The following is a 115,343-nucleotide window of genomic DNA, read 5'->3' on the forward strand; positions in this document are numbered from 1 at the left end:
CCGCTTGACATAAAAACCTGCATGGCCCGGCAGCTCAGTCAATCCGTGCTTTGGGTGGATCTGATCAAGACCTTGCGAGACAACGGCCCGGGCCACTGGATTGAAGTCGGTCCTGGAACCATGCTGTCCAGATCCGTGCGATGGACCGATCGAGCCATCGATATCCTCCACACCGCCAGAGTGAAAGATATTGTGTCCGTTATTGAAAGGATGGCAAATAATTGAACACGTCGGAAACCAGCCTGTCAGATATTCTGCGATTACTCCCCCACCGGGATCCGTTTCTGTTTGTGGACAAAATCTTATCGGTGGAAGACAACCGCCGCGTGATTGCGGAAAAGCACCTTGATCCGGACAGCGGCTTTTTTGCCGGTCATTTTCCGGGGCATCCGGTCATGCCGGGGGTACTGATTTCCGAAGCCCTGGCCCAGACCGGCGGCATTTTAATCGGCATTCGCTTGCAGGCGGAAAAAGGGGTTGAAGGCCTTGCGGGAAAAGGCGTCTTTCTGGCGAGTGTCCATATGAAATATTATCAACCGGCCTTGCCGGGCCAGACGATTCGTCTCGAAGCGGAACTGAAAAAAGAATTCGCCGGCATGTATTTATTCGATGTGGCGGCATTTGAGTCGGACAAATGTATCGCCAAGGGCTCGATATCCCTGGCGAAAGGAGAGCTTCCCGCCTAATCCGGCTTCGCCGGATGCCATAAGCTTGAAAGCCGGGAAGCCTGAAGGAAAAACGCAAGTATCAACTATATACAAGTAGATACAAGCATGTATGCTACCGCATGTGTATTTCTGATAACGCTTTTAACGAAAGGACCGAATGGATCAAGCCTTCGCCCCTCCCCACAAATTCGGATAAAACCGGTTGATAAAGGGCTTAATCAGTTGAACCCGAAGGCCGATCCTTTTCAACACCTGCTCTGCGACGGTCACCACGAGCAGTATCGGCAGCATTTGAGTGGCGCGCAGGATGACAAAATAACCGCAGTTTAAATTCCGGATGGATGCAAAATTGTTTTTGATCCATCGTGAGAGAAACACATATTCCAGAAAATAAAAAACGGTCGCCGGAAAAATCGTCATCATGGTAAACACCTGAAACCGGCCGTTAATAAACTTATGGCTGCCTATTCTGTCTCTGATACCCCCTTTTGTATAGGTGTAGGGCCGATTGGCGCACACCCCTTCGATCAGCCACTTAACCCACAAATAGGAGATGATATAAGCGGTAATGTCATCCACGTCGATCACGGGTCTGAAGTGACTGACATTGTTCTCGTATATCGCCCGAATGGGAACCTGTCGAATGAGGGTGCCGGTGTCCCCCGCCTTAATCAAAATTTCGGTTTCCGTGGTATATCTTTCCGCGGTCAGGGTCAGTTTTTTTATCAAACCCAGCGGATACAGCCTGTACCCGCATTGGGTATCTTCTATATATTGGTTGGCGGCCAGGGATACAAAAAACCGGGCGATATGCATGGAATTATATCGGCCCCCAGGGATTTTATTTTTCTCCATCATTCTGGAGCCCAGAATCAGATCCTCCGGGTGTGCCTGATGGGCGTTTAAAAATAACGGAATAGCCTTCGGATCATGCTGACCATCTGCATCCAGGCTGATTGCAGCATCAAAGCCTTTCTCGATTGCCAAATGAAAGAGTTGCTTTAAGGCATGGCCTTTACCTTGATTTTTATTTATGGTAATGACCGTCGCGCCGGCCTTCAAGGCTATTCGGCCGGTATCATCGACAGACCCGTCGTCTGCCACCAAAACACAGGAAACGTGTTTCAACGCACCCCGAACCACCTGACCGACGGTGGCGGCGGCGTTATATGCGGGAATTATGACACAGATATTGGATTGCATTCGTCATCAGGCTGAGCTTACCAACGCCCAAACGATTCGGGTCGGCGCAGCGCCCAATTTCCCTATTATTTATTTAAGTTACAATAGCTTAACAACGATCAATTCGACTCTTCACTATCCGAGAAGCGTCATCTTGTCAACAGAATTAGATGTCAGCGAATCTAAAGATAATTGAAATATCAATAGGTTGAAAAGGATACCCCATGATTAAGTTGGTCATCGACCCGACCCGATGCGCAAAGGAAAACTTCTGTATCGACGAATGCCCCAGGCAAATTATTCGATTAAACAACGAGACCGGTCTTCCGGAAATCAAACCCGGGCACATGAAATATTGCATTCTCTGCGGTCACTGCATCGCGGTGTGCCCCCATTCCGCGCTTGAGCACACGCAGATTCCCAAGGATGCGTGCCCACCCGTTGATGCCGCACTTGCAATTAACAAGGCACAGATGATTCAGTTTTTTCGCGTTAGACGTTCGGCCAGGGTCTTTAAGGATACACCAGTTGAAAAAGAGAAAATTCAGGCGCTCATCGACATCGCCAAATATGCCCCTACGGCCAATAATTCCCAGATGTTGGAATGGATCGTGCTGACGGATAAAGAACAAGTCACCGGACTGGCGGCGACTACCATCGAGTGGATGCGCAGTCTCATTCAAATAGGCCCGCAAGCGATCTATTCGCCCTATGTCGTCCCACTGGTGGCCGCCTGGGACAAAGGCTATGACCGGGTGTTGAAAAATGCGCCGGTATTGATCTTTGCCACGGCGCCCGCGGAAGCCTTTTACGGCATGACCGATTCAACCATTGCTCTGTCGCACCTCGAATTGGCGGCGCCGAGTGTGGGATTGAGTACCTGTTGGGCAGGCTTGCTGCATCGGGCGATGGTTCAATACGAACCCCTGAGGGCCTATGTGGGACTATCAGCGGATTATCCCCATTTTTATCCGATGATGCTCGGTTACTCGAAACATCAGTATCACCGGCTACCGGAACGAAAACCGCCGACCATTCATTGGCGATAAATGAATCACAAGGCCTTTGCGAATGTAAACAAAGGTAAAACGTCCATTGATCAGTTTGCCACGAATAAATTACGGTTGACAACCCGCTATCGAATCTTTTAAAAGAGCGGACAAGGTTTGCTGAACCTCGCGCCTTGCTGATGCAACCGAGCTGGAAAGTTACAAATGTAATCGGGGAGCATAGCCGTTTGTGTATGCTCCGGGTTGTATTTTCCATAACACAGTTAATAAACAAGCAGAGCCCGAATGCACCACATACGCTATTGCAACCGTTTTATTCGATTATTCATTATCTTATGGGTCGCAGTGCCTCTAATCAACGTAACCCCTTGTTATGCAATAGAAAAAAAACAAGCCAAATTCAAAAAAAGCGCCTCTTATAAAGCAAGAGTTCAAAAAAAAGCAAAGGTTCCAAAAAATTATTGGGCCGGATTGGACCCGACGGAGATACCTGAAGCCGATACGGTATTTAAATATCTCGGCATCCCTTATATCAGAGGCGGCACCGGCAAAAAAGGGTTTGATTGTTCCGGGTTAACCCAACGGCTTTATTCTGAAATTTTTGGTCTTGCCCTGCCGCATAACTCCTATCAGCAAAGCAAGCTGAATATCTTGGAAGAGGTTCCATTAGAGGAGGACGAGTTCGAACCGAATGATCTGTTATTTTTCGCCTATAAATCGAAACGGATCAATCATGTGGGCATTTATCTTGCCGACGGCAAGTTTTTGCATGCCTCACCGAAGGGCGGCGTCAAAATCTCCAACATGCAGGATCCGTTCTGGCAACGCACACTGGTGGCCTCTCGCAGAGTCAAGGATACCGTGCTTGCAAAGGCTGCTGGAACTATGGCGCCAAAAGCGATAGACGGATCGGATGTGTTTGAAGACCATGAAATTTCAGTTGGATATGCCGCCGCCCTGGATGAAAACCTCTTCGTCAATCTCGAAACATTTTATTCGGGCCGGTTCACGACACAACATGTGGCGTCTGCGGAACCGTTTGACTTTTATCGCAAGGGTCCCACCCAACAGGCGGCCATGGGTCATGAATTCTGGCAGGGGATCAGAATTTCTGCCGATATTCATCCCGCGCAGTGGTTGCGCATCACGCCTTCTCTCGGCATGCTGGACGGGCCTTCGATGGCCGATGACATCAACAGGAACTGGCAGGTCTACGGGCTTGAAGCGGCTCTTTCACCGCTGGCGTACAACTGGTCGCTTACCCTTTCCGTGCGGTCGCTGCTGAACGAGAGCTATTACGCCGCCTACGAAAATGCGCCGGACACAAATATGGGGCTTTATTTCAACTATCGGGTGTCCGACACAATGGGCCTTTCCGTTATGGGTAATTGGGAAGGCGCTTATCTTATGCGGGAAACCGGAGCGGACGATCTGCTTCGAGACGTTCGGGACGTATCGGTTAACCTGAATTTTTCCTTTTAGTCTGATTCGACCAAATCACTTTCAGATTACAGATCCTCTTGAAGGCGCTGCATCCAGCCGGGGACGGTCGGGTTTTCCGCATCATGGTAGCTGCCCACATAGGGTTTGATGTCAATCACCGGGCTGCCATCCACGGCATCCAGCCCTTTTACCCGAAGCACATTTCCTTCCCGTTCGATCAGCGACACGACCGAAATCAACACCGGGTTCGGCCTGGCCGGGCTGCGGGTGGCAAAAACACCTTGTTTGGGAATATCCTTTCTCCCCATGGGATGAACCTGTCGCACCATGCGCTTTTCCGGCGTCAGAAGGTGAGGCCAGAATAGCACCAGAATATGAGAAAACCCCTCAATTCCGTCTAAAATACCATTCAGGCCGGAATCAATTACGATCTCCGAAACCGTGGTTTTAACCTCCTTTCGAAATGCCCGAATACTTATTTTTCGCGCTTCCGGATCAAGGTCCTCTTCCGCTGCCGAAGGCATCGGTATTTTGATTCGGCTTCGAACAAAACCAACGGGTGAAAGCGTCATTCTGATGTCTTCTTTCGGGTGGCGCATGGCCGTCATCCTTTCCTATCCTAACCCGGCGAGGCCGGATTGCTGGGAAGCTGGGATGCCGGGATGCAAAAAAAAAGGCATTTCCCACCTTCTGTGAGGATACACGCAAAAGCGTGCATGTTTCTGGTAAAGGGCCTAATCCGGCAAAGCCGGATGCTGGAATGCTGGGATGCTGGGATGCATAAAAGCCATCTTTCACCTTCGGCGAATATACACGCAAAAGCGTGTATGTTTCTGATAAAGGGCCTAATAGGTCCCAACGCTGGTTGGATTCCAATCAATGTTATTCATCTCCGGTATAACCTCAAGCATTTTTAAGGCGCCTGGCTCATCGCAGCACCATGGCCTTTTCCGGACATATCTCCTGGCAACAAAAGCAGGTGATGCATCGCGCCTCATCCACTCGGGGCAGATTTTCGCGCATGCTCAGCGCGGATACTGGGCACTGATCAATGCACGTTCCACAAGCCGTGCACAGGTCCGGGTCCGCATGGGGGCGCACCACGGTTTTACTGCGAAGCAACTGTTGAAGGCTCGAATTATTCAAAATGGCCTCACCGCTTAACGGTGGCAGCTTGAAATTTGGAATCGGTTGCAATTCACCGATAATGCTGATTTTACTCAGATCAATCGCTCCCAGCCCCTCACGCGCAGCCTTGCATAAAAACGGCAGCCGCTCGGGTGCCATCCCCATCATGGTCGCAATAACGGCATCCAGCGCCACTGCGTTGTCCGAGGCCAATATCCGGCCGATCTGTCTGAGATCCGGCGAGGCGGGCCCGTTGCCCTCCATGCCCACAATGGCATCCACGATAAAAAAATCCGGAATCCTGAGCCGGAAAACCTCGACAATCAGGTCGTGAAAACGCGCCGGCGTTCCGGCCAGCTTATGAAGGTTGGCCTTTTGCGCGCCGGGTAACATGCCATAGCTGTTTTTGATCGCACCGGTCATCACCGTTAGCCCATGGGTTTTGAATTTTGGCAAACTGATGATAATATCCGCATTCAGCACGGCGGTCGAGACACTGACCGCTTCCATAAACCGGGAGTCAAACGCCACCTTTCTCGAATCGTTGCCGATATTATGATAATACCCCTTGGCAGCCGCCATCAGGCCCGTTTCTTCAAAACTGGCTTCATTGGCGCCGTAGCCGACAGCCCCCGGATTATCCCCAACCACGATGGCAGCCGGGTTCATCGTCTCAAGCTTTTCCACAACCGCCCGCAACAGCGCCGGATGTGTAACGATGCCCTCCTGTGCCGAAGAGGCCCTGAGCACATTTGGTTTGACCAGCACGGTCTTTTCCGCCACTTTCAGTGGAAAAAGCGTAAAGGCCCTGTCCACAGCCCGGCGCACATCGTCATAGCTTGCCGTTTCTATCATCACCCGATACATGGCCCAATCCTTTAATCAATCTCAGTGATTGTCAAAATTCGTCATAGGTCGCATCACTGCAACAAAATCATCCGATTCGTGCACAGCGTTTAAATCGATATTCGATTGCGCGACAAAATAGCAAAATGAGGTGATTGGGGCAAGATTTCTTGTGTTCGAATTTCGTGAACCCAACTTATCCGTAATGGTTTACAGTGGATGACAATTAAAAAAACGGGCGCCGCTTCACCTGATCTGCTTGACACTACCCCCCGGTCTAACCTATGTTACCCCAGCCCGGTTTTTACGGCCCGGCGTTGCCATGCGATTCGAATTCGGCTTTTTACTGAAAATCAACCATCTATCCGCATCACTCGATAGCGATTCGCGGATTGTCGTAAACGCAGATGATTGAATCAACATGCCCGGACGATACACTATCCCCAAAAAAGTAACGGCTGCCTTGATCTACATGCGACCGCTGCTGGTATTCGGCGGTTTGCTCTGCGCCGTTGCCGTTATGTGGACGCGTGAGCCGGTATACTATATTCTCGGCGTGGTGCTTCTGTTTATTTCCATGAGTTTTGACGTGGTGGACGGATGGTTTGCCGCCCGCTTTCACCCGTATCCCACCTTGGCCGAGCTCGCCGACCGCATCATGGACAAACTGGTCTATTCCATCATCTTTCCATTGGTTGCGGTCGGGGTCATGTGGCGGCTGGTCTTTGTCACGCCCGGCCATACCCGGACCGAGCTGCTGCATGCGCTCTTTATTCTCTTTCTATGCGTCACGGTGCTGGTTCGCGATCACTTTGCTCATTTTATGAGGGGATTCGCGATTCGCCAAGGCCAGGAGCCCGAAGCGTCCGAATTAAACCGGCTGCGAACCATGGCAGCCGCGCCGGTAGGCGCACTGCTTTATGCCTATGCCTTTTACCTTCCCGAGGGCCCCCCGTCGCGACTCTATTTTTGGATTTCCTGGCTGGGCAATATTCCCCTGCGCGGCCTGTTTTTAATAGAAATTATCTTTCTAATATTCAATTTCGGCTCCATCGCCGGTTATTGCCGAAAATACGGTAGCTACTGCCTGGAAGAGCTGTGCCTGGGGGATGAAAAACTTCGCCGCCGCATTTTGACTATTTTCCCCAACGCGCTCACCGTCATGAATGCCATGATGGGCCTTCTTTCCGTTTTCTTTGCATATCAGGGGCGTATTCGGGAAGCGTACATGATTCTTATCGGCGCGGCCATGTTTGACAAACTCGACGGCTCGCTGGCGCGCAAGCTCGGACTGACCGAACCGCCCATTTCCGAAGAAACGTCCAAACGATTCAGTATGGGGGGGCTCCTTGATGATATCTCCGATGCGGTCAGCTTCTGCATTGTGCCCGCTTGGATTTTTTTCCTGTGCTTGTCTGGAGCCGATGATCCCGTATTGAAGCGCTTGCCGATCAGCTGGATTGCCTGGCTTTATTTCCTTCTGGGCATCACGCGTCTGATTTATTTCACTCTGGATCGTAACCCGATTCCAGGATTTTTCAAAGGCTTGCCGACTCCTGCCGCCGCCTTGACGGTGGTCGCACCGCTCATCATGTATAGCCAGGCCATTCCCGATTCTCCGAATGAAGCCCGGTTCTGGGGTCTGGTCTGTTTCGGCCTGATGATCGCCATGTCGCTCATGATGAATATCTATCCGATTCGCTTTATTCATTACGGCCGGTTCATGAGCCGTCACCCCGTCTTTGTCAGCGGGAACCTCATTTTAACCTTTATTTTTGTGTTTACGCCGTATTTCGGCCACTTCGTTCTGGCGTGCCTGCTGATTTACGCGATCTCCCCCTTGTGGACATGGCGCATCACGCCCGAGGTGGCGGCCCTTGAATCCCGCCTTAAAAAATTGTGATAAAACCACCCCTCTTAATCAATTGACGATTTGGCGACATGAGCAAAGCGGCCGGCCAGTTTCATTTGCTCCCACAAGGGGCCGCGAACGCCAAAACGGCGTAATTTCTTTTGCAGAATTTCATTCATGTTGATCTGAAGCCCCGGGAAAATCCAGGTCGGGTTATCTTTGGAAAACGCTTCGATAAAGGAGAGTATTTCGGTTTTAATGCCGGAGGACAGGTAGAATACCGGGTTAAGATAGTCCTCACCGGATCCGACAAGCCCCTCTTCGGCCGCCACTTGCGCCATCCTCGTGTTCGGATACACTCGAATTCCCGCCATGCAAACGACCGCCGTGGGGTCCGTATCGCGAATCGTCTCACAGGTTCTTCGAACCGAATCCATGGTTTCTCCGGGGCCGCCCAAAAGAAGGGAATGGCAAAAGGCCATGCCGGCGTTGCGGCATATTCGGGAAGCCTGCTGAATGTCGGCCACCGAAAAGTTTTTCCCCAGGGCTGCCAGCATGCCGGGCTCGGCCGCATCGCAGCCGAATTCAACCCCCGTGCAGCCCGCGTTCCGCATGGCGGCCGCCAATTCATCGGTCATAAAGGCCGGGTTGGCGTAACAGCTCCACCGAATTTTAAGTTGCCGTTTTATGATTTCTCTACAAAGGCTTAAGGCGTGATTTACCGGATAGTTAAATTCATTGTCTACAATGAACAGGTTGTGGACACCGATTTCAATCAGCTGTTCAATTTCATCACAAACCCGCTCCGGCGAACGGGCCCGAATGGATTTTCCCTCAATAAGCGGATAGGTGCAATAGATGCAGTGAAACGGGCATCCCCGTTTGGTCTGAATATTTCCCATTCCACCCTGTTGCAGATAAGCCGCATTGTCAAAACCCGAGCGATCCGCCATCGGCAACGCATCGAGATTCGCACGAATGCCCGGTTTGCCGAAAATGATTCGGCCATCGGGCGGAACATGGGTGGGGCCATTTTTCTCTATGTCGTTTATCAGCCGGATAAAGGCGTCTTCCCCTTCCCCGGCAATGCCGAAATCCGCACCGAGGTGCGCAAAAACGGACTCCGGAAGCAAGGTGAACCCGCTGCCGCCAATCACGATAATGCCCTTGGCGCAGTTTCGAATTTCGGCAATCACCCGGCGATAAAACGGAAGGTAAGCAGTGTATCTCGGATAGCCCACATTATCCAGATTTCGAAGCGATACGCCGATGACGTGGGGGGAAAATTCCGCTATGGCCGTTGCAATGGCGTGCTCATAATCGGCTTCAAAGCAAAGATCCAGAATGCGATGGGGCGTGCCGTTTTTTTTCAGTGCCGCCGCCAGGTACGCCAGCCCGATCGGAAACACCGGATCCGGCAGGTATTCAATGTTGGGGGATACCAGCAACACGTTCATGATAGCAGGTCTCGCTTTTGACGAGAAAATATCAGGCAACTGCCGGCGCCTCCGAACGTGGCGCTCGTCATCAGCGCGGCGTGAATCTCCTGCGCTTCGGGCACCGACCATGCCGGTCTGTACCCATTATCGGCCAACAGCGCCGCCGCGGATATCAAGGGGAGCGACGCCTGCCGATACAAGCTGATCAGCGAGGCGGCGGCCCGAATCGCGCCGGCGCCGCCGAAATCACCCATCAGGTATTTCAGCGCGAAGACCTGAGGCGCACCATGAGATGGCGCAAAAAGCGCTTCTATCTGCTCGGATTCCATTCGTCCCAGTTCCTGAGTGTAATTGGCCGATACGTTCAACTGTGAAATGTCTTCAGGCGAAAGCCCTGCTTCGGAAAGCGCTGTCGTCATGGCCCGGGCCAACTGTTCGCCACTCGCCTCGTAATGTCCCATATCGGCCCGGCCACCGGTCACGACCGCCGCCAACAGCAGACCATAGATCTTCGCGCCCCTGGAAAGCGCTGCGTCCAGCCGCTCTAAAACCAACACGCCGGCCCCCTCTCCCAAAACCATGCCGCCACCGAATGAAAGAGGATCGGGCCGCCGGCCGTTTACCCGCACTCGGCTCAGCGCACCGATGGCATCATAGCAGGCAAATTGCGCGGCGGAGAGTTCATCCGCCCCTCCCACCACGGCCATATCCGCCTGGCCCATAAGAATCATATCCCGGCCGTAGCAAATCGCTTGTTCGGCGGATATCATGTTCTGGCAAAAGGTGGTATTGGGGCCGGTGATGCCATGGAACATGCCGATATGACTGGCCGGGGCGTTTGGAACGGTTTCAGGAAAAAAAAGCGGCTGACTGCCCCTGGGACCGTTTTCAAGAAGACTTGAAAAGAAACTGTTCACCTGGGAGCTCGGTCCGTCCGCCGTCCCCATGACAACGGCGCACCGGTCCCGGTCCATTTTGTCCAGGGCCAACCCGCTGTCCGCGATGGCTTCGATACTGGCGACCACAGCCATCGCGGATATTCGGCTCATGCGACGGTAAACCGAGGGCGGCATAAATTGCTTGGGATTAAAATCGGCAACCCATCCAGCCACATTGGATCGAAAGCCTTTGGTGTCGAAAAGCTCTATTTTGCTGATTCCGCTGAACGCACGCCTGCAGTTTTCCCGGAATTTTTTCTGCCCGATGCCGAGCGCACTGACAACACCGATTCCCGTAACGGCTATTTTCTCCATGCGGTTGCTTTATTCTCCCTTATCCCGCTACCTGTCCAAGCACCAGCGCGGTGTTGTTGCCGCCGAAGGCAAAGGAATTGCTAAGCGCGATGTGAATTTGCCGGTTTCTGGCCGTTTCGGGAACGTAATCCAAATCACATTCCGGATCCGGCGTTGAGAGATGAATGGTCGGCGGCACGATCTGTTCATGCAACGCCAGCACGGTTGCGAGCGCTTCGATGGCGCCCGAAGCCCCCAGGCAATGGCCCACCATCGATTTCGTCGAGCTGACGGCAAGCCTTCGGGCATGGTCACCAAACACATGCTTGATGGCGGCGGTTTCCACCTTATCGTTGATGGGCGTGCCGGTGCCGTGCGCATTGATATAATCCACCTGATCGCTCTTTACCCCGCTCACTTGAAGCGCCCGCGCCATTACTTTGGCCATGCCCCGGCCTTCCGGGTCCGGCGAGGTCATGTGGTAGGCGTCCGAGTTGATCGCGTATCCCAATACTTCCGCGTAAATCTTTGCCCGCCGGTTTCTGGCATGTTCGTAGTCCTCTAGAACCAGCATCGCGGACCCCTCTCCGAGAGAAATACCGCGCCGGTGCTGATCAAAGGGTTTGCAATGTTCGGGGTCCGTTACGTGCAGGGCGTTAAACCCCGCAAAGGTGACTTCGGATAAGGCCTCGCTGCCGCCGGTAATCGCCATGGACAGTTTTCCAATCCGAATGAGATCCGCGGCATATCCGATGGCAGTGCCACTCGAAGAACAAGCCGTCGAAAAGGTTCCCCGAATGCCGGTAAAATGATATCGTTGCGCAATCAGGTCGGAAAGCGTACCGGGTGAGGACGCCAGCACCAGGGACGGTCTGGGTTTCGTTTTCCCGGCCCATTGCGCGCGTCTGAACTGTTCCCATGAAAACATGCCGCCGGCTCCGCCGCCCAGCAACACGCCGATATCGTTCCGCGGTTCAAGATTCACGCCAATTCCGGCGTCTGAGACCGCCTCCTTGGCGGCAATCAGACCGAGCCGATCGCAGCGGGAGGCTCTCTTTGTTTCACCGGGCAAGAAGGGATGGTCAAAAAATTCGTCTTTTACCTGAGCCGCCACCCGGCTCTGAAACCCCATCGTCTCAAAGAGCGAAACGGGTCCAATCCCGCATTTTCCGGAAAATAGCCCGTCTCTGAACCGGGTCACGGACCCGCCGATAGCACAAATGGCACCAAGGCCCGTAATGACAACCCGCTTTTTCATGCGTCCCGCGCGCAAAAGGCAACCAGAGAATCCAGGCGCTTTTTCAGCTCGCCGCTCACCTTGTAAATCATCGTGTTTTCGAGCGTCAGCAACACCTGTGTCGATGCCCCTCGGGCCAAAAGCTTTCGATCCGTCCGACGAAGCACCTCAAATTTAAATTCGATGGCCGCGATCTCGGGCTTTTCCACCGCGGCACGAATAATGATGTCTTCGCCGCATTTGGCGGGATACTTATATTCGCAATTCAGCCGAATGACCGGTGCGATAAACCCGAGCGCCGTCATGTGTTCGGGCAATAGGTCCACTTGCCGCAACAACGCCATGCGGCCCGCCTCAAACCAGGCCACATAATGGCCGTGCCAGGCGATTCCCCAGGAATCGACTTCGTTAAACCGAACAGTTTCGTATGTTTCAATCCATTTCATGGTGTGGGGCTTGTTGGGTTCGTAGGGGTCATTGGGTCAGGTCAGGCCGCCGTCGACCGCAAGCACCTGGCCGGTAATGTATTCCGCCTCCGCGGAGGCTAAAAACAGAATAGCCGATGCCACATGCGCCGGCTCGCCGAATCTGCCCACAGGGATCATACGCATCAATTCCTTTTCAGCCTCCGGCGTCAGCGTTTCGCTCATGGCGGTTTTAATGACACCCGGACAAACGGCATTGACCGTAATGCCCAGCCTGGCCACTTCCCGGGCCAGGGATTTGGTAAAGGAGATCATCCCGCCCTTGGAGGCCGAATAATTCGTCTGGCCGGCACGCCCGGTCAGCGCGCTGGGGGACACCATATTGATGATGCGCCCGAATCGGTTGCCGATCATCGGTTTTAAGACGGCGCGTGAACATAAATAGGTGCCCTTGAGGTTCGTGTCCACCACGGCATCCCAGTCCGCTTCATTCAAGTACAATAGCAGTTTATCCCGCACTAAACCGGCGTTATTGACCAGAATGTCCACCGACCCCCACCGACTTATAACCTGCTTGAAAAGCGCATCCACGTCTGATGCGCTGGACACGTCCGCCTGTTCCACCAGAACATGTTCCGTGAGGACGGCCAGTTCCGTTCGGGTCTGGTCGGCGCTGTCTTTATCCGAGCGGTAATTGACCGCCACGCGCGCCCCTTCCTTTGCGAAACAAAGCGCCAAGGCTTTTCCCAATCCCTTGGTCCCTCCCGTGATAAAAACATTTTTATCTTTAAATTTCAAAAGTATATACTCCAAATAACCCCACCGGCCGCAGGTGTCACCTTGTATCAAATCTCACCGGGTTATGCAAGGCGCAGCGCTGCGTTTAACAGGGCAAACGCATGTTGTAAGTAACTGCCGAAAGCGTAGGCCTTGAGGGAGATCAGATGGAGGCCGCGGCACTGTTTGAACGCGGTACGCGTGAGTTTGCCGCAGCTGGAATCTGATTTTTTTCAAGGCTGAAGCGGGCTATGGGTTGCATGCGATCGCCCTGCTGCGTTTAATAGCAGTGGATTTTTCAATACGCCTCTGTTATTGAGGCATATTTTGTAACTGGTTGGTTCATTTTTTGATACTGGGCTCATCGCATCTCTTTTTTTTGGGAAGGCTTCCGAGCAGCCATTCTCACTCACAATGGCGAAAGGTTTTCCCGCATCGAATGAATAGTATGGTTTTGGTTACCGACGGTCACTGGCGAAAATCCCTTGCCGCGGTGCGCGGCCTCGGCCGAAAAGGGGTCGCCTGCGTCGTGGGAGAAACCACCCGTCTGGCAACCGCCGCCTTTTCCAAATACTGCCGCCGCCAAATCACCTATTCATCACCGGTCTTTGCTTCGAGCGTGTTTATGGATGAGATGCGAACGCTGGTCGCCGGAAGTAATTTTCGAATGCTGCTCCCCATGGAAGATACCACCGTGCGGTTGTTCGCCCAATTCCGGGACGACTTTTCACAGCGGTGCTTTCTACCGGTAAGTCCCGTTGAAAAGATCGATTTCGCCAACCGAAAAGACCTTGTGCTTCAACTGGCGCGAAAAATGGGCATTCCGACGCCCAAAACCTGGCATATCACGGATCTTTCCCAATTGGCGCAAGTAAAAGATCACCTGCCCTATCCCATGGTGGTAAAACCGCGGACCGGCGCGGGCGCTCTGGGCATTGCCTATCCCGAAACGCCTGCGGAGTTGTTGGAAACCTACCCCCTGATCCATCGACGGTTTCCCTTTCCCATGATACAGGAAAAAATTCCCGCCATCGGCGCAGGCTATGGGGCCTCCTTTCTGATGGATGAAAAAGGAGATGTCAAGGCTTCCTTTGTTCACAAACGTCTTCGGGAATACCCGGTCACCGGCGGCGCTAGCACCCTGCGTGAAAGCGTTCGACACGATGGGATTCGGGAAATGGGGCAGACCCTTTTATCGGCGATGGGCTGGTTCGGTGTGGCCATGGTGGAGTTCAAAATCGACCCGAGAGACCATCAACCGAAATTAATGGAAGTAAACCCCAGGTTTTGGGGCTCGTTAGCGCTTTCCATCGCCGCCGGGGTAAACTTTCCCTATCTCCTCTATAAAATGGCCAAAGGGGAAAGATTTGCGCCTGTGGAAACCTATAGAACAGGCATCAAATGCCGCTGGTTTCTGCCTGGGGATCTGCTCCATTTTATCTATAATCCCCAACGCAGAAAGTTGATGCCCGGATTTTTCAATTTTCGGGTGCCGAACACAACTTACGATATTCTGTCGCGGACGGATCCACTGCCAGCGCTGGGACGACTGTTAACCCCGCTGACCTTCCTGTACGACAGGGACATGAAGCAGCGACTGCGAACGAGACACCATGGCCGTTGAAAATATTCTGACCGTCGATGTGGAGGATTGGTATCACATCTGCGGCGTCACCCATGTCCTACCCCGCCACCGCTGGCCGCAACTGGAAAGCCGCGTCAAAGCCAATACGCATAAAATTCTTGATATTCTGAATTGTTATCGAGTTCAGGCCACTTTTTTCGTTTTGGGCTATGTGGCGGAAAGGCACCCGGACTTAATTGCCGCCATTTCATCGCGCGGTCATGAAATCGCTTCTCACGGTTACAGCCATCGGCGCGTCTATACCATGACGCCTGCGCAGTTTCGCGCGGATTTGCGAAAGTCCATCGCGATCATATCCGGTATCACCGGCACCCCCGTCTGCGGGTATCGTGCCCCGGAATGGTCCATTCGGGAAGATTCCAGATGGGCGCTTGACATTCTTCTGGAAGAGGGGATCACCTTTGATTCAAGCATGGCGCCGCTGCACATCATCGGGAATCCCAAATATCGCAAAATTCCGCATTGGCTTTCACTTCGAAACGGCCGCATGCTGGAAGTTCCGCCCCTGGTCCTTCCCACCGGATGGATCAACTGGCCGGCAGGCGGCGGCTGGGGCCTGCGCACCCTGGCCTACCGCTGGATACGATCCCGAATTGAGAAGTTAAACCAAACGGGACAACCGGCTGTCATATTTATTCATCCGAGAGAATTTGATTTGCTGACGCCACGCCTTCGACTGCCGCGCATCAAAAACTTCGTCTTATTTGCCGGCGTTGAACCCACCCAAACCCGCCTTCAACGGCTCTTAAAGGATTTTCGGTTCACCCATCTGTCCCGCGCCGTTGGACAACTTCGCCTTTAGCGTTCAAACAGTGCCGCAGCCTCCAACCGATCCCCCTCAAGGCCTTCACTCCCGGGCTGTCCATTTCTACATGCGATTGCCCTGGCAGGCGACCCCCTACCCCTTTGCCGCGCTTGAACAGGCCTCGTCCAGCCGTGTTTCAATATATCGAATCAAGGCGTCATCCTTTTTTTCGAAATCAAAGCACACGGCATCCTCGCCCAGCAGCCCCTCGGGTACCTCATCGCCCCTTTCTTCCGGATCTGAAATCATTTCACCATAAAAACAGACGGATAACCATCGGGGCGTGTCTTCAATCACATCCACCATCACAAAAAGATCTTTTTGCTTCTGATTGGCATGCGCGGCTCTGAGCGAATAGGTAACACCGGGACGGGGGACAAAGCTGAGCGTGACGCCCTCTTTTTTTCCCAGGTATTCCTTGAAATGCACAAAGACCTCTTTGTTTTTTTCGGGAGTATCATTCCATTCCTCGATAAATAAGGCTAAATTTCGATCCATTTCTTTTTGCTCGTCCAATGCGATGGGTCCTTTCTTTATGAAAAACTATATGAGTTTCATATGGTAAGCTCTCACTGGTCTTATGATTCGCCTCTTTTGATGACCTTTAGATGAATGCCGTTTTCAACCGGGTCGTGGGAAAGGATCTGCCCGCCGTTACGGCCAATGATTCGCCTTACCCCTTCATATTGATCCGTTGAAAGAATACACTCGAATGATTCCCCGATAGATGATGACTGAAGACATAACCTTACGTCTCGGTAAGCCCTTCAGCAATCCCCTCGGTAATCCGCTAACTCCCGGCCATTTTTCAGGAGCGATACAAGGGGTGATCCGTTTATGTGTGCCAATCCGTCACCAATGCCGGCAACGCCGGAAATAAAAAAAATGAAACGGCCCGATATTCCTTGCTGCTGCGGGTATGCTTTCGATAAAAGCGTCGCGGCTCGGGCCTTTGTCCCGCCTTATTTCCCAGATTAAAGCAACTTTTCTTGTTTCAGGCGCCTGATGATCTCCGTCGTGGACTTACTTCGGTCCATGGTATAAAAATGAAGGCCGTCAACGCCTTTTTCCAGCAGTCCCCTGCATTGCTCGACTGCAAAATCGATCCCTAAATTCAGCACCGCGTCTTTATCCTCCGGATTCACGGCATCCAGTTTCCGTTGCAAGTCGTCCGTGATGGTCGAACCGCAAACTTCGGATAGCATTTGGGTCATCTTAACCGTGTAGACCGGCATAATGCCCGGTATAATGGGAACATTGATCCCCATCGCACGACACCTGTCAACAAAATTCAGAAAATAATCGTTCCCATAAAAATACTGCGCCACCACATATTCCGCCCCATTATCAACCTTCAGTTTCAAAAACTCGAGGTCTTTATCGAGACTCACCGCGTCGACGTGTCCTTCCGGATATCCGGCGCACCCCAGCGTAAAGTCATAGCGCTCTTTGATAAACGCGATCATATCCGCCGCATAGTGAAAGGCATCGGGATGGGCCACAAAATCATCCCCTTTGGGTTGATCACCCCGAATCACAAAAATGGTTTCAATCCCCAGGGCTTTGTAGCGGTCCAGCACCTCGGTAATTTCTCGGGGACTAAGCCCATATCCCGCAATATACGCCACCGTTGGCAGCTGCTTTTCGTGCACCAGTTGTTTGACGGCCTGAAAAGAGCCGTCCCGGGTGGATCCGCCGGCCCCGAATGTTACGGACATATAATCAGGCGACATCTGCGCCAATTGATCTACCACTTTTCCAAAAGTATTCGCCGCATTATCATTCCTGGGCGGAAAAAATTCCATGGAAATAACCGGTCGATCCTGCTGATATAATTGTGTAACCCGCATAACTTAATTTCCTCCGTATTCACTCAGAACTAAACAGTCAAAAGTTTTTAGGCCTTCAAGCGGCCTCTTTAAGCTGCACGGTCTGTGATGACCAGCGCTTGCTTTAAATTATTCGATACATCGCGTTATGCTTGAACATTCGAAAATAATGGCAGAATTTATGCTGAATGGCACCCCTTACCATTTCCTTCGACAGCGCAATCATTGAAAGAATATATTCGCATCCACCAAGTGTGCCGCTGTTGAACGGCTTCAGCATGCTCGATAACCATCAATCCCTGAATTCAATGAAACCCGCAAGTTCCGTAGAATCTTTTCTTCATTTCAGCCTGATCACTTCTGTTAACGCTTCGTGGCTCAACTCTTTCTTGGTTCTCACACGACAGAAGGAAAAGACCTTTCCCGGCAAATCATCATCCATATCTGCTTCTCTTCTTCTGTTGCCTCCCCCGTTATGTTCCGGAACACACTTTACACCCACGCGATTGTATTATCAAGACCACCATCCTAATCCGGCAAAGCCGGATGCTGGTATGCTGGGATGCATAAAAGCCATCTTTCACCTTCGGCGAATATACACGCAAAAGCGTGCATGTTTCTGGTAAAAGGGCTAAACAACCGCCGGTGGCCTTGAAGAAAATTCCCGATTCTCCCTATGCAAGATTTCGAAAGTCACTGGGGACATGAAGTCGTTTACGGTTGGCTTTCTTAATTCCGAAGGCATCATCCGCGATAAGAACGCGCATGATGTTGGCGGTTCCTTCGCCGATCTGATACAGTTTGGCATCCCGATAGTATTTTTCGACGGGCAGCTCCAGGGAATATCCCATGCCGCCATGAATTTCCATTGCCAAGCCGGCAGCCTTTACCACGGCTTCTCCTGCAAAGAACTTTGCAATGGCGACTTCGCGGGTAAAGGGCAGGTCCTGATCGTTCAGCCACGCGGCTCGCCTCACCAGCAGCCTTGCCGCCTCAGTTTGGGAAACCATATCCGCAATCAACCCTTTGATCAGTTGGAATTCCGCAATCGGCCGGCCGAACTGATTTCGGGCGGTCGCATAGGCTACGGAACAATCAATGCAGGCCTGAGCCAAGCCAACGGCACCACTGGAAACGCTGATACGTCCTCGGTCCAGTGCGCTCATGGCCACCTTAAAGCCACCGCCCCACTCACCGATCAGGTTTTCCTTGGGAGCCTTGACATTCTTGAGGGTAATCTCAGCGATCGGAGATGATTTATCACCCAGTTTCGCTGTTTCCCGGGTGGTCCATCCCGGCTGATCGGTGTCCACGATAACGCCGCATATGCCTTTGTGCTTAAGATCCATATCATGGGTGGCAAAGAGAACGGCAACATCGGCTACCGTGCCGTTGGAAATCCATGTTTTGGAACCATTCAGTAAAAAGTGATCCCCTCTGTCTTCAATGGTCGTTTCCATAGCCGCCAAGTCCGACCCGGCATTGGGCTCTGAAAAACAAACACACCCGAGTTTTTTGGCAAGAACAAGGTCTTCCACGTATTTGGCTTTTGCTTCCGGGGTGCCCCATTCCATAATGGTATAGGGGCCCGTCAAGCCTTGCAGATTGAACAAGGAACGCAACCCGGAGTCAACCCTTGAAATTTCTTCACACACCACCGAATGCGCCAAAAACCCCAAATCGGTTCCCCCGTACTCGGGGGGAAACGCACAGCCGAAAAACCCCAGCGCTCCCATTTGGGATACGATATCCCGTTTAAAACAATCTTCATCTCTTCTGGGAAGCACCACTTTAGTGGCAAACTTTCGGGCTTCTTTCTCAACGGCTTGTACTTCTTTGGTCAATGCAAAGTTCATAATTTACCTCTTTTAATAGTAGGCCATTTCGATAACCCCTTTATCGGAAACCTGCACGAAAAAGTGTGTATCCGTAGATAGCCCAAAACCATATTTGTTTCAATTTTTATGCGCATGCGATCCGCTTTAACTTCTCTCGGCCAGGGTGGTCTTACTGACCCCCGGCAACAAATACTTCCCCATGGACAGGCGAGACACGCACTCGCCACATTCAAGATACGACCAATCGTTTTTCCGGTAAATAGGGCGTAATAAGATAGAATTACAAAGCATACAGGGAGAAGCCACTGTCAGTCACCTTTATAGCTGTTGCTTGTAACTCATTCATCAAACAAAATTGAAATGTTTCGTGCGCCGTGCAACACACGCTCAATGCGGATATTTTCCGAACTTACAGTGTAAAAAATCAAGTAATGCCCAAAGGGCATCATGCGAAGGCCTTCGCCAAGCTCTGGGCGTAGGGGAGCGGCTTCCGGCATAACCGTTATCTTGAGGCACAGCTCCCGAATTTCTCGGATAAAAGAAACAGCGCGGGCCGGATTGTCGCGGGCGATATAATCGCCAATCTCTTCAATATCGAATTCGGCGAGTGGAGAAAAAACACATCGCATGAGTGGCCTCAGGGCTCACTTGTAAGTTTTCTATATTTTGCGTCAAGCCGATTAAAAACCTTATCAGCCGAAATGCCTGTGCCGCTATCCCTGCCTTCTTGAAGTTGCTGACGAAGGTTTTTAAGTTGCGTTGCTCGCAGTTCTTCATGCTCCTCGAACAGCCGCAAGGCGTCGCGGACGACCTCGCTTGCGCTGCTATATCGTCCGCTTTCAATTTTCTGTTTTATAAGGTTCTCAAAATGAGGACCTATTGCGTAACTGGATGGCATAACCAACCCCTCCCCTTTTTTTATCCATTTTTATTATATGTTGATAACATAAAAGGGGCGTAGTTTCAAGCAAACGCAGCACGGCCACTAGGTTGTTTACGGTCCGCCTGACCCCCGCCCGTTAATCCGGCCGGGGGTTTTTTATTGTCAAAGCGTTGCCCCATGGCCGCACCCGGAATTCTTTGGGAAAATCGGGATAATTTTTGGACGTTTACTTTTCTTGGCGTGCCATAAGTCATAAGCCGTTTGCATATTCATCCACGATTCCGCAGATCCTCCGAGTGCAGCCGCCAACCTGAGCGCCATGTCCGCGCTTACGCCGGCTTTGCGGTTGAGAATCCGCGATAGAGTTACGCGGGAAACACCAATCCGTTGAGCGAAATCAGTGATAGTTATGTTTCCATCTAAAAACACACCGTCCCTTAGCACTTCGCCGGGGTGCGGCGGGTTAAACATATCTCCCATGGTGGCCTCCTAATGATAATCCATATAATCTACCAGGCAGGCGTCTGCCCCATCAAACGTGAAAACAAGCCGCCAATTTTTATCTACCCATACAGCCCAATATCCCGATAAATCCCCTTTTAAACCGTGCAGCCGCCAGCCAGGAAGCGCCATGTCGTTTGGTGATATTGCGCTGTCGAGTTTTGCAAGCTGCAAACGCAACCTATTTGCGTGAATGGGCTGTATTCCGGCTTTCGAGCCTGTTTTGAAAAATTGTTCCACGCCTTTATGCTGGAAGCTCTTTATTATACGCACAGTGTAAAGACCTGCTTTACATTTGTCAACTCGCTTTATCCCTCTTCCCCACACCGCTCGTTAATCCGGCCGGGGGTTTTTTGTCAAGCATAGCCATGTCTTTCAATTTTATCTTCTCTCGGCCAGGGTGGTCTTGCTGACCCCCGGCAACAAATACTTTCCCATGGACAGGCGAAAGACGCTCTCGCCCAGCAGACCGGTCAGCACGGAGGCAATCCGCAGCGCTTTTCTTTCGGGATGTGTAACCCCGCCGATTCGGGTTTCGATATGGATAAAGCCTGTTTTCAGAAGCAATCGGCGCATGGTTGCCGGTGAAAAATCGTGAAGATGATAAGGCGTGTGGTACAAATCGAAATGATGGGCCGCCCGCCCCAAAAGCTTGATAATCGGGGTGGTGTTCGGCCAGCGCAGCAGAACGATTCCACCGGGCTTTAATATGCGCCGGACTTCTTGAAGCACGGCTACCGGATTCAGCAGATGCTCGATAACGTAAAAGAGCGTCACCACATCAAAACTGTGTTCGGCAAAATGCACATCCGTTAACGGCTTTCCGTAAATGGTCAGACCGAAGTGTTGTTGCGCATACCGTCTTCCGGTGGCGGAGATCTCGATTCCGGACGCCGTCCAGCCTCTATTTTTCATGGCCGCCGGGAAAAAGCCGTACCCGCACCCCACATCCAGAAGGTTCCCGGTTCGCCGGTGCAAGCGCTGCGCCAGAAGTTCCGCGGATCTGGAAATAACGGGTGCCATCATCTTTTCCCAGGCCGCGATGGTGGGCTCGTCAGCCGGCAGATAATCCCTGTAATTGCTCACTGCGCCGGCATCCGTCGGTTTGGGGTCAATGGACACAAGACCGCACTCGCCGCACTCAAGATACGACCTATCACTTTTCCGATAGATAGGGCGTAATAAGATAGAATTACAAAGCATACAGGGAGAAGCCACTGTCAGTCACCTTTTTTAGAGCCGGGGATTCATCCGTTTCAGCAGCGCGGGAAGGGTCAGGGCTGAAAACAAAAAACAAACCGTCACGCCGACGGCCGCGAACAGCCCCATACTTTCCAGAATGTGATAATCGGCCAGGTACAGGGAACCAAAGCCGCCGATGGTGGTAATGGTGGTGACCAGCACGGACCGGCCGCTGGTGGCAAGGGTGGTTTCCACCTTTCTGCTTTCCCGGTACCGGCCGACAATGTGAACCCCGTCATCAATCCCGATCCCCAGCAGCAGCGGCAGCACGATGAAATTAAAAAAATTTAAATGGGTTCCGGTCCACCCCATGATGCCGGCGGTGGTCAACAGGCCCAAGAATACGGGCACCAACACCAGCAGCACCGTGGAACCCTTTCGAAAATAAATCCAGATAATGCCGATAATCAATACACCCGCAAGCCCGATGGAAAAAAAGAGACGTTGCCGGCCAGCGCTCACCAATTCCCCCAGGGCCGAACGCGGATTGACGACAATCACATCAAAGGAAAGCGTACTCAGATGGTCTTTTAATACCGTCACCGCTTTTGGGTCGGCCACATGCGCCACCGCGATACCCTGAAGTTGATCCTCCGCCTGAAAATAAAAGGGATGATAGATATCGGGGTATGCGTCCAGCGGGTTTTCCATTCGAGGCGGTACCAATCGGTGATCGCTTTTAAATCGTTTTTCGAGAAAGGCCGAAAGGTGGTGAACGGAATCGGGTGAAAACCCATATTGCTTCAGCAATGCCGTCATGCGCTGAAGATTTACATTCGGTGGTGGCGAAAAGCTCGCCGAGGCCAGGCGGCCCAGCGATACCCAGGAGCTGACCGCGCCCGTTGCCTGAAGCGCCGCCACGGTCCGGTCCAGAATACGGCATTTTTCCCAATAATCATTGCCATCGTCCGCCTTCCAGGCAACCAGCACGCTCTCATCGCCCTGACCAAAGGCGCGCAGCATCGCTTCCTGGACCGTCACGGCCTCAAGCTTTTGCGGCTTTAATGCCATGGGGTCCTGCTCGAACGCCAGATAGCGGAGTCCTGGCAGCGCGGCGGCAAAGAGCACCCCCGTCAGCAGGAGGGCCGTTTTGGCATGCCCGTTCACCCATCGGCCGAGTGACTCCATGCCCAGCCGATGCGCCGGTGTATGTAACCATTTGACGGTATAGCGTTCGATCCAGACAAGCCACGCCGGTAACGCCCAGAGCATGTTGAGCATACAAAAAAAAAGGCCCAGCACCACCAGCCAGCCGATCTGAAACAATATGGGCGTATCCCCGAAGGTGATCACGAGAAACACGGCGAGCGTTGTCAGCCCGCCTACGAGAACAGCCCCCCCGGTCTGAAACACCGTCCGCTCAAGGGCGGCCTCAATCGTTTGGCCCTTTTGCCGCTCGGAAATATAGCGATCATAGATATGAATGGCAAAATCGATGCCGAGCCCGATGATCACAGCGGCAAAGGCCATGGCCAGCATATGGATGGCATCGCACAACACCGCCATCACGCCCATGGCAAGCTGAATACCGGCCACCAGGGGGATCATGAAAAAACTCAATACGAAAAAATTCCGGTAAACAATGATCAGGAACACGGTGATGCCGATCATCGATCCGATCAGGCACCCCGCAATATCGCCGCGAACCAGGGCCTCTTCCTGTGCGGCGATGGCGTACCCGCCGGTCATGCCGATCTCCAATTCCGGGACCGCCGACCGAATGCGCTCGACTTGCGCCAAAAGCCGGCGGGCCGCGTCCGGCTCCATAAGAGCCTTGGCCGGCGTGGCGATGATGAGCAGCGCACGCCCGTCCGCCGAGAGCAGGTTGGGCCCGGCGGCAAACACAAAGCCCTGATGAAGGCGTTGAAGCTTTTCCAGAATGAATTGCCTGAAATTAAAGGGGTCCATCGCAGCCATGCGGGCCAAATCCGCCGCGCCCGGCATGGCGATGATGGCCAGTGATTTTTGAAGCTCCCTTTCCAGGGCCTCTTCGGAGGTGATGAGATGAGAAAATTTCTCCTGATCTTCTTCCGTTAAAAAGATTTTGGGATCTTCGAGAAAGCGATCATAAATCGTCTTAAATTCTTCCGAGCCGACGGCTTCGGCTTTTTGATAGGTAATTTTTTCAAAGGCCGGCACATTATCCACGGTCATTTTCCGCAACGCATCCGTCAACCGTTTCGCAGAGTCGATGAGCGTCTTTCCTTCCACACGCAATGTTACCAGAAGGAACAACCGATCCTGCGCGGTCGAGCGCTTCATCGCATGAACCAGGACCTGAAAGGTGGGATTATCCGCGGGAAGTAATTTAAAAATATCTCTTTCAAATTTCAGCAAGCCCGTCACCAATACCGCAGCCAGCAACAGCACGTTGAAGGATAGCAGCACCCTGCCCGGGGTGTTCGCGATGCTTCGAATGATAAAGGATTTTAAGTTCATATCAATAGGGCCTTGAAAAATTCCGCGGCTTAAGCGACATCAGCCGGGAGGCGACGCCGCAAAACAACCGGCCCTGCCAGGGGGACTTCCCGCATTTTTTGGGGTTCGGGTGAATGAAACAAAATTTCCGGCATTTGATGGCCTGCATGCGTGCCGCAAAATCCTGAAACGGGCGTTCCGGATTCAGCGGCGTTTCAAAATAATCCGGAATATAATATCCAAAACTCGTAAAGGTGCCTGCGTTCACATCCGCATGTGCGGCATAAAAATCCTTAAAAGTGCGCCGATCCGTCACAATGCCGAATCGCTCGGGATCGATCTGCCAGGGGGCGCCCGGCTCCATTTCAACCGAGAGGGTTCTGATCGCGCGGACACACCGAAACCTTTTGGCAATCAGTCGCTGAAGAGCGATGGTTTCGGCTAAAAGCCGCTCATTCTCGCCGGGCAATCCATAGGTAAAAAAGACTTCAGTGGCGATGCCCATGGCGTTCATTTGTGACAGCTTGGTTAACAGCGCGTTTGTGGTAAAGCCGGGCCCCTTATGCCGCAAGCGAAGCGCTTCATTTCCGCATTCCGGAGACAGGGCGATAAGAGACTCCCGATCCGGAAAGGTTCGTTTAAATTCAGCCAGAAATTCATCCGTCGGCAGACCGTTGCATTCAAACATCCAACTGGGGAACAAGCCCTCTTTGCGCAAGGCCCGCCAGAGGGAAATAAAATAGGACTGCGTTTGCGGCTCCGGATCCATAGCGGACTGCATAATGCGGTAGCCCGCGGCCATGGCCGCCCGAACACTTTGAACGACGCTTCCGATATCCCGGTAAAGAAAGCCTTTCAGATGACTGACACATCGTTGCTGCGGCACCTGGGAACCGCCGCACCAGGTACAATTAAAGGGGCACCCGCGTCCGATGGGCACAGGAAAAAGGGATTGCCCCAAAGAAAAAAGTTTCCGGTTTTTCTCTTTGCTGAATCCTTTGGCAAAGAAAAAGGGAAGTCCCACGTACCGCACATAGCTTTCCCAATGGCGCAACAATGAAAAATTCGTGTAACTGAGCCGGCTGATAGCGGCCGTGTCCGCGACATAGGTCATTTCATTTTGCCGAACCGCCGCGCCATCCCGCCAGGTAAGATTCGGCACGCGGGCCAAATTCCTTTCCCCGGCCAGGGCTTTTACCAATGCCAGGGCGGGCGCTTCGCCGTGTCCGCGAATCACCGCGTCCACAATCGGAAACTCCCGAATGATTTCCTCATGAAAATAGGAGGCCGTATCCCCGCCGAGAAAGATAAAGAGCTCCGGGCGGGTTAATTTAAGGCATCTAGCCACCTCGATCACATCAAAGGCCTGGTGATGCCAGTGCAGGCTGAGACCCACGGCATTAATCCCGTCATCGGCCCGCAACAGCTCCGAAACGTTAAAGGCTCTGTTTTCGACCCATTCCACACCGAGGTGAACGACCTGTACCGCAACGCCGTTGACCGCCAGATGATCGGCAATGGCAAGAAGGCCCATGGGCATATAGTTCAGCCAGATGAAATCACCGATCGGTTTATAAAAATTATTAAATTTCGGGGTATGGATTAAAAGGGTTTTCACCGCTTCCCCCTGGCGCGCACCCGTAAACGTAAACGTACACGTACACGTGCACGTGCACGGTCCTTTACAATCAACCTATTGCCGCCGATTCTGAAACGCTTTGTTTTAATGGCGTATTGCCTTGTTCATATTTTTCGAACTCGATTCATCGCTGTTAGCCTTTCAATTTCGTGCACGTGCACGTGCACGTGTACGTTTACGTGCACGAAACTACAGTTACCGAAGTGCGGGATGGCGGTTATCGGTCGATGAAAGGTTATGTTCCTATCTCACCCCCCCGGTTATTTCAATGCCTTTTGCTTTGTCCGGTGAGCGCTTTGCTTGTTGAGAATAGTTCCTTGACACAATACCGGGCGTTCTATATTTAAAGACTCTCTAAACTTTCGCATGCAAGCGGGTGATATCGGCAATTATTTAAGCAAATGCTATTAAATAAGGAGGCGGTATGAAAAAAAGGCTGCGTAATTCAATGGTCGTTACGGTTGCCGTCTTATTTTGTTATGCATTATTGCCTGTCATTTCAAATTCTTTTGCCACAAGCTTTAAACATTACGCGGCAAATCAATTCAATGCCGATGCTTATACCGCCGGAATGAACAAAATCGGGCACAATACATTGGCCTGGGTGAATCCCACCGCCGATTTCTCCCGGTACGATGCCGTCACCATTATCGAAAACGACGATCGATATCTTCCCGTGCAGAATACGTTTTCATATACTCCGTTTGTTACGTTGTTCAATGTTCAATTTAAGCAAGCCCTTACTGTCAAAACCGGTGGGCAAAACAGCCTGCGCGTCGAGACGGCGGTGGTGGAATGCAATCCGGGCAATCGCGCCGCCCGGTTTCTCGTTGGGCTGGGGGCCGGGAAAACCGCCTGCGCAGCGGTATGTGAAGTCTATGCGCCGGGCAAAGCCGACGCCATCATGCGTATTTATACCCGGGATACCGGCAGCTTCGGCGGTGACAGCGTATCCATGTTAAACCACATTCTGACCCAATTGGCCATTCGCGCCGGCGCCGCGGTCAAAGACCAGATGGGCAAATAACCCCAGCCTCGGAGGATCGTCGAATTTGAACAAGGATGTCTTGAAACGAGAATTAAAGCAGTTGGTTGTTAAAACCCTTCGACTGGAAGAGGTTATCCCCGATGAAATAGACGATACGGCGCCCCTCTTTGGTGAGGGATTGGGGCTTGACTCCATCGATGCCCTGGAACTGGTGGTCGCCATTGAAAAGGCCTATAGCGTCGTTATCGAGGATGAGGAAGTCGGCCGCAAGGCATTTGCCTCCATTGCCGCCCTGGCTGAGTTTGTGATTGAAAAAAAGGCGGCCTGACGCCGCCCCGTGAGGGCGACCTGCCGGCCGACCTTACCACCGGAGAAAAAACCGATGAAATCCACCGTATTAAGAGATGCCATTTCCAATGAACTGCTCGGCCTGATCAGCAACCTGTCGAACAAAAACCTTCTTAGAGCCATGGGGGTTTTTGAAAAATTATCATCCATCGATTGGCATCGGCAGGGGGTATCCGCCGTTCGGGCGCTTATTGAAACCGATCATCCCGGCATCAATGCGGTTCGCCGAATCCTCAAACAGGCAAATCCCAAAGCTCGTTCCGCACTGCTCAACAATTTTATCCTCGGCTCTATTTTGCTGGGCTACAGAAGACGGCTGGCATTTTACAATGAGCACCAGGTGGCGCCCCCCGGCACGCTGATGATCAGCCCGACCCTTCGATGCAACCTCAAATGCTATGGCTGTTACGCCGATCATCATGAACACAAGCATGAGCTGACCTACGAGGAAGTGGATGCGGTGGTGACCGATGCCGCCGCCGCAGGAACCAATTTCTTTTTATTTCTCGGCGGAGAGCCGTTTATCGTCCCGTGGCTTCTGGATATCGTGGAAAAACATTCTCATAACGCCTTTTTGATATTCACCAACGGCCAGTTGATCGATGATCAAAAAGTGGCGCGTCTCGCGCAACTGGGGAATGCCGGTATCGCCATCGGCGTGGATGGTCTTCAAAAGGAAACCGATGAACGAAAAGGCCCCGGCGCTTTTGAGAAAGCCATGGAACGCATGCGGGCGCTGAACAAGGCAGGGGTTCTGGTCGGCTTCTCCGCCATGACCAGTCAGAAAAATTTCGATGTGCTTCATTCCGAAGCGTTTTACGACACCATGATCGAAAACGGCGCCGGATACGGCTGGATTCCGATCGCCGTACCCCAGGGAAGCGCCTGCCAGGATCCGAATCTAGTGCCGACCCAAGCGGAAAAAGCCCGGATTCCGGAACTCATTCGCAAAATCAAGCAAAAGAAAGAGTTGCTGCTCGTGGATTTTCTGACCGACGCCTACCTCACCGAGGGCTGCGGCGCCGGCCGGGTCATGTGGCATATCAATGCCAACGGCGATGTCGAACCCTGCGTCCTGATGCCCTATGCGGTCGATAACATTCGGGAGAAAAGTTTCACTGAAATCTGTAAATCCGACTTTCTGCGCCATATTCGCGATATCAGTCATCGAAACTGTAAAAACACGCAAACCTGTCTCATGGCCTATAAGCCCAAAGAGGTTCTTGAGGTCGTCTCAAAATTTGACGCCAGGGAAACCTCGATCGGTATTACGAAAGTCCTGAATGAATTGGCGCGGGCATAACCATAGCGGCAAGCACATTTTAATGATTTATCCGCGGAGAAACGGCGCCTGCACCGCGAACGACGCTGTTTTTCCTTTTCCCTTTCTGGGACTTCCGCAAGTGGCGGCCCTGATTCCGCCGTCCTACCGGGTCACCATCGCCGATGAGCGAATATCCCCGGTAACGGGCCGGGAAAAAGCGGATCTGGTCTTTATTTCCTGCCTGACGCACACGGCCTATCGCGGCTATGCGCTGGCGGATTTATTTACAAAACAAGGCATTCCGGTCGTAATGGGCGGGATTCATGTGAGCGTGCTGCCCGATGAGGCCGCTGCGTACGCCACGGCGGTGGTCATCGGTGAAGCCGAATCCCTGATTCACCAAATCCTGGCCGATTTTGAAAAGGGCGAATTATCCGCCAGTTACCGCGGGGAGCGAATCGCCGACCTCGATGAAATTCCGATACCCGACACCGCGCGCTTGACCCGGCGTCACCGGTTTTACCTGTCCGCCATTCAAACGAGCAGGGGATGCCCGCAGGATTGCGATTTTTGCGCGGTGCCCACCATCTCGGGCCGCGCCATTCGGGTAAAATCCCTGGCCACGGTGGACAAAGAACTTCGGGCGCTCCGGCAACTCAGATCCCGCGCCCTGTTTATTGTCGATGACAATTTTTTGATCAAAAAAGAGCGCTGCCTGGCCATCATGGCCTTAATCAAAAAATACGGGTTTCGCTGGATGGGGTTTTCAAATCTGTCGGTAAGCGAAGATGACGCGTTTCTGGCCTCGCTCAAGGACAGCGGATGTATGTCGCTATTTATCGGCTTTGAATCCCTTGGGGCGAATACCGGACTAACCAAAAACCGCCGGTTTTCCGGGCGTGAGGCCATGAGCCGGGCGATTTCCAAAATTCACGCCCACGGCATCGGCATTCAGGGCTCCTTTATCTTCGGGTTTGACTCGGATACAAAGGATGTGTTTAAAGAAACGGTGTCCTTTATACAGGAGAACGGCATCGAGCTGCCCAATATGTGCATTTACACCCCCTTTCCGGGAACCCCGTTATATGATGCCATGGAAAGAGACCATCGCCTGCTTCACAAGGATTGGTCCCAATACGACATGAACCATGCCGTGTTTCAGCCGAAACACATGACGCCGCGGGAACTGCAGCAAGGGTATGCTTGGGCGCTGAAATATTTATCCTCGCCGACCTCGATTCTCTCGAGATTGAAGCAACGAGGCGGGCCGTACCTGCATTTTCTGATCGCCAATTTCTCCCTCCATTTTTCACAAACACGCCTGGCGCGCGCCATGTGGAACCCTGCGGTGCACCGGGACTTCAAAGAGAGGCTTTCATGCCCTCGATAGGACTGGCAGGTCTTATTCTCGGTGCATATCTCGCCGCCGGCCGCATCGGGGCGGTCGCGACCTGCCTGATCTCCGGCGTGGCGCCCTGGAACACCCTGATATGCGTTGCGCTGATTGATTTTCTTCAAATTCCGGTCTACGGATTGATTCTGGAAACCATGAAAATCTCCGAGCGTATTTCCCATTGGGTGGAAGCGCGGTGGGAAAAGGTGAAAGGCCGGGTGGCCCATCACGCCTATTTGAGCCGGTTCGCCCGATACAAGCCGCTGACCGTCATGCTCGTCTCCTCGCTGCCGCTGCGGGGGTTCGGGGTCTTATCCGCTTGCGTACTGGCGCACATGCTGAAACAAAGCCGGTTGAGCGGAACGCTGTGCGTGCTGTCGGGTTCGGTGCTCAGTACCACCCTTTTAATCCTGTTATTTTATTTTCCGATCAGGTGGTTCAGTGCGATGTAATCAAAGAATACCGGAGGGCCGGGCGCTAAATTCCGCCTGCGAAGCGCTTTTCGCCCGAGCGGCGCGGTGGGGCGGCCGACCGGCAGCCGGCCGAATATGCCAAATTCTGAAAGATACCGTCAAACCCGGCATGAAGGTGCTGGATATCGGAACAGGACCCGGCGCCATTCCGTTTCATCTGAAAAAAAGGTATTCGGACGCCTCTTTCACCGGTCTTGATATCTCACCGGGTATTCTGCAAAAAGCCATGCGAGGCCAAAAAGGGAACAGCGGCCCCGTGGCATTTCTGTGCGGAGACGGAGAAGCCCTGCCCTTCGGGCCGCAAACAGTCGATGTCATTCTCTCTTTTTTCGCGCTACATCATATGGACCATCCCGAGCATCTTTTGATGGAAATCGACCGGGTGCTTAAACCCGGCGGCATATTGCTGATGATCGATTTCAGGCGCGATATGGCGCACGGACTCTATCGATTCCTCAATGCGCTCTGGAAAACCGCTTTTTTCTTCACGGCCGGGCGATCCGGATTTGAAGACTCCGTGCAATCCGCGTGGCTGCCCGATGAAATGGATTCCCGGCTGAAACACATCGGAAGCAATCGCTTTCGCCTTCATGCCAACCCGATGGAATTATGGGTCATGGCCAATATCGGAGAATCGGATGCCTAACCTTTGTTGCCGCCACGTTTTAAAACAGGTCAGCCGGGTTGCCGCCCTGGTGATCATCGCCTTTATGATCCCGGTAGGATCGACACCCCGGGCCGCCGCGGAAGAGACGCCGACCTTGCTTCCCGACAATGCCCGGCCGGGCCTCTTTGATCGGTTGAAACAGGTTCAGGCCACCTTAAAAACGTTTCAGGCGCATTTTGTCGAACTGCGAAGCGTCACCGGACTGGCAGCACCGATTCGCTATGAGGGAACGCTTTATTTTGAGAAGGATCGCCTTTTTTTCATGCAATATGACAGCCCCGTCCATCATGTACTTCGCGTGCGGGGAAAAGAAGCGCTCATGTACATCGAAGGCAGTCCCACCGCCGATGTGATGATGCTTTCAAATCAGGGCGCGGTGGCGGAAAACGCCGCTTTTCTGGCATGGGATCCCAACCGCTTCACGGGCACGATCTCCCAGACCGCGGACACCTATTTTTTTCAAGATACGACCGCCGGCGCGGCGCTCACCTTTGCGCTGCACAAGCAATCGCTGATCATGAAACACTTGAAAATCGACAACCACACCGGCGATATCACCGACATCCGCTTTTCATCGGAAAAGCTCAACGCCCCCTTACCCGAAAAGGTACTCGACTTTAAACTGCCCGAAGGCGTTATCCTGAACAGAATGACGCAGCCATGACGATAACAGCCAGTGGCCCTTTATCACCCGCGATACGGATTTCCGGAATGGGTGCCGTCACTGCCTTCGGCCTTGGCGTCGCCGCCTACTGGCAATCGATCGCCGCCGGAAAAACCGCCTTTTCTCCCATCGACCTTTTCCCGGCCGAACCGCATCGAACCCGCATCGCAGGTGAAATCAAAACGGTTATCAATCAGCGCTTTAAGCGCATCGATGCCCGCATGCTCTCCAGGGCGGATCGGTTTGCCCTTTGCGCGGCCAAAGAAGCGCTGAGGGCTGCGGGGCTTCTCGATGAGGCAACCGGAAAAGTGTCCTATAGCGGACACATGGGCCTTATCATCGGCACGGCCGCAGGCGGGATTCTCGGCCTGGAGCGGTTTTTCAGAAAACGCCATTTCAGCCTTCCCATAAAAGCCCCGTTGACGATGCTCACTTCTTTTTGCCTATCCGCCATGGGCGCCCACATTGCCACCGAGTTCGGCATTTCGGGCAGACGGCTTACGATCGCCACGGTTTGCTCGTCGAGTGGTCTCGCCCTGGCCGCGGCCTATGATCTGTTAAAGGCGCATCGGCTCGACTGCGCGCTGGTGGTAGGGGCGGAAAGCCTCTCCGAAGTCACCCTGGCCGGTTTCAATGCGCTTCGGTCCGTGGACCCCGAAACCTGCCGCCCCTTTGACGCCAACCGAAAGGGCCTTGTTCTGGGCGAAGGCGCGGGTGCCATGGTTCTTGTGAAGGATTCCGCCGGCAGCACGGCACCGCATTTTCCCGCACTCACCGGTTACGGGCTTTTGACGGATGTCCATCATTTTACGGCGCCGCACCCGGAAGGCCGCGCCGTTGCCGAAACCATTCTGCAGGCAATGGCAAGGGCGGGCATTTCCCCCGAATCCGTGAATTATATCAATGCGCACGGCACCGGAACGCCCTTGAACGATGCAGCCGAATGCTTGGGCATTCAAGCCGCGTTCGGGGAACACAGCCGGCATCTCGCCATTTCTTCGACCAAATCCATGGTGGGCCATGCACTGGGCGCAGCCAGTGTTCTGGAAGCCATCGCCGTGGTGCTGGCCATGAGAAACGGCATGATTCCGCCGACCGCCAATCTTCAAACACCGGCGCGGGAATGCGCGCTTGATTTCGTTCCAATCACCTCGCGAAAAGAGGCCGTCTCCTGCGCGCTTTCCAATTCCTTTGCCTTTGGCGGCAGTAACGTCAGCCTCGTGTTCGAGAACCGGGACGAACCAAAGCTGACACCTTCGAATTCGGCGGTCGCTTTTGCCGAGCCGGTTATCACCGGCATGGGAATCGTTTCGCCTTTTGGGGCGGGCCTGCAACCCTTCCTAAACGCGGTTCATGAGAACCGTTCGGGCCTGACCCGATTGAGCGTCCTCCACGAAGACTGGGCCGGCGTATTGGGCGGATACGTGGGTCTATCGTCCCTTCGCGCGTTGATTCCGGTCAAGTTTCGGCGTCACTTTAACCGCCAGGCCTCGTTTTTATACATGGCGCTTAAAGAAGCGCTCACGCATGCAGGACTTGACGCCGACACGCCCGCGCCCCCCCCGAGCATCGCCTATGGTTCCGCCTTCGGATGCTCGGGCAATGTGCACCGGTTTTATACGCAATTGCTCACGGACGGTCCCCGGTTCGCCTCCCCCCAGGAATTTAACCTCTCGGTGACCAATGCACCGCCCGCCCTGGTGGCGCAGGCCTTGAATCTGGCCGGTCCGCTGTGGGTATTCGTTTCCGATGAGGTCTCCTTTGACATCTGCCTTCACTGGGCTGCCGAACAGATTCAAAGCAACCTCGCCGAACGGGTGATCGTGTGTGCCGCCGAGGAAATCTCCGAATCGATCCTGGCCATTCATCAGCATATCGGATTTTTTGATGCGGCACACAAAAACTTCGCCCTTGGCGAAGGCGCCGTCTGTATGATTCTCGAATCCAGAAGGGCCGCGGAACATCGCGGGGCGTGGATTTTCGGCCGCATTCTGCGCTGGACCACCCGGCAGGATACCACCTGCGGCCCGCTCACCTATTCAAAATCGGGCCGGTTTTTGATGGATGCCGTTGCGGAACTCCTTGATGACAACCTGAAAAAAAACCATGCCATCGCTTGCATCACGCCCGAAAACGGCGCGCCCGGCTGCGACGAAGCTTCCGCCGAAACCATGCGCCATATTCGCGACCTTACGGGAAACGCCGTGCCGCCGGGAAACCCGGTCAAACGCCTGATAGGCGAATCCGGTTTCGCGGGTGGCGCGGGGATTGCGGCCGCCCTCCTTGAAAGCGTTGAAACCGCCTGCAACACACCGATTCTCTCTTTAAACGCTTCCCGTGGCGGCATTCATACCGCAACGCTCATTCAACCCGGCCCTGTATGCCCATGAGTGAATTCACTTCACCCTATGATGTTGTCGTGGTCGGCGCGGGCCTTGCGGGATTAACCTGCGCGGTCCTTTTGGCCAAAGCGGGCGCAAAGGTGGTCCTGCTGGAGAAAAACCGCCGTATCGGCGGTTATGCCGTTACCTATACCGTAAAAGGACATCGGTTTGACATCGCGGTTCAGGCCATCGGCGGCTGCGACGCCGATGGGGCGGTACACCAAATTTTATCGGAATTGGAAGTTCGGGATCAGCTCACCTTTCTGCCATGCCGCCCGGCAAGGGCCTATTATTTTGATCATGGCCAAACCCCATGGCTTCAATCAGGCTTACTCAACGAACTCATTGCGTCGCTATGCGAAATTTCACCGAATCATCAAAGCGCCGTTGAAACATGCTATGCCGTCTTCAGCGGCCTTATGGCCGAGTTAAGCGCCATCGCGGAATGGCATACCGGAAACGCGGCATTCGGATTTGCCCGCCGCTTTCCGCTCCTGGCGACATACAGTGGTCATACGGTCAAGCAGTTTCTGAATGAAATGGGCCTGCCCCCCGTGCTTCAGCAACGCATCACGGCCAGAACAGGCTACTGCATGCTGCCGCCCGAAACATTATCCCTCATCGGATTTGCCTGCACGGAAATCACTTACAGCCGCGAGGCTTGGATCGTCAAAGGCGGCATGGCGAATATTCCCAACGCATTGGCATCGGCACTGACCGCCTTCGGCGGGGTTTTGAAAAAAAACACCAAAGCCGCAAAAATTCAGACCCACCTGGGAAGGATCACCGGCATTCTGACGACGGACGGCACGCTTTATGCCGCTCCGGTCGTGGTCATCGCATCGGCAGCCGCACCGGCCCTGACGCATTGGCTTGACCCGCCCGGTCTGCTTCCGGACCGATACCGCCGAAAACTGGCAACCATGCAACCGACCGGCTCGTATTATATCGCCTACTACAGCATTCCGGCCGCACGCGGCGGCAACCTGTTACCCAATATGGAAATCAGCACACGCCAAACGGACAAACACCTTTTCGACATCGCCAAAAGCTATTACGTTCTGGTGCCGTCGCTGGTGGATGCATCCGCCGCGCCGCCCGGTCGCCATTGCCTTTGTCTCAGTGTGCCGTGCGCGCCCGAAACCACTCTCGGCACAGCTCAAAGAGGGCGGTATCGAAGCCTGCTGGAACAGGCCTTTCAGTCGCGCTTTTCTTTCCTTGCCGGGCAAATGGACTTTCTGTTTGACCTTGAACCCGCGCAATTGGGGGCCGTCAGCGGCAATCCGGGGGGATCGGCCTACGGGTGGGCGCAGATTCCGGAACAATCCGGCATTCGGCGGCTGAACCTGAAAACACCGGTTCCGGGCCTGTTTCTGGCCGGACACTGGACCATGCCGGGTGGCGGCATTGCGGGGGTGATGACATCCGGAAAGCTGTGCGCGAAGATGATCTTGAACGAAAAAAAAAATGGGTTAAGGTCTGAGGTCTGAGGACTGAGGACTGAGGACTCGAGGCGGGAATATGAAGAAGATACTGATGATTTCACCGGCGCGACGCCGGGCAAAAAACGAAGACTTTGTGTTTAAGATGAGTTTTCTGAATCTGCCGTACCTGGCGGCCGCGACACCACCCGAGTATGCGGTGGAAATCGTGGACGAAGCGCATCGGCATATCGATTTTGCCGAGAGACCGTGGCTTGTGGCGCTTTCCGCTCAGACGCCGGTGGCGCCGCGCGCCTATGAAATCGCCCGGGAGTTCAAGCAACGCGGGGTTCGAGTGGTCATGGGCGGGGTGCATGCCTCCACCCTGCCGCAAGAAGCCCTGCAATATGTCGACAGCGTGATTATCGGAGAAGGGGAATTTATCTGGCCGACACTGCTGTCCGATCTGGAAAAGGGCGCGCTCAAACCGATATACGAGGGCGGCACGGATCGCGACTTAACGGGGCTGCCGCGGCCCCGCAGGGATCTTCTAAATCCGCGCCATTATATTCCGCTGACCATGGTGGAAACCACGCGCGGATGCCCGCACCAGTGCGATTTTTGCGGAGTCTCCCGATTTTTCGGCCACAAATACCGCAAACGGCCGGTCGCGGAAGTAATCGCCGAACTATCTTCCCTGTTCGGCAGCGGGTTCCGGCATTCCATCAGCCAGTTTTTCGCCCAGCGCGGTTTTGATCTTCCCTATTTTATCGAACGCCGCCTCATCTACTTCATCGACAGCAATTTCGGCGCGGACACGCAGTATACGAGTGAGCTGCTGGAAGCCCTAAAAGCGATGGATGTGCTCTGGTGGGCACACGCCACGGTCGACATCGCCAATGACGATGCTTTCTTGCGCCTCATGCGCGACAGCGGCGGGCTCGCGCTCAATATCGGATTCGAAACGCTATCCGGTGAAAACCTGAAGACCATGCATAAATCCTTTGCCGGCCGATTCGATTACGCCAAGGCCGTTCAAAAAATCCACCGATACGGCATCGGCGTCATGGGCACCTTCGTGGTGGGATTTGATAACGAAGAAGCCGCCATCTTTGACGATATTTATCAATTTGCCCTGGACACGCAACTGGACTGGGCCTTGGTCTTTATTCGAACGCCCTACCCCGGCACGAGCCTTTATGAAGAGATGCGACAGGCGGGGCGACTCTTAACCACCGAATGGGAAAAATACGACACCTTAAACTGCGTTATTTCACCCATCGGCATGAACCCGGAAGCACTCGAAACAGGGCTTCGCCGCACCTGGAAAAAAATCTTCTCGTTACCGTCGATCCATCACCGAATCATTCGATCTCCCAGAGTGCATCCCCTGTTTTACCTGGGAATGAACCTGCAGTTTTTTCACTTGACAAGGACCTGGAAATGAAAAAACTAAAATCAAGAATTCTGTATCACGGCGGCACGCTCCCCATTCCCGCTTATTTTCAGAAAGGCCATCTCGTATTTGAAAAGAACGTTTTGACCATCAACGCCAAAGCCAAGGACCGCCGGTTTGATATCGACGTTCGCATTCCAATGGAAAGGTTGGCTTCGGTAACAGCCGCGGAGAAAAAATACTACAGCTCAACGGCCTATATGCTGGAAATTCATTACCGGAACGAAGCAAACAAGGAAGAGAGGCTGGAGATCGAGATTCGTTCCTTCGGCCGACGGGGCCGGGCGCAGGCGATTTCTCGCAATTGGGCGAACATACTGAACGGGGAGACAATCGATGACTGAAAAAGAACCCTTGATCCCAAAACACGGCGGCTACCGCAACCTGAAAAGCTTTCAGGTATCGCAACTGGTCTATGACCTGACCGTGCGCTTCTGCAACCGCTACATCGACCGGTTCAGCCGCACCCGCGACCAGATGGTGCAGGCCGCGCGAAGCGGCGTGCAAAATATTGCAGAAGGCTCACAGGCCGCCGGGACCTCCAAGAAAACAGAGCTGAAACTGACCAACGTGGCCCGGGCAAGCCTGGAGGAGTTGCGCCTGGATTACGAGGATTTTTTGAGGCAACGCGGCTTGCCGGTCTGGGACCGGCAAGATCCGCGCCGTCAGGCGCTGATAGACAAAAGGTGCCAAAGCGCTGATGAGGTGGCGGCTTGGGTGAAAACAACCCATGATTGCGGAGAGGGTGGAAAGGGTGAGATTTTTGGTGGACGAAGTGGACATTGTGGACAAAGTGGACCCAGTGGACAAAAACCCGGCATCGGCCCGTCCACTCAGTCCACCCAGTCCACTTCGTCCACCTCGTCCACCTCGTCCACTCAGTCCACCAAAAAACCCACCCCCACCTACCCCGAAATCGCAGCCAACGCCGCCCTATCCCTGCTCGCAGTCGCCACCACCCTTTTAGACCGCCAGATCAAAGCCCTCGCCAAAAGCTTTGAAACCCAAGGCGGTTTCACTGAGCGCCTCTACCGCGTGCGCACCGCCAATCGAAACCCCAAAAACCGGTCCTGAACGCAGCGCCCGCTGATCAACCGCCCAGATAAACCTTCCCCCGGGCCTCTGCCGCCGCAACCAGCACCTCCACGAGAACATCCACATAATCATACACCCGAGCGCTTTTCTTTCCCGGCGCAGGTCTTAACACGCGTCCCAAATATTGAAGCACTCTTCCGCTAAAGCGCACCGGCGTGGCAAAAAACAGCGTGCTCAGGTCGGGGCAATCAAACCCCTCTCCGATCAATTGCCCGGTGGCCACCAGCACCGCCACCTCGCCCGCCGCGATTCTGTCGAGGACGGCCCGCCGCTCCTTAACGCTTAAATTCCCCGTCATCACGGCGGAAGATACGTGGTGCTTGTATTTTAAAAGGGTGTGCAGCGTTTCAGCGTGAATTTTCCGGTCCGTGAGAATGAGACACACGCCGTCGCGTTGTTCCACCTCATGGGCGACATCCGCGGCAATCAGCCGGTTTCTTGTGTCATCGCAGGTCAATTCCGAAAGCATGCGGCTGTATTCTTTCACCGGGTCGTGAAAGGGCTTAAACCCGGTTTCCCTGACGATGACATCGGCTTTGAGCACATGGCCGTCTTTAACGAGCCCTGCCTGTTCGACCTCGTGATGCACATCGCCCAGATGCCAGAAAATAAGCTTTGATAAGTTATCCCGTCGCCACGGGGTGGCGCTGAGCCCGAGCATGTACCGGGCATCAAAGGCGGAAAGGGCTTCGGTAAAGGTCCGGCTCGGGGTTCGATGGCATTCATCCACCACGATATATCCGCAGCGGGACGCGATTTCTTCAGCGCATTGATAAAGGCTCTGCACCATGGCCACGGTAATGGTATCGCCGATCTTTTTTTTCCCGGCGCCGATCAATCCGATTTCATTTTCCGGAATGTTTAAAAACGAAGCGATCCGCGCCATCCACTGAAAGGCCAGATCCTTGGTGTGAACCACGATCACTGCGGGCTGAGCGCGCCGGGCAATCATGTAAAGGGCGATCACCGTCTTTCCGGACCCCGTGGGCGCGCACAAGGTACCGAATTCTTTTTTGAGCATTGCATTCGCCGCGATTTTCTGAAACGGCTTTAACGCGCCTGAAAAGGTCATGGCCACCGGGTCCAGCTCCCGGCGTTGATCCTCAAGGGTGTAATCAATGCCCGATTTTTTCAGATCCATCATCAGCCGGCGGGTATAACCGCGCGGAAGCATCAGGCCCGTTTTGCCGAAGGTGTCATAAAACCGAAGCGTCTTGGGCGTATTCCGGTTCCATCGGCCCATGCGTTCGTTTTCAAGCCAGACGGGGTTTGAAAGGGTGAATTGTTCCATCAGTTCCCGGCGGGTTGCATCGGGCAATCCGATGAGCTTCAGCCGGTTGGAAAGGGTGAGGGTTACCGTATTGAGCGCTCCTTTCTACGTCAAATCGTCTTCCAGACCGTCATCTCCCTCGGCATCCACTTCAATATCAATATCATCGTCATCCGAATCCTCATCGCCGATATCATCATCGATCAAATCATTCACGATCTCCGGTTTCATCTTGATAACATCCGGCACCACGGTATCTTCTCCTTCCCTGTGGGAGAAGGCCTCTCTGTCATCGAACATCAGCTCGATGCGATCCTCCTGATCGGTTTCATAGAGTTGCAGAATACTTTCGGCCATCTTTTGCGCATAGATCACTCTCGGGTACATGTTATGGGTTCGAAAGGTCGAAATCAGCTTGTCAACCCCCGCTGAAATGGCGGCGCGAATGGTTGCGCCGCTGTGACTTTCCTCGCAGATAAGCGAAAAAACCTCCTTTTCAAGCTCGGTATATTCGCTGATGGTCAGGGTTTCCTTCCCGCCGCTTTTGGTCAGAACATATTTTTGCCGCATTTTCCCCCTTTATGTGTGAAATGGGTTGGATGAAGTTTCGCTATTCGTTTAATCGTTATCCGGACCCTGCCCATTGTCAATGGGTAATCAGGAAATGCCGATCGCCCTTCGAACCGTTTCCGCGATAATTTCACAATATTGCCGGGTAATCGCCTGCGTTGGCCCTTCCACCATCACGCGGCACATGGGTTGCGTGCCCGAATACCGCACCAGCACACGCCCCTTATCCCCCAATGCCGCCGCCGCTGCTTCAATGGCTTGCTGAATTTCGGGAACCGTTTCGATCGGCGGTTTTTCCCGAACATCCACGTTTATCAGCACCTGCGGAAATACGGTCATGACCCGGCTTAGTTCCGATAAGGGTTTATTTTTCATCGCCATCACTTCCAGGAGCCGCAAGCCCGCCAGCAGGCCGTCACCGGTGGTGTGATGATTCAGAAAAATCATGTGGCCCGAATCTTCTCCGCCGAGAGTGGCTCCGGTTTCGCGCATCATTTCCAGCACATACCGGTCCCCCACCTGCGCCGTGTAATGCGCAATACCGTATGCCTTCATGGCCGCCTTAAAGCCGAGATTACTCATCACCGTGGTCACGACCTTGTTCTCTTTCAACAGGCCTTTTTTGGATAAAGCCGTTGCGCAAACCGCCAGAATCTGATCGCCGGTGAGCACCTTTCCCGTCTCATCCACGGCAATGAGCCGGTCGCCGTCCCCGTCAAAAGCAAGCCCGATATCGGCGCCGGTTTTCAACACGGCTTCGGCAAGCGCCTCCGGATGCTGTGAGCCGCAAGCATCATTGATGTTTCGTCCGTCCGGCGAAATAAAGAGCGCGTTCACCTCGGCGCCCAATTGTTCAAACACTCGCGGCGCTGCTTGAAAGGTCGCCCCATTGGCGCAATCGATCACGATTTTCATTCCGGCAAGCGTAAACCCGGCCGGCAAGGTACGGATCAGAAAATCCGCATATGCTTGAACCCCTTCGGAACAAATTCGAACCCGGCCCGTATTTTCGGTTCCGGGCGCAAGCGAGCTGTTCTCGAGAACCGCCGTTTCCAGCTCATGTTCCGCCGCATCGCTCAGTTTAAAGCCATCCGGACCGAACACCTTGATGCCGTTGTCAAAATAGGGGTTGTGAGAGGCCGATATCACCACCCCGGCATGGGCCTTGATGGCCTGAATATGATAGGCAACCGCCGGTGTGGGAATGACGCCATACTGCAAGGCATCGCCGCCGGCCGAGCAGATGCCGGCGGCCAGGGCCGAAGCCAGCATATCTCCGGACAAACGTGTATCCTGACCGATCACAATCACCGGTGCATCCGTTTCTTTTTTAAATAAGGTGGCCAGCGCCCGCCCCACGGCCAGCGCCATCTCCGCCGTCACCGGATACGAATTGGCCACCCCGCGAATGCCGTCCGTGCCGAAAAGTTTTCCCATCATTCCGTTTATCCTTATGCGGCCTTGAAACCAAAGGCCGGTAACAAAGCAAATGCCGCACCGGAATGCGCATCGACCATTCCCTGCAGCCACTGGGTGCCCAGAGAGGCTTCCTCATCGTTGAGACTTTTTATCACGGCAATGTAGTCTTTTCCCTTTTCTTGAATATGGGATTGAATCACCGAAATAAAGGCGGCTGCTTTTGCAGCATCGCCGGTTTCATTTTTCAGGTTCAAAAAAAGCTGCGACAATTCAGCGCTTCGCTCATGCAATTGCGCTTTTTGCGCCAATAAGGCGGCCGAAGCGTTTTCACCGGCCTGCTCCCGATAAATGCGGGCCGACTCAGGCAATTTTTGAGCCAATGCGTCCAGCCGGGTAATCCGCTCCGCGATTCCCATATACACCTTTTCCATCAAACCGCCCCATAAGGCGTCGGGAAACGCGTCGGAAATAAATTCACGGCGAACGACCCCATACCAGGCGCGAAGGGCCATCAGATTGGTGATATATAAAATATTATTCTGAACAATGCGCTTGATGCTGCGATAAAAACCGGTCTCAAAGGGCATATTGCCGCTTCGGCCGATGCCATCGATCAAAAGCCGGTTCGGCCGCAGCTCATCTTTTCGATAAATGCACCCGGCGGCAATCACCGTGCCGAAAGCGAGCCGGCAAGGGCCTACCAGCCCGCCCTGCCCGCCCAAAAAAACAGGGCGCTGATTTAGCATCACGCCGTCCGGCACATTCCCCATCAAGGAGGCCGTGGCCTTGTCCTGATTGGGGGTAAAATTAAAATGGACATATGAGCTGCCCACCTCGCTGTGATCCTTGCGGCTCGTGCCGCCCGTCATCAGGCAGTCACAAAAATTGATCAGGCTACCGAGCGTCACGAAAGGAAAGAGAATCGTTTGCTTGAGCCCCACCGTATGCGCGCCGGATGCCTCTTCCTCCAGAATCGTGCCTTCCCGCACCTGCGCGCCGGACCCCATGCCGGATCTTTTCAAAAACACGGCGTCCTTGAAATACCCGCCCTTAAGTTGCACCTCGGGGCCGATCTGGCAATTTTCAAGGGTCACCGGGGCTTCCCGGCCGAGCTCCGCGCCGGCGCAGATCAGGGTGCCGGCGCCGAAAATCCGGCATCCCGCGTGGAGGATAACCCCCTCGCCAGAAATACGGTCGGGATCGACTTCCGGCCCGAGCGCAATGCTGTGAGGGGCCTGGATTTTCACGCCTTTTTCCACTAGGGCATGAACACGTTCATCGAGTTTCATAAGTTCTTCTCGGAAAGTTTAGTGGTTGATGGAACGTTGATTTGAACGTCTTATCATTAACATGCCGAGGCATTTGCCATAAAAACGAAGGGCAAGCGCCATAAATACGAAAGGTTTAAAAATGGTTAACGGCCACTTAACATACTTTGCGAAATACCGGTAAGCGCTCAAATGAAACGCCAGCAAAGATCGCAGCCGCCTTTTTTCGCTGCTTTTTCCAGCGGCATGCACGATCGACGCCCCCGGATAATACACCACCTGCCAACCGTGCGATTTCATGCGGCGGCACCAATCGGCATCTTCCCAGTACATGAAAAAGCGTTCATCCAAAAGGCCGACATCTTCAACCGCTTCCCGCCGGACCACCATGCAGGCGCCGGACACCCAGTCCACCGGAATGGCGGCAATGTGCTGATCCCCGATGTCGGTCCGCACATTTTTTCGACTTAAGCGATTAGCAGGAAAAAAGCGCGTCAAAAAAGAGGTTCTGCCGAATAACCCCGTCAACGGTGTCGGGAAGGACCGGGCGGACCCCTGAATCGTGCCGTCTTCATTTAGCACCTTGGGGCCCAATACACCGACCTGCCGATTTTCGTTCATGTAAGCATTTACCGAATCGAAAAAATTTTCGCATACAGACGTATCGGGATTCAATATCATAAGATAGGGCGCATCGCTTTGCCGAATGCCAATATTCACGGCCGCCGCAAACCCCAGATTTTTTTTATTCTTAATGTAAAGCGCATGGGGAAAGGATCGTTCAAGCCGATCTCCGATATCATCCGGACCGTTTTCGCAGATAATGAGGCGCCCCCCGGCGGAATGGCTTGCTCGACTGATGGACGCAAGGCACTTCAACAACAGGCGCGAACTGTGATAATTTACGATAACGGCGTCCATCATATGAATAAAAACGACCCGGAAAGTCGATACTGCCCCTGTGGTTGCTTACCCTTGGGCCACACCCTGCCGATAAGCCGATAAAAAAAACAGGACAATTGCATCGAAGCGAATGAAATGGCGCCGCGCCTAGAATTCCACCTTGTCCAGCGTCAATTGCCTGATGCCCATCGCATAATATAATTGGGCCAAGGCCGTACGCTGATCCACAACCGATTGCGTCAGCGCGACTTCCGCATTGGTGACCAGGGTTTGCGCGTCGAGAAGCTCCGTGTTGGTACCCAGATCGGTCCGAAACCGGGTCGAAGCCATATCGTAGGCCTCAATGGCCGCAGACAGCGCCTTTTTGGCTGACACGATTCGCTCGCCTGCGTCCTGAAAAATCATATACCCCGCCGTTACTTCGGTAATAATGGTGTGTTCCAAATCCCTGGCAAGCGCGCGCGCGCGGTAAACCGCCTCGTGCGCTTCCTTGATCGCAAAAAAATCCCGGCCTCCCGCAAACAGATTTATTTGTACATTAACCCCGACATTCCAATAATTCCGGTCCGTGTCGGTATAATTTTTTTCATCATAATCGATATCGTTCATAATATAATCGGTATCCAGGGAAAGCTTGGGATAATAGCGACTGCGATAAAGGGCCACATCTTTTTCCGCCAGCAGCACATTTTTTTCCGCCACGGCGACATCCGGGCGCTTGGTCAAAGCGATTTGACCGCATTCTTCGGGTGAATTGGAGAGAAACAGGACCTCCGCGACATAATTGCCCTGATACTCGACCTTGGCAGCAGCCGGCAAATCCAGCAAAGAATTCAGCCGCACGCCGGCGACACGCAAGGCGTTTTTGGCTTCGATTTTAGCGTGTTCGGCCGCAGCCAGTTCCGCCTTGATCTGCAACACGGCAAGCCAGGGTTTCATACCCACCCGGCAATAGGCCTCTGCGGATGCCCGTTGCTCTTCCAGACGCGTCACGGCCGACTCGGCCGAACGCAAATCATCCCGCGCTTTGATCAATTCCAGAAATCGACGCTGAATATCAAAGACCAACTGAAGCTGGGTCAACCGCAAGCGCGCCTCGGCCAGCTCTTTGCCGATTCGGGCCCGCTGATAGGCCGTTAAATTGTAAAACCCTGAAAACAGTGGGATTGTCAACCGCACAGCAGTGGTTTCATTGCTCTGGTCCAAATAATCCAGGTCATATTCCGCCTTGGAGTCATTGGTCAACCGCCGCTTTCCGTAACTTGCATCTATTTGAGGGAAAAAGCCGCTTCGGACCGATTTCACCCCGGCCTCGGCTCCCGAGAGCGCAAATTCCGCGGCGTGTATTTGCTGGTTATGTGCCAGCCCGTATTCTACGGCCTCGCCAAGGGTCAGCACCCGGGGAATCTCACGGGAAACCGTTGTTTCGCCGGCCACCGCCGAACAAACCGGCCCCCCCGTCACCAAGGGAATCAGAAGTGCGAGAATTAAAAACAACACCTTAACCCGAAAGTTCATGCTTAGCTTACTCCTAAACCGGCAAAGCCGGAAGCTGGGCGGCCAACGACCTTCACCAATGATGCACGCTTTGTCGCGCAGGTTTCTGACACAGGATCTGACAGGCTGTCGGTTGGCTGAAAGCAATCTTTCCCGAATCCGCCTTCATTGCCGTGAGCGGACAGCCTCTGTGACTAAGTCTCCCGAAACGCATGGTGGATACTGATTGTGAGCGGCTCCAAAATATAATTCATGACCGTGCGCGCTTTGGTGACGATAAACACTTCAGCCGGCATACCCGCGGTCAGCCGGGAACTATCCCCTATGGCTTCGCGCAAGGAGTCCTTATCCAGATCGATGTGCACCAGGTAGTACGGTATGGCGCCTTGCACGCTTTGGGTGATCAGCCGATCGGCCGATATATAAGAGACGCGCCCCTTCACTTTGGGAGTAACCCGTTGCTTAAACGCGGAAAGCATGACGCTGGCTTCCTGGTCAAGCGTCACCTCCGTAATTTTTCGCACATCCACTTTGGCCGTCACGATCAGGGGATTGTCATGCGGAACAATATCCATCAACGGCTCCCGGGGCGCGATCACGCCCCCGCGGGAATGAACTTTAAGGTCCATGACCACGCCGGAAACGGGTGCGACAATATCCAATCGTCTGGAGGCGTCCTCCAGCGGCCGAATACGGTCCTCCATTTCAAAGATGCCGCTCTGAACCTTGCCGAGTTCCTCCACGGCTTGCTGATGATACTGGTTTGCCACTTCCTGAATGCGAAGCTTGAGTTCAGCCACTTGCTGGCGGTATTTTGCGCTGTCGCCCGCAACCTGGCCTTTTTGCAATTTGTATGTTTCAAGGGTCCGCTCCAACCCCATGATATGGGATTTTTCGATGTAACGCCCCGCCAAAAGCACCCGCTTGGCCGCCAGTTCTTCGTTCATGGAAGTGATCATGATTTGCAGAGACGCCAGTTGCTGCTCCGCGCTATCGATCTGAACTCGCAATTGTTCAATCTGCGCTTCGATCAAACTAATTTGCCCATCCCTGGCAACCCGGCGCGACTGAAAAATCTTTTCTTCGTTGTCCCGCAATTCAGCAATGTTGGCATCCCGGCTGTGTGCCGTTATCTCACGGGGCCATACAATGCGCGGGTGATTCTCCTTTTCGGCGATTAACCGTTCCCGCCTTATCGTCAACGCATCCTTCTGCCCGCGGTACATATCGCAGGTGGCGATGATGTTTTCAGCCTCCAATCGGATCAGCACCTGGCCCTTTTCCACCTTCGAGCCTTCCCGCACCAGAATTTCCCTGACAATGCCCCCCTCCAGATGTTGAACGGTTTTGCGATTGCTGTCCACCTGAATCTCACCGGGCGCGATCACGGCGCCGTTGATTTTGGCGACGGACGCCCATCCGCCCAACCCGCCGAAAAAAAGAAAAATCACCAGGACGCCGATCACGATGATTTTACCGGGGCTGATCATATTCAAGTCCCGACCGACATTCGAAGTGCTCTTAAAAAAATTACTCACTTGAGATTCCTTTCCTTGCCCATCCGCACGGATGCCATCCCATGGTTTCGGTAATCACACTGAAATTTCAACCGGATGGTCTCTTTTACCTTTTTAAAGCCCGCAACCGATTGCCGGCAATTGAAGTTACGCCATTCCCGTCCTCACGATGATGGGCGGCGGCGCAACCGGCGCAGCCTGAGGCGGCGGGGGCGGCGTGAGTTTCTGCAACACCTCGTTTCGCGGCCCGTACATGAGGAGTTGCCCGTCTTTAAGTACCAGCAGCTTGTCCACCCGGGACAATAAGGATAATTTATGGGAAATCAGGACCGTGGTCGCGCCCTTTTTCTTCAATTCGACCAGGGCCATCATCAGCGCCCGCTCTCCTTCCTCGTCCAGATTGGAATTAGGCTCGTCCATCACGACCAGGCGCGGGTCATCATAGAGAGCGCGCGCCAGTGCGATTCGCTGCCGTTGCCCGCCGGAAAGCATATACGTGTTTTCTCCCACCACCGTGTCGTAGCCATCGGGAAATTTCAGAATCATGTCGTGCACATTGGCCATTCTGGCGGCGGCAATGACCTTTTCGGCATCCACCTCGCCCATTCGGGCGATGTTATCGGCGATCGTACCGGGAAAAAGCGCCACTTCCTGCGGCACATAGCCAATAAAGCGGCCGAGATGCTCCTGATTCCAGGTAAAAATATCCGCGCCGTCCAACCGCACGCTTCCGGCATAAGGCCGCCAGATACCCAGCATCAGCCGGGCCAGCGTCGATTTGCCGGCGCCGCTCGCGCCGACGAGTCCCAGCGCATCCCCCGGCGCCAGATCCAAAAAAATACCCTTCAGAATGGGTTTTCCGGCGACCGCGAACACCACATTTTCCGCAGTCAGTCGACCCGTGGGTACGGGCAATTCCATTTGCGCCGGCGCGGCCAGTTCCGTGTCAATCAGTAGTTTCAAGCGCGCATAAGCCCCCCGGGCATCCACCATTTGCTTCCAGGTGCCGATGGCCATTTCCACGGGCTGCAGGGCCCGGCCGGTAATAATGGAGGCCGCGATCATCACGCCCGGGGTCACCTCATGCAGCACCACCAGATAAGCACCGTAAGCCAGAATGAGCACCTGCAAGCCCATGCGAACCGGCTTGGTCAAGGCGCCAATCAACCCGGCCCGGTTGCTGGCCAGGGTCTGCAAGGCCAGCACCAATTTATTGTATTTTTTCCAATGCCGGGTAATGCCGTTGAGCATGCCCATGGCGCGCACCAGTTGGGCATGCTGCATGAAGGTGCCCACCTGACGGCCGGAGGAAACCGCCACCTGATTGGCATCTTGCAAGGGTTTGCGGCTGACCTTTTCGTTAACCAGGGCCAGGGTGAAGATGACCACGGCACCGATGGTGGATATCAGACCCAGGTCGAAATGAAACAGAAACACCACCCAGAGGTAAAAAGGGGTCCACGGCGCGTCAAACAGACAGAAGACCGAATTTCCGCCCAGAAAGTTTCTCAACAACCGGACATCCTGCAATCCCTGCGAAAACCCCTTATTCTCCATCTGGGCCGCATCTTTCACCATGCCGGCCAGCACCGCTTCGCTCAAGGTGTTTTCAATATCCACACCGGCCAGAACCAAAAGCCGCGAGCGCAGATATTCCAGTATGCCCATGATGATCAGGGCGCCTAAGGCCGCGGCCGTGATCAACACGAGCGTGGGCACCGAACCGCTGGCCAATACCCGGTCGTACATCTGAAGCATGTGCAACGGCATGGTCAGCATGAGCACATTGATAAAGGCGCTGAAAACGGCGGTAAAAATAAAATAGTATTTCCATTTGGCGATAAATCGTTTCATTTGAAAATCTTCCTATGCCGGTGCAACCTGCTCCCGCGGTTTAAGTTTCCTGACCACCACCGGCAATCGGCTGACCGTTTGCCAGTTTCCGTTCTGCTGAATCTCGATGCGCACCTCGTGCCGGCCGAATTCCGTTACCGGCACCCCGTCCAGCTTGAAGTGCAGGCGCTGACGCTGACGATTAAAAACCATCTCCCGGGTTTGAAGCAACTGCCTTGCCGCGCCCGAAGGCATGGCCAGCAGGACGCGGGCGGTAAAGACCTCGTCCTTGTTCGAATCCTTTTCCCACAGGGTGCCGATACGCACCGGAGAGATCAATATGGGCAAGGCCGCCGCCGCCCCCTCTTCAATGCTTTGAATAAAGGTCACCGCATTGGTTTCCTGATCGATGATAATATCCTTACATAAGATGGACCACACGTTTCTGATCACAATATCCGCCTGTTATTGAATATGTGTAATGGTGACGCTCGAATCGTTCAGCCAGGAAAAAGCGGGTATCTGCAGCGAGGAAACGGTCTCGTTCGACACCAGTTCATTGACATATTGCAGGGTCTCCCGGATTTCCGCCCCATAGGCCGCAGCCGCTTGTTTAAAGGAGAGTTGCCGCGCATGCCGGTCACTCAGCAGATACAACACATACGTATTCAGCGAAACCCCTTCGCCCTCCGCCTCAACGACCAAAGCGGCGTGCAAGGCCCGCGGCAGGCGCAGGCGAAATTGGCCGCTGTACGCTTCCACATGGCGTGACGCCGGGCTCGGTTCAAGATTATTTTCCTTTTCCGATAAATACGCGGCAATGCTCTCATTCAGCAATCGCACCGCTTCGACGGAGGATTCGCAGACAACCTTGATCTCAGGCAGTTCCGGAACCGTCGCGAGATAAGCCTTTTCTTCTGCGCTCCAGATTAGCTGTATGGAATAGTGTTGCATCACCCAATGAACTCCCCGGGCAAATAAGTTATAACCGGCGCCATCCGAATAAGCGGAATAGTTGAATAATCGGCTGTCTTCTCACCGCCATTCAGCGCGAAGTCTTGATACCATATTCGGTACCATTGTCAACCGTTTAATTGGGGGAACGTATCTTACATATCGTCGATGAGGACTTCGATCGCGGGCGGCGGCATGTCACAAACTGGAAAAAAAGAAGGCGCTGAAAAAAGCGCCCGCTCTCTTTCACTCATGCATCGCTTCACTTGAGTAAAAACCGGGTGGTTGAAGGGTGAGCTTTTCTTGAGACCGACTCGGGTCTGTAAACCGAGTCGGTCTGCCTCCCCTCAAAGGGGGAGCGTACCGGCGCTTTTTGTCAAGAAGGAAGCCCCCTTTATCGACGCTTCAGTGCTGCTGCTGTTTCTGATGCTTCGAGAGCTCCTCGGCCAATGCGCGGGCATAGGCCGTTCGCGCTGTCTGGACAATAGCCAGTTTCTGCTGCAAGCGAGCGATCTCCTGATCGGTGACGCGCACGTTCATGAGCTGGTTTTTGGCGTTTTCACTGAGCTCGGACAGTTTGTATTCCACACCATCGATGGTCACGGTTTGTTCCATTGGCGTCGTCATTTCCATGTCTCCTGATGAATTAAACAAATTATAAATCAATAAGCAAAAGCCCCACCCCTTTTAAGAGGGTGGGGCTCTTTTTTTTAAGACTTTATCAGGACTGGCGCGTTTTGCACGCCAGTCACGGATAACTTTTTGTGGTTTACAGCTTAGGCGATATTGATCAAGCCACCTGTACCGGCTGCAACCGATTCCAATCCGGTGTAAGTACCAACCAATTCGATCAAAGTGTCTGAAGCACCATCCTGGAAAATAATGGTGCTGTCAGCCGCTGTAAAAACGGTGTCACCATCGCTGTCATAGTTGAACATCACCGTGCTGCCGGTACCGTTCAAGTTGGAGGCAAGGTAGCCTACCGCATCGGTCAAACTCAACTGACCAGCGCCTGTACCTACTATGACAAGGTCATCATTGAAAATGCCGTCGGTGTCATCCGTGCCGAAGGCTATCACGCCGTTCGCGGCTACTAGATGGGTTTGAATACGACCCACATTGACACCGTTAGCCCCGGCAGCCGCCGCAGCTTCTATGATCGTTGACGGGAGATCCAGAATATCACCACCTGCTGTTGTGGTGCCGGCAACAGTCCCAATAGCAGATCCTGCCGTTGTTTCGTCAAACCCAACGATGACGTCCCAGTTGGCCGCTGTGGAATCACCATCCGCTATGACCACGGTATCGATCATGCCATCTTGAGCCGCCACATCCTGCATGACCAGCTTATCCGCGCCAGTGCCACCGGTGAAGATATCGTTATCAATGCCACCGACCGCCGCATCATTACCGGCACCGCCGTTAAAAACAAGCGCATCCGCAGCAACAGAACCGGTCCACATGGCGACATCGTTCCCGCCAGCGCCGTTAAAGGTCATGACACCCGTGGCTAAACCGGCCACACCCGTGCTTTGCAGGATAGAACCCGCACCCGCAATAATGCTCAGGTTGGCATTGGCATCACCGGTAATCGTAGCAGGGCCAGCCGCATTTTGAACCACCGCCAACCGGCCGTCCAAAACCGCGGAGAGGTCCAATAGCGTTTGCCCCGTCCAGCTCAAGGTCAGGTCGGAACCAACTCCGACTGCCAGCATTTGGTCAACATCTGTGCCAGCAGTAATACCATCACCGACAACATCAATAAACAGGGTCGTCACGCCACCGCTCATGGAAACGGTATTGGTCGCTAAAGACGCATCGATGCCAGTGCTTAAGTTGTCAGTTACAGTGTCAATACCCGTCCCCACGTCAAAGGTGTCGTTGCCGTCCTTGGCCGTAATGGTATCGTTCCCCCCACCGGTCGTGATCAGGTTGTCGCCGCGGTCGCCGGCCACCACATCCCAGCCGGAACCAGTGGTGATGGTGTCATCCTGAGCAGTGCCGGTGATGGTGTTATTCCCGTTACCCGCGGTAATGACGACGTCCTTGCCGGCGGAACCCAGCGCGCTGAAAACATTGTCGCCGTCAGCCAACGTGACTACGGCGTTGTCGCCCAGCGAAATGACAGTGGCTCTCAGGTCTCCGCCCACATTGGAGGCGTCGAAGGTAAGCAGCGAGTTGTTGAGCGGCGCGCCGGAGACGGTATTGAGGATAACATCATCGGCAGCCGTTACAGACAGCGAGGTCATGTTTTTCGCATAGATGTTGTTGATGGTCGTTACGGCATTTGCCGCGCCGGCCGTGATATCTTCATCGGAAATCTGAATGTCCATGCTGGTGACGCCATGGGCGGTGAGCTGTCCGAGATTGTAAGCTGTCGCGCCGTAAATCACATCATCCAGACTGGCGTTGATGTTGACCGTCAGCGCATTGGCCGAGTTGTTGGCCAATGTGACGCCGTTGAAGTTGGCAACGGTAACTTCATCACTGATGACGGTCTTATAGGCCGCATCACCGGCCGCGGAATCCCCCTTCTGCGTCCATGTCGGATCAGCCGCTATCGCTGCTGCTTGCGCCAGAGCACGATTCGCCGCCGTATCATCATCGTCGGTATCCAGATCCGCGAAGAAGTTAAGTTCCGTCAGGGCGGTGTCGTTCAAAGTAATGATATCCGTAACCGCAACACCGGCAATGTTGAACGGTTCAGCGGTCACAGGGGAGGCATCCAACCCACCATCCGCAGCGATGTCGGCCAGGATCACCAGGCCTTCGATATCGGCGTTGGCCATGCCCAGCGTCACATTATCGTTGGCGATAATGTGCAGGTTTTCAATGCCGGCCAGCGTCAGGTTGGAATCATCACTGAACGCGGCACGGACGGTGTCCACCCCACCGGCATCGGAAATGCTGTCAGAAGCGTTGAAGTCATCAATGTTGGCAAAGGTCAGAATATCATCGCCTTCGCCCAGTCGAATGTCCTGATTGACGTTTGCGATCGGTGCGACGGTGTCACCCACCGTCAAACGCAAGTCGCTCAACTGTGCAGAGGCTTCGATAACCGATGCCACCAGAGAACTGTTAACCGTATAGGACTGTCCATCCACACCGCCGGTAAGGGTCAGCGTGCCGGTTTGTTCCTGAGCCGCCGTGAGAATAACAATGTTGCTTTCGGTATCGGCGTCATCAATGGAGACGTTTTCGATTGCCCCGACACCATTAGCCTGACCATCGAAGTTAAGGGTGTAGTTGAACGCTTCTTCAGTATTAAGATCGTTTTCAACCCTGATCGCAACAGTGTCATCGGCACCAGAGGCATCTGTCAGACGGACCCGTACAGTTGCATTATTGAATCCGACAGGAACTGCGGCACCAGCAAATTCACTCACCGAGTGGCGCAGCACCAAACCATCAGCAGCAAGCGCAGCACCAAGGTCATTCAGGTTGAACGTAGCGGCAGCAGCGTCATCATCTTCATCACGCATCAGCACTGTCGTCAAATTGCCGTCAAAGGCATCGAAATCGATGTTGTGAATGTCATTGACCACGTTCTGGTTACGCAACTCCAGGGCGCCCATGTTCATGATGGTAGCGTCACCATCAATGTCACCATCCACCAGGATCAAGGTGTTGTCGCCGGCGCCACCATCAATGGTATCGCCATTGGTGTCAGTAGTTGCAGCAACGCCTACGCTGGACCAGAAGGTGTCGTCGCCAATACCACCCGTTACAACGCCGTGAACGGTAGAGCCGGAGTTTGCCGGATCGGCAAAGCCACCCAGAGAGTTGGTGATATCCAAAGTCAGGTCGCCTGTAAAAGCACTGGCGTCCAGATTAAGCAGACCCACAGCGGCGGGGTTATTAATACCCGGGGCGCCTAAGGTAAAAAACTCGGTCGCGGAAACAGGCGCAGTCGGCGTCAGGGTAACGATATCCAGGAAGGTGTCACCGGTGATGGTGAGGGTTTCCATCTCGTTTACTGTCAGGTTGTTGATATCAACCCCGTCCACGGCGTTCAGGTTGACGGTTTTAAACCCTTCGACATTGGCGCCGACACCGCGCGCATCTTGCTGGATAGCATTCGCCAAAACGTCATCAAGCTCAAGGCTCAGCTCGCGGCCGGGTGCATTGGCGTCCGTCAACACCCCTCGCTTATATTGGAAGGTCACATTGACGTTGTCGGATGCGGTGTTGGCGACACGAAGCTCACCGGCGGGGGTGCCGATATTATCCACAAGCACAGCCGTCGCGTCCGCGGTAACACGCTGAATGTTCACTGCTTCCGTTGCATCGGCATTCCGAATATCGAGCGTGGTGGTATTGCCCGTCCAGTCAATATTGATGTCCTGAATGTTAATGAGATTGGGGGTAACAACGCCGGTTGTTCCCTCGTCAGCATTGGCATTGCCCATGGTCACATTCAGGGTGTTGGAAAGACCCAGGGTGCCGGTCAGGACGTCTTCATCCTGCAGGGAGAGAATGCGGTCGGATCCGTCCGGGACAAACACCATCGGCGCGTTGAAAATACTGGCCGTGGCGATATCGGTATCTGCCGTCAACGTGAAGGTGGTGACATCGATATCAGCATTAATGGCCGCTACCGCCGCCGCCACCGTTGCCGGATCATCGGTCACCCCTGCGATATAGGCGGTGAAGTCCGATAGATCGTTCGGGTCCGCGGTAGGAATCGTCTGGGTGCAATAGTCTGACACAGCGACCTTGTTCAGAAATTGATCCTGGGCAGCGCCGGCATTTACCGGGTCCTGGGCCGCGTCAACCAATGCCACCACGACTTCGCCTCTGGACTTGCCCGCCGCCAGCTCGCCCACCCAATAATCGATTCCGGCCGGATCATCGACATAGGTTTTACCCAGCGTGTTCACGTAAATGTGCTCGATAAATGCCTGGTCGGAGTCCAAGCTCGACCCAAAATAGTTCTGCGCGGCTTCTGTTGCCAGCATCGTATTGGCAGTAGACACCCTATCCGGCTGATCCGTTTGCCAATAAGTATTGCCCTCGCCTTCAGATGCTCTACCGAAAATCGATACATAGAGTTCCGAAACTTCCGTCATTGTCAAAGCCATTCCACGTTCCTCCTCTTAAAGATTGATTAAAAATACAAAATTCACCACTTGTAAGGATATACCCATTGGCCTTATCCCCCTATCCCGAACACCAAGTTGATATGCAACAATCATACCACCATACTACTCAATATCACCTGTTTCCGGCCTCACCCCCTATCCATCCTAATCCTTGTCACCGATCCAATCCTTGTCACCGATCCGGCCGTCCGCGCCGTTCCGCCATCGCAAAGCGCATCCCTTATCCCACTCTTTCGGGCCCTTCTCTTTCGGAACCTTATTTTTTTCTTATTAAATCAATATTTTTTTCAATAATTCGGATTCCCGCATAAGAAATCGCCAATGAACACATCGTCAGCACGGGAATATAGCTTATGCTGCACCGAACCGCATATTGCGTATAATCCAGCCACCAGATCACTAAAAAATGGCTCAGAAACAAGCCGTAGGAGAGGGCGCCCAACAACGAATTGCCGGGCAGACGAACACGGCAGCGGCTGATGGTGTAAATCACCGGTATCCCGATGAATAAGCCCAGACATGTTTCCCGGGCGTAGGCAAGTGTAAACCGGTCATCCAACTGAAATATCACCCCGAGCACCGCGATCACTCCCCATAGCAGCCACAGATAGCGCCTGTCAAATAACGTACTGTTTTTGTGAGTTTGTTGAGTGCATTGAATGGCGCTTCCCGCTGCAAACATAAAAAAAACGCCGAAAACCAGACGGTAACCAAAATAATCCGGGTGAATGAATGAAAAACATGCCATTAAATACACGGCCAACGATAAAAAAACAAGCAGAATTTTCAATCTGTTAAATAAAAAAATACCGGGCAGAATCAGATACGCCTGCAGCTCGGCCCCCAGGGACCAGGCCGGCGGAATGAGGCACCATTGCGGGTCCCTTAAGATACTGCTGTCAAACACCATATAATAATTCAGCGGAACAATCAGCACATTATGGATCAGCTTCAGCGGGGAAAAATCCGGACGGGCGTAACCGGTGACACCGAGAAACACCAACGTCAAAAGCGCGACGTAAAGATACAGCGGGAAAATTCTGAGCGCTCTGTCCATATAGAAACGGTAGAGCCTGCCTTTGCCGGCCGGAATAATATCCCGCCAGAGGTGCGAAACGACGTATCCGGCCAATATATAAAACATCACCACCGCAATGACGCCGGGGTTCAACCCGTTAAACCGGACCCCGATGTGAGAAATAACCACCAGAAAGGCTAAAATGAATCTCAGATACCCGAACATCGGCACGTCTTGTTTGGATTAATAAGGTGCTTTTTGGTTTTTGCTCGCCTGATCATCGGGATTAAATCCAGAATATTTGGCTAAATCAAACCAGCGCTGGCTAAATTTAACCCATTCAACAATCCCAGAATCATACCTCCCAGCCGCTTGCCCAGTATCTCCCATGAATGAAATGTGATCCATTGATCCTGGAGAGCGGATTTGTCGTGAAGCTTTTCAGGATACCGAAGCAGCGCGTCCACGCCTTCGGCTATGTTTTCAGCGGAAGTCCCTTGAAGGAAATGTATGATGTTTCCGACATCGGCGAAAATACTCAGCGGCGTACAGACCACCGGCCGCCGGGCAGCAAGTCCGTATCGAACCGCGGCGCTTGAGGATTCAGCCGTATTCTGATAAGGAAAAACAACCAGGGTGGCCGCATCAAGCAAAGAAAAGCTCGCGTCGTCCTCCAGAAACTCCGTCACCAGTGTAACGTCATGCACCAATCCATGGGCCTGAATGGCTTTGCGGCACTGCACCAAGGTTTCTTGGGAGACCGCAACCGGATAGAGGGCATTTACCATCAACAGATGCACCTGCGGATGGGATTGCCGCAGCAGGGCCACCGCCTCGATTAGGGGCAATAGGCCCTTGTGGGGCAACATAAAGCCATAGCTTGCGATCACGGTTTTTTCCACCGGTATGCCGGCGACGCGTTTTCCGACCGAAACCGGAACCAAGGGACGGCGAATCACGCCGTGGGGGAAAAGGGCGGTATTTTGATACAGGCCCCAGGATTTCAAGCGGTTCAGATCCGCCACCCCGTGAACCAGAAGGCGGTCCGCCATGCCGAGGGCTTCCCGAATGGACGATAAGGAGGCCTCCAAACCGGGGACCGTCACGTCGGCCGTTGAATGAAAAAAAAGAATGGAAACAATGCCGTTTTTCTTCGCATAGTGCAGGATTCTCTCCAAATTCCGAGGGCTGAAAAAGGCGAAATTAAACTGAAGGACCAGTGCATCCACGCGGTTTTTTTCCAGCGCCGCCAGCAATTCGTCGATCGCGCCATTGTGATTGGTCCAGCAACGAACCACATTGGACGCGTCCGGTTGAAGGCGGGCACCGGTCCGGGAGGCAAAGACCAGAATGTCGAGAGCGTCCTGCGGAAGGCCATCCACTAGAAACTTGGAATAGGCGGCAATGCCGCATTTGGCGTTCCATGAGGAGATCCACCCCACCCGGTATTTTTTGCGCGAAAGCGGCTTTTGGCGCAAAATAGCGTCTTCCAGCGTCTTTAACCGATCCGCGCATCGATCCCACGTAAATTCGGATTCGATTCGCCTTGCCGCGGCATCGATGCGGGGCTGCAATTGCGCTGGCGTTGCATATCGGACCTCGCGCATCAGCCGGCCCAGATGATCGACATCCGGTTCCATCCAGACGGAATCAAACAGCCCCATATGGGACTTGGCGGGCTGAAATGAAAAGTCGACCAGCCAGCTTGTCTCTTCCGTGCAAAAGTCCGACTGTCCCCCATAGGCGGTGGTGATCACCGGAAGTTTGTACGCCATGGCTTCGGCCATGGGCAGGCCGAACCCCTCCCCACGGGAAGGCGCCACGAGCACATCACATCGGGTGTAAAGATCGGCCATTTCTTGATCGCTCAAATCCCGGTCGATGATGTCGATGGGTGGCATGTTCGGAAATGCCTTTTTTACGGCCGCGATCTGCGCGTCAAGGGTATTGTGAATATTCGGAAAGGTTTTGATGACAAGGCCTACACCGTCTTTTGCCGTAAAATTTTGCGCGAAGGCCTTGAGCAGCACATCCACCCCTTTTCGCGGAAAGCAGGAGGAAACATGTAAAAACGTAAACCCGGAGCGCCGCTTTGCCGGCACAGCGCTCACCTCCGACCGGTGAAAAAGCGACACCCCGCATCCGGCGGCCGTCATGGGCAAGAACACCCCGTTATCCATCAGAATTTTTTGAATGAAACGGGATAGCACCGGTAATCCGTCCAGGTGCCGGTTGAACTGATCCACCCAGTCAAAGGGAAGCATGGACTCCTCCCAGGCGAAATAAAGCAGGTTGATCCGGCCGTCCATGTCCGAGACTCTCGGCGGGTAAAGATTTCGAATAACCACCTTCGCCCGAGAACCCTTTTGGCCCCTTTTCCAGATGGGCTCAAGCCCGGGAACCGCGGAGACAGCAACCGGGTCAGGGAGATAGTCACCAGGGCCTTCCGTTGCAAAAAGACTAACGGCGCCGGGGAACTTTTTCTCTAAGGCAAGAGCGATCTTTCGATTGACGATCGCCAAGCTGTAAGACGTTTCAAAGGGGCCTTCAATCTGATAGCGTACGCGGTCGGTTGCAGGGTGCACCGGCGCCCCGAAAGGCTTGGGACTCTCCACCCCCTGTTTTGCCAAAAAATCGCCGAGGAGATGGAATAACCGCGCTTCGGTGAATTCGGCCACCCGTTTTTGCTGCTCGCCGATAATGGCTCTTTTGAACGGACGGTCCTCGGAAAGAAGCTTGATCAGGGCGGCAAGCGACTCGTGGTCCTTTCGGGTCACCAGAATACCGGCACCCCCCAGGGTATGGGCGACATTGCTGCTCTTAAAAGCAATCACCGGCACATCAAAGGCCATGGCTTCGATCAACGGCACGCCGAAGCCTTCATGTTCACTCATGCAGAGAAAAGCGTCCGCGGCCCGATACCACCCGTACAGATGCGCATCCGGTATCTTACCGGTCAGGAGCACCTCGTTATTCAGATCGAATGCGGCCATCTGCTCCATCAGGTGCTGATAATAAGGATCATTCGCATCATAGTGACCGACCAGAACCAACCGAAACGGGCGGTTGATCATGGCCTTCAAATGACGGGCCACCGCGATGCAATCCTCCTGGCATTTATTGGGGCAGATCCGACCGACAAAGAGCAGCGTAAAGGTACCGGCGGCATTTTGAACCACCGCGTGATCCCACGGCCGCGCCACCAGTTCTTCAACATTCATCAGCAACGGAATCACGTCGACCGCGCCATACCCCAACGCCGATAATTCATCCGCGTTATATTCGGAGTCGGCCATGGCCGCAGCCATCACCGGCAGAAAGGCTTTCAACTGTTCCCTGCCAAGCCGGGAATAGCGTCGCGCATCCGAATTTTCAGGGAAAAATTCCACCGGGGTGATGTTATGATACACCAGAATTTTTCGGCAGGGCAGATGAATGACCCAATCGGTCAGCTCATGTCCCATGGAGTGATGAATGAAAACGATATCGTCCCGGGTCACCTTCAGTTTTCTATAATTATTCAGAAGCCCTTTCAGTTCAGGCGCCACATGCTCCACAAAAATGTCAGAAGCAAACCCGAGCCGATGCAGCATCCGCTGAATTAGAAACAGGGCGTTGGTCACCGCATCCCCGCAGGCCGACCCGGAATGAAATTGATGAATGGCTATTTTTTTCATAGAAATGGAGTGATAACTGGTTCAGCAATCCTTTCGCGACTGGAAAACGGCACCCCGATAGGCGGGTGCCTGATTAAATCGATGGATAGGATCCACCTGGGCCAGCATTTTCTTCCAACATCCAGCGCAGGGTCTCCTCCAGCGCCGGCGTATCCCAGGACCCGATCAAACGGCGCAGCCTGGTGGGGTCCCCCGAGAGTGTCGTCACTTCATTGGCCCGCACGAGAGCCGGGCTCACCTCCACCCGCATGCGGTGGCCGGCGATGGTTTCCGCCATGGACAGCGCCTCCCGCAGGGAATGGGTCCTGCCCGAGCAAATGTTGACGGTTTCGCCGGCCGGGCAAACCTCCACGAGACGGCGATACGCCCGAGCCACTGCACGCACATCTGAAAAATCCCGCCAAACATCGAGGTTCCCCAGCTCGATCACGTCCGCCCGGCGTCGAAAGTGCCCGGCAATCTTCGCCAATAAAAAGGATTCGGCCTGGCCAACCCCTGTATAGTTAAATGGCCGCACCAGCACCACCGGCAACCTGTCCATCCAAAGGCGCGCCATGAACTCCATGGCCAGTTTGCTAACCGCATAATCGTTGGCGGGATTCGGCGGCGTTGTCTCATCCAATACACCTTCGGCCGCATTGCCGTAAATATTCGCGCTACTCGCCAACAGCACGCATTCGGGCCGGTGGGAACAAGCCGCCAACGCGGATAAGAGATTGCGCGCGCCGATGAGATTAATCCGGTAAAAGGCGTTCGCATCCCCGTGACCGACAAACGAGATAGCCGCCAGGTGTATGACGGTGTCCGGCCTGATCTCGTCTATAATCCGGCAAAGGCTTTCCAAATGACACAAGTCAACACACCGGTATTCAGGGCTTCCCGGCTTCTCCTGCGCATCGGTGCGCCAGACTTTCCAGCCATGCGCTTTCATCTCGGCGGTCACGTACTTTCCGGTAAACCCCTCGGCGCCGGTCACCAGCACTTTTTTCATCGCACCCCCGCTCTCAGAAGCAATGCCCATTTTCGTTTCGGCACAAATCCGCTTCCACCATCATCGCGCACAGTGATTCAAGTTGAGTCTCGGCCTTCCAGCCGAGTTGCGCCCGGGCTTTGGACGCGTCTCCGATAAGAAGGTCAACTTCCGCGGGGCGATAAAAAGCGGGATTGACCCGTATAATGACCTTTCCCGTCCGCAGGTCAACGGCTGTTTCGTTAACGCCTTCGCCCCGCCACTCGATTTCAATATCAGCCGCCTTACAGGCCATGCCGACAAAATCGCGCACCGTTTCCGTGCGGCCCGTGGCCAGAACAAAGGTGTCTGGCGCATCGACCTGCATCATTCGCCACATGCCTTCGACGTAATCCTTGGCATACCCCCAGTCCCGCTTGGCGCTCAGATTGCCAAGTTCCAGCACATCGAGTTTCCCGAGTTTGATCTTGGCAATCCCGTCCGTAATCTTGCGCGTCACGAATTCCCGTCCGCGCAAGGGGGATTCATGATTGAACAAAATACCGCTCACGCCGAAAATGTCATAAGCCTCACGGTAATTCACCGTGATCCAGTGGGCAAAAAGCTTGGCCACGCCGTACGGGCTGCGCGGGTGAAACGGCGTGGTCTCTTTTTGCGGCACCTCCTGAACCTTGCCGAACAACTCGCTGGTGGAGGCCTGGTAAAAACGGATGGAGGGATCAACAATGCGAATCGCTTCGAGCAGGTGAAGGGCACCCAATCCGGTGATTTTTGCCGTGGCGATCGGCTGGTTAAAGGACACGCCCACAAAACTCTGCGCGGCCAGGTTATAAATTTCATCCGGCCGAATATCGCCGATCAGGCGAATATTGGCGGATTGATCCGTCAGGTCGTATTCCAGCAGATGCAAATCCGGGTGGTTGCTGATACCCAACTCATCAATCCGCCAGAAATTGACCGAACTGGAACGCCGATAGGTTCCGTAAACCGTGTAGCCCTTTTCAAGCAGCAGTTGGGACAGATAAGGTCCGTCCTGACCGGTGATACCGGTAATGACGGCGCGTTTGGATGTCATGTCTGAATTCTCCTTCATGAATAACAATCGCCGATTCGATGGATCGGTACAACCGAGTTACGTGTTAGAAATCAGGGCGGTAAGGCCCAAGGCGTTGAAGAACGCCGCTTCCATGCCAGGGGTTAAAAACCGCCGAAGGTTTTTCCGGCCCTCATCCGCCAGATACGCCCGGTATGCGTCATGATGAGAAAGGACATGAATGGCGGCCGCGAACTTCAAGGGGTCCGGCGTCTCAAACACCAGCTGATTCGGACCCAATGTTTCGGGAATGGCGCTGCTGTCCAGTGCCACGACCGGCAACCGGTGAAATTGCGCCTCTATGGCGGGAAGGCAAAAGCCCTCATGGGCCGACATCAACAAAAACAGATGGGAATACCGGTAATAGGTATGCAACCGGTCAAAAGAAACCGCCCCCGTTAACGTCACAATCTCTTTTAAGCTATGCGCGTCGATGAGCCGGTCCAGTTCGTTGCGGTACCCGGCCAGTTCGGGGTCGATCCCGCCCACCATATTGAATCGAATGGCGGCGCCATAGGTTGCCGCATATTCGGCCGCAACCCGTATCATCTCCTTATGGCCTTTGTTCGGCGCCACCCGTCCCACAAACAAAATATTCACTTTCCCATCCTGCAACTCGCGGGAAAGGACCGGGTCGATTTCGGCCCGGTTAAAATCATTCAGCTTGTTAAACGGCGGGCTTATTTCTATTTTAGCGGGGGAAACATTCAGCCGCAACAGATCCCCTGCGTTAAAGGAAGACGCGCACAAGAATTTTGTGATGTGGTCCATACCGGCAATCAAGCGGGTCTGGGCCACCCCTTCCGAACAAAACCTTTCATACACAGCGCTGTAGGATGAGAAAAACTCGGGCGGAGTGACATTATGGTACTTCACAAATACGCGGCATCGGGCTTTTTCCAACAAGCGCCGCCCCTCCGCCCAGCAGCCCCCGTGGTGATAAATCAACAAATTATCCGGATGATCGATAATGGCTCGGCATTCGGCCTGGTCGATACAATAGGCGGTTATCGGCACGTCGCCGACCTCTCCGGCATAAACAACGGCCGGAATATGGTGGTCGTTTAATACGACGCATTGATGACAGACATCGTTTCCAATGGCGTCATGTTTTAACAATGCCGTGACGGCAATGCAAACGATCATGCCTTATGTCCAATAACCGCGTAGTCCTGCCCGGTTGCAAATTGCGCGTCCAAGAAGGCATCCTCAAAATGAATGGCGGGGTTTTGATGTAATCGAATAATTTCCACCCCCACAAAGCCCCGGGCCTCGATTAAATAAGCGGAGGTCTGCGGCGGCAAAGGATTGCGGTGTGTCGGATCGGTATAAAAGGTGCAGGCGCCGACCAGTATGTTTTCAGGATTGGGCGTTTCAAAAATAACCATGCCCCCCGGTTTGAGCACTCTCAAGGACTCATCGAATAACGCCAGCAAGGTTTTCAGCGGCAAATGTTCGATAATGTGAAGCCCGGTCACCGCCGAAAGGGTGTTGTTTTTAAGCCCGCTTAAGGCATCCATCACATCGGCTTCCATCACCTCCAGGCCCAACTCCCGACATCGCGCCGCCATCACGCGATTCAAGTCCACCCCCCGGGCGACAATTTCATTTTCCTTGAGGACTTCAAGCCACTCTCCGCGACCGCACCCCACATCCAGCACAGGGGCTCGGTTTGTCGTTTCTAAGGCGTTTTTTATATAGGGCAGATACACCTTGACGCGGCCCTTGATGTCTTCCCGCGTTCCTCTGAACCTATCTTCAAAGCTCACGTACAGGGCATCCTGAAAATGATCCTCTTCCGTCAGCAGGGTATTCATCTGCTCCGTTGAAATGGGTGCCGGCAATCTTTTACGCGTCTCTTCCAGAAGCAATTGAATGCGGCGCTGCATATCCAGAAGGTTGAGCCGGTAGTCTCTTAACTGTCTTTGTACTTCAACCAACGCCTCCCCTTCCGCCTTATGCGCCAAATCTATTTTCAGCGTATCGCTGACGTTCAAGAATTCCGCAGAAAGCGCCCGCACCGAAGCATCCAGATGCTCGCCAAATTGCGTCAGCTGCAACGATGTCTTTTCGTTCTGGCGACCCTGAATAAAAACCGTGTTTTCAATCACCTGAATGTTCTTTAAAATGACGGGGAGCTTCCATACGCCGGAGAAAATACGCAACACGCGTCCGGCAACCGGCACCTTGTATAGCATCTGAATAAAATAACGAATCCACAAGCCTTTCACGATGATTTTTTGATTCCTTCCCTCTTTTGAATAGCGCAGTCGGCCCAGAACCTCTATTTTGGAAATTCCGCCGCTATGAAGAAGGGACAAGTAATGTTGCGCTCCCTCCGTATCCGGCGCCCGGCGAAGAATGGATCGATAGGCATTCTCGATAAAATCCGAATCATGGTAGCTTAGAAAATCCGTCCAGACATAGGCATCCTGAGGCAGCAAGGGCTGAACCGGCGGTATCGGCGCAGGACTTGAAACGGTGCGGGCGGTATCCCCCCCCGGTTTTCCGCGCCCTGACCGGGAAAGCTGCTTTTGCATCGCCACCTCTTCACGAATGCGGGCCATAATTTCATCCACGCTGATCTCCGGTATATTGGCTTCAATCATGATCCGGCTCCCCGCCCCTGTTCGCACACCGGTTCTATTCGCAACACCGGTTTTAACCGTACAAGCCCGATAAATGGGTGATCACCCCCCGCCACCACCTCAAAAACGCAACTTTTATCCTTCCAGTGGAAACATTCATCCGCATGGGAGGGGCCGGTATGAAGCGCCGCCGAGATGGAATATTTGCCCGGTCCGATATTAAACTCATCAAAGAAATAGGTCGCCGCAAGGTGCTGCCCCTGCTGTATACTTATTTTCTGTTGAAGGTAAAAAGAATTGGTGCCGTAGATATCCTGACCGAACTTATCCCGTATCACTATTCCCAGAGTCATATCCGCCACGGTTTCTCTTCCGGTCAGTCGAATCACAACACCGGCAGGCTGCGCGCTGCTCAGTATTTCAGTCAGCCGATGGGCTTCATTCACAAGTTGCACCGAGTCAATCGTGACCTTGTAATTTCCATAGCCGGAAAGCCGGTTCTCAGCCTTAAATTCAGACTCTTGGCATGAGGACCGGTTGGCAATGAGAAAATTATAGGTATTGATAACGGGTTCAGGGTCACCCGATTCCACAACCCTTCCGTTTTCCAGCAGCATCGCCTGATTACACAGCATCTTGACGGCATTCAGGTCATGGGAAACAAAGACAATGGATCCGCCGCTTTCTTTAAGCGACCGAATCTTGCGCATGCATTTTTGCTGAAAATAGGCATCTCCTACCGATAAGGCCTCATCCACCACAAAACATTTGGGTTCGGCATGAATCGCCACTGAAAACGCCAACCGCATAACCATGCCGGAAGAATAGGTCTTTATCGGTTCATCAATGAACCGGCCGAGCTCCGTAAATTCAACGATGGCGTTCAGGCGGGCTTTGATTTCATCCCGGGAAAGTCCAATATAGGTGCCGTTTAAAAAAATATTGTCTACACCGGAAAATTCGCTGTTAAATCCCGTGCCAAGCTCCAAAAGACCGGTAATCCTGCCGTCGATGCGAATCTCACCGCTATCGGGCATGAGAACTCCGGTCAGCAATTTCAGAAGCGTGGATTTGCCGGCGCCGTTCTGGCCGATGATCCCTAAGGTTTGACCGGTTTCCACATGGAAAGAGATGTTGTCGATGGCCTGAAAATCCCGGTGAAAGCTGCGTCGAAGCACAATCTCCTTAAGCCTGTGCGAAGGACTTCGGTAGAGACGAAATTTTTTATTCAGGTTGTGAACGCTAATCATCGGTTAAAAAAGCCATAACCCTCAAAAATGCCAACAAAATAGATACAACTGATCCAAATAATAAGATGCACTTTCAGATGGGAGTTGAATTTTTTCCAGATCCATAGGGCCACACCCATGACGACCAACGACCACATAAAGGCAAAACCTAAAAACATCATACGATACTCTTTGTCAATAGCCGGTGCATGCGCACCCGTTATAAAAAATCCCGAACGTCTTTTTCCAGTTTTTTGAATACAACGTAAGAGCCCCAGACCATCAGATGCGCGATAACGGCCATTACCATCAGGGTGCGAAGTGCCGGGGCTTCATTATACACAAACATATGGTGATACGCGTCGATAAACACATAAGCCGGATTGAACCGCAGCAATTTTTGGACACCGGCCGGCAATATGTCCGCCACATAAACAATGGGGGTGAACCAAAACCAAAGCTGAAGCGTAATCCCCACGATTTCTTTTAAATCCCGCAGGAAAACCGCCAGCGTGGCCGCGAGCAGGCCGATTCCGAACGCAAAAATAAGTTGCAACAAATAAACAAAGGGTAACAGCACCAGGTGACGACTCAGCGGGTATCCCGTCAGAATCAAAAATAAAAAAAAGATCACCATGGATATCAGATAGGTCACGGTTTCGGCCGTCACCACAAAGGCCAGCAGTGACGGCAGCGAAAGCCTCACCTTGGATATGAGGTTTTTTTTCTCGAAGAAAATCGTCGAACAGCGTGTCACAATCTGGCTGAACGCGACCCAGGCAATCAGACCCGATGTCAAATAGATGCCGTAAGCGTAAATGCCAGAAACACCGGGCAAGCGGCTGCCCATGATTCTTCCAAAGATAACGATATAAATAAACAGATTGACCAAGGGCCAGATTAAGGCCCACAACGCCCCCAACGTGGACCCTGCAAAGCGTTCCGAAAAATCACGCCGGGTCAGCTCAAAGATAAAGGATAAGGACAACATGTTGTAATTAATCCAACCGATCGCATTTGGGGTGGGATACCTTCCCGGGGTTGGCGAAACGCATCACAATGTCTTTCACGCGCAGCCATTCTGAATGGGTTTCCACATCCGCATTCGGACACACCGGGGTTTCAAACACAAAAATCGACAATCTATATGTCTTTCCCGCGTCAGTTACAAGCGCTCGCGTGAAACAATTCATCACCGCCCTCGTCCCGACAACCGTTGCGCGGACAAGGTTATAATTTTTTTTGAATGTTTCGCATCCATCGGATGGTTGTGTTGAGCAGTCGGCCGAATATCCGGCTTAGAATATCGGCATCACGCGCGAGTCTTGCTATTTCCGCATGTGCTTTGATCAAACGCGCCCGCTGTCTATTTTCCAAGGCAATCGACCTGAAGTGATTCGTTATTTCGTCTATTCGAAGGATTCTCTTTTTAATCCGTGCACCGATCGATTGATCGCTGAATAATGCCGTAATATCCTGGCGGGCCCGCTTCCCGATTTTTCTTGCCACGGAAGGGTTTTCATATACAAAGGCCATCAGCTCCGCGCAATGCGCCACATCCGGTTTGGCCCATATATTCCCCTTTGTATAGGGACCTTCGGTTTCCCCCACTAGTTCAAGACTGAATCGCACCGGAAAACTATTATTGACCGTCATAAACTCCATATTCGCGGAATAGCCGGTGGCGATAACCGGCTTCCCCAGAAACATGGCTTCCGCGATCGGCAATCCGAACCCTTCGGCCGCATGCAGGGAAACATAGCAATCAGCTCGCTGAAATAGGGCCACCAGCGCATCGCGATGCAAATAGTCATCCATTATATAAATATTTTCATGCCGCCCTGCCCTATCGTCCAGCATCTTTTTTTTAGTCAAATTCGCGTCCGAATTGGTATATTTAAGGACGAGCATGGCATCTTCGCGGTTTTCGAAGGATGTTAAAAAAGCATCAATGACTTTATCCGGATTTTTCCTTTGAAAGGTGCTGCGAAAATCGAACACGCTCAGGAAAACGAATTTATCCTTCAAATCTTGCAGGAACATCGGGTGTATGGCCTTCGGTGTCAAGTGAATGGACAGCGGAACGCGCAACACGGGCCGATCGGTGGCGTAAGCAATGGCGTCCAGCGAATAAAGGCTGCCGGTCCAGATTTCATCAAACAAGGCCATATATTTCTGCCATTCAACCGGAAAATCCCCCAATTCCCAAAACCAGAACGCGATATTATACTTATTTTCGAAGTATGTGCTGCCGTATTCCAGTAAGAATGCGTCCAGCCCGTCCGGGTTGACCAGAATGAGATTGACGGGATACGGATTTTCCCGTGAAAATGTGGTGAAGGTGGTATCTTTCTTGCGATGCGGATTTGAGTCGAAGTTATTTAACAAATAGGGTATTCCTGCCGCATCGATCGAACGGATAACGGAGCGGGCCGCTTCGCCGAGCCCGAATTCACCGGTGATGTAGCCGCTCACGTTGATCGCCACGCCTTCCCGCATAAAGCGATGCCCCCCGCTATACTGATGTTGGAATTCAATATTGACGCTATACTGGGTATAGCGTATCCATTTGTTCAAGAATGCGGCAAAGGCTGTCTCGCCTCGCCGTTCTTCCTGCACCGACTCAACCCGAAATATCAGGACGCATCATGCAGGTTCCGTTGACCGTAACCGTCTTAATTATAAACTGGAACAGTGGTTCACAGCTCAGTCATTGTCTTCGGCACCTAGCAGCGCAGACCGTGCAACCAACCCGGATTCTGATAGTGGATAACGGAAGCTGCGACCACTCGATCGAGCAAATTTTTCTCCCCCCAAACGCAACGGTGAAAGCGCTGCGTAACAACCTGGGGTTTGCGGGCGGCAACAACTACGGCCTTAAAGCGTGCCGTACCGATCTTGTGGCACTGTTGAATCCGGATGCCTTCCCCGAGCCGGACTGGATGAAGCAATTGCTTGCGGCCGCACAGCAATATCCGGATGTGGCGGCATTTGGTTCATGTCAACGGTGCTGGTCGAATCCGGAGATTTTAGACGGGACTGGAGACCGCTACCATATGAGCGGTCTTGTCCGGCGTGAGGGATACGGCAGGCGGCCTGCAAAAAACGCGCTTCGGCCGCGTGAGATTTTTTCTCCCTGCGCGGCAGCCGCCTTATATCGCCGCAAGGCGCTGGCTGACATCGGCGGCTTTGACAACGACTTTTTTTGCTATGTGGAAGATGTGGACCTCGGCTTTCGTCTTCGCCTGGCCGGTCACACTGCCCGCTTTGTTCCCAAAGCAGTGGTTCATCATGTGGGATCCGCCAGCACGGGAGGAAGGCATAGCGATTTTGCCCTGTACCACGGGCACCGTAATCTTGTATGGGCTTTTGTGAAAAACATGCCGGGGTTTCTATTCTGGGCTATGCTGCCGGTGCATGTCGCGATGAATCTGGCGACCCTTCTGGTCTTCATGCTTCGCGGTCGGTACCGGGTGATCCTGCGGGCAAAACGGGACGCCCTGCGCCAGATTCCCCGGGAGTGGCGCAAACGCCGAGCAATTCAATCCCTCAGAAAAGCCTCCATCCGTGCCATTTGGCGCATGATAGACAAGCACCCGATTCCCAAAAATCGAATTTAACCATTGCGATCTTACCTTTCAAAAGCAAATGGCAGCAGGATGTTATTCTCGGAACCGATTTCTACCGTGCGGTTCATGACGGCCTTGCCATAGGTGGCTTCGACCTCATAGGTGCCGGCGGGCAGCGGAACTGTCGCGTTCCCGGCGGCATCGGTATAAAACCGATACGCGGACTCTTGATTTCGCAGGGTAACGGGAACCGCCCCAATCTCTTCGCCTCTCGTGTAATGACCGTCCCTGTTTAAATCCCGAAAAACAAGGCATACCAATGTGGCCACCGACGGCTCGGAAGGAGCAGCCACGTCGGCCACCAACAGCAAAGAATGGATTTCTTGAAACATATTGGTTGGTTCTTCGGTTATAAGATCGGCTGCGTCCGGGGTTGTGTACAGAAACCGAATTCCGGCGGCCGTCATTTCGGAATTGAACAATCCCATCGGTGCTTCATCGGCATCCATCCGGTCGGCCAACACATTATCAAAAAGATATCTCGCCATCTTATCGGCATTAAACGGAACCGCCGCCGTAAACAATTCGAGGGTCTCTTCGACGCCAAGGGCCGAATACCCCGCATCCGCAAGCCGGGCCGTCACGTCCTTGGCGCCGTCATCAGAATACGTATCGAAATACCCGAGCGTGATCATCTCCCGCGCATGCGCATCCGCGGCCGCATAAACCTGATGATCGGCTATCAGTGGGGGGGCCGGGTTCGACGCCGCCGGCGGCGTTTCACTGTTGATTTCCCCGGAAGGCTGCCTATAATTCCAACGCGCCTGATTTAAAAGGTTCAACGATTGTCTTTCCGGCAGCGTTCGATAGGCAAGACCGTAGGCAGTCGCAAGTGTATAAAAAGAATCGGTCGCATCGCCCGAAGTTACCCGACAATGGCCAAAAACCAATGCAAATTCCTTAATGGTCGGATTAAAAATCAAGAGCGCCGAGACATCGGCGGCTGTCAATTCCCTAAGCAACAGTTCTTTGAACATCCTTTGAATCATTTCGGCCTGTGGCAACGGCTCATTGGATTTATACCCCATCACGGTTTCACCGGTCAGCGCCGCGCAGCCATCCGCAGTATCGGTGCAATGGTCATAATGCGATAGTTTAAAGGAACTATCTTGCAGCTGCGCCTCAACAAGGGCCTGCTCATTGCGGCTATACGCGATAGCCCTCAATGAAGGGCTATACACCAAGGGCGGTGAAGAACCCGTCAAACTCGCCATCACATCCGGGGCCACATTATTCAAAAGGGCCAAATCAATGCCATAATCAAACAGGGTCTGAACCGGCGACAGGCGCGCCTGGTTGATCAAATCCAGAAATAAAAACTCCACATCCAAATTGCTGAACCGAGCGACCAATGGCGACCCGAAGTCACAGGTCAGCAAATAGGCATTTGAAACCGTGTTGCCGACAAGGGTTACCCCCGCCATCAAGGCTATACCGACATCCTGTACCGACGGATTGAAAACAAGGCTGTTTCCACTATTCAGCCGGCGCAGATCCTGTTTTAAAAGTTGTTCAAACAAATTTTGAGCGGCTATTTCGGGCGGCATGAAATTGCTGAAAGTGATCATGCCCAGCATCTCGCCGCCCCCCGTTGCATCGTAACCGGCTTCTTTGATTCTCTCTTCGGCGGTTTGCCCCGATGGTGAAGCATAGCTGTAATAGCGGTTGGCCAGCATGTCCTGCGTGTGCTGCCGGGCTGTCCGCAGAAGGATCGAATTTAAGCGAAGTATCGGCAATCCGTCCGTCACGACGGCACGCCAGCTCGGGGAATCCGTGAGCAATTTATTCGGATCCTGGCCGACGAGCGTCGCGGCTTCCATGGGATGGGTGCGGGCCCAATTGAGCTTCTCCAGCAAAAGCCCTTCGTAACGAAGAGATTCTTGCGCTGCAAGTTCACCTTGCGCCATCTCGGCCTGAGCGGTGGCAAAGGGTGCGGCGACCATCATCATACCGATTAATAAAAAATGCAGAAACCGCATGGGATTGATCCTTTCACGAGTACGCGTAATCTATGACATTGCAAGATTCATACCTACTTATCATGATGGGATTCCGTTTCACCCCAGCGGAGACGATTAAGATATAATTTCAATTTGTTTTTGCCATTTTTGATTGTCATGAAATCAGCGGAGAACCAGCCGGCAGCGGTTAGAAATCACCGGGTGTGTTTATATATAGCCAACCTTCATCCACACAGATTGCCCTACCATTTCTTGGAAAAGCTTATTTCGGCCCGGAACGGCTCGCCTTTGATGACATAATAGGTGCCGGGCGTCTCATAATCTTCATCCATAATGTTTTTGAGCAGGATTCGCATATCGAATCCGGATGTCAGGATATCACGGCATAATAGGGAAGTATCGGCCAACCACACCCCGGAAATTTCCCGGCTCTGTCCTCCTCTCGGGAAAATGAGCGGCCGCGATGAAATGTGGTAGATTCTAAAGGACATGGACAGGCTGTCGGAAGGCCGCCATACCCCCATGAGATTGATTAAGGTATCAGGCCCGGCATCGTAGGGGTAGGAAAGATCGACATAATGCTTTTCCACCGTGCCGTCGTCAGGATTGATCGTGCTGTAATCATTGTATTTGTAAATTTCATTTGGGCCGCTGTGATCCATAATCGTCATATTGCCGCGTAATTCAAGCGCCCGAAACGGATTCCACTGAATATCGAACTCCGCCCCTTGCGTTTCCTGTCTGTTCGGTAGGGACAACCCGGCAAATTGGTCCTGCATGATATGGTTTTCAATTTCATTATAAAACCCCGTCAATGAAAAGTTGAAATCATCCGAAGGATGCCACCCGATTTGCGCCGTGAAACTTTTGATTTTTTCAAGCTTCGACGCTTCATCCGCAAGCAATTGATGGGAAAACGGCGTTCGATAGGCCGTACCATACAGCAGCTTGAAAATGAGCGCCCGGGAAAAACGCCAGACCCCACCACCATTAAAACTGACATTGTCCTCATAGGCGTCGTGGTCATCATATCGGATGCCGCCCAGCAATTCCAACTTGTTTATTTTATGCGTATATTGGCCAAACACGGACCGCAACGACGACTCATAATCCGCCAGGGTCAATCCGGGAACGAAATACTCATTCAACGGTCCAAGATAGTCATATAAATATCCATCCCATATCGGCGCATCCGTGACACGCTTCTCACGGTATGACACCCCGGTCGTCAACAACCCGATGCCGTCGAAAAAACTTTGGTCATATAACAACTCTCCATAGACCGTATTTTCTTCCTGATTCAACGTTAGATCAATGATTTTCCAGTCGGGATTCAACCAGCTATAGCTTCCGAGAACCCGGATCGCTGCATTTCGGCTCGTCTCCTTCTTCCCTTCGACCTTCACATATCCCGAAGAAACGCGGCGTTCTTCAGGCCAAGTCATTTCACCGTCATCTCCCGTAAGGCTGTAAGGCGTTTCTGAAAGCGAGGCCTTTGCCGTTGCGGACAGGCAGTTCCCCAGGGAAACAGCCCCCAGCGCGTCAACATAATCCGCCGTATCGACCGTCCCAATCCCGAAACGATCCTCCGGCGGCACCGGCGTGTCACTATCCTGCCAGAAGTTAACGACATTATAAGGGCGATCCTCCCCTTCTTCGGAGCGGGCGCTAAGGCTCGCAAAGGCATCCCACGAACCCGAATCATGCCCCAGATTGACATAGCCGCCTTTTTGGCTTTGCGTCGTACCCATTGAAAGCCCTGTTTCAATTCCCTCAAAATCTTTACCGCTGAGCGGCACGACATTGACAATGCCGGCAAACGCATCCGGACCCCACAACACGGATCCAGGGCCCCGAATGATCTCGATGCGTTTGATAGCGGTCAGCGGCAGCTCATGGCCGATTGGGTTTAATGATTTATTGACATCCGATCCCATCGGGACGGTATCGTGTAAAAAGAGAACCGAATTCGGGATTCCCCGCATATAGGGCATAATGCCCCACTCCTTATCCGCCATATAAAATCCGGGAACCGTCGAAAGCGCCTCGGAAAGTGTCAACACCCCCCCTTCCCGAATCTGTTGCGCCGTAATCACCTTGGCGACCGCTGGTGCCTGCCAGGCGCTTTCCTCTCGCCGGGTAGCGATAGACAGCACATCCAATTCTTCCCCGACAAAGATCAGAAGCGTATCGTCGATACCGCCGGAGTCCCCGGCGACACCATCAGCAACGCAAACCATCAGCCATACGCTCATACACAAGATGATAAGCGATAAGCGCACCGGCTGGTTGCGGTCCCGCAGGAGTAAACCGAATTTTCCGCCATGCCGGCTATCCGCAAGATTAGTCAATCGCATGCTTCATTAAAATCCGAAATTTCGCCCGCGTAAGCCCCAACAACTGAGCGGCGTTGGACTGGTTATTCCCCGATATTTCAAGCGCCTGTCGCACGAGATTCTTTTGAACGGTTTCCAGGGAAATGCCACCCGGAGGGAGTTTAAATCCATTGCCGTTCCTGTTTTCCGACTGCCCGCCGGATTTCAGAAAAGAAAGGGATTCCGCCGTCAATCCGCCCGGGTCCGGTGATAAAATCAAAGCACGTTCCATGGCGTTGGCCAGTTCTCTCACATTACCGGGCCAGGGGTAGTCGGTCAGAAGCCGCACGGCGCTATCGGATAAGCCGACCGACTTCATTCCGCTCAACCGTTCCAGAAAATGCCGGCAAAGGGGAATGATATCTTCCTTTCTTTCTCTCAGAGGGGGAGATTCCAACGGAAACACATTGATACGAAAGAGCAGGTCCTGCCGGAATTGCCCGGTTTCCACCAATTCATGCAGGTTGCGATTGCTGGCGCAAACCACCCTAACATTCACACCAAGCTCCTGATTTCCACCGACTCTTCGAATTTTCTTTTCCTGCAGGGCCCTCAGCAGTTTTGCCTGGGCATCCAAGGACAAATCCCCGATCTCGTCCAGAAACAACGTGCCGTTATTGGCGTACTCGAATTTACCTTCCGTCCGTTTATCCGCTCCGGAAAAGGCGCCTTTCTCATACCCGAATAATTCGGATTCCACAAGTTGCGGTGAAATCGCCGCGCAATTGATGGGGACGAACCGCCCGTTCTTTCGATTGCTCATAAAATGAATAAATCGGGCCAGCAGCTCTTTTCCCGTGCCGGACTCGCCGCTGATCAACACGGCCGAATCACTCTTGGCCACTTTTGAAGCGACGGCCAGCATCTGCTTCATGGCTTTGGACGCACAGATAATTTTGTCATGGCCGGAGCTTTTAATCAGTTCCTTTCTCAATTCTTTATTTTCCGCCATGACCCGGGAAATATTGAGGGATCTTTCAATCGTCAATAAAATACGGTCTTCCTCGAAGGGCTTGGTGATATAATCGGCGGCGCCCAGCCGCATGATTTCCACCGCCGAGTCGATTGTCGCATGCGCGGTAATGAAAATTACCGGGCATGCGAGCCCTGCGGATTTAATTTTTTTCAGCAATTCCATGCCGCTCATTTTCGGCATGCGAATGTCGGTGATAACAATGTCAAATGCCGCCTTTTCCAACATCTGCAGCGCTTCTATCCCATCACCGGCCTGAACGACCTGATGGCCGGCCCGCTCCAGCATAATGGAAAGCAGGTGCCTTATTCTCTTCTCGTCATCGACAACCAAGATATTGGCCATGTTCGGTACTCCAAAGCTTAGGGATGTCTGATGGACCTATCCCACATTCGCTGTTGATTCGCTTATCTCCCGCGCCGCTGCGAGTGGAATTTCCATTCTGAAAACAGCCCCCCCCGTTGCCGCGTTGTCGGCCATAACGATACCTCTATGGGCCGTCACCACCTGCCGGGTAAACGCGAGCCCCAAGCCCGTCCCGGTTGCCCGGTCCGTATAAAACGGTTCAAACACCTTATGAAGCTTATCCGGTGAAATTCCCTCGCCGCTATCTGAAATTTCAGCGACCCAAAAATCGCCGGTTGCCCAACACACAATCGACACTTCGCCGTTATCGCCCGCAGCTTCACATGCATTTTTCAGAATATTCCCAAGCCCCCTGACAAGCAAATCACTGTCCGCCACGGCGATCACGGGCTCATTCGGAATCTCGGCCGAAAGCCTGATATCACTTTCGCTCGTGAGCATCTCGAATCGTTCAATCAGGGATCTCGCCAGCGCATTTAAATCGACAGGGCGAAACGCCGGTTTCACCGGACGGGCGAACAGAAGAAAATCCTCGATCAACCGATTCAGCCGGCGGACCTCGTCCTCGATATACCCCACCATCGTATTTTGGCTGGTAAGCGCCATATCCTTTTTTAGAATATCCAGGGACCCTTTAATAATGCTGAGCGGGTTTTTAACCTCATGGGCAATCATCATCGAAAATTTACCCATTTCCGCCAGGGATTTTTGCTTGATCATTTCCCGGGAGACGCGATCGAGCGCCTCCTTGCTTTTATTCAGCGAGTCCAGCATGGTGTTGAAATCAATCGCCAGTGAGCGCGTTTCCGGAATTTTGCCGGGTCGAACCCGAAGCTCCAAATCCCCCCGGCCGACCTGGCGCGCGGCAAAGGCGAGCTGTTTGACTTCCTTCACCATCGGCCGGGAAATAATATAAAACACAAGCGCCGAAACAATGGATAGCCCGATTGAAAACCAGATATATTTCAATGTGATTTCTTTAATCAACTGCTCGATACCAAAGGTGCTGTAAGCAATTCGAACCTCACCGACGTTTTCCCCCACGTTGCGGCCGGCACGCCTTGAAAGCGATTTTCTATCCTGAAACAATACCGTTTCATCCCGGTCTATTTTGAGCAACACCGGCGCTTTCACGGCGGACAAGGGACCGGAAACCGTGTTCCTCTGATCAACCAATATCTCCCCTTGATTGTCCAGGATGGTTACCCGGGCAACATCTTCCTCCCCCAATAAATTTAATACCAGGGAATTTAATCGGTTGCGATCTCCCATCAGAATACTCACCTCGGAATTCAGCGCGAGGTATTTCGCGAGAAATTCAATCCGATCATTAAACCGCTTATACATAAAGTTGCGTGTGATATGAACGCCGACCACATCCAATATCAACGTCGTGACACAAATCAGTAAAAAAGCGGCAAGTAGGAGCCGGGGATGAAACCCGATGGTCCTCATGGCCCCTGCCCTATCGCCGCAGTCCCGATCGCATCGGCGTTATAATTCACCCCCAAGGCATTCATCACCTTGATATTGCACCAGACTTTAAATTCCGGGGGCTCATTGCCGCATGCCCCCCCTTTTAACCGTTCCAGCAAAAGGCGTCCCGTCTGTTTACCGATGCCCTTATAATCGAACAAATAGCAAAGCGACGCCCCGTTTTCATAAAAAAACCGGTTGAAACCGATCACCGGAACCGCTTTGGCGATGGCCTCCTTGATAATAAACGGCACCAGACTTTCGGAGATCACGGTCTGGTCCGGAATCATCCACAGGGCATCTATTTTTTCGCGGTTTCGCTGCAAGATCGTCGCAATATCTTTCCGGTCCGCCACTTCGAGCGGCATAATCGTGAGCCCTAACAACAGGCCCACCCGCCTTGCTTCGCCAGAGAATACGGCATTATATTCCGGGTTGTATATCAATCCGATGCGATGGGTTGAAGGCAGAACCTGTTTGATAATCCGAAGTTGACTTTCTATGGGAATATTCAGAGAAATACCACAATCGGTCTGCTGAAGCGGCAAGGCTTTTTCAGGATTCAGCACCATGGTGAATATTTTTTTCTCATCGGCGATTGAAAGGTCCTTCCAAAGCAGATGCGCCGCTTCCGGGCCGACCGCAATAAAAACCGTTGCATCGTCGGCTTCTGCCAGGCGTTTTGTCAGCATCTCCCTGCTTTTTCCCGATTCATTGTCGAGAAAAACAGGGATCGTCTGAATGCCCATTTCCGCAGACAGGGTTTCCGCCAGCGCTTCCAGCGCTTCGACATAAGGTCTGATTCTAAGTGAAACAACGGCGATGGCCTTATCGATGGGTTTCTCGAATCCGTAAGCAGCAAAAGCCCCCATAAACAATAGACAAACGCTAATTCCTATGGCTTTTAGCCGAAACACGCTATGGTTGCTTAAAAAATGCAAAAGCGGCAATACGCCTCTCGGATTCAAGGACTGAGAATCTTCCCATCGTCATGAATCTATTTGAGTTACGAACCCTCTCATCAGGCTATGATTTTCAGAAAGACGGGAACCGAACAGAAACACCATTACGGTCTCCTTATCAACAAGCGACAAAACAACGTCTTTTAATAAAGCGAGATATTTTTCATCGTATGAAGAAACCGGCATGAATCTTTTTCCTAATCCGGCAAAGCCGGAAGCTTGACGGCTGGGCGGCCAACGACCTTTTCCAACAATGCGCGTTGTGCATGGATCCAACCGATAAAACATGCTGACATCACCGGGGATCGGTTAGCGTCCACGAGGCGGGCGGAGAGGTAACGTGAAGATAGCTCCGCATGGTGGGTTCCGGTCTGGACAAAAAAATACCCAATGGAATCAACCCGCTGAACTATGCATTGCTGCCAACCCGAACGCTTGCTAAAAAGCCTGGGTGAGCTTTAACGGAAACCGAGTGATAACCATTCGGTTTTTATGGTAAATATTAATTAAACGTCGGAATTTCGGCTGAATACTATCGGAAATGCTATTGGGTGTCAAGGGCAATAAAATCGCAACATATTGTGTTAGCAGGGAATTAGACCCTTTACCAGAAACATGCACGCCTTTGCGTCTATATTCGTCGAAGGTGAAAGATGGTGTTTATGCATCCCAGCATTCCAGCATCCCAGCATCCGGCTTTGCCGGATTAGGTGCACGGCGCAGTTCAGTTACATCGTTCGTTGAAGGAACCACAAGCGAGATGGAAGATTTTCCGGAAAAAGGCCACCCCTCTTTCCATCAAACCCCAATAAACGACCTATTCCCCGATGGGATCATTTCTTGGTGGGAAGAGAACCCACGGTAATCATTTCCTTGTTCTTTTCATACATGGCATTGCCGATGCCCTTGACCTTCATGATATCGGCGGGCGTTTGAAACGGCCCGTTGGCGGTGCGATGGGCGACAATTTTTTCAGCAATCACTTTACCGACACCGTTCAGGTAGGTAAGCTCCTCGGCGGATGCCGAGTTGATATCGATTTTCCCGTTTGAAGCGTTCGTGTCGGGTTCGGCAGCAACATTCATGGAAAGAAACATCACCATAGACAGCACCATGACAACAGACAGAGCGGTTTTTTTCATCATGTTTAATTTCTCCTTTTTTTGAACAGCATAAGCTTCCACTATCAGTAAGCACGAGGTGGCCTTTTCCAGCAGCAACACAATCATTTTCCTTGTGATTCTCAGTGGGGAAAGCAGCAAAATGAGACATTTTTGAAGCGTGCGGTGTGCGACGAGCCGTCACACGGATATTGCGGTAGCAGGGCCGTTCCGGACAACGAGGCCACAGGATCGAGGGATCGATGCCGTTTGTGCAAGCGATAAAAGTTTTTCTCGTTTATTAATCTCCTTATGAATTGTCAAGCCCTTTTTTTATTCGGAGAAACCGCGTTGATGATGTCTGCGCCAAAGGCGGTTCCCCTGATATCCTTTCATCCCATCCTCGCTTTTTTATATCTTTTTTGTTATACTGCCCAAAATAAAAACTGCCATGCAAGCATTCAACACCGTGTCATTCAGGCGGGTTCATTTTTTACGGGCAAAGGCCATACCGAAAACGCCCTACTTGAGCGGTTTTTCACCCGCACATTCAGGAAAGCATGGCCGAAGCGCTTTGGCCCTTACCGCGCGTTTCGAGCGCTTGAAATCAATATGAGGGTCACTCGACCCGATCAGAGAAAGAGAGGGCAGCATGATCCATGAGTGCATTATCCTGGAAAAACATGCCGGGGTCGCCATCATTACCCTCAACCGGCCCGAGGTGCTAAACGCCATGAACCGGCAGATGTGGAAGGAGCTTGCATCCGCGTTGCCTGACGTTGAAGCCGACACCGGCATAAACGCCCTGGTCCTGACCGGCGCGGGCAGAGCCTTTTCCACAGGCGCCGATTTAAAGGAATCCAAAACAAGACGCCCGGAAGACTACAGAGCCTATCTTGAAACCTTGCAGGAAACCTCCCGAAAGCTGATTCGGTTCGAAAAACCGACCATTGCCGCCATAAACGGGTATGCCTTGGGCTCCGGGTATGAGCTGGCGCTGGCATGCGATATTCGCCTGGCGGCACTGAACGCGCAGATCGGCTCACCGGAAGCCAAGGTAACCTCTTCGGTAACCGGCGGCGCCATGCGCCTGCTTCAGGAGTTGGTGGGCCCGGCGAAAGCACGGGAGTTGTTGTTTACCGCGGAAAATATCAGCGGCGAAGAGGCGGCCCGCATCGGCCTTGTCAACAAGGCGGTGCCGCCGGAGAAATTACTGCCTGAATCCCTGGCGATGGCGGCAAAAATTGCCCAAAACTCGGCCTTTTCAATTAAAATGATTAAAAAAGGGTTGTTAATGGCGAGCGGCGAGGCAAGTCTGGAAACGCTCATGAATTTTGAAGTCGAGGCTTGCCTGGCATGTGTTTCCACGCAGGAGCGCGTCGCATCGCTCATCAGCTTCGAAGATAGAAAAAGATAACCGGACTGGAGGACACATGGATTTAAGAAGAATATTGAATGCTGAGTCCGTGGCGATTGTGGGCGCCTCTAAAGTGGTAACCAAACGCGGGTATCAGGCAATCAAAACCCTTCTTGATGAAAAGTATGAGGGAAGTATTTATCCGGTCAACCCAAAGGAAAAGCGCGTATTGGGCCTTACCTGCTATCCGGATCTTGCCGCCATTCCGGGCGTTGTCGATATCGCATTGATTACCACACCGGCCCACACCGTTCCGGAGTTGCTAAAGGCCTGCGGCCAAAAAGGCATCGCCGGAGCCGTGATCATTGCGGGTGGATTCAGGGAGACGGGCGAAGAAGGGGTGCAGCTCGAAAATCAAATTATCGAGAGCGCGCGGCAGCACAAGGTGCGACTGATCGGCCCCAACACCTCCGGTATGATGAACTTAAAGACGAACCTCAATCTGGTGGGGCTCAAGGGTACCCGAAGCGGCGACATCGCGCTGCTGTCTCAAAGCGGGAATATGGCCTTGAGCCTAATCACAGAGGCCAAAATCAAAAGCCTGAAGGGGTATTCCTATTATGTCGGCGTCGGCAATGAGGCGGATATTCGATTTCATGAGTATCTGGAATTTTTCAGGCAGGATCCGGGCACCCGGGCCATCGTTATGTATGTTGAGGGGATGCACCAGGGCCGGGAGTTTTTGATCCAAGCCTATAAAACAACCATCGATAAGCCCATTATTTTACTCAAAAGCGGCCGGTCGTCCAAGGGAAAACAGTCCGCCGGATCGCATACCGGCGCACTGGCCGGTATTTCGGAAGTTTCAAACACTGCTTTCAGGCGGGCCGGAATTGTGGTCATTGAAAATTCCGATGAACTCTTCCCGGCCGCGGAAACGCTTTCCAGCCTGCCGCCCATTCGCAACAACAGCGTCGCCATTCTGGCAGACGGCGGCGGACACGCCACGATTGCCGCCGATCTGTTAACCGATCTGGGCATGCACATTCCGGAATTAAATGAAAAAACACAAGCGAAGCTCAGAAAGATTCTTCCGGCCGGAGCCGCAGTGCGAAATCCGGTGGATGTGGCCGGCGGCACGGATGCGGAACCCGCCCTGATGGCCGAGTGCGCCAAAATCATCATGAAAGATCCCCAAGTGGGCGGCCTTTTAATTGCCGGTCTATTCGGCGGTTACGGCATTCGCTTTTCAGAAACCCTGTCTCTTCAGGAAGAAGATGCGGCGCACCAGATGGGAAAAATTGTTAAAAAACAGGAGAAGCCCATTATCGTCCATAGCCTGTATACCTTTGAAAAACCGCACTCGCTGCATTTACTTCGCTATTATAATATTCCGGTGTATGACTCTCTGGACATCGCCTGCAAATGCATCGGCGTATTGGGCCAATACGGTGAATACCTGAGAAGCTATCATGCCAAAACCAATTTCATTCTGAATCCCGACGCCAAAAGAAAACCCCAGGGCGTCAGCCTGATTGAGGAAGCCAGGCAACGCGGCAACGGCCTGCTGCTGGAAATTGAGGGAAAACAGCTTTTGGCACTCCACGGCGCGCCCATAGCCCTGGATAAAAGCCTGACGCCAAACGGCCGAAACGCGAAGGCATCGCGTCATGCCGACAAGCTTCATTGCCGTTCCTTTCTGGCCAAAACCGCCGACGAAGCCGTGAATATCGCAAAACACATAGACAGCGCTGTTGCCATGAAAATCATCTCGCCGGACATTTTGCACAAGAGCGACGCCAAAGGCGTTCGCCTGAATATACGGACGGAAAAAGAAATTCGGGATGCCTTTAAAAGCATCATGGAACATGCCCGGCAATACGCACCCCATGCGGATATTCGAGGCGTCTCCATCTCTCCCATGGCCAGCGCGGGACTGGAAGTGATTATCGGCACCAAAATCGATGACCAGTTCGGGCCTGTCATCATGTACGGCTTGGGCGGCATCATGGTGGAAATTCTGAAAGATGTTTCCTTTCGGGTCGTGCCGATTTCCAGAAGATCCGCCAAAAAAATGATCGAGGATACAAAATCTTTTCCCATTCTCAATGGCGCCCGCGGGCAGGCGCCCTATGACAAAAAGGCGCTGGAGGATTTGCTGTTGACCTGCTCCGAAGTCGTCGAAAGCTATCCGGAAATACAGGAAATGGATTTAAACCCCGTTATCCTGCATGAAAAGGGACTGAGTATTGTGGATGTGCGGATTATCTTGAAAAAAATAACCGGTTGGGAATGCCATTAAACCGGCAGTCCCTCTAACGTGCATGGTTGAACCAAGAAGCGCCCCCTTAAGGTGCCTCAACGTTAATAATGAGTCTGTTTCATGCATGAACCTGAAGGCCCCTGCCCCAACGCCCTTTGCCGCAGCAAATGATCCGCCAGCACCAGGCTGACCATGGCTTCACAGACGACGTTGATTCTGGGAATGGCCGAAATGTCGTGGCGGCCTTTGATACTCAGCGTTTTGGGGTGATTCGACCGGTCGATGGTATGTTGCTCTATTTGAATGGAGGGAATCGGTTTGACCGCCACCCGCGCGATGATGTCATCCCCATTGGAAATTCCCGCGAGAATGCCGCCGGCATGATTCGTGGCAAACCCCTCGGGCGTTATCGGGTCATTGTTTTCAGATCCCAGCATGCCAGCGGCGTTAAATCCGGCGCCGATCTCGACCCCTTTTACCGCGCCGATGCCCATTAAAGCGCCGGCCAAAGCCGCGTCCAATTTATCAAATACAGGTTCCCCTAAGCCGGACGGCATCCCCTTGACCCGAATCTCCACTACCCCGCCGATCGAATCCCCCTTTTTCTTCACGTCCGCAACCCGCTGGGCCATCTCGGGCACCACCGACCTATCCGGGCAGCCGAATTCGTTTTTATCCACCTCTTCCAAGTCCCGTCGCGCGGCCCGAATGCCGCCCAGCTCAATCGTACAGGCTGATACGGTGATGGTTTCTTGCGCCAGAAGCACATTGGAAACGGCTCCTGCCGCCACCCGGCCGACGGTCTCGCGGGCGGACGCCCGGCCGCCGCCCCGCCAGTCCCGAATGCCGTATTTCGCCTGGTAGGTAAAATCCCCGTGACCAGGCCGGTAAATATCGGCCATCTCTTCATAGGCACTGGATCTGGCGTCTTTGTTATGCACCATGATCAGAATGGGGGTGCCCGTGGTAACGCCGTTAAAAACACCGGACAGAATTATGGCCTGGTCGGGTTCTTTTCGAGGGGTGCTGGCGGCGGAGCGCCCGGGACGCCGCCGGTCCAGCATCCGTTGAATGGTCTCTTCGCTCAACGGCAGATGGGGCGGGCAGCCGTCCACCACAACGCCGACGGCTTTTCCGTGAGACTCCCCCCAGGTCGTTATTCTAAACAGCGTGCCAAACGTGCTGCCGGCCATACTCATTTCCTTTCACCCGCGATCGACGCGCGGGGTAACTCGTGTACGTAAACGTAAATGTGCGCGTGTACGTTTACGTGCACGAAGTACCGCATCGTTGTTCTTTTCGTGCTCGAACCAGCGCGGACTGGGGGTGGGGGTTAACTTTTATAGAGAGTCTCAAGCACATCCCAGAAATCAGGAAAAGATTTTCCCACACACCCTTCGTTCTTGATTATGATCCCCGGCACTTTCAAGCCGGCCATGGCGAAACTCATCGCAATGCGGTGATCCTCATAAGTCTCTATTTCGGCGCCTTTCGGACTGCCACCCACGATGGTCATGCCCGAATCCGTGCAATCCGCATCAATGCCCATGCGATTGAGTTCCGTCACAACGGCGCCGAGCCGGTCGCTTTCCTTTGCCTTTAAGTGCGCCACATTGCGAATCGTCGTGGTTCCTTTGGCAAAGGCGGCCACCACGGCAAGGGTCGGCACGACATCCGGCATATCGGACATATCCACATCCACGCCGGTTAGATCATGGCCGGTGATGCAAATGCCGTCCGATTCTTCCAACACATGGCACCCCATGGCCGCCAGCACATCGATAAATCGCACATCCCCTTGCCGGGTACGCCGGCTCGTGCCGTTTACTTTTACGGATTTACCGCAAATCGCGGCAGCCCCCCAGAAATAGCTCGCCTGCGAGCAGTCGGGTTCCACGGCATAGGTGCCGGATCGATAGGTCTGTCCGCCGGCCACTCGAAAGCGCGTATACCCGTCCCGGTCCACCGGGACACCCAGCTGCGTCATGACTTCCAGGGTCATGTCCACGTACGGCTTGGACACCGGGCCCTCAATAATGTGAATATTCAGCCCTTCGGCCGTGTACGGCGCGAGAAGCAGCATGGAAGATAAGAATTGACTGCTGATGCCGCATTTCAATTGAACCTCGCCGCCCTTGATCCGATCGCCTTTGACATAAACCGGCGGGCAGCCGTTTTTTTCAATCGAATGGGCCTGCACGCCGATCTGGGTCAGCCCGTCCACCAGATCCTGAATCGGGCGCTCGCGCATGCGCTGCGTGCCGTCCAGAACATAGGGGCCTTTTCCCAGGGCGCAAATACCGGTCAACAATCGAAGGGAGGTGCCGGAATTGCCTAAATGAATCGGGCCAGCGACAGGCTCGAGGTTTCCGGATCGGCCGTGGACGGTAATTTCATTCGGCGCAATGTCCATCCGTATGCCCATTTGCCGCAACCCGCTTAAGGTCAGCATAGTATCTTCGCTTTTCAGCGGGTTGTTCACCCGGCAGAGGCCGTCCGACAACGCCGATGCAATCAAAATGCGATGGGTAAAGCTTTTGGATCCCGGCACGCAAATGTCACTGTTTTCTCGTACCGGTTGGGTTTCAATAGATTTCATGGATCTCACCGGGGTTATGGGGTTTTTGGGGTCGGGTCAGTCCTTTTCCGCCGGCGCCTGCGGGTAGGAGCCCAGATATTTCATAAAAAGGCAGTGGTTGCGCATGATGTCTACGGTCTCTTTCACTTCGGCCGACTCCATATGACCCTCCACATCCAGAAAAAAGCAGTAGCTCCAGTTTTCGTGCGGACTTGGGCGGGATTCCAGTTTCACCATATTGAGACCGGCCTCGGCGATGGGGGTCAGCGCCTTATACAAGGCACCTGGGGCGTGGGCGGTTACAAACATCAGAGAGGTCTTGTCCTTTCCGGTCGGCCGCGCGCCGGTTTTGCCGATCAGCAAAAATCGCGTGATATTGCGCGAAAAATCCTCGATTTTCGAGGCCATGACCTGAAGATTGTACAACTGGGCCGCCTCGCTGCTGGCAATGGCGGCCGCGCCCTTTTCGGAAAGCGCCTTTTGAGCGGCCTCGGCCGTGCTTCGGCATTCCTGCATGGTCACGCCGGGCAGATATTTTTGCAGCCATTTACGGCACTGGGCAAGGGCCTGGGGATGAGAGTAAATGACCGTGACCTTTTCCAATGATCCGGCCGCAGACAGTAGATCGTGAGAAATGGTCAGGTACTTTTCCGCACATATTTTCAGCTCCGACTCATAAAACAGATCCAGGGTATAATTGACTGCCCCTTCGATGGAGTTTTCCACGGGAACCACCCCGAAATGGCACTGTTCTTTTTCCACGGCCTCAAAGACGTCCCGAATGCTCGCTCGCGGCATAAAGGTTGCCGCACGGCCGAAAAACCGGCGGGCCGCCAGATGGGTGTAGGTTGCTTCAGGCCCCAGATAAGACACGATCTGGGGTTGCTGAATTTCTCTCGAGGTGCCGAAAATTTCCGCAAAAATAAGTTGCAGCGCCTTATTGGGAATCGGCCCTTCGTTCAATTTGAAAAGCCGGTTGATAATTTCGCTTTCCCGGGCGCTGTCAAGGACTTGTCTATTGCGGCGGCCTTTTAACTCACCGATTCCCTTGGCAAGATTGAGCCGCTCGTTGATCAGGAAAAGGATTTTTTCATCAATGGCGTCAATTCGTTCACGAAGGCTGTGAATATCCGCCTCACCAGGACTGCCGGCCCGACTCGATGCTTCGGTGCTGTTGTCTTCGCTCATCATTAAAAATCTTTATTTTTCCGTGATGGTTTCATCGATTTTCATACCGAAGTGACGCCCGCAGGTCTCGGTCACCGCCAACACCTTGTCTCCCGGGGATAAACTGACGATGGAAACGGGGTTACCCTCGGGCGTGGTCAACCGGATGGTCTCCGCGTTTTGAAGAATGGTGGTAATTTCCTCATTCCCGATTTTGGCGCGAACCAGCATCAGCGGCCGCTTTTCTATCTTGAGACGACCCACGATACCGACGGTGGTTTTGCCCCGGTAATCGACCAACAGGACCTGGTCGCCGGCACAAAGTTCCGATAAATAGCGGGTCTTTCCTCCCGGCACCCGCGTATAGGCGTGCACCGGCCCCGCATTCACGCGAAACGGACGCGGCGCGACATACGGATTCGACACACTCTCCGAATGAACCAGGAAAAGGGCGTTACTGGCATTTCCGACCAGCATGCCCTGCCCGACGGTCATGGCCGTGCAGGTATCGACGCATACGCGGTCCCCCATTCCCAGGGGCTTGATCTGCGTAATCTCGGCGATCTCCAGGCAGGTTTCTTCTTCGGTGGATTTGAGAACGGAAAGCGCCTTTTTTAGCGTGATCGGGTCGGCCGGATGAATCATCACCTGGCTGACGCCTTTTTCCAGAATACCGAAGGCCGTTTGCGCTTCGGCCAGATCGCAGACCTCGGCAATCACCTGCGCCCCTTTGGCGATCAGGTTTTCAAGCGGAATAATCGTCCAATCCGTGCAGGTGAGCACCACTTTTGAATGCTGGCAGAGCTTGACGATTTCATCTTCGTCTTCTCCGCTGCGGATGGTGAAAAAAACAACGTCCTTTCCGATCTTCAGATCGCCGTCTTCGGCTATGGTCTCAATTTTCCCGAGTTGCTTGACCTGTTCCGAATACCCCAGCGGCAGCACAATGCCGTCTGCGCCGCCCTCCAGCGCCGTGGTGACCATGTCCTTATTCCACGGATCCACCTTCACCCATATCTTTTTCATGATAGGTTTTATCCTCTCCTGAGCCGGCTTCGCCGGACGATAGTGTATACTTATCCGCAGATGACGCAGATTCCGCAGATCCATAATATATCCGGGTAATCTGCGGCATCTGCGGATGAGACGCTTAATGGTCCTAAAGAATTTCAAATAGTTGGAGCCATTTTCAAAACGTTTCAGTTCGGTCGAGGTCAAGACGCGCGAAAATTTCAACCGGAGGAATACATTAAGTATTTTGAGGATTGAAATTTGAGCGCAACGCAGAGATCGGCCGAAATGGGGCGTTTTGAAACTGGCTCGTTGGGGTTGAATTTCACCCCAGTATCTTCAGCGCCTCATCCACGCTCGCATTCCCATGCACCACCGCGGAGATCGCCATGACCATGCGCGTGGGATCCGAATGCTGGAAAATATTCCGGCCGATGGAAACCCCTGCGCCGCCGGCATCGATAGACCCTCGGACCATCTCGATAATTTCCCGGTCTGAATTCATTTTCGCGCCACCCGCAATGACAACCGGTATGGAGCAGCCCTCGACGACCTCCCGAAAAGACTCAGGGGATCCCGTGTAGGAAACCTTGACAATATCAGCCCCCATTTCATCGCCGACCCGCGCGGCATGTTTGATCACCGAAACGTCATATTCGTCCTTAATTTTCTCGCCCCGGGGGTATACCATGGCCAACAGCGGCATGCCCCAGATCCTTGCCTCCCGGCTGACCGTTCCGAAATCCCGGAGCATCTCCTTTTCATCCCCATTCCCGAGGTTCACATGAATGGAGACCGCATCCGCACCCAGCTTAATCGCTTCCTCCACCGTACAGACCAGTGTTTTGGCATTCGGGTACGGTGAGAGGCTGGTAGAAGCGGACATATGGATAATCAGGCCGATATCCTTGCCGGACATGCGATGCCCCTTGTCCACAAGCCCCTTGTGCTCCACAATCGCGTTCGCACCGCCATCGGCCACTTTGCCGATCGCCTCTTTCATGTTGATGATTCCGGGAATCGGGCCTACCGTCGTCCCATGGTCCATGGGGACAATGACCGTTCTACGCGTGTTTCTGTTGAGAATCCGCTCTAATCTGACTTTTTTTCCAATGTTCGTCATTCGGTGCCTCCTGTTGGCGTCCAGCAAAAAAGGCCGGGGAGCATTTTCTTCTCCGCGGCCTTTTAAAAAACTTAAAAGCCGCGGCGTTCGATCCGCCCGCGGCTTTTTTTGCTTATTTAAGTTACATCAGCGCACCCCGGGCAAACCTCTACCGAAAAAATAAAAACACCAAAAATAAAAGTAAAAATCGGCTGCCGGTCGGTGCATGGGTATCATAATCTTATAAAATAGTTCTTTTTTTGAGCGATTGTTGAATCAGTGTCTGCTTTCCTATAAAGTTGACTTATAATTGTCAAGCACTTTTTTCCGGAGAGACTATTTTTATCATGCCGTAGGTACCGTCGCCTTGTAGAGGGTCGCGTCGCCTTTCAGCGTATAGGCGAATACGGCAGCCGGCACAAGCAGCGCCATTCCTCTTTTGACGGTCAGGGATTCGTTTTTTCCGGCATTCGTCATGTGCGCCTGCCCTTCCGTACAAAAGAGAATCTCAACCCCTCTCGTTGATTCACTTTTATAATCAGCGCCACCGGAAAGGATGATGACGGAGAGCGCAAATTCCTCAGCCGGACACGGATAGCGGCGCTCACAGGGCCGAATTTCCTTCGGTGACAGAATATCGATCTCTCTTTCTTCAAAATTCAGCACCTGTAAGAGTTCCGGCACATTCACATGCTTGGGGGTTAATCCACCCCGAAGCACATTGTCCGAGTTGGCCATCAGTTCCATTCCAAGCCCCTCCAGATAGGCGTGCAGCTCCCCCGCTTCCAGAAACATGGCCTCTCCGGGCTTCAGACACACCAGGTTCAACATCACGGGGGACAAGATACCGATATCCGACGAATAAGCCCGATGAAGTGTTATTATCCACTGATAACAGGGCGCCGTCGCACCCAGCGGTTGCGCATTGAAAACCGCCTCGGAAATAACCCGCTGTTTTTTGGTTTCATTTAGTGTCATCAGCGTTTCAAAAAACCGCTTCAATCCCGCCGGATTTCGAGTCCGATCGAGCAGGGCCAAATCGGCGCCCAGCGTCTTTGGACATATCCGCCGCAAATGGAATAGCATATCGGCCATTCTGCGAAACCCTCTTAACGCCCAAAAGGGGGTTAACGCGCAAATGCATTCCGGTTTGTGGTTTGTGTCTCTGTAATTTCTCTCCGGCGCGGTTAGCGCAATGCCCATCCGGTTTTCCCTGTCAAAGCCGGAAATCGCCTGCGCCGCGTTGGGATGCGCCTGAATGGAAAGCGGCTCGGCCGCGGCAAGCACCTTGAATAGATAGGGCAGTTTTCCGTTAAATTTCGTTGCCGCGTAAGCGCCTAAAATCTCTACCGGATACCTGTCAATCAGGTCCGTGAGGGGGATTTTCCGTCCCTTATATGGAACCAGCGAGGGGGATTTTGAATGCGCGCCCATCCAAAGCTCTGCCTGAGGAGTTTGGGATGGCGATTTCCCCAACAAGTCCGCAATAGCCGTCCGGGAGCCCCAGGCATATTCCTGAATCGGATTTTCAAGGATGCAAATCGAGTTCATGATAATCTCTTATCCCATCCGGCTTCGCCGGATTATTCCCGCACCGTACTTTCAGGACCGGATAAAAATGCCACCACCGCCCCCACGCCCGCCACAAACCCGCCGGCCACCATCGCCTGTCGAAAAGCGGCCATAAAAGGCGCCTGCAGATCCGGACCATAGGCGGCCAGGGAGTGCCCCCCGCTTAACTTGCTGAAAACCGAATTAAAAATAAGACCAGCCAACGCTACGCCCATGACCATCCCCAAATTTCGCGCCGTTGCGATGGTACCGGATGCCACACCCCGCTGATCGGACCCGACGGCGCTCATGGCCATAGCGGAGTTCGGCGAAATAAATATGGCCGTACCGATTCCGGCCAGCGCCAATCGCCAGGCAATGGAAAAGGCGGATGCATCCGCCGCCAGTCCGGACAACAAAAATAAAGCTGCGGCGAGCACCATTATCCCGAACGTGCACAACCACCTGGATCCGATGCGGTCGGACAACGCGCCGGAAATCGGGCTGATAAAAAAAAGAAAGACAAACGGCGTCATCATCATGTACCCGACCCGTTGAATGGAAACCCCGGCCGGATGCACCAGATAAAACGGCATGAGAAACACCACCGTAAAAAGCGCCGCAAACAGAAACAACAAAGACAACACCGGAAAAATGAAAAGCCGCTCTCGTAACAGCTCCAACTGAAACACCGGGTTTTCCGCTCGCTGTGCCGTCCGCACCGCCAGCACGGCGCACAACACCGACAGACTCCCCGCCAAAAGGCTATTCCGGGAAAAGGCGCCCCATTGACCGCCATGCGTTACCAGCACTATAAAGGAACAAAAACCCGCGGCCAGCAACGCTGATCCCCGCCAGTCAAAAGCCTCCTTACGGCCCGAGTCCCCCGGCCCGCCTTTTAACAAGCGCGCGGCACGAATGACGGCAAACAGTCCGATGGGAATATTGATATAAAAAATAACACGCCACGAAAAAAAGTTAAGAAGAATACCGCCGAGAGCCGGCCCGGAGGTAAGTCCAGCGGCAACGACCATTCCGACCAGCCCCAAGGCCCTGCCCCGCTCCCCTGCGGGAAAGGCATCCACCACCAGGGCCGGAGAACAGGCCATGAGCATGGCCGCGCCGATCGCCTGAATAATCCGCGCCGAAATAAGCCAGGCGGGCCCCGTTGCCAACCCGCAGCATATGGAACCGATCGTAAAGATAAAAAACCCCCGGCAATAGACCCAGCGCCGGCCTTTGATGTCGCTCAGTTTGCCGAAACTCAGCAATAACGATGATACCGTCAAGAGATAGGCCATTACCACCCATTGAATCGTCGGCAAAGGCGCTTTAAAATCCTTCATCACCACCGGCAGGGCAACATTGACAATGCTGCTGTCCAGTGTGGACATAAAAACGGCTGTAGCGACCAGGAAAAAAATGGTCCATTTTTTGTTGCGTCTTCCACCGCCGGCGGGAATGGAAGAAAATGCCTTATTCGTCATCATCACACAAGGGGATCAGCTTTCATTCAACCAGGAAATAACAGGCGGATTGCGCAGCGGCAGCCGTTTATAAGCAACCATCGGGTATCCCACCATCAATGCGCCGAAACACTGGTGACCCTCGGGAAGGCCAAGGGCTTTTGCCAAGGGCGCAAAGCCGAGAGACGCCGCCCAGAAATACCCGGCCCAGCAAGCGCCCAACCCCATGGACACGGCCGCCAGTTCCATATAAGATAAGGCAATCGTGCAAGCAGCCGGCGCCATCCGGTTCGTTTTATCAGCATGGGCCACGACCACCACGGGCGCACCGCGCAGAATCACATCGGTGCCGGCTTCCCAGCGGCGAATGACATGGGGTAACTGCATGTCCGCGGCCATCTGTGAATGTTTTTCAATGATTCCCCGCATCCAGTCGATAACCAGTTGCGCCAGCTTTTTATTTTGCGCCGGGCTGTCGATCACCCGCCACTGGGGGCATTGGGAATTATGTCCCGAGGGCGCATGACTTGCCATCTCAATAAGCCGCGTCATTTCATTTCGGGGCACCGGTTTGTCTTTGTACACCCGAATGGATCGCCGGCTCCGCAGAAAGTGCTCGCAATGCGTCGGCGTCAGCTTCAACTCGGGTTGAACGGGCGGGCACTGCTGCGCTGCCATCTTTCGATGGGACATGCTGGCCGTGGGGCACACCGCCACGCAATGGCCGCAACCAATGCACAGGTCTTCGGCATCAACGGATGGTGACGGCAGCTCGCCCTGCGAAAACTCAATGATGCCCATCGGGCATACCGCCGCACAAAGGCCGTCCTTATTGCAGGTCTTCTCATTTATGGTCAACAGCGCCATGTTTTTCCTCCAAAATACAATCGTCGTTATCGGGAAACTCTTTTCGAATCCGTGTTTCGACTATTTTCCCCTTGATGTCAATCAAAGCGTTCGCAGGTAGCGAATCAAATCTCTTTTTGATTAAATCGGCCCAACAATAACGCCATGATCAGAAGAATAAAAAAGAAAAGATTTAGCAGGGGATGAAAAGGCCCCATATTATGGAATTCGCTTTTGCTGATGAGGGCATCCGCATAGGCCTGCACCATAAACACCTTGGGGTATAACATCCGCCACACCCCGGGTTCCGAAGGGCTCAGCGATGGGGCAGCGGATCTTACGATATCACTCGTGATAATCTGATACCCGCCATCTGAAATAAACCCGATGAACAAAATTGCCAACGTAAACAAGGCGCTGATAACGTCCGGCATAAAAAGAGACAAAAAACAGACGCAGGCAATCACGAAAAGAAGGTTGATCGAACAGACCAATGAAGCGATCAAGTATCCCGAAATAAGGGTCCCCGTTTTGGTCCATACCGTCAAATAGATCGTTAAGTGAAGAAGGAACATGAACGCCAGGCAAAGTGTCCAGGTGCCGGCAACCCGGCCAAGGACATATTGCCATCTATGAACCGGCCGGGAAAGAAATAACACCATACTGCCATCCTCCTGATCCCGGCTGAATATCTTCATGGAAAGCATGGCCGCCATCAGAAACATGCCAACGGCAATCAGATGAAAAACAATTTTTGAAACATGCCAGGCAACGGTCGCGTTATCCAGCATTTTTCCATTCACCGCATATCCGCCGTCATAACATCCACGGATCATCCATATGAATAGAATGGAAAGCCCCAGAAGGACATATACGCTTTTATGCCGCATCTGGTCCCGCATGGTATAGCCGGTAATTTTGAGGACATTATTCATTTTCATGCTCTACGAATCGAAAAAAAACATCCTCGAGTGTCTCGTGATCTTTCACGATGGCGTGAATGGTGTTTTTGACGAGGATTTTCCCTTTGTACATGATCGCCGCCGTTTCACATGTTTTTTCCACCTCCGAGAGCAAATGGGAATTTAACATCACCGTCATCCCTTTGTCGTGAAGGGTTTCAAGAATTTTTCGAAAATCGCGAATGCCGATCGGATCGAGCCCGGAGATGGGCTCATCGAGTATCAGCAATTCCGGTTTCCCCAGCAGGGCGGCCCCCAAACCGATGCGCTGTTTCATGCCCCTCGAGTAGGCCGCGGCTTTTTTCTTTTCCTGCCCCTTCATGGAAATGATCTCGAGAACGCGCTCAACTTCCTTTCCGGCGTCTTGCCTGGAAAGCCCGATTAAAGACGCATGCCGCAAGAGATATTCAACGCCGGAAAGATATGGCGGCATCATGTGCTGTTCTGCGACATAGCCGATAGGTTTTCGGGATTCCGGGTCCACTGCAGGACGTCCGTTGATGGTAATCCTGCCTGCGGAAGGGTTGATAAATCCGAGAAGCATTCGGACAATGGTTGTTTTTCCGGCACCGTTGGGCCCGAGCAGGGCGAAGGACTCTCCCTTTTTGACCGCATATGAAACATGATCGACTGCGGTAACGGCGCCAAATTTTTTTGTAACGGAATCAAGTAGGATCATATGAGTTCGGCTATCAAATAGTTTCGGCCGCGCACCCGGCTTATCGCAACAAATACTTAAATGAAAAGATGTTTTCGGGTCAGCCTTTTGGCCACAGATATCATATTTACAAGCGAAGGTGTTGGTTTTATTTTGACCAAACCGGCAATGGGCACCACCAGCGCTGACAGGCTGTTCTCCATGTCCCTTCAATACCGGATCGTCGGCATAGCGATGAATGGGCACTGGCGAACAGCCAAGAGATTTGTTATAAATGCCGACGGGACACGGTCGGCATGAAACCGGCCGGCTTCCGAAGCCGCCGATAGTGTTTCCTTAATATTTAAACCCGTTATCAGAAACATGCCCGAAAAAGTGTGTATGATTGCAGAAGGTTGTTAGCTGCCAAGCATCCCAGCATGCATGGCGTCCAGCTTCCGGCTTTGCCGGGTTAGGATGGCAATGAATGACGGCGCTGCCCAACATAATCAACTATACCCCGGGAACGGAGCGTGTGTCCGGCCCGAATCCCCCCTTTGAGGCATTATGGTTACCATCACGGAAGAGGCTCAAAAGCAGGTTTTACGCTATTTTAAAGGAAAGAAAATAGAACCCGTTCGAATATCGCTAACCAATGCATGCAGCGGGCAACAACTGGCACTGGTCACCGATACCATCCGGCGTGATGATAGGGCATATCATTATGGAAAGTTAACCTTTGTCATCGAAAAATCATTACTGGACCTGGGGCAACCCCTTCATATCGATTTCACCCCCGGTGGGTTTACCATCGATTCCCGAATGCAGCTCAACTTAAACTGCAGTGGGTGCGGCAAGGCAATTTCATGTAAAAAAGAACCGGGGAAAACCTTTATTCGATCCGCCTTGCCGCACGATGCCGCACCCTCCCCTATCGACTGAAGCGGATAAGCAGCGGCTACAACGCATCCATCAGCCGGTTGGCGGCTCGCTCACCGCTCAAAACGGCGGCTTCAACACCGGCGTGAGCGAAATAATCGCCGGCCAGGGCAATGCCCTTGGGCATTTCCTTGTGCAGGGAGTTCAGCGTACCGTAATGGCCCGGCCCTGCAATGGAAAGGCCGCGTTTATAGTGGAACAACTCCACGAAGCTTGGCGGCGGCGCAGCGCCAAAGACTTCCGTCACCGCCATCAGCGCCTCATTCTTGATGTCTTCGTCAGTCATGCGCGCCAAAGGTGGCGTGTAAAAGTAAACGCCGACCGCTTCCCCCCCCTTGGGAACCGAACCGGGGTTGCGACGGCTTCCCAGCACACAGGCGCCCCAATTGCGCAGGTCATTTGCAGGCAACGCGATATCGACGGGAAAATCGGGCCAGGGGTTTTTCTCGTAACACACCTGTACGTGGGCGTATTCGGAATAGCGGCACTCCCGAAGTTTTTTGATAGATTCAGCGGGAATCAAGTCCTGGAGTACATCCGCCGCCACACCGGGTTCCGGCGCCACAACCACGCCGTCGGCATCATAGGACTCTCCCTTGGCGATTACCGTAAATCCCTTGTCGTTACGCGTAACCTTTTCCGCAGGGGTTGAAAGATAAAGCTGAAGGCCTGGGGTTCCCTCGACCATCCAGTCGCACACCTGACCGATACCGCCCGGCGGCACCGACAGCGCCATTTTATAAAACTGCAGAATGATCGCATGCAACAAAGGAGTTGAAAGCCACGCCATCGGCACCGCATACAAAAAACCCATATACGGAACCGTAATGTAGTTATGCCCCTTTTCGCCGAGAATTCGTCGCGACCAGCTTTCCAGATTCTCGTTTCTGTCAAACTTCGCCAGTTCAGCACCGTCAAAGCCGCCTTTTGGCCCGGGGGAAAGAAAGAGCCCCGCTACCTTCATGACAATATGCAGCTTGTCGCGAAGGGAAAACGTCGGCAGATTGAGAAAACTCCCGATCTTGTCGAAACCAACCGTGTAGCGCTGCTTGTCCCGATCGACAAGGTGGGTCTTTCCCTTCCAGGGAACAAGATCATCATAGTGGCCCAGTTCCTTGAGGATCGCATTGGTACGGGGATAGATGCCCCCCATCAGAAAGAGCGCGCCCGTGCCGAGGCTGAAGCCATTCTTTTTGAGCTGACTCGTTCGACCACCAACATGATCCTGGGCTTCGAAAAGGCGGACCTCGTGACCGCGTTTTCTTAGCGTATAGGCCGCAGCACATCCTGCAGGGCCACCACCAATCACAGCTGTCTTCATAAGCGTCTCCTTTGAATTATTGTCTGCGATTTTTGTCGCATTGTACGCTCTGTCCGCCCAATTTGCAACCAACTCCATGGTCTTTTAACCGTAATTTTTTTAAACTGGCCTTCATCAGCGGTGTGCACGGCCAATCCATGGGACAAGGCGTTGTTGCAATATCCCTGAATTTCCCAAACGGGTCATGTTTTCGTTCTTGACAGTTTGTGCCATAACAAGCCAAAACCAGTATGTCTTGATGTACCGAAAAAGCAACACCGCAAGCACCGGTTCAATAACCAAAACCAGAAAGGTGAAAACGTAAATGATCAAGGTCAGCGTGTTTTATCCGAACGAAGAAGGCAAAAAATTTGATATGGACTATTACTGCCATAAGCATATTCCCATGGTCCAACAAAAGCTGGGCGCTGCATGTAAACGCGTTGAAATAGAACAGGGCCTGGGAGGCGCAGCGCCCGGATCACGCCCAATGTATTGCGCCATGGGTCATCTCTATTTTGATTCAGTAGCGGCGTATCAGAGCGCCTTTGAACCCCATGCCGAAGCGATGATGGCGGATATTCCCAACTATACCGACATTCAACCCGTGATTCAGATCAGTGAAATCAAAAAATAGAAAAGGCACAGGGGGCGATAGCCCTTAACCCCCGGTACCAAAGTAGGTGGCGCCTTCAATTATTACAAGAATTTTCTAAATGGTGCTCTCTGCCTGTCTTAAGTTCAGAACTCCTGACATGGCGCAATTCCAGATACAACAGCCATAGCGTCAAAGATAATTTTTAGCCGGGTCTGGGGAAACAGAAATTCTTCTTGATTCATAATCTCGCACAGTTTGTTTAGTGTCCCATTAAACCGCGGATTGGCCATCGGATAAAAATTGACCGACAATATTCCGGCCGTCTTACCGGGCAGGATGTCCGCGGGCATCCATATACCTTCTTCGCTCCTTCCAGCAGACCCAACTGACAAAGAACCGGAAGCGCCAGCAAAACGCCGGCATAGCGCACCGATTCATTAGCGCTGAAAGCCGGCATCGCCTCATGCATCTCCCCCCACGGCTAAAATCTCCATTTTTGTTGCATCACAATTTGCGCCATATTTTACCACCTGTCAAATAAGATCAGTAATTTAAATAGGCCATGTCAGAAGTTCTGAAGTGAGTGATCACCATTAAGGAATTAGGGTCAATTAACCAGCGGTTATCCAGTTTATTGCCTAAGTCAACGCCATTTTGGTTGAAAATAGGTAGTAGAGCCCAAAAAACATCGGCGCCAATGTTAATGTTCTGCTCCGATCAGGCTCTCAACCGGCGGAATTTTCGTTGGATCAACTTCCCATCCCTGCATGATCAACCAGGATCTTTCACGCAATAGTTGTTCTTTGGCATTGGAAAGAATATTTTCCCGCGCCACCATTTTGCTTTCTTCTTCACCGTCTGTAAATACTGCCTGAATTACGACTCCAACAACGTCCCTTAACAATAGAACTGCATTGACAAGCTCCGTAGGCTCAGCAAGGGCACGACCCAGCACATCGTTAGCTACCGATTCAACAGATGCCAATTCTTCCAGCGCTTCTTTCGTTTTTAGCCCACCCTTAATTTTTTTTTTTAGCAATTCAGATAACCCAAGAATCCGTTCGAGCTCATCTCGGGTGTAACGAAAATGCAAACTGTTTCGCTGTTCCATAATGCCAAGCATGCCCATTACCAGATTCGCTTGCTCTATCGCAAGTTTGTTATTCTGATTTATTGCAGGAATAATGGTATCTTTTAGCGATTTTATCATGACAGTCATTTGAAAATCGGGCTGCATTTGCATATCATTCTCCTTTTTCGAGTAGTTCTGAAAGATCAGCCAGCAATACAGGAGCCACGCCCATAAGCCACGCGACAAGGACATCTTGATGGGTTTTTCCCATTTTAGCGATTCGATACCCTGTTCCAAGCGTTATCACAATGCTCTTGTAAAGCGCCTGAATGCGGTAAAAATAGAGCGTTTTCGGGTTAACCTTTGTTCCGCTGGCTTTCTCATAAGCATCTATAAACTCTTTTTCAGGCAGCAATCCGCCTACCAGGAATTTTTTTCCATCTTCGTCCATATGCCCGAAAGCAGAAAGCATGGCCCATCCCAAATCCTCATGCCGGTCACCAATATGGGCAAGTTCCCAATCAAGCCAGGCCGTTATTTTTCCATCTTCCTCCCTGAAAAGCCAATTCCCGGTGCGAAAATCTCCATGAACAATTGATAACCGATCGGTTATCGGCAGGTTGTCCCTCAGCCAGGCGGCAGTGTACCGCAATAAAGGCACATCTTCGCCCGCGTCTTCCTCCCAGACTCTCTCCCACCAATTCACGGCCCACAAGGCGGCTTCTGTAGTGCCGACTCTGGGGCAATCAAAATTTTTCAGCTCGAATTCCTTAAAATCGCATGTGTGTATTATTGAAAGATGCCCAATGAATTGCGGTGTCAGAATCTTTCTTAATCGGGTGCCAACATTCAACCCCACACCCGTGACGTTTCTAACAGCGTTTTTGGGTTTTGTAACACCCTCAACAAATCCGTAGATAAGCGCAGGAAGTGGCATATAATCTTTTTGTTCATCTACCCAGTAAACGGGAGGAACCGGCACAGTTCCTTCAAACGCCTTAATAATTTGAAACTCCCGTGAGCGGCTGGATTCACAAATCGATTCCTCAGGCTCCATTCGCAACACCATGGGCGTATGAACCTTATCGCCCGGGGGCCCCCACTCTAGAATAAACCCTACCTGCAACTTCGAGGCCCCCCCCGGCAACCAATCCACATCGGAAATTTTGAAAGGTTGATCGTATTTACTTCGAATAAACTGCTCTAAATTCTTGGACAACGATTCGAGAGTCAACGGCGAAAACATTTTCCCGGGTCTTCTATTCATTTTGCTGGTCAATATGCGATCGATTTCACTTTCTATTGGAAACCGTCGACGGATCGTTTCTATAAACTCCTTGCTCGGATTGTTTTTGTCAACTTTTATCATTATGTTCTCTCCTTACTGCCAAAAAATACTACATAACAGCCAAATATTTGAATTTTCAATTTTTATTACATCTACCCATTTGGGACTTTTATTAGCCGGTATATTTTTGTTGTTTTCATCTATAATGATCCTGTCATTTCAGGAATTATTTTTAAAATAACCATTGGAAAGCACGAATGGGGGTTGCACATACCCACAGCAAGGCCAGTTCCCCGCGCTGTCAATGGCCTCAAAAAGATTTTCCACTTCCTTTGTGCGAAATCTTTGAGTTTAATTGCGCCTTGTTATCTGGCCTGCTTCGAGGTTGTCACGTAGGGTCTAATTTCAAATAATGAAGTTGATGCTGCGTGATCCTTACGGGTATTAAATCGCTCACCATAAAAGGCCCTATCCGCAAACGGATAGCTTCCAGAAAACTGTTTCAAGGGTGAATTTGTAATCAACCTGATACACACGCAATAACAGTGATTCAAATTCAATACCTTCCTTGTTGCTCATAGAGGCGCTTTTATTGAAAGCATCACGCCTCTAAATCCATCAGCAATATCTTTATTTGACAACAACTTTTCCCATTCCAGACATTTTTCCATCTTCGGACAACAACTTGTATTCGAATGTCCCGGACTGCGGAAACTGAAGCGAGGTTGTGGAGGCGTAATCCATAAAACTGGTTGAATAACACCCTTTGGAATCAAGAAAAAACCCAGCGATCCGCATATTCGGATTTAACACGACATCCTGGCATGTTTTCCCGTCTTCAAAAATTAACTTGACTTCTCTCATTGAGACTGCGTTCATCCAGACAACAATGGCGTTTTTATTTACATTGACGGTTTCCGGTGACGGGATTAATTTATCCCCGCCTTCAGAAGAATTAATTTTTACCAATACCGTTTCCGGTTCATTAGTTGCGAACGCAGTTGATATGTTTGTCAACATCGCGCAAAAAAATATCACCAAAACTACGCCGACGGACAAATATTGTTTTTTCATATTCACATTCCTTTTAATAATATGAGTAAATTTCAATTCAGTGAACATGCCATTTCGGATCAGGTTTTCAGACCGCCCGTATTCGGGCGGTCTTGACCCTTTTAGTCCCTAATTACCATCTCCAACCCACCTTAAAGTTCAACTCGCTTGCGGTTTCGATGTACGGCATCCATGGAGAAGCATTGTTCGTATCCCCCCAAATGCTCATTGACGTAACGCCCATGTACCAATGGTCATCAATGGTGTAATTGAGACTGAGATTGCACAAGGCAACACCTTCAAAATCGTATAGCAAAAACAGCGACGGCGTAATTCTGCCATTCCAGAAATTTGTCTGAAGCACCAGGGTGGCTCGCCAATTATCCGGTACCGCTACGGGGTATATCGACAGATCATCTTCAATACCGGAAATATGACTGTAGTATATTTGTAAATTGGTTACCAATGCTGAATCCGTGCCCGGCACCACCTGGGAAAAGTCCTTATCAAACCCCAATAACGCTTGATAGTGGTCATGCTCTGACCGGAGATTGGGCGATGACAGATCAAACGTCGCGGCTCCCTTTGTCAAGGACCCTTCCCCGCGGAAAACAAAGCCGCCATGATCAATGAAGGTGGCAAAAGAATATCCGTAGGTTTGTGCCCTGGGATGCGCCAGCGTCATGTATCCGTCCGTCGCAATGGATGTGGGGTCTAAAAGCAATCTTCCCCAAATCCCCTCATGCTGCCACCCGTCGAAATAGTATAAATAAATATTCGTATCGGCAATGACGGTGCCCAGCCGGACTCCCCCCTCCATATTCTCCACACCGCTGCTTCGCACCTGATCCTGCCTTACCTCAATCCCTATCTCTTCAAACCAAATCCCGTAAGGAGCCGCATCAGTGGGCACCATGGGCGCCCAAATATTGGGTCGGATATCCGGAATTGCGAGCAACTGCAGGTTAAATTCCTTGAAGGTACCGCCACCGCCGGTTTTCATATCCAACCTTCCCATCCACAAGGGGGCAAGAAGATCTTCAGGGTTTGCAAAAAACAATTGTCTTCGGTAGTCATTCGGGTTGACCACATTGATCAGGTTGAAACCGTCCGACTCGCCCCATTGCACGATCTGACGGCCCAATCGCAAGTTGGATCTGAACTGTGAGCCCGAAGGTTCCGCCACCATGTCGATAAAGATCTCCCGCATATCATTCTCAAACTTGAGATCATCCTTATCCAAATCAAATCTGCTATATCCACTGTCTCTGACACCCTTATATTCTTCCTGCCGAAGATCAAAAATTGCATCATAGGCACCGCGATACCGAAAAAATATCTTCTCAATTCTATAATCGGGTTTTAGCCCGACATAATTGGGACTTACCGCAAGGTCAAGCAGCAACTCCTGCAAGGCTTGAACCCCTTCTGTTTGGTCCAGAAAACCATACTGCATTCCGGTGGTGTCCCGAAGCGTAAAGCTGGACTGCAAATGCCCGTGGAATTCCGTATCAAACCCACTGATCCTTGCCAACGCGGCGTTACCCATTTGAAAAAGGAACAAGCTTACAGCGAATGCTGCAACCACGACACTAATTTTTTGACGCATAACTCTCCCCTCCTCTTTTTATGTGATTCCTCATTCACGTTCACTGCCAAGCCTCTTTTGCTTATTCTTTTCTTTTCTATTTACCCTATGAATCCTATCGGCTTTCAGGTCGCTATTAATTCATAGACGCATGGGCTATCCAACTGCAATTGCAGTTTTATTTATAGGTTCCGTCGTCCCCATTCGCTTGACAAAATTGGGTTTAAAAACCGCCGTCAGGGCCGGCAAAAATACAATGGCACCGATCATATTGAACACCATCAAGACAAGGATCAATATCCCCATCTCCGCTTGAAACTTGATGGATGAAAAGAGCCAGGGAATCAGCGCGAGCATCAGCGTAATCGCAGTGAACATGATGGTTTTTCCGGTGGTAGTCAGCGCCATTAGTTTGGCCAGTTCAAAATCGTTTGTTTTGGCGCACTCCTCTTTTAGTCGGCTCATCAAATATATGCCATAGTCGATTCCAACACCAACGCCGACAGAAGCCACCGGTAAGCTGTCAATGTTCAGATCAATATGATTCAACATCATAAACATCTCACAGACCACCTGGGAAACGTAAACCGGGAGTATCAGGATCAGCGCCGCTTTCCATGAGCGGTAGGTAATAGCACATAAAAGAAAAATACTAGTGAAAATGACGATAAAAATCGCCCAGTAGGACCATTCCACTTCCTCATTTACGGCAGCTAAAATCCCTAAAATACCACCGGCCAACTTGATATCTACTTTTGAATTGGGATCCGCATTGACCGTTTGCGCAAATTCCGATGTTTTTTCAATTGCCTGTTTGATGGTTGCATGGTTGTAATTTCTGAAATACGCCGTGACATTGGAGTCGGTGTAATCCGGCATGCTGACCTTCATGTCCATCTCGCCCGGCGCCATGCCACCTGCAAGCATAAAGTAGATCTGCCCCAGGGTTTTGCTGTCTTGCGGCACCATCTCCCATTTGGGAACCCCGTCATGATACATTCGGTTGATATTCCGAACCATGTCGGCAAGGCTGGCGGTTCCGCCGACATTGGGGATATTGTTCTGCATGAAGTCCCCGAGCTTTTCCATTGTGTTCAGGGTCTGTTGATCCTTGATGGCACCTTTCTCCCTGCCCTTCAGCACCACCACCAGTTTGGAGTCACCCAGGAAGCCTTCGTTCATGGTCTTGGCGGCCACATTATAAGGATGGTCCGAATATAAAATGGCCCCGCCGGCACTCGAATCCCCGATTTTCAGATGCATGGCCGTGTAAAACCCGCCGGACACCAAAACAATAATGACACCCAAGGTCACCCATTTCATTCTTGGTCCGGACAACCCCAGGATAAAGTCCATGATTTTCTGATAAACAATACTCCAAACCGAAAATTTTCTTTTCCCCAGCCAGTTTCTGACTTTAACCTTTTCCTCTATCGGCGGCGCCGGCAGAAAGGAAAGTATAATCGGATTCAGGATGGTAACGCACATCAGAATGCTGATTACCCAGAAACTGGCGACATAAGCCAGCTTTTGCATCAGCGGGATGGTGGCGATACAGATGGTCAGACACCCAAGCCCGTCCGTAAACCCGCCGACGAGGCATGGTGCGAAAACCGCCGAATACGCTTTTACAATGGCTTTGTTTTTGTCTCCTATGACGGCGAACTCCTGGTGAAATCGATCCATGCACTGGCAGGAGTGCGACAGGGCTCTTGCGGAAAGCAACACCGGAACGACCAGCAGCAATGGATCGATATTATATCCCATCACGCCTGCAAAGCCCAATCCCCAAATGCCACTCAGGATGCCAGAAACAACCGGAATCACAAGCCCTCTAAGACTTCTAAAATACACGATCAGCGTGACCATCATCAGCAGCATGGTTACCAGCAATACAAGCATCAATTGGAGTTTGTAGTGCGCCATCCATGCATAGAGCATGGGATACCCGCTGACCTGGCATTCATGGGCTTCATCCGACACACTTGCGGTCAGTTCATTGACGGTGGTAAAAAGATAATCGAAGTCCAGGCCTTCCTCCCAGAAGGCTGCATACACGGCCGCGGATTTATCGTCGAGGGAGATGAAAAACCCGCGAATACCGTCTTGCCCGTAGACCGTTTTCCTGAAAATGTCGCACTCTTCTTCGTTTGAAGGATATCCCTTTACCGCCGGATAGGTTAACGGCTGAACATCCACGCCGAGCTGCCCGATCATGATCTGTTTGACCTTGGGATGGGTGGCGGAGGTAACCTGAAGCGGATTGACGCCTTTTATTTTAAGGACGCCTTGCGTCAATTCGTCCAACTTACGCATGGTGACCGGATTGTAGATGTCCTTGCCGTCCGTTCTTTTTAGAACGATGGTCATCTCGTTGGCGGATCCGAACATCTTTCGAAACTCTTTATACAACTGGATATATTGATGTTTCGGTGGATAAAGTTCAAAAAAGTTCGTCTCAATCTTGAGTTTGAAAAATATCTCCTGGGCAAAAAACAAGGTTAATACAATCATTCCGGCCATGACCCAGTATCGATACTTCAACTGCCGTTCAACGATGCTGGCCCAGAATTTTCCGCCGCTCTCCTCCATCGGTTGACTCCTTAAAATTTATTTACTTAGGACCCAATATGCCGGCAGTGAACCGCCGTTTCATATTAGGATATTCTCGGGAATACCCGGTGATGATGTGATGACCACTATACAGCGCTTTAGCGCATTTATTCGCCGGCCCCGGGCCAAATCAATGTTGTGCCGTGAACATAGGAAATAGATCCCCGCGCACCGCCGATTATAAACTGCTGCGGGCCTTTGAGTTCAATGCATTGCAACCAGTTCGCCCGAAGCTCGACCGGCACCTTAATGGGTTTCCAATTGTCCCCGATCCAGACGCCCCCTATCGGGCATTCCTTTTTCGGCTCCGGGACCTGATAAAAAATGGTGCCGGCATCTCCAACGATGAGCGCTATTCGATCATTGAACCTTATATTATAAAGGGACTCTTTCGTGATGGTGCTGCTCTCCCAGGTTTTCCCCCCATCGGTGGTTCGAAGGACAAGTCCCTCAATTCCAACGGCCACTCCGTTACCACAGTTATCAAAGTCGATCGCGGTTAATGTGCCGTATGCCAGTGCCTGTTTATCCCAGGTCTTTCCGCCATCCGTGGTGTGGTATATTCTCCCCATTTCAGTGGCCATCCAGGCCTCTTCGGGACCTGTCAGTTTAATGCAGTACAGCAGGATATCCTCTTCCAGGGACACGTTTCGCCATGTCTTTCCGCCATCATTTGTGGCAATAATCTTCCCCCAGTCTCCGGCGGCCATGCCGTGCCGATCATCATAAAAGTCCAGGGTCAGGAGCGCTTGATCCGCAGGGGTATTCACTTTTTCCCACGTCTTTCCCGCATCGTCCGTCGCCATTACCAGCCCCTCTTGCCCGACGATGATGCCGCGGGTCTCGCTCAGAAAAACGACGCCGAAAAGGGACTGGTCGGCACCAATACGCATCCGCTCCCATGTCAGGCCGGCGTCTTGCGTCCGATAAAGTAACCCGGACTTTCCGCACACCCAGAAGTTCTGGTCATCAACGCGGCAGATATCATAAAAATTATAACTCAACGATTTGGCGGGGATTCTTCCCGGTTTGGCATCGGCAAGATCCCAATGTGAATTCATCCCCACGAAACACCACAACACCCAAACAAGAAGTATACTTTTCCCATTAAACGATCTCATCACGACATTCCTTCTCAATTTCGTCTTGCCATGCTTACGGTTTTTTGTTTTGACACGTTGAAAAGCTTTGAAAGCACGCTTCGTTTCTTGACATATAGGAATCGCTCAGCCGATGGGGATTCACCGTCAATACGGGCGCCGAAGACTTGCTGATGACATCTTTGGCGACACTGCCAAAAAGAATATCTTTCAACCCTTGCCTTCCATGCGTGCCGATGATCACCATGTCAATTTGATGGTTGTCGACATATTTGATGATTTCAGCCGCCGGATCACCTGCTACAAAATCGGACCGCGCAATGGTGCAATTTGCCAGGTTTTGCGTGATAAATTCTTCAAGCCACTCGCCCGCTTCCTTAAGCCGCATCTCAATGTACTGATCGATCGCCGGCTCTACCCTTAATACGAAAACCTTGGAGTCGCATAATCTGGAATAATATTCCACGAAAGGCGCGACTTTTTCCGACACATCGCTGAAACGTACTACAGGGAAAAGTATATTCATTTGATATCCCTCTGTTCACCCAACAAAATTATCTCTTTATTGAATACATTATAATTTTATTTATCGAATCAACGCTGCCCCCTTATTAAAGAATGAGGCAGCGTTGATCCACTGTTTCACATTACCGGCTCTTGGTTCCCATCATCGACTCGGAGAAATTGCCTTGTCTGACGTTTGGATCACCGTAAGTATGCCGGTATTCATTTCCGTCCAAATTACGCGCATAATGAGTGGTACAGGCATGCTGGGTTTTATCATCCACGATCAGGAAGAAGCTTCGGGAGCAGAAAGTCCGGTAGGCCTTGCCGTCATCACCGCCCCACACCGCGGGAACCGGCACGGTCACCAGGGTTTTCCAGTAAGTAAGGGCCTTATCGTAGGCAATTTTGTAAACACCGCCGACAGTGGTATCCTCATACATGATCTGTCTGCCGTAATTGTAGTACTTATCATGCGGCATTCCTTCGATGACAAACATGTCTCTGGGAACCCACACCACGTTGGTCGGCATCCAGGCCAGTTCCTTGTTACCCGGCACCTCCCAAGCCGCTTTAACGGACTTGCGACGCATATCCATTGCCCAGGCCCCGCTTTCATTTTGAAACCCCTTTATCGGCTCATCCAGCGTATTTTCCTGCAGCGGCATCAGAATTATTTTGCGGTCAAGCACTTTCCACGTCATGGACTCGTTCTTCCCTTCCCATCCGTTGGAATCATCCAGAACAAAATCGGAACCTGCGAATGGATCGGAGCGGGCGGCCCCGGAGAGCTTTTTCACCCTTCTGATGGAAGGAACATAGGCAAAATAGTCATCGGTTTGGAATTCAAGATATCGTTTTGACAATGTCATCATGCCGTTCAAATCCGGCGGTTGACTGATAAAATACAGCTCCAAATAACTATAATCGTTTGGGTTTTGCTGTTGTCCGTCGGGTCGGTTCCAGAAAAAGTAACGACTAAAATTTCCCGCCAACCCGCGCTCCATCTTTTCTGAATTGACCCAGTTAATATCAAAATCAACAACCGTTGCACCCGATCTGGAAACATCCAGAAAGACATTGTGCATGATTTTGATCCCCGCGTCCGGGTCATTCTTCCATTCTTCATAGATGGTCGGAAACGGACGCCCCTCAATGTACTTGGGAATTTCTCCGCTACGTTTGTCAATAACGGACTTATTTTCATTCAACGCATATTTGCCCGCATTTGCCGCACATCGTTTTTTATATGCGTCATCAGCGGAAAATTCGTATTGAATTTCCCCGATTTTCATTTCAAGCTTACCGTCCTTGACCCATTCAACCATGGATGGCGGCAGTAAATCTTTCACCGATTGCCAGTTCGAAGCATTGACGGTATCCCCCGGTTTGACGGGTATCTGTTCGAACAGCTTTGCCTGCACCTCTTGATAATTGCTCCCTGCATACAGCGAACTGAAATAACCGGACACCACCAGTAGCAAAATTGCGATCAACAATCTTGCAAAGCCCTTGACTCTCATAGCTTGCCCCCCCTTTTGGTTTAAGATTAACATGACCACTCTTCTCCTTTCCCTGTATACCTAACTATCAACTGAATGATTATTTTCGATATTTATCGCATTTTCAAATGGTTTTGCCCTGTTATCTTCTTTGTATTTGCCATCTGCTTGTTTGCCAAATTGACGTGGTGATAATGAATTAGGTTGTAACTGACCAGTATCCAGGAGACAGAATTCAGAATAAATACAACTGAAGGCAGCCGGATTCATACAGTTGCATGAAGATATTGGTGCTTTGTGTTTCATTCTGAATTCTGGCTCCTGAATTCTGAATACCTAAGTAGTTACAATAGGTTTTTTTTAAGTCATCGCTCTACTGAGCATATTTTTTTGCACTTCGATAACCCACCAGCAGATAGCTATCGCATTGCTTATTCGTGTGCCATCAGATTCGGCAGCGAGAGAATGTATTTTTTATAAAATGGGGATTTTTTATTTGTGACTGTTATTGTTGATTAGCACGAATTATGCCATAAGCTTTAATTCATTCGCGCCCATACATCGTATGGGTTGTATATACTGAAATCCTGTGAGATTTACACAGAACCTCGTGCTTCTCGGGTGGTAACATTCATCATGCTTTTGAAAATGCCAGCTCGGCTGTGATTTTGCAAAATAGAAAGGGTGTTTTGAATTCAACACATTGTATTTATTACTGATAAATATGCATTATGAATATGCAACCCATATGTACGCTACTAAAAAGGCTTATAATACCCATGTGCGCGAATCGCACATAAAGCGCTTTTCTCGCACATCACGCGCTTACTAATTTTCATTGTAACGCCAATTTTGACGATTTCGTAAAAAGCCCAATATCCGCGTTGCGCTGCATCCCTCATCATTGCGGCGGACCATAAGTACGCCTCATTCTTCTGGATTTTGCGCGCCTTGATCTTGAGCTATTTACAAAGTCGTCTGAAATCCGAATTTTTTCGAGTCCTTCAATTTTCCCTACCTTATTTAAATAGCCTTCGCGGCATCCATCTATCGGCTGCCAAATGAATTTCTACATTAATTTTTTTGAACGATCTTATTGCAACAACAACGTTGTATTAATTTGACCGGCTGCTATGTCTCACAAATCTTTTATATGAATTGTCATCGACACATGCGCTTACTCAAATTGCCGGCCTGCTTTTTTTTTAACACCCAAGGAGACACCTAACTCTCTAAAATCATACTTTCTATCCGCTTAACGGCCACAAAGGAGGCAGTGGCGTATCATTTCCATTTTTCTGATGCCGCAGCCTGTCGAAGATATTTTGGCACTAACATTGCATTTCAATTGTAAAATGTAGAGGCTATCTAAAACTTCAAAAAACGGGTTTCGGGTTCATATGGTGAGATATCGGACACTGTTTCATTCAACGCTGTTCCGGACCGTTCAAACCGCGTTGTGCGCTCAGATTCCTCTGGTTGCTAACGATTTTGTCCTGGTTTTGCTCTTGGCGATCCGACACCAATGCCTTAAAATAGTTTGCTAAAGTGGATGCCGACATACGCTTTATATCTGCGATGGTTTCACGGAGCCGAGGGTATACATCATGGCTGTCATCCAAATCAAATTCTAACCCGGGTATCATGATCGAAACAATACCGATTTTGCGGATAAATCAGATTAGCAACACTTAGTTGCTATCATAACCACGAAAAATAAGGAATTAGAGAGGAGTAAAACGATGGAATCGCATGTTCTTTGGTTTTCCGACCCTGAATCTACAGATTTGGCTAAAGTCGGTGGTAAAGGCGCCAACCTGGGGCGACTCACGCAAAAAGGGTTTGTTGTGCCCCCGGGCTTCGTTATCGGTACAACCGCCTATTCCGCGCATATTGTTGAAAACAAAGGATTGAAAGAGCATATTGCCGATTCTTTGAGCAAGGTTATATATGAGGTGCCGCATCAACTGGAGAGCTGCGTTTCGGATATCCGACATCGCATTATGGCGGAAAATATTCCGGCCCATGTCGCCGCAACGATTGAAGAGGGCTATAAAAAGCTGGGCGGCGACATTTATGTAGCCGTCCGATCATCCGGCACGGCAGAAGACCTGGAAGGCGCTTCTTTTGCCGGGCTTCATGATACCTATCTCGACATTAAAGGGGTTGAAAACCTTCTCGACGCCGTGAAACGGTGTTGGGCTTCCATGTGGACGGCCAGAGCGGTATCCTACCGTAAAAGTCAGGGATTCGACCACTTCAAGACATCCATCGCCGTCGTGGTCCAGACGATGGTGGAATCCGAAGTCGCCGGCGTTTTATTTACCGCCAACCCGATCAACACGGCAACCGACGAAATGCTCATCAATGCGAGCTGGGGCTTGGGTGAATCGGTGGTTTCCGGCGCCGTTACACCGGACGAATATATCGTTAAAAACCCCGTTAACGCCTACAAACCTTACCTCGATTACGACAAAACCAAACACGCTAATTTTCAGCCCAAAAAGATAACGACCGACTCCGGATATGTTTACACATCCAACCCCACCTGGCTTTTTAGCCCGGACCAGCCGCGCCCGTCACTAAGAACCCATCGGCTGAAAGTGCTGGAGCGAACTATTGGAAGTAAAGAGACAAAAATCATCCGTGACCCTAAAACGGGCAATGGAACGCTTCATTTGGACGTTCCAAAAGCGGAACGGGAAAAACCAACCCTTACCGATGACCAGGTAATACAACTTTGCGAAATAGGCCGCACTATTATGGAAGCTTATGATGGCTTTCCGCAGGATATCGAGTGGGCATTTCAGGACGGTCAATTTTATATTCTTCAGGCCCGGCCAGTTACCGGCGTTGACTTCTCATGGGATGCGGAAGTAACCGCCTCTGTTCAAGGAAATGATGATGCGACCGACGAATACCAGATATGGTCTCGAAACTTTCCGGAGGAAATGTGGAGCGGTGGCATCTCGCCTCTATTTTTCTCAACGCGCTGCTGGGGCCTTTGCACTTGCCACAGTGTCGGCGTGCAATTGGACGGCTATCCGGAACTCGATTACGATTACAGGCGCCTTTGGGTTTATCATAAGGGGCTGTCCTATCACAACTGCAGCACCGACAATGAAATGATCAAGCTGGCCATTCCTCCGAAGTTCAGAGCCGGTTTTCTCCCCAAACTGCCGGCCTCCTGGCACGAAGATGCGACGAACGCGACGTTCGACTGGTTTAGATACATTACCATGTTTTACCGGATCGAAAAAATTGCGCCGCATATGGGGTGGAACTGGTGGCGGTCTATCAGAGACGACTACATTCTCAACAAAGAACGAAACGATGAACTTACCCGTTATACGCCGGAGCAATTGAAATCCCTTTCCATCGAGCAATTAAAGGAGCGGCTCTGGTCGTTGGTTATTGAGGATTCCGCCTCCTTCGATCCTCCGTGGCACGGCCTGTTATGGCCCATGCGGGAAGCGATCAACTGGTTGGGCTGGATGGTTGCCAACTGGTACGACGGCGGCAGGCCGGGCATCATGATGGATCTGATGACCGGATCACGCACGACCACCATTACCGTACAGGATAACATCGACGTCTGGGATATGGCGAATTTGATCCACACGTCAAAAGAGCTGTCCGCGCTTTTTGAAAAACACCCGGATGCCGGTTTTCTTGAAAAATGCAAAAATTCCGCGGAGGGCCGCGAGTTTCTGGATAAGTATAATAAAATGGTCGAAGAAAAGGGCCACAGAGGCCATGCCGATAGGGACATGATTTTTACGCGGCGCATTGAGGATCCGATGGTGGATATTCGACTCTGGAAGGCTTTGAAAGGAACGGCGAATCCGAGAAGTCAGGAAGAAAAGGTGCGCAAAAAGCTTGAAGAGACGATAGAGCACGTAACCGAAAACTTGCGCAAAAAATCCTTTGGTGCCCTGAAATCCGAGGCATTCACACTGCTGATTAACTTTGTTCATCACAGCTTGGACTATCGGGACAATGAGCGTGATTTCATGGATCGCCAAACAATGGCTCAGAAATATGTGCTAAAGGAGCTCAATCGTCGAATGATGGAGAAAGGCCTCTTTGATACCGACCGAGACTTTTATTTCCTGACATTGAGTGAGCTTTATGATCTCTTCGACGGAAAGGGCAGTTTGGCTCTGGCCAAAGCAAAGATTGCCGCCCGGATGCGTAACTTTGACAAAGTCGACAAGAAAACCATCAATCCTCCCTATTATTTACAGCGGGGAAGGGAGTGGAAAGATCCGGAGGATATGGCCGCGCTGGAGGGTGAAGGGGTTTACTACGGGAAAACGACAAGCCTGGGCAAGGTAACCGGGACGGCTCGTGTCGTACGCGAACTCTCAGGCATCGGTGATGTTAAGCGAGGGGAGATATTGATCGTTCATTCCACCGATCCGGGCTGGACGCCGGTATTTATGTATATCTCGGGCATCGTCCTCGAAACGGGCGGACTCATCTCACACGCGGCCCTGCTCTCAAGGGAATATGGATTGCCGTGTGTGCAGCTTACCGGTGCGTTAAATCTTATTCCTGATGGCGCCACCATCACGGTAGATGGGGATGCCGGCATGGTGATCGTTCATGACAACAAAGATGAGCCGGATGAGTTGGCAAAGAGTGCTTAAGCGATGACCCTTTCTTTGCCGCCTGACTGTCGCCGTAATGTTAGCGAAGTCAGGCGGCAACCCTTAAAGACTGAGTTCACCGGTTAACAGGCCAACCATTTTAGCAACAACTGAAATTGTATAACTTGATCCTGCATGTTCGCCCGTTAGGAATTCCAGCGCCATGAAATCAAGAAATGTTGTCGCCAAACGTCACCAGAGCTACGTATTTATCATCATAATTGGTATCGTTGGCGCACACACGAACGCCGTCATGCCCGCGATAATCAGCACCCTGGCCAGAGCAGGCCATTTCGGAGTCTCGGGGGCGGGGGTTATTGCCTCCCTCGAATTGTTAGGGTTGACCCTTTCCATCGTGCTCCTTTCTGCTTTCGTAACGAAAGTGCCCATTAGAATGGCCGCGCAATGGGGAAGCTTTCTTTTAGTGGCCATCAATCTATTTTCTATTTTCATCACCAGCTATTTTTATATTTGTATTTTTCGCTTCTTTTCAGGAGCCGGCGCCGGCCTGCTTCTCGGTCTTTCGTCGAATAGAATCAGCACCTCGACCTCACCCCAAAAGATGTTCGGCATATTCTATTTGTTTAACTCTGTCCTATCTTTTATTGCATTTCAGATATGGCATGATTTGGAAAATTTTCAGGGCGGCAGCAGCCCCTTTGTTTGGCTGTCCGCCATTTCGCTCTTAGGCGTGCTGGCAAGCTTTCAATTGCTCGATAACGCTATTGGTGATGCGCGGAAAAAGACACCCTCAAAACATCCTGCCGATATTTCTTTATGTCGGTGTATTATTTCTTTGATCAGCATCTTTCTGTTTTACCTTTCCAACAATTGCCTATGGAGCCATATTATCATCTTAGGAACCCATAAGGGAATTCGTCCCGATGGTATCCACCAGATCTTATCCTATGCGATCCTATCTCAAATGGGTGCCATGAGCTTGGCAGCCTGGATCGGATCAAAATTCGGGGCTATCGCACCGCTTCTTTGGGGAAGTGCAATACTCTATGCCGCGATGCTATCGATAATAAATAGCCATACGCATTTCGTTTTTTTTGCAGCGGTATTCTTCTTTATATTTTCCTGGTCTTTTATAACTCCGTTTGTGATGGGAAGTTTATCCTTCCTGGACCCTAAAGGAAGGCTCACAACACTGAGTATCGCGGCCTTATATGGTGGGTTGGCTGTCGCCCCTTCTGTTGTTGGCACTCTGTTAAAATTTTCAAGTGGTGAATTCAGGCATGTTTTCGGGCTATCGATTGTTTTGTTTCCATTAAGTTTGCTGTCATTGGCGCTTTCATTGAAGCGCTCTCGTCCCCCCTTATCTTTAACATATTGATAGGTTAAGCCATATTTAAGATGCGACTATTTTCCATGGCCCGTTATTCAATGATTTTTTCGGCTTGACATTGCAAATCACCCTAACATAAGGCTATCCATAATGGGCGATAGGGGGTGTGTACCCCCGGATTATCGCTAATGCGGGAAAGGATGCTGCCCAGTGCGTCTTTACAATAGTTTTAAAAAAGTTTTCATCACCAAAAACGATCTGCGTGAGGCGCTCAAAAACCGTCATTACAGCGCTATTCCGCCGGGTGAATACGCTTTCTTAGAGCACTACTGTGATGATAAAGATTGTGATTGTCGGCGTGTCATCATTTCCGCGCTTGGACTTACTGAATGCAAAGTGCTTGCTACCATCAATATGGGACTAGACCCCGGCATTAAAGGGGTTTCCCCTTTTCTTGATCCCTTAGGCATCCAGTCGGAATATTCAAGCAATATTCTTACCCTTTTCCTCCACTTGATCAACACGGACACAAAGTACCTTTTTGACTTACAACAGCACTATATTGCGATAAAGGAAACTGTCAGCGGGGAGGCATACAGCAGCAACCCATTTGAAATGTTATTAAAAAATCGCGTAAAGGCCATACAAAATGATCTCACCAAAATCAAAATGCCTGAAAGTATGAATACAGTTAAAAAGGAAGATGAAGAAAAAGCGACACATGATACCGCTTCAGGTCAATTTAACAGCAAAGAATTCCTTGAGGATGCCAAAATTCTGGTGAGATCGATTGTAGGCCAATTACAGCACAAGAATGATCAAGGTTCGGATCAGTACGTCTATAAACATATTAAAAAAAACCCGCTCATTGCATTTTCTCTTCTAAAATTACTACTTGATGATTATGCTCCGGACGGCACCGCCCGAGATATGAGCCAAAGTTACCAAGCTTGCCTATCATTGCTTGTGGATGCAATGACAGAACTTCGATATTCGGCCGAAGAGAATCGGCAGTGGGCGGTTGATGCAACTGAGCAGTTACAGCATGAAATGGCCTCCCGCGCCTTTAAGCTTGAAGTTGATACGCGCGTTCAGGCTGATTTAGTGCAGGCCTTATACAAGGCAAAACTGGAACTCCATCCGGAAATCAAGACTGAAAGCGAAAAGATTGCCGAATATTACGGTCGATTTGTGATTCACAAAAGGCCGGCGGATTTGGATAACCTTTTTGAGGAAATCGCCGCTCAGGCGCATAACAACCCTTTTTCATTAATGGAACAGGTTTTGCCCGAAATAAACCTGCTACCCGTTGAAGGGCAGGTGCAAGCTGTTACCGATATGGCCGGAGCACGCAACCCGCTCATTCGTGAGCTTTCCGCACTCATGCTGCTTCATCCGAATTATGAGGTAAGGCAACATGTACCGTCTGTTTTCGAAGACCCATCGATTATTAAAAACATTAGCCCGGTCACCCTGCGTCGAATGATCGGCATTCGTAACTGGTTACCAAAGCAGGAGCGTCCCGCCTTGGATGGTCTCATTAAAAAACTGCGCATGACCCATTTGGAATGTGCACCCCTTCCGAAAATTAACGGCATCAAAGTATATGCATCTCCGTTTGATGGCGCGGGCGCACAAGGCATATTGAATGTTATTGGACAAAATCAAAAAAGCCAGCTTTCATCTGTCTTGATAAAGCAGGGGCTGGGAATCCGCAGTGTCTCAGGGGTAGATCCTCTTAACGATATGAATGTGGAGTCCATCCTGATTGATATGAATCAAACCGCCATGCTGGAAATGATCGACTCTTCCTTTGAAGATCGCGCTATTTCCTATTTTATATGGGTGGGTCAACAGCAAGGGATGCCCCCGCCAGCGGGATTATTACATATTGCCGAATCGATAGGCAGTGAGTATTGGATTCCGGAGCCTGTAAATTTAGATAGAGAAATCGATTTACTTGAAGAGGGCATCAAGCTCATCAATCGCCGCGTCCTGTCAAATGAAAACCTCGTGAGGGTATTAAAACAGAGCAGAGCCTGGCCGGCCAAACAACCCTTTGCCAATTCTTGGTTTGAAGATGATCCCCGTGTGGATGAACTATTGCTCGGCATTCCGGGTATTTCCTCTCGACTTGGCAGCGGAATGCTTCGAGAAGCCACTGAACTCATCGTTTCGGAAATTATCGAGGCGAAATACGATGTATGGGCGGAGAGACTGCTTTGGGTAACGCTGTGGGCCAAGGCTTGCAAAAGTTTAAGTCCTCTTCCATGGGAAGATTTCTTCATTGTGGCAAGGCAATTTAGACAGGGCTTACCGGCCAAAAGAATCCCCGTTCTTGTAGCTGCCGCTGAAAGGTCCGTCTCATCGGGCATACAGCGTTTGCGAGCAAGACCATTGACTTTGGCTCGATCCGTCGCCCGATCATTTTCTTTTTGTTAATCAAGGACAAATGGGGCCTGAGCCGTTGCTCAGTAAAACAATTCGATAAAAGGGGCTGCGCCAGTCATGTTTTTTTAACGGTTAAGCAGACTTTTTAATTGAATGACATTCACAAAAAGGTTGATTATTTAACCCGACTGTATTAAGGCATAATCGGTATGCATTCATTTGAGAATCGGCCCTTAATGCTCTTTCCACACATATCGCATGATCCGAAGCCCAAACCTCCAACAATGGTTACCGTCCGGAGCTGATTGCCGAGTCGCCGTTAATTGAGTGCATCCAAAAAAATAATATTGATCCAATTATTCGGTATATTGAATCCATCCTAATTTTAAGGGTGTATCTTTTTGTCGGATTAGCACCTACTGACATCTTAAATGGGGGCGTTATGATTTCTACTCTCGCCATAGTAGAGGATAGACAAACCTATAGGGTAGTTTCCGACGTGTTGTCAAACCTGTGCACTGATCACAATGTCTGTTTTAAAACTGAAGATTATGTCAACACCATAAAAGC

General features: G+C 52.1%; 95 protein-coding genes (2 of these 95 cut by a window edge). 28 read left to right on the plus strand and 67 right to left on the minus strand.

Annotated features, from left to right (window positions below; all coding sequences use genetic code 11):
• Positions 1-225: the final stretch of an acyltransferase domain-containing protein gene (locus RBT11_05270; protein MDX9786158.1), read on the plus strand. Its footprint begins 726 nt before the window's first position; the window shows 225 of its 951 coding nt (coding positions 727-951); its start codon lies off the left edge, out of view; it ends in the stop codon at positions 223-225.
• Positions 222-686 carry a 3-hydroxyacyl-ACP dehydratase FabZ family protein gene (locus RBT11_05275; protein MDX9786159.1) on the plus strand — a complete coding sequence of 155 codons (465 nt, stop codon included), beginning with the start codon at positions 222-224 and terminating at the stop codon, positions 684-686. Before RBT11_05270 ends, RBT11_05275 begins: the two co-directional genes overlap by 4 nt.
• A gap of 144 nt (positions 687-830) precedes the next feature.
• Here RBT11_05275 and RBT11_05280 read toward each other — a convergent pair whose 3' ends face one another.
• On the minus strand, positions 831-1,871 hold the full coding sequence (locus RBT11_05280; GenBank protein ID MDX9786160.1) for a glycosyltransferase family 2 protein: 1,041 nt from the start codon (positions 1,869-1,871) through the stop codon (positions 831-833).
• A 203-nt stretch (positions 1,872-2,074) separates the two neighbouring features.
• Here RBT11_05280 and RBT11_05285 point away from each other — a divergent pair, with 203 nt between their 5' ends.
• Positions 2,075-2,899 carry a nitroreductase family protein gene (locus tag RBT11_05285; GenBank protein ID MDX9786161.1) on the plus strand — a complete coding sequence of 275 codons (825 nt, stop codon included), beginning with the start codon at positions 2,075-2,077 and terminating at the stop codon, positions 2,897-2,899.
• 246 nt (positions 2,900-3,145) lie between these two features.
• Positions 3,146-4,342 (plus strand): C40 family peptidase, encoded by a 1,197-nt coding sequence (locus tag RBT11_05290; protein MDX9786162.1) that lies wholly within the window; start codon positions 3,146-3,148, stop codon positions 4,340-4,342.
• Positions 4,343-4,368: 26 nt separating this feature from the next.
• On the opposite strand, the gene tsaA is transcribed toward RBT11_05290, so the two are convergent.
• Complete coding sequence (tsaA, locus tag RBT11_05295; GenBank protein MDX9786163.1) at positions 4,369-4,902, minus strand: tRNA (N6-threonylcarbamoyladenosine(37)-N6)-methyltransferase TrmO; 534 nt, start codon at positions 4,900-4,902, stop codon at positions 4,369-4,371.
• A 328-nt stretch (positions 4,903-5,230) separates the two neighbouring features.
• Positions 5,231-6,298, minus strand: coding sequence for a DUF362 domain-containing protein (locus tag RBT11_05300; protein MDX9786164.1), 1,068 nt, complete (start codon positions 6,296-6,298; stop codon positions 5,231-5,233).
• 400 nt (positions 6,299-6,698) lie between these two features.
• Here RBT11_05300 and RBT11_05305 point away from each other — a divergent pair, with 400 nt between their 5' ends.
• Positions 6,699-8,180 (plus strand): CDP-alcohol phosphatidyltransferase family protein, encoded by a 1,482-nt coding sequence (locus tag RBT11_05305; protein ID MDX9786165.1) that lies wholly within the window; start codon positions 6,699-6,701, stop codon positions 8,178-8,180.
• Positions 8,181-8,194: 14 nt separating this feature from the next.
• Here RBT11_05305 and RBT11_05310 read toward each other — a convergent pair whose 3' ends face one another.
• From RBT11_05310 to RBT11_05330, 5 genes are read right to left on the minus strand one after another with little or no spacing between them, the layout of a single operon-like run.
• Complete coding sequence (locus tag RBT11_05310) at positions 8,195-9,586, minus strand: lipid biosynthesis B12-binding/radical SAM protein (protein MDX9786166.1); 1,392 nt, start codon at positions 9,584-9,586, stop codon at positions 8,195-8,197.
• Positions 9,583-10,821, minus strand: coding sequence for a beta-ketoacyl synthase N-terminal-like domain-containing protein (locus RBT11_05315; GenBank protein ID MDX9786167.1), 1,239 nt, complete (start codon positions 10,819-10,821; stop codon positions 9,583-9,585). The genes RBT11_05310 and RBT11_05315 overlap by 4 nt, the downstream gene beginning before the upstream one ends.
• A gap of 19 nt (positions 10,822-10,840) precedes the next feature.
• Positions 10,841-12,058, minus strand: coding sequence for a beta-ketoacyl-[acyl-carrier-protein] synthase family protein (locus tag RBT11_05320; GenBank protein MDX9786168.1), 1,218 nt, complete (start codon positions 12,056-12,058; stop codon positions 10,841-10,843).
• Positions 12,055-12,483 carry a thioesterase family protein gene (locus tag RBT11_05325; GenBank protein ID MDX9786169.1) on the minus strand — a complete coding sequence of 143 codons (429 nt, stop codon included), beginning with the start codon at positions 12,481-12,483 and terminating at the stop codon, positions 12,055-12,057. Before RBT11_05325 ends, RBT11_05320 begins: the two co-directional genes overlap by 4 nt.
• Positions 12,484-12,519: 36 nt before the next feature.
• Positions 12,520-13,260 (minus strand): 3-oxoacyl-ACP reductase family protein, encoded by a 741-nt coding sequence (locus tag RBT11_05330; GenBank protein ID MDX9786170.1) that lies wholly within the window; start codon positions 13,258-13,260, stop codon positions 12,520-12,522.
• 418 nt (positions 13,261-13,678) lie between these two features.
• Between RBT11_05330 and RBT11_05335 the strand changes: the two genes are divergently transcribed.
• Both RBT11_05335 and RBT11_05340 read left to right on the plus strand, forming a co-directional pair.
• Positions 13,679-14,863: an ATP-grasp domain-containing protein gene (locus tag RBT11_05335; GenBank protein MDX9786171.1), complete on the plus strand. Its 1,185-nt coding sequence runs from the start codon at positions 13,679-13,681 to the stop codon at positions 14,861-14,863.
• Complete coding sequence (locus RBT11_05340; protein MDX9786172.1) at positions 14,853-15,686, plus strand: polysaccharide deacetylase family protein; 834 nt, start codon at positions 14,853-14,855, stop codon at positions 15,684-15,686. The genes RBT11_05335 and RBT11_05340 overlap by 11 nt, the downstream gene beginning before the upstream one ends.
• Before the next feature lie 96 nt (positions 15,687-15,782).
• Here RBT11_05340 and RBT11_05345 read toward each other — a convergent pair whose 3' ends face one another.
• From RBT11_05345 to RBT11_05390, 10 genes are all read right to left on the minus strand, one after another.
• Positions 15,783-16,187, minus strand: coding sequence for a hypothetical protein (locus RBT11_05345; protein ID MDX9786173.1), 405 nt, complete (start codon positions 16,185-16,187; stop codon positions 15,783-15,785).
• Positions 16,188-16,663: 476 nt separating this feature from the next.
• Positions 16,664-17,539 carry a methylenetetrahydrofolate reductase gene (locus RBT11_05350; protein ID MDX9786174.1) on the minus strand — a complete coding sequence of 292 codons (876 nt, stop codon included), beginning with the start codon at positions 17,537-17,539 and terminating at the stop codon, positions 16,664-16,666.
• A gap of 653 nt (positions 17,540-18,192) precedes the next feature.
• Positions 18,193-19,374, minus strand: a complete 1,182-nt coding sequence (locus RBT11_05355; GenBank protein ID MDX9786175.1) for an acyl-CoA dehydrogenase family protein — start codon at positions 19,372-19,374, stop codon at positions 18,193-18,195.
• A 320-nt stretch (positions 19,375-19,694) separates the two neighbouring features.
• Entirely contained in the window at positions 19,695-19,985 is a 291-nt protein-coding gene (locus RBT11_05360) for a type II toxin-antitoxin system RelE/ParE family toxin (protein MDX9786176.1), read from the minus strand.
• Between the two features lie 8 nt (positions 19,986-19,993).
• On the minus strand, positions 19,994-20,254 hold the full coding sequence (locus RBT11_05365; GenBank protein ID MDX9786177.1) for a type II toxin-antitoxin system ParD family antitoxin: 261 nt from the start codon (positions 20,252-20,254) through the stop codon (positions 19,994-19,996).
• Positions 20,255-20,401: 147 nt separating this feature from the next.
• Positions 20,402-20,719, minus strand: coding sequence for a HigA family addiction module antitoxin (locus RBT11_05370; GenBank protein ID MDX9786178.1), 318 nt, complete (start codon positions 20,717-20,719; stop codon positions 20,402-20,404).
• 9 nt (positions 20,720-20,728) lie between these two features.
• Positions 20,729-21,067, minus strand: coding sequence for a type II toxin-antitoxin system RelE/ParE family toxin (locus RBT11_05375; protein ID MDX9786179.1), 339 nt, complete (start codon positions 21,065-21,067; stop codon positions 20,729-20,731).
• A gap of 54 nt (positions 21,068-21,121) precedes the next feature.
• Positions 21,122-21,862 (minus strand): methyltransferase domain-containing protein, encoded by a 741-nt coding sequence (locus RBT11_05380; protein MDX9786180.1) that lies wholly within the window; start codon positions 21,860-21,862, stop codon positions 21,122-21,124.
• Positions 21,863-21,973: 111 nt separating this feature from the next.
• A complete protein-coding gene (locus RBT11_05385) occupies positions 21,974-24,421 on the minus strand; it encodes an MMPL family transporter (protein MDX9786181.1) in 2,448 nt (815 codons plus the stop codon).
• A gap of 1 nt (position 24,422) precedes the next feature.
• On the minus strand, positions 24,423-26,018 hold the full coding sequence (locus tag RBT11_05390; protein MDX9786182.1) for a cobalamin-dependent protein: 1,596 nt from the start codon (positions 26,016-26,018) through the stop codon (positions 24,423-24,425).
• 445 nt (positions 26,019-26,463) lie between these two features.
• On the opposite strand from RBT11_05390, the gene RBT11_05395 reads away from it, so the two are divergent.
• The 12 genes from RBT11_05395 to RBT11_05450 are packed head-to-tail and all read left to right on the plus strand — an operon-like array spanning position 26,464 to position 38,171.
• On the plus strand, positions 26,464-27,066 hold the full coding sequence (locus RBT11_05395) for a DUF4410 domain-containing protein (protein MDX9786183.1): 603 nt from the start codon (positions 26,464-26,466) through the stop codon (positions 27,064-27,066).
• A gap of 25 nt (positions 27,067-27,091) precedes the next feature.
• Positions 27,092-27,355, plus strand: a complete 264-nt coding sequence (locus RBT11_05400; protein ID MDX9786184.1) for a phosphopantetheine-binding protein — start codon at positions 27,092-27,094, stop codon at positions 27,353-27,355.
• Between the two features lie 54 nt (positions 27,356-27,409).
• Positions 27,410-28,678, plus strand: a complete 1,269-nt coding sequence (locus RBT11_05405) for a radical SAM protein (GenBank protein MDX9786185.1) — start codon at positions 27,410-27,412, stop codon at positions 28,676-28,678.
• A complete protein-coding gene (locus tag RBT11_05410; protein ID MDX9786186.1) occupies positions 28,659-30,029 on the plus strand; it encodes a radical SAM protein in 1,371 nt (456 codons plus the stop codon). The genes RBT11_05405 and RBT11_05410 overlap by 20 nt, the downstream gene beginning before the upstream one ends.
• Complete coding sequence (locus tag RBT11_05415) at positions 30,017-30,484, plus strand: small multi-drug export protein (GenBank protein MDX9786187.1); 468 nt, start codon at positions 30,017-30,019, stop codon at positions 30,482-30,484. Before RBT11_05410 ends, RBT11_05415 begins: the two co-directional genes overlap by 13 nt.
• Positions 30,474-31,151, plus strand: coding sequence for a class I SAM-dependent methyltransferase (locus RBT11_05420; protein MDX9786188.1), 678 nt, complete (start codon positions 30,474-30,476; stop codon positions 31,149-31,151). Before RBT11_05415 ends, RBT11_05420 begins: the two co-directional genes overlap by 11 nt.
• Positions 31,144-31,836, plus strand: a complete 693-nt coding sequence (locus tag RBT11_05425) for an outer membrane lipoprotein carrier protein LolA (protein MDX9786189.1) — start codon at positions 31,144-31,146, stop codon at positions 31,834-31,836. The genes RBT11_05420 and RBT11_05425 overlap by 8 nt, the downstream gene beginning before the upstream one ends.
• Positions 31,833-34,226, plus strand: a complete 2,394-nt coding sequence (locus tag RBT11_05430; protein MDX9786190.1) for a beta-ketoacyl-[acyl-carrier-protein] synthase family protein — start codon at positions 31,833-31,835, stop codon at positions 34,224-34,226. The genes RBT11_05425 and RBT11_05430 overlap by 4 nt, the downstream gene beginning before the upstream one ends.
• A complete protein-coding gene (locus RBT11_05435) occupies positions 34,223-35,710 on the plus strand; it encodes an NAD(P)/FAD-dependent oxidoreductase (protein ID MDX9786191.1) in 1,488 nt (495 codons plus the stop codon). The genes RBT11_05430 and RBT11_05435 overlap by 4 nt, the downstream gene beginning before the upstream one ends.
• A gap of 31 nt (positions 35,711-35,741) precedes the next feature.
• On the plus strand, positions 35,742-37,088 hold the full coding sequence (locus RBT11_05440; GenBank protein MDX9786192.1) for a radical SAM protein: 1,347 nt from the start codon (positions 35,742-35,744) through the stop codon (positions 37,086-37,088).
• Positions 37,085-37,441 (plus strand): hypothetical protein, encoded by a 357-nt coding sequence (locus tag RBT11_05445; protein ID MDX9786193.1) that lies wholly within the window; start codon positions 37,085-37,087, stop codon positions 37,439-37,441. Before RBT11_05440 ends, RBT11_05445 begins: the two co-directional genes overlap by 4 nt.
• Complete coding sequence (locus RBT11_05450) at positions 37,434-38,171, plus strand: four helix bundle suffix domain-containing protein (protein ID MDX9786194.1); 738 nt, start codon at positions 37,434-37,436, stop codon at positions 38,169-38,171. The genes RBT11_05445 and RBT11_05450 overlap by 8 nt, the downstream gene beginning before the upstream one ends.
• A 16-nt stretch (positions 38,172-38,187) precedes the next feature.
• On the opposite strand, the gene RBT11_05455 is transcribed toward RBT11_05450, so the two are convergent.
• The 22 genes from RBT11_05455 to RBT11_05560 all read right to left on the minus strand — a co-directional run bounded on the left by RBT11_05455 (position 38,188) and on the right by RBT11_05560 (position 67,719).
• Positions 38,188-39,510 (minus strand): DEAD/DEAH box helicase, encoded by a 1,323-nt coding sequence (locus tag RBT11_05455; protein ID MDX9786195.1) that lies wholly within the window; start codon positions 39,508-39,510, stop codon positions 38,188-38,190.
• Between the two features lie 57 nt (positions 39,511-39,567).
• On the minus strand, positions 39,568-40,032 hold the full coding sequence (locus tag RBT11_05460) for a hypothetical protein (GenBank protein ID MDX9786196.1): 465 nt from the start codon (positions 40,030-40,032) through the stop codon (positions 39,568-39,570).
• Between the two features lie 87 nt (positions 40,033-40,119).
• On the minus strand, positions 40,120-41,472 hold the full coding sequence (gene glmM, locus RBT11_05465) for a phosphoglucosamine mutase (GenBank protein MDX9786197.1): 1,353 nt from the start codon (positions 41,470-41,472) through the stop codon (positions 40,120-40,122).
• Between the two features lie 11 nt (positions 41,473-41,483).
• The gene (locus RBT11_05470) at positions 41,484-42,740 is read right to left on the minus strand and encodes a protein GlmU (protein ID MDX9786198.1); all 1,257 of its coding nucleotides are present in this window, start codon (positions 42,738-42,740) and stop codon (positions 41,484-41,486) included.
• An 18-nt stretch (positions 42,741-42,758) separates the two neighbouring features.
• On the minus strand, positions 42,759-43,643 hold the full coding sequence (locus RBT11_05475) for a glycosyltransferase family 2 protein (protein ID MDX9786199.1): 885 nt from the start codon (positions 43,641-43,643) through the stop codon (positions 42,759-42,761).
• 126 nt (positions 43,644-43,769) lie between these two features.
• Positions 43,770-45,140, minus strand: a complete 1,371-nt coding sequence (locus RBT11_05480) for a TolC family protein (protein ID MDX9786200.1) — start codon at positions 45,138-45,140, stop codon at positions 43,770-43,772.
• A gap of 173 nt (positions 45,141-45,313) precedes the next feature.
• The gene (locus tag RBT11_05485; protein ID MDX9786201.1) at positions 45,314-46,657 is read right to left on the minus strand and encodes an HlyD family type I secretion periplasmic adaptor subunit; all 1,344 of its coding nucleotides are present in this window, start codon (positions 46,655-46,657) and stop codon (positions 45,314-45,316) included.
• Positions 46,658-46,783: 126 nt separating this feature from the next.
• The gene (locus RBT11_05490; protein MDX9786202.1) at positions 46,784-48,490 is read right to left on the minus strand and encodes a type I secretion system permease/ATPase; all 1,707 of its coding nucleotides are present in this window, start codon (positions 48,488-48,490) and stop codon (positions 46,784-46,786) included.
• A 12-nt stretch (positions 48,491-48,502) separates the two neighbouring features.
• Positions 48,503-48,922, minus strand: coding sequence for a hypothetical protein (locus RBT11_05495; GenBank protein ID MDX9786203.1), 420 nt, complete (start codon positions 48,920-48,922; stop codon positions 48,503-48,505).
• Between the two features lie 12 nt (positions 48,923-48,934).
• Positions 48,935-49,423: a toxin-antitoxin system HicB family antitoxin gene (locus tag RBT11_05500; protein MDX9786204.1), complete on the minus strand. Its 489-nt coding sequence runs from the start codon at positions 49,421-49,423 to the stop codon at positions 48,935-48,937.
• Between the two features lie 405 nt (positions 49,424-49,828).
• Positions 49,829-50,050 carry a DUF6447 family protein gene (locus tag RBT11_05505; protein ID MDX9786205.1) on the minus strand — a complete coding sequence of 74 codons (222 nt, stop codon included), beginning with the start codon at positions 50,048-50,050 and terminating at the stop codon, positions 49,829-49,831.
• Positions 50,051-50,199: 149 nt separating this feature from the next.
• The gene (locus tag RBT11_05510; protein MDX9786206.1) at positions 50,200-54,504 is read right to left on the minus strand and encodes a DUF4214 domain-containing protein; all 4,305 of its coding nucleotides are present in this window, start codon (positions 54,502-54,504) and stop codon (positions 50,200-50,202) included.
• A gap of 277 nt (positions 54,505-54,781) precedes the next feature.
• On the minus strand, positions 54,782-55,768 hold the full coding sequence (locus RBT11_05515; protein MDX9786207.1) for an acyltransferase: 987 nt from the start codon (positions 55,766-55,768) through the stop codon (positions 54,782-54,784).
• Positions 55,769-55,848: 80 nt separating this feature from the next.
• Positions 55,849-59,220 carry a glycosyltransferase gene (locus tag RBT11_05520; protein MDX9786208.1) on the minus strand — a complete coding sequence of 1,124 codons (3,372 nt, stop codon included), beginning with the start codon at positions 59,218-59,220 and terminating at the stop codon, positions 55,849-55,851.
• A 73-nt stretch (positions 59,221-59,293) separates the two neighbouring features.
• Complete coding sequence (locus RBT11_05525) at positions 59,294-60,211, minus strand: GDP-mannose 4,6-dehydratase (GenBank protein MDX9786209.1); 918 nt, start codon at positions 60,209-60,211, stop codon at positions 59,294-59,296.
• Between the two features lie 13 nt (positions 60,212-60,224).
• A complete protein-coding gene (gene gmd, locus RBT11_05530; protein ID MDX9786210.1) occupies positions 60,225-61,265 on the minus strand; it encodes a GDP-mannose 4,6-dehydratase in 1,041 nt (346 codons plus the stop codon).
• A 57-nt stretch (positions 61,266-61,322) separates the two neighbouring features.
• A complete protein-coding gene (locus RBT11_05535) occupies positions 61,323-62,429 on the minus strand; it encodes a glycosyltransferase (protein MDX9786211.1) in 1,107 nt (368 codons plus the stop codon).
• Positions 62,426-63,892, minus strand: a complete 1,467-nt coding sequence (locus RBT11_05540; GenBank protein MDX9786212.1) for a methyltransferase domain-containing protein — start codon at positions 63,890-63,892, stop codon at positions 62,426-62,428. Before RBT11_05540 ends, RBT11_05535 begins: the two co-directional genes overlap by 4 nt.
• The gene (locus tag RBT11_05545; protein ID MDX9786213.1) at positions 63,889-65,049 is read right to left on the minus strand and encodes an ABC transporter ATP-binding protein; all 1,161 of its coding nucleotides are present in this window, start codon (positions 65,047-65,049) and stop codon (positions 63,889-63,891) included. The genes RBT11_05540 and RBT11_05545 overlap by 4 nt, the downstream gene beginning before the upstream one ends.
• A 271-nt stretch (positions 65,050-65,320) precedes the next feature.
• Positions 65,321-66,091 carry an ABC transporter permease gene (locus RBT11_05550; protein ID MDX9786214.1) on the minus strand — a complete coding sequence of 257 codons (771 nt, stop codon included), beginning with the start codon at positions 66,089-66,091 and terminating at the stop codon, positions 65,321-65,323.
• A gap of 7 nt (positions 66,092-66,098) precedes the next feature.
• Complete coding sequence (locus RBT11_05555; protein ID MDX9786215.1) at positions 66,099-66,293, minus strand: hypothetical protein; 195 nt, start codon at positions 66,291-66,293, stop codon at positions 66,099-66,101.
• Positions 66,294-66,330: 37 nt separating this feature from the next.
• A complete protein-coding gene (locus tag RBT11_05560) occupies positions 66,331-67,719 on the minus strand; it encodes a glycosyltransferase (protein MDX9786216.1) in 1,389 nt (462 codons plus the stop codon).
• Positions 67,720-67,748: 29 nt separating this feature from the next.
• Here RBT11_05560 and RBT11_05565 point away from each other — a divergent pair, with 29 nt between their 5' ends.
• Positions 67,749-68,720, plus strand: coding sequence for a glycosyltransferase family 2 protein (locus tag RBT11_05565; GenBank protein ID MDX9786217.1), 972 nt, complete (start codon positions 67,749-67,751; stop codon positions 68,718-68,720).
• A gap of 11 nt (positions 68,721-68,731) precedes the next feature.
• Here RBT11_05565 and RBT11_05570 read toward each other — a convergent pair whose 3' ends face one another.
• The 7 genes from RBT11_05570 to RBT11_05600 form a co-directional block, all read right to left on the minus strand.
• Positions 68,732-70,708 carry a hypothetical protein gene (locus tag RBT11_05570; protein MDX9786218.1) on the minus strand — a complete coding sequence of 659 codons (1,977 nt, stop codon included), beginning with the start codon at positions 70,706-70,708 and terminating at the stop codon, positions 68,732-68,734.
• A gap of 224 nt (positions 70,709-70,932) precedes the next feature.
• Positions 70,933-73,047 (minus strand): TonB-dependent receptor plug domain-containing protein, encoded by a 2,115-nt coding sequence (locus RBT11_05575; GenBank protein ID MDX9786219.1) that lies wholly within the window; start codon positions 73,045-73,047, stop codon positions 70,933-70,935.
• A complete protein-coding gene (locus tag RBT11_05580) occupies positions 73,034-74,383 on the minus strand; it encodes a sigma-54 dependent transcriptional regulator (GenBank protein MDX9786220.1) in 1,350 nt (449 codons plus the stop codon). Before RBT11_05580 ends, RBT11_05575 begins: the two co-directional genes overlap by 14 nt.
• Positions 74,384-74,419: 36 nt before the next feature.
• On the minus strand, positions 74,420-75,859 hold the full coding sequence (locus RBT11_05585) for an ATP-binding protein (protein ID MDX9786221.1): 1,440 nt from the start codon (positions 75,857-75,859) through the stop codon (positions 74,420-74,422).
• Positions 75,856-76,848, minus strand: coding sequence for an ABC transporter substrate binding protein (locus tag RBT11_05590; GenBank protein MDX9786222.1), 993 nt, complete (start codon positions 76,846-76,848; stop codon positions 75,856-75,858). Before RBT11_05590 ends, RBT11_05585 begins: the two co-directional genes overlap by 4 nt.
• A gap of 21 nt (positions 76,849-76,869) precedes the next feature.
• Positions 76,870-77,130 carry a hypothetical protein gene (locus RBT11_05595; GenBank protein ID MDX9786223.1) on the minus strand — a complete coding sequence of 87 codons (261 nt, stop codon included), beginning with the start codon at positions 77,128-77,130 and terminating at the stop codon, positions 76,870-76,872.
• Positions 77,131-77,675: 545 nt separating this feature from the next.
• Positions 77,676-77,987 (minus strand): helix-hairpin-helix domain-containing protein, encoded by a 312-nt coding sequence (locus tag RBT11_05600; GenBank protein ID MDX9786224.1) that lies wholly within the window; start codon positions 77,985-77,987, stop codon positions 77,676-77,678.
• A 607-nt stretch (positions 77,988-78,594) separates the two neighbouring features.
• On the opposite strand from RBT11_05600, the gene RBT11_05605 reads away from it, so the two are divergent.
• Both RBT11_05605 and RBT11_05610 read left to right on the plus strand, forming a co-directional pair.
• Positions 78,595-79,359, plus strand: a complete 765-nt coding sequence (locus RBT11_05605) for an enoyl-CoA hydratase/isomerase family protein (protein MDX9786225.1) — start codon at positions 78,595-78,597, stop codon at positions 79,357-79,359.
• Between the two features lie 16 nt (positions 79,360-79,375).
• A complete protein-coding gene (locus tag RBT11_05610; GenBank protein ID MDX9786226.1) occupies positions 79,376-81,601 on the plus strand; it encodes an acetate--CoA ligase family protein in 2,226 nt (741 codons plus the stop codon).
• Positions 81,602-81,663: 62 nt separating this feature from the next.
• On the opposite strand, the gene aroC is transcribed toward RBT11_05610, so the two are convergent.
• The 10 genes from aroC to RBT11_05660 all read right to left on the minus strand — a co-directional run bounded on the left by aroC (position 81,664) and on the right by RBT11_05660 (position 92,924).
• Complete coding sequence (gene aroC, locus RBT11_05615; GenBank protein ID MDX9786227.1) at positions 81,664-82,755, minus strand: chorismate synthase; 1,092 nt, start codon at positions 82,753-82,755, stop codon at positions 81,664-81,666.
• Positions 82,756-82,895: 140 nt separating this feature from the next.
• On the minus strand, positions 82,896-84,161 hold the full coding sequence (aroA, locus tag RBT11_05620) for a 3-phosphoshikimate 1-carboxyvinyltransferase (protein MDX9786228.1): 1,266 nt from the start codon (positions 84,159-84,161) through the stop codon (positions 82,896-82,898).
• A 36-nt stretch (positions 84,162-84,197) separates the two neighbouring features.
• Positions 84,198-85,331 (minus strand): prephenate dehydratase, encoded by a 1,134-nt coding sequence (gene pheA, locus RBT11_05625; GenBank protein MDX9786229.1) that lies wholly within the window; start codon positions 85,329-85,331, stop codon positions 84,198-84,200.
• A gap of 9 nt (positions 85,332-85,340) precedes the next feature.
• Entirely contained in the window at positions 85,341-86,333 is a 993-nt protein-coding gene (locus RBT11_05630) for a 3-dehydroquinate synthase II (GenBank protein ID MDX9786230.1), read from the minus strand.
• Positions 86,334-86,643: 310 nt separating this feature from the next.
• Complete coding sequence (locus RBT11_05635) at positions 86,644-87,441, minus strand: 2-amino-3,7-dideoxy-D-threo-hept-6-ulosonate synthase (protein ID MDX9786231.1); 798 nt, start codon at positions 87,439-87,441, stop codon at positions 86,644-86,646.
• Between the two features lie 324 nt (positions 87,442-87,765).
• Complete coding sequence (gene manA, locus RBT11_05640; GenBank protein MDX9786232.1) at positions 87,766-88,971, minus strand: mannose-6-phosphate isomerase, class I; 1,206 nt, start codon at positions 88,969-88,971, stop codon at positions 87,766-87,768.
• Positions 88,972-89,003: 32 nt separating this feature from the next.
• On the minus strand, positions 89,004-90,461 hold the full coding sequence (locus tag RBT11_05645) for an MFS transporter (GenBank protein MDX9786233.1): 1,458 nt from the start codon (positions 90,459-90,461) through the stop codon (positions 89,004-89,006).
• A 12-nt stretch (positions 90,462-90,473) separates the two neighbouring features.
• Positions 90,474-91,304, minus strand: coding sequence for a nitroreductase family protein (locus RBT11_05650; GenBank protein MDX9786234.1), 831 nt, complete (start codon positions 91,302-91,304; stop codon positions 90,474-90,476).
• A 104-nt stretch (positions 91,305-91,408) separates the two neighbouring features.
• Positions 91,409-92,218 (minus strand): ABC transporter permease, encoded by an 810-nt coding sequence (locus RBT11_05655; protein MDX9786235.1) that lies wholly within the window; start codon positions 92,216-92,218, stop codon positions 91,409-91,411.
• Positions 92,211-92,924, minus strand: coding sequence for an ABC transporter ATP-binding protein (locus tag RBT11_05660; protein MDX9786236.1), 714 nt, complete (start codon positions 92,922-92,924; stop codon positions 92,211-92,213). The genes RBT11_05655 and RBT11_05660 overlap by 8 nt, the downstream gene beginning before the upstream one ends.
• Positions 92,925-93,449: 525 nt before the next feature.
• Here RBT11_05660 and RBT11_05665 point away from each other — a divergent pair.
• Entirely contained in the window at positions 93,450-93,824 is a 375-nt protein-coding gene (locus RBT11_05665; protein MDX9786237.1) for a hypothetical protein, read from the plus strand.
• Between the two features lie 16 nt (positions 93,825-93,840).
• Here the strand turns inward: RBT11_05665 and RBT11_05670 are convergent, their stop codons facing one another.
• Positions 93,841-95,142: an FAD-dependent oxidoreductase gene (locus RBT11_05670; GenBank protein MDX9786238.1), complete on the minus strand. Its 1,302-nt coding sequence runs from the start codon at positions 95,140-95,142 to the stop codon at positions 93,841-93,843.
• Positions 95,143-95,446: 304 nt separating this feature from the next.
• Here RBT11_05670 and RBT11_05675 point away from each other — a divergent pair, with 304 nt between their 5' ends.
• Positions 95,447-95,758 carry an EthD family reductase gene (locus RBT11_05675; GenBank protein ID MDX9786239.1) on the plus strand — a complete coding sequence of 104 codons (312 nt, stop codon included), beginning with the start codon at positions 95,447-95,449 and terminating at the stop codon, positions 95,756-95,758.
• 661 nt (positions 95,759-96,419) lie between these two features.
• On the opposite strand, the gene RBT11_05680 is transcribed toward RBT11_05675, so the two are convergent.
• The 9 genes from RBT11_05680 to RBT11_05720 form a co-directional block, all read right to left on the minus strand.
• On the minus strand, positions 96,420-96,962 hold the full coding sequence (locus RBT11_05680) for a hypothetical protein (protein MDX9786240.1): 543 nt from the start codon (positions 96,960-96,962) through the stop codon (positions 96,420-96,422).
• Between the two features lies 1 nt (position 96,963).
• Positions 96,964-98,160: a phosphotransferase family protein gene (locus RBT11_05685; GenBank protein ID MDX9786241.1), complete on the minus strand. Its 1,197-nt coding sequence runs from the start codon at positions 98,158-98,160 to the stop codon at positions 96,964-96,966.
• 549 nt (positions 98,161-98,709) lie between these two features.
• Positions 98,710-99,153 (minus strand): hypothetical protein, encoded by a 444-nt coding sequence (locus RBT11_05690; GenBank protein ID MDX9786242.1) that lies wholly within the window; start codon positions 99,151-99,153, stop codon positions 98,710-98,712.
• Positions 99,154-99,265: 112 nt separating this feature from the next.
• Positions 99,266-100,741, minus strand: coding sequence for a hypothetical protein (locus RBT11_05695; GenBank protein MDX9786243.1), 1,476 nt, complete (start codon positions 100,739-100,741; stop codon positions 99,266-99,268).
• Between the two features lie 135 nt (positions 100,742-100,876).
• Positions 100,877-103,312 carry an MMPL family transporter gene (locus RBT11_05700; GenBank protein ID MDX9786244.1) on the minus strand — a complete coding sequence of 812 codons (2,436 nt, stop codon included), beginning with the start codon at positions 103,310-103,312 and terminating at the stop codon, positions 100,877-100,879.
• A 128-nt stretch (positions 103,313-103,440) separates the two neighbouring features.
• Positions 103,441-104,394: a YCF48-related protein gene (locus tag RBT11_05705; GenBank protein ID MDX9786245.1), complete on the minus strand. Its 954-nt coding sequence runs from the start codon at positions 104,392-104,394 to the stop codon at positions 103,441-103,443.
• Between the two features lie 94 nt (positions 104,395-104,488).
• Positions 104,489-104,959: a universal stress protein gene (locus RBT11_05710; protein MDX9786246.1), complete on the minus strand. Its 471-nt coding sequence runs from the start codon at positions 104,957-104,959 to the stop codon at positions 104,489-104,491.
• 121 nt (positions 104,960-105,080) lie between these two features.
• Entirely contained in the window at positions 105,081-106,493 is a 1,413-nt protein-coding gene (locus tag RBT11_05715) for a DUF1329 domain-containing protein (protein ID MDX9786247.1), read from the minus strand.
• A gap of 27 nt (positions 106,494-106,520) precedes the next feature.
• Positions 106,521-106,745, minus strand: coding sequence for a hypothetical protein (locus RBT11_05720; GenBank protein ID MDX9786248.1), 225 nt, complete (start codon positions 106,743-106,745; stop codon positions 106,521-106,523).
• A gap of 1,436 nt (positions 106,746-108,181) precedes the next feature.
• Between RBT11_05720 and RBT11_05725 the strand changes: the two genes are divergently transcribed.
• The 4 genes from RBT11_05725 to RBT11_05740 all read left to right on the plus strand — a co-directional run.
• Complete coding sequence (locus tag RBT11_05725) at positions 108,182-111,091, plus strand: PEP/pyruvate-binding domain-containing protein (GenBank protein ID MDX9786249.1); 2,910 nt, start codon at positions 108,182-108,184, stop codon at positions 111,089-111,091.
• A 163-nt stretch (positions 111,092-111,254) separates the two neighbouring features.
• Positions 111,255-112,430 carry a hypothetical protein gene (locus tag RBT11_05730; protein ID MDX9786250.1) on the plus strand — a complete coding sequence of 392 codons (1,176 nt, stop codon included), beginning with the start codon at positions 111,255-111,257 and terminating at the stop codon, positions 112,428-112,430.
• Positions 112,431-112,592: 162 nt separating this feature from the next.
• Positions 112,593-114,824: a hypothetical protein gene (locus RBT11_05735; protein MDX9786251.1), complete on the plus strand. Its 2,232-nt coding sequence runs from the start codon at positions 112,593-112,595 to the stop codon at positions 114,822-114,824.
• 391 nt (positions 114,825-115,215) lie between these two features.
• Positions 115,216-115,343, plus strand: the 5' portion of a protein-coding gene (locus tag RBT11_05740) for a sigma 54-interacting transcriptional regulator (protein MDX9786252.1). It continues 1,282 nt past the right edge of the window; only the first 128 of its 1,410 coding nucleotides appear in the window; it begins with the start codon at positions 115,216-115,218; the stop codon falls past the right edge of the window.

This window comes from Desulfobacterales bacterium, from assembly GCA_034003325.1.
GTDB lineage: Bacteria > Desulfobacterota > Desulfobacteria > Desulfobacterales > JAFDDL01 > JAVEYW01.

Excerpts from the sequence above, each read along its gene's own strand:
- RBT11_05610 (MDX9786226.1), top strand. The coding sequence starts at position 79,376 with ATGGATTTAAGAAGAATATTGAATGCTGAGTCCGTGGCGATTGTGGGC.
- RBT11_05410 (MDX9786186.1), top strand. The coding sequence starts at position 28,659 with ATGAATTGGCGCGGGCATAACCATAGCGGCAAGCACATTTTAATGATT.
- RBT11_05515 (MDX9786207.1), bottom strand. The coding sequence starts at position 55,768 with ATGTTCGGGTATCTGAGATTCATTTTAGCCTTTCTGGTGGTTATTTCT.
- RBT11_05600 (MDX9786224.1), bottom strand. The coding sequence starts at position 77,987 with ATGATGAAAAAAACCGCTCTGTCTGTTGTCATGGTGCTGTCTATGGTG.
- RBT11_05715 (MDX9786247.1), bottom strand. The coding sequence starts at position 106,493 with ATGTTAATCTTAAACCAAAAGGGGGGGCAAGCTATGAGAGTCAAGGGC.
- RBT11_05550 (MDX9786214.1), bottom strand. The coding sequence starts at position 66,091 with ATGTTGTCCTTATCCTTTATCTTTGAGCTGACCCGGCGTGATTTTTCG.
- RBT11_05725 (MDX9786249.1), top strand. The coding sequence starts at position 108,182 with ATGGAATCGCATGTTCTTTGGTTTTCCGACCCTGAATCTACAGATTTG.
- RBT11_05710 (MDX9786246.1), bottom strand. The coding sequence starts at position 104,959 with ATGAATATACTTTTCCCTGTAGTACGTTTCAGCGATGTGTCGGAAAAA.
- RBT11_05430 (MDX9786190.1), top strand. The coding sequence starts at position 31,833 with ATGACGATAACAGCCAGTGGCCCTTTATCACCCGCGATACGGATTTCC.
- RBT11_05490 (MDX9786202.1), bottom strand. The coding sequence starts at position 48,490 with ATGAAACGATTTATCGCCAAATGGAAATACTATTTTATTTTTACCGCC.
- RBT11_05335 (MDX9786171.1), top strand. The coding sequence starts at position 13,679 with ATGAATAGTATGGTTTTGGTTACCGACGGTCACTGGCGAAAATCCCTT.
- RBT11_05525 (MDX9786209.1), bottom strand. The coding sequence starts at position 60,211 with ATGAAAAAAGTGCTGGTGACCGGCGCCGAGGGGTTTACCGGAAAGTAC.
- RBT11_05440 (MDX9786192.1), top strand. The coding sequence starts at position 35,742 with ATGAAGAAGATACTGATGATTTCACCGGCGCGACGCCGGGCAAAAAAC.
- RBT11_05370 (MDX9786178.1), bottom strand. The coding sequence starts at position 20,719 with ATGGGAGATATGTTTAACCCGCCGCACCCCGGCGAAGTGCTAAGGGAC.
- RBT11_05475 (MDX9786199.1), bottom strand. The coding sequence starts at position 43,643 with ATGATGGACGCCGTTATCGTAAATTATCACAGTTCGCGCCTGTTGTTG.
- RBT11_05405 (MDX9786185.1), top strand. The coding sequence starts at position 27,410 with ATGAAATCCACCGTATTAAGAGATGCCATTTCCAATGAACTGCTCGGC.
- RBT11_05340 (MDX9786172.1), top strand. The coding sequence starts at position 14,853 with ATGGCCGTTGAAAATATTCTGACCGTCGATGTGGAGGATTGGTATCAC.
- RBT11_05705 (MDX9786245.1), bottom strand. The coding sequence starts at position 104,394 with ATGAATTCACATTGGGATCTTGCCGATGCCAAACCGGGAAGAATCCCC.
- RBT11_05315 (MDX9786167.1), bottom strand. The coding sequence starts at position 10,821 with ATGGAGAAAATAGCCGTTACGGGAATCGGTGTTGTCAGTGCGCTCGGC.
- RBT11_05520 (MDX9786208.1), bottom strand. The coding sequence starts at position 59,220 with ATGAAAAAAATAGCCATTCATCAATTTCATTCCGGGTCGGCCTGCGGG.
- manA (MDX9786232.1), bottom strand. The coding sequence starts at position 88,971 with ATGAACTCGATTTGCATCCTTGAAAATCCGATTCAGGAATATGCCTGG.
- RBT11_05680 (MDX9786240.1), bottom strand. The coding sequence starts at position 96,962 with ATGCAAATGCAGCCCGATTTTCAAATGACTGTCATGATAAAATCGCTA.
- RBT11_05575 (MDX9786219.1), bottom strand. The coding sequence starts at position 73,047 with ATGCGATTGACTAATCTTGCGGATAGCCGGCATGGCGGAAAATTCGGT.
- RBT11_05350 (MDX9786174.1), bottom strand. The coding sequence starts at position 17,539 with ATGCGGGTTACACAATTATATCAGCAGGATCGACCGGTTATTTCCATG.
- RBT11_05585 (MDX9786221.1), bottom strand. The coding sequence starts at position 75,859 with ATGAGGACCATCGGGTTTCATCCCCGGCTCCTACTTGCCGCTTTTTTA.
- aroC (MDX9786227.1), bottom strand. The coding sequence starts at position 82,755 with ATGGCCGGCAGCACGTTTGGCACGCTGTTTAGAATAACGACCTGGGGG.
- RBT11_05355 (MDX9786175.1), bottom strand. The coding sequence starts at position 19,374 with ATGAACTTTGCATTGACCAAAGAAGTACAAGCCGTTGAGAAAGAAGCC.
- RBT11_05690 (MDX9786242.1), bottom strand. The coding sequence starts at position 99,153 with ATGAAAAAACAATATTTGTCCGTCGGCGTAGTTTTGGTGATATTTTTT.
- RBT11_05670 (MDX9786238.1), bottom strand. The coding sequence starts at position 95,142 with ATGAAGACAGCTGTGATTGGTGGTGGCCCTGCAGGATGTGCTGCGGCC.
- gmd (MDX9786210.1), bottom strand. The coding sequence starts at position 61,265 with ATGACATCCAAACGCGCCGTCATTACCGGTATCACCGGTCAGGACGGA.
- RBT11_05565 (MDX9786217.1), top strand. The coding sequence starts at position 67,749 with ATGCAGGTTCCGTTGACCGTAACCGTCTTAATTATAAACTGGAACAGT.
- RBT11_05700 (MDX9786244.1), bottom strand. The coding sequence starts at position 103,312 with ATGGAGGAGAGCGGCGGAAAATTCTGGGCCAGCATCGTTGAACGGCAG.
- RBT11_05445 (MDX9786193.1), top strand. The coding sequence starts at position 37,085 with ATGAAAAAACTAAAATCAAGAATTCTGTATCACGGCGGCACGCTCCCC.
- RBT11_05435 (MDX9786191.1), top strand. The coding sequence starts at position 34,223 with ATGAGTGAATTCACTTCACCCTATGATGTTGTCGTGGTCGGCGCGGGC.
- RBT11_05480 (MDX9786200.1), bottom strand. The coding sequence starts at position 45,140 with ATGAACTTTCGGGTTAAGGTGTTGTTTTTAATTCTCGCACTTCTGATT.
- RBT11_05695 (MDX9786243.1), bottom strand. The coding sequence starts at position 100,741 with ATGCGTCAAAAAATTAGTGTCGTGGTTGCAGCATTCGCTGTAAGCTTG.
- RBT11_05665 (MDX9786237.1), top strand. The coding sequence starts at position 93,450 with ATGGTTACCATCACGGAAGAGGCTCAAAAGCAGGTTTTACGCTATTTT.
- tsaA (MDX9786163.1), bottom strand. The coding sequence starts at position 4,902 with ATGCGCCACCCGAAAGAAGACATCAGAATGACGCTTTCACCCGTTGGT.
- RBT11_05730 (MDX9786250.1), top strand. The coding sequence starts at position 111,255 with ATGAAATCAAGAAATGTTGTCGCCAAACGTCACCAGAGCTACGTATTT.
- RBT11_05385 (MDX9786181.1), bottom strand. The coding sequence starts at position 24,421 with ATGAACTTAAAATCCTTTATCATTCGAAGCATCGCGAACACCCCGGGC.
- RBT11_05650 (MDX9786234.1), bottom strand. The coding sequence starts at position 91,304 with ATGGCGCTGTTGACCATAAATGAGAAGACCTGCAATAAGGACGGCCTT.
- RBT11_05310 (MDX9786166.1), bottom strand. The coding sequence starts at position 9,586 with ATGAACGTGTTGCTGGTATCCCCCAACATTGAATACCTGCCGGATCCG.
- RBT11_05505 (MDX9786205.1), bottom strand. The coding sequence starts at position 50,050 with ATGACGACGCCAATGGAACAAACCGTGACCATCGATGGTGTGGAATAC.
- RBT11_05685 (MDX9786241.1), bottom strand. The coding sequence starts at position 98,160 with ATGATAAAAGTTGACAAAAACAATCCGAGCAAGGAGTTTATAGAAACG.
- aroA (MDX9786228.1), bottom strand. The coding sequence starts at position 84,161 with ATGAAATCTATTGAAACCCAACCGGTACGAGAAAACAGTGACATTTGC.
- RBT11_05360 (MDX9786176.1), bottom strand. The coding sequence starts at position 19,985 with ATGCGATGTGTTTTTTCTCCACTCGCCGAATTCGATATTGAAGAGATT.
- RBT11_05510 (MDX9786206.1), bottom strand. The coding sequence starts at position 54,504 with ATGGCTTTGACAATGACGGAAGTTTCGGAACTCTATGTATCGATTTTC.
- RBT11_05675 (MDX9786239.1), top strand. The coding sequence starts at position 95,447 with ATGATCAAGGTCAGCGTGTTTTATCCGAACGAAGAAGGCAAAAAATTT.
- RBT11_05655 (MDX9786235.1), bottom strand. The coding sequence starts at position 92,218 with ATGAATAATGTCCTCAAAATTACCGGCTATACCATGCGGGACCAGATG.
- RBT11_05635 (MDX9786231.1), bottom strand. The coding sequence starts at position 87,441 with ATGACGAACATTGGAAAAAAAGTCAGATTAGAGCGGATTCTCAACAGA.
- RBT11_05470 (MDX9786198.1), bottom strand. The coding sequence starts at position 42,740 with ATGAAACTCGATGAACGTGTTCATGCCCTAGTGGAAAAAGGCGTGAAA.
- RBT11_05540 (MDX9786212.1), bottom strand. The coding sequence starts at position 63,892 with ATGATTGAAGCCAATATACCGGAGATCAGCGTGGATGAAATTATGGCC.
- RBT11_05460 (MDX9786196.1), bottom strand. The coding sequence starts at position 40,032 with ATGCGGCAAAAATATGTTCTGACCAAAAGCGGCGGGAAGGAAACCCTG.
- RBT11_05605 (MDX9786225.1), top strand. The coding sequence starts at position 78,595 with ATGATCCATGAGTGCATTATCCTGGAAAAACATGCCGGGGTCGCCATC.
- RBT11_05300 (MDX9786164.1), bottom strand. The coding sequence starts at position 6,298 with ATGTATCGGGTGATGATAGAAACGGCAAGCTATGACGATGTGCGCCGG.
- RBT11_05425 (MDX9786189.1), top strand. The coding sequence starts at position 31,144 with ATGCCTAACCTTTGTTGCCGCCACGTTTTAAAACAGGTCAGCCGGGTT.
- glmM (MDX9786197.1), bottom strand. The coding sequence starts at position 41,472 with ATGATGGGAAAACTTTTCGGCACGGACGGCATTCGCGGGGTGGCCAAT.
- RBT11_05660 (MDX9786236.1), bottom strand. The coding sequence starts at position 92,924 with ATGATCCTACTTGATTCCGTTACAAAAAAATTTGGCGCCGTTACCGCA.
- RBT11_05395 (MDX9786183.1), top strand. The coding sequence starts at position 26,464 with ATGAAAAAAAGGCTGCGTAATTCAATGGTCGTTACGGTTGCCGTCTTA.
- RBT11_05325 (MDX9786169.1), bottom strand. The coding sequence starts at position 12,483 with ATGAAATGGATTGAAACATACGAAACTGTTCGGTTTAACGAAGTCGAT.
- RBT11_05345 (MDX9786173.1), bottom strand. The coding sequence starts at position 16,187 with ATGGATCGAAATTTAGCCTTATTTATCGAGGAATGGAATGATACTCCC.
- RBT11_05645 (MDX9786233.1), bottom strand. The coding sequence starts at position 90,461 with ATGATGACGAATAAGGCATTTTCTTCCATTCCCGCCGGCGGTGGAAGA.
- RBT11_05555 (MDX9786215.1), bottom strand. The coding sequence starts at position 66,293 with ATGAATTGTTTCACGCGAGCGCTTGTAACTGACGCGGGAAAGACATAT.
- RBT11_05280 (MDX9786160.1), bottom strand. The coding sequence starts at position 1,871 with ATGCAATCCAATATCTGTGTCATAATTCCCGCATATAACGCCGCCGCC.
- RBT11_05500 (MDX9786204.1), bottom strand. The coding sequence starts at position 49,423 with ATGCAACACTATTCCATACAGCTAATCTGGAGCGCAGAAGAAAAGGCT.
- RBT11_05630 (MDX9786230.1), bottom strand. The coding sequence starts at position 86,333 with ATGAAAAAGATATGGGTGAAGGTGGATCCGTGGAATAAGGACATGGTC.
- RBT11_05415 (MDX9786187.1), top strand. The coding sequence starts at position 30,017 with ATGCCCTCGATAGGACTGGCAGGTCTTATTCTCGGTGCATATCTCGCC.
- RBT11_05305 (MDX9786165.1), top strand. The coding sequence starts at position 6,699 with ATGCCCGGACGATACACTATCCCCAAAAAAGTAACGGCTGCCTTGATC.
- RBT11_05450 (MDX9786194.1), top strand. The coding sequence starts at position 37,434 with ATGACTGAAAAAGAACCCTTGATCCCAAAACACGGCGGCTACCGCAAC.
- RBT11_05595 (MDX9786223.1), bottom strand. The coding sequence starts at position 77,130 with ATGTTTTATCGGTTGGATCCATGCACAACGCGCATTGTTGGAAAAGGT.
- RBT11_05320 (MDX9786168.1), bottom strand. The coding sequence starts at position 12,058 with ATGAAAAAGCGGGTTGTCATTACGGGCCTTGGTGCCATTTGTGCTATC.
- RBT11_05535 (MDX9786211.1), bottom strand. The coding sequence starts at position 62,429 with ATGATCGTTTGCATTGCCGTCACGGCATTGTTAAAACATGACGCCATT.
- RBT11_05720 (MDX9786248.1), bottom strand. The coding sequence starts at position 106,745 with ATGAAACACAAAGCACCAATATCTTCATGCAACTGTATGAATCCGGCT.
- RBT11_05570 (MDX9786218.1), bottom strand. The coding sequence starts at position 70,708 with ATGCGGTTTCTGCATTTTTTATTAATCGGTATGATGATGGTCGCCGCA.
- RBT11_05580 (MDX9786220.1), bottom strand. The coding sequence starts at position 74,383 with ATGGCCAATATCTTGGTTGTCGATGACGAGAAGAGAATAAGGCACCTG.
- pheA (MDX9786229.1), bottom strand. The coding sequence starts at position 85,331 with ATGATGAGCGAAGACAACAGCACCGAAGCATCGAGTCGGGCCGGCAGT.
- RBT11_05290 (MDX9786162.1), top strand. The coding sequence starts at position 3,146 with ATGCACCACATACGCTATTGCAACCGTTTTATTCGATTATTCATTATC.
- RBT11_05365 (MDX9786177.1), bottom strand. The coding sequence starts at position 20,254 with ATGCCATCCAGTTACGCAATAGGTCCTCATTTTGAGAACCTTATAAAA.
- RBT11_05285 (MDX9786161.1), top strand. The coding sequence starts at position 2,075 with ATGATTAAGTTGGTCATCGACCCGACCCGATGCGCAAAGGAAAACTTC.